This is a genomic window from Rhodovastum atsumiense, assembly GCF_937425535.1.
Classification (GTDB): Bacteria; Pseudomonadota; Alphaproteobacteria; order Acetobacterales; family Acetobacteraceae; genus Rhodovastum; species Rhodovastum atsumiense.
This window is the reverse complement of the sequence record NZ_OW485601.1, coordinates 574,500-687,602: the sequence shown is the minus strand read 5'-3', so window position 1 is coordinate 687,602 and position 113,103 is coordinate 574,500. Positions and strand designations below refer to the sequence as shown.

General features: G+C 69.2%; 101 protein-coding genes and 1 tRNA gene (2 of these 102 running past the window's edge). 50 read left to right on the top strand and 52 right to left on the bottom strand.

All coding sequences use genetic code 11. The features are described from left to right. Positions 1-186 carry the 3' portion of a glycerophosphodiester phosphodiesterase family protein gene (locus NBY65_RS02905; RefSeq protein WP_150041878.1) on the top strand. 690 nt of this gene lie to the left of the window's left edge, so only the last 186 of its 876 coding nucleotides appear in the window; its start codon lies beyond the left edge, outside the window; its stop codon occupies positions 184-186. 84 nt (positions 187-270) lie between these two features. Here the strand turns inward: NBY65_RS02905 and gltA are convergent, their stop codons facing one another. The 3 genes from gltA to NBY65_RS02890 form a co-directional block, all read right to left on the bottom strand. Then, positions 271-1,581, bottom strand: coding sequence for a citrate synthase (gltA, locus tag NBY65_RS02900; RefSeq protein WP_150041877.1), 1,311 nt, complete (start codon positions 1,579-1,581; stop codon positions 271-273). A gap of 433 nt (positions 1,582-2,014) precedes the next feature. Then, positions 2,015-3,529 (bottom strand): CYTH and CHAD domain-containing protein, encoded by a 1,515-nt coding sequence (locus NBY65_RS02895; protein WP_150041876.1) that lies wholly within the window; start codon positions 3,527-3,529, stop codon positions 2,015-2,017. Positions 3,530-3,534: 5 nt separating this feature from the next. Beyond that, entirely contained in the window at positions 3,535-4,068 is a 534-nt protein-coding gene (locus NBY65_RS02890) for a SixA phosphatase family protein (RefSeq protein ID WP_150041875.1), read from the bottom strand. A 137-nt stretch (positions 4,069-4,205) separates the two neighbouring features. Here NBY65_RS02890 and NBY65_RS02885 point away from each other — a divergent pair, with 137 nt between their 5' ends. Continuing rightward, positions 4,206-4,859 (top strand): DUF6134 family protein, encoded by a 654-nt coding sequence (locus NBY65_RS02885; protein WP_239002857.1) that lies wholly within the window; start codon positions 4,206-4,208, stop codon positions 4,857-4,859. A gap of 150 nt (positions 4,860-5,009) precedes the next feature. Here the strand turns inward: NBY65_RS02885 and NBY65_RS02880 are convergent, their stop codons facing one another. From NBY65_RS02880 to NBY65_RS02855, 6 genes are all read right to left on the bottom strand, one after another. Beyond that, a complete protein-coding gene (locus NBY65_RS02880) occupies positions 5,010-5,834 on the bottom strand; it encodes an alpha/beta hydrolase family esterase (RefSeq protein ID WP_150041873.1) in 825 nt (274 codons plus the stop codon). Between the two features lie 35 nt (positions 5,835-5,869). Then, on the bottom strand, positions 5,870-6,544 hold the full coding sequence (locus tag NBY65_RS02875; RefSeq protein WP_203330540.1) for a metallophosphoesterase: 675 nt from the start codon (positions 6,542-6,544) through the stop codon (positions 5,870-5,872). After that, positions 6,541-7,959 (bottom strand): cryptochrome/photolyase family protein, encoded by a 1,419-nt coding sequence (locus NBY65_RS02870; RefSeq protein ID WP_203330539.1) that lies wholly within the window; start codon positions 7,957-7,959, stop codon positions 6,541-6,543. Before NBY65_RS02870 ends, NBY65_RS02875 begins: the two co-directional genes overlap by 4 nt. 91 nt (positions 7,960-8,050) lie before the next feature. Continuing rightward, positions 8,051-8,746, bottom strand: a complete 696-nt coding sequence (gene pdeM / locus NBY65_RS02865; RefSeq protein ID WP_203330538.1) for a ligase-associated DNA damage response endonuclease PdeM — start codon at positions 8,744-8,746, stop codon at positions 8,051-8,053. A 111-nt stretch (positions 8,747-8,857) separates the two neighbouring features. After that, entirely contained in the window at positions 8,858-9,250 is a 393-nt protein-coding gene (locus tag NBY65_RS02860; protein WP_150041889.1) for a flagellar basal body rod protein FlgC, read from the bottom strand. A gap of 95 nt (positions 9,251-9,345) precedes the next feature. Continuing rightward, positions 9,346-11,847 (bottom strand): ligase-associated DNA damage response DEXH box helicase, encoded by a 2,502-nt coding sequence (locus tag NBY65_RS02855; protein WP_150041872.1) that lies wholly within the window; start codon positions 11,845-11,847, stop codon positions 9,346-9,348. 542 nt (positions 11,848-12,389) lie between these two features. Between NBY65_RS02855 and NBY65_RS02850 the strand changes: the two genes are divergently transcribed. Next, positions 12,390-12,653, top strand: a complete 264-nt coding sequence (locus NBY65_RS02850; RefSeq protein ID WP_150041871.1) for a hypothetical protein — start codon at positions 12,390-12,392, stop codon at positions 12,651-12,653. 134 nt (positions 12,654-12,787) lie between these two features. On the opposite strand, the gene flgH is transcribed toward NBY65_RS02850, so the two are convergent. Genes flgH through NBY65_RS02830 form a run of 4 tightly spaced genes read right to left on the bottom strand, consistent with a single transcriptional unit; the run spans position 12,788 to position 16,081 of the window. Next, positions 12,788-13,531 carry a flagellar basal body L-ring protein FlgH gene (flgH, locus tag NBY65_RS02845; RefSeq protein WP_150041870.1) on the bottom strand — a complete coding sequence of 248 codons (744 nt, stop codon included), beginning with the start codon at positions 13,529-13,531 and terminating at the stop codon, positions 12,788-12,790. Next, complete coding sequence (flgA, locus tag NBY65_RS02840) at positions 13,528-14,535, bottom strand: flagellar basal body P-ring formation chaperone FlgA (protein ID WP_150041869.1); 1,008 nt, start codon at positions 14,533-14,535, stop codon at positions 13,528-13,530. The genes flgH and flgA overlap by 4 nt, the downstream gene beginning before the upstream one ends. 8 nt (positions 14,536-14,543) lie before the next feature. Beyond that, positions 14,544-15,329, bottom strand: a complete 786-nt coding sequence (flgG, locus tag NBY65_RS02835) for a flagellar basal-body rod protein FlgG (RefSeq protein WP_150041868.1) — start codon at positions 15,327-15,329, stop codon at positions 14,544-14,546. Between the two features lie 14 nt (positions 15,330-15,343). Next, complete coding sequence (locus NBY65_RS02830; RefSeq protein ID WP_150041867.1) at positions 15,344-16,081, bottom strand: flagellar hook basal-body protein; 738 nt, start codon at positions 16,079-16,081, stop codon at positions 15,344-15,346. 294 nt (positions 16,082-16,375) lie between these two features. Here NBY65_RS02830 and NBY65_RS02825 point away from each other — a divergent pair, with 294 nt between their 5' ends. The 11 genes from NBY65_RS02825 (at position 16,376) to NBY65_RS02775 (ending at position 26,634) form a co-directional block, all read left to right on the top strand. Then, complete coding sequence (locus NBY65_RS02825) at positions 16,376-16,930, top strand: flagellar basal body-associated FliL family protein (RefSeq protein WP_239002856.1); 555 nt, start codon at positions 16,376-16,378, stop codon at positions 16,928-16,930. Then, on the top strand, positions 16,927-17,979 hold the full coding sequence (fliM, locus tag NBY65_RS02820; RefSeq protein WP_150041866.1) for a flagellar motor switch protein FliM: 1,053 nt from the start codon (positions 16,927-16,929) through the stop codon (positions 17,977-17,979). Before NBY65_RS02825 ends, fliM begins: the two co-directional genes overlap by 4 nt. 44 nt (positions 17,980-18,023) lie before the next feature. Next, a complete protein-coding gene (locus tag NBY65_RS02815; protein WP_150041865.1) occupies positions 18,024-18,473 on the top strand; it encodes a DUF6468 domain-containing protein in 450 nt (149 codons plus the stop codon). 19 nt (positions 18,474-18,492) lie between these two features. Further along, positions 18,493-19,299: a MotE family protein gene (locus NBY65_RS02810; protein WP_250265624.1), complete on the top strand. Its 807-nt coding sequence runs from the start codon at positions 18,493-18,495 to the stop codon at positions 19,297-19,299. 14 nt (positions 19,300-19,313) lie between these two features. After that, positions 19,314-19,682, top strand: coding sequence for a chemotaxis response regulator CheY (locus NBY65_RS02805; RefSeq protein ID WP_456316132.1), 369 nt, complete (start codon positions 19,314-19,316; stop codon positions 19,680-19,682). Then, positions 19,675-20,322: a protein phosphatase CheZ gene (locus NBY65_RS02800; protein WP_150041862.1), complete on the top strand. Its 648-nt coding sequence runs from the start codon at positions 19,675-19,677 to the stop codon at positions 20,320-20,322. Before NBY65_RS02805 ends, NBY65_RS02800 begins: the two co-directional genes overlap by 8 nt. Then, positions 20,322-23,303, top strand: coding sequence for a tetratricopeptide repeat protein (locus NBY65_RS02795; protein WP_150041861.1), 2,982 nt, complete (start codon positions 20,322-20,324; stop codon positions 23,301-23,303). The genes NBY65_RS02800 and NBY65_RS02795 overlap by 1 nt, the downstream gene beginning before the upstream one ends. 171 nt (positions 23,304-23,474) lie before the next feature. Beyond that, complete coding sequence (gene speD, locus NBY65_RS02790; protein ID WP_150041860.1) at positions 23,475-23,939, top strand: adenosylmethionine decarboxylase; 465 nt, start codon at positions 23,475-23,477, stop codon at positions 23,937-23,939. Positions 23,940-24,086: 147 nt separating this feature from the next. After that, positions 24,087-24,959 (top strand): polyamine aminopropyltransferase, encoded by an 873-nt coding sequence (speE, locus tag NBY65_RS02785; protein WP_150041859.1) that lies wholly within the window; start codon positions 24,087-24,089, stop codon positions 24,957-24,959. Between the two features lie 22 nt (positions 24,960-24,981). Beyond that, positions 24,982-25,425, top strand: coding sequence for an acyl-CoA thioesterase (locus NBY65_RS02780; protein ID WP_150041858.1), 444 nt, complete (start codon positions 24,982-24,984; stop codon positions 25,423-25,425). Between the two features lie 240 nt (positions 25,426-25,665). Beyond that, on the top strand, positions 25,666-26,634 hold the full coding sequence (locus tag NBY65_RS02775) for a ribonuclease Z (RefSeq protein WP_150041857.1): 969 nt from the start codon (positions 25,666-25,668) through the stop codon (positions 26,632-26,634). A 6-nt stretch (positions 26,635-26,640) separates the two neighbouring features. On the opposite strand, the gene fliP is transcribed toward NBY65_RS02775, so the two are convergent. Both fliP and NBY65_RS02765 read right to left on the bottom strand, forming a co-directional pair. Further along, entirely contained in the window at positions 26,641-27,399 is a 759-nt protein-coding gene (gene fliP, locus NBY65_RS02770) for a flagellar type III secretion system pore protein FliP (protein WP_150041856.1), read from the bottom strand. After that, a complete protein-coding gene (locus tag NBY65_RS02765; protein ID WP_150041855.1) occupies positions 27,396-27,680 on the bottom strand; it encodes a hypothetical protein in 285 nt (94 codons plus the stop codon). The genes fliP and NBY65_RS02765 overlap by 4 nt, the downstream gene beginning before the upstream one ends. A 205-nt stretch (positions 27,681-27,885) precedes the next feature. Here NBY65_RS02765 and NBY65_RS02760 point away from each other — a divergent pair, with 205 nt between their 5' ends. The 8 genes from NBY65_RS02760 to recA all read left to right on the top strand — a co-directional run bounded on the left by NBY65_RS02760 (position 27,886) and on the right by recA (position 33,846). Next, positions 27,886-28,263 (top strand): flagellar basal body rod protein FlgB, encoded by a 378-nt coding sequence (locus NBY65_RS02760; protein WP_162530634.1) that lies wholly within the window; start codon positions 27,886-27,888, stop codon positions 28,261-28,263. A gap of 16 nt (positions 28,264-28,279) precedes the next feature. Continuing rightward, positions 28,280-28,687 carry a flagellar basal body rod protein FlgC gene (gene flgC / locus NBY65_RS02755; protein ID WP_150041853.1) on the top strand — a complete coding sequence of 136 codons (408 nt, stop codon included), beginning with the start codon at positions 28,280-28,282 and terminating at the stop codon, positions 28,685-28,687. A 7-nt stretch (positions 28,688-28,694) separates the two neighbouring features. Next, positions 28,695-29,003 (top strand): flagellar hook-basal body complex protein FliE, encoded by a 309-nt coding sequence (gene fliE / locus NBY65_RS02750; protein ID WP_150041852.1) that lies wholly within the window; start codon positions 28,695-28,697, stop codon positions 29,001-29,003. 262 nt (positions 29,004-29,265) lie between these two features. Beyond that, a complete protein-coding gene (fliQ, locus tag NBY65_RS02745) occupies positions 29,266-29,535 on the top strand; it encodes a flagellar biosynthesis protein FliQ (protein WP_150041851.1) in 270 nt (89 codons plus the stop codon). A 2-nt stretch (positions 29,536-29,537) separates the two neighbouring features. Continuing rightward, positions 29,538-30,305 carry a flagellar biosynthetic protein FliR gene (locus tag NBY65_RS02740; RefSeq protein WP_150041850.1) on the top strand — a complete coding sequence of 256 codons (768 nt, stop codon included), beginning with the start codon at positions 29,538-29,540 and terminating at the stop codon, positions 30,303-30,305. A gap of 3 nt (positions 30,306-30,308) precedes the next feature. Further along, on the top strand, positions 30,309-31,376 hold the full coding sequence (locus NBY65_RS02735; protein WP_150041849.1) for an EscU/YscU/HrcU family type III secretion system export apparatus switch protein: 1,068 nt from the start codon (positions 30,309-30,311) through the stop codon (positions 31,374-31,376). Further along, entirely contained in the window at positions 31,373-32,572 is a 1,200-nt protein-coding gene (locus tag NBY65_RS02730) for a hybrid sensor histidine kinase/response regulator (RefSeq protein WP_150041848.1), read from the top strand. The genes NBY65_RS02735 and NBY65_RS02730 overlap by 4 nt, the downstream gene beginning before the upstream one ends. 230 nt (positions 32,573-32,802) lie before the next feature. Next, positions 32,803-33,846, top strand: a complete 1,044-nt coding sequence (gene recA, locus NBY65_RS02725) for a recombinase RecA (protein ID WP_150041847.1) — start codon at positions 32,803-32,805, stop codon at positions 33,844-33,846. A 73-nt stretch (positions 33,847-33,919) separates the two neighbouring features. Here recA and ruvX read toward each other — a convergent pair whose 3' ends face one another. Continuing rightward, the gene (gene ruvX, locus NBY65_RS02720; RefSeq protein ID WP_150041846.1) at positions 33,920-34,390 is read right to left on the bottom strand and encodes a Holliday junction resolvase RuvX; all 471 of its coding nucleotides are present in this window, start codon (positions 34,388-34,390) and stop codon (positions 33,920-33,922) included. A gap of 45 nt (positions 34,391-34,435) precedes the next feature. Here ruvX and gatC point away from each other — a divergent pair, with 45 nt between their 5' ends. Genes gatC through gatB form a run of 3 tightly spaced genes read left to right on the top strand, consistent with a single transcriptional unit; the run spans position 34,436 to position 37,654 of the window. Beyond that, positions 34,436-34,723 carry an Asp-tRNA(Asn)/Glu-tRNA(Gln) amidotransferase subunit GatC gene (gene gatC, locus NBY65_RS02715; RefSeq protein WP_150041845.1) on the top strand — a complete coding sequence of 96 codons (288 nt, stop codon included), beginning with the start codon at positions 34,436-34,438 and terminating at the stop codon, positions 34,721-34,723. Beyond that, on the top strand, positions 34,723-36,198 hold the full coding sequence (gene gatA, locus NBY65_RS02710) for an Asp-tRNA(Asn)/Glu-tRNA(Gln) amidotransferase subunit GatA (protein ID WP_408895380.1): 1,476 nt from the start codon (positions 34,723-34,725) through the stop codon (positions 36,196-36,198). The genes gatC and gatA overlap by 1 nt, the downstream gene beginning before the upstream one ends. 4 nt (positions 36,199-36,202) lie before the next feature. Beyond that, positions 36,203-37,654: an Asp-tRNA(Asn)/Glu-tRNA(Gln) amidotransferase subunit GatB gene (gene gatB, locus NBY65_RS02705; protein WP_150041843.1), complete on the top strand. Its 1,452-nt coding sequence runs from the start codon at positions 36,203-36,205 to the stop codon at positions 37,652-37,654. An 84-nt stretch (positions 37,655-37,738) separates the two neighbouring features. Here the strand turns inward: gatB and NBY65_RS02700 are convergent, their stop codons facing one another. The 10 genes from NBY65_RS02700 to NBY65_RS02655 form a co-directional block, all read right to left on the bottom strand. Continuing rightward, positions 37,739-39,001, bottom strand: a complete 1,263-nt coding sequence (locus NBY65_RS02700) for a M48 family metallopeptidase (protein WP_162530633.1) — start codon at positions 38,999-39,001, stop codon at positions 37,739-37,741. Between the two features lie 97 nt (positions 39,002-39,098). After that, positions 39,099-40,604, bottom strand: a complete 1,506-nt coding sequence (zwf, locus tag NBY65_RS02695) for a glucose-6-phosphate dehydrogenase (protein ID WP_150041841.1) — start codon at positions 40,602-40,604, stop codon at positions 39,099-39,101. Between the two features lie 65 nt (positions 40,605-40,669). After that, complete coding sequence (edd, locus tag NBY65_RS02690) at positions 40,670-42,493, bottom strand: phosphogluconate dehydratase (RefSeq protein WP_150041840.1); 1,824 nt, start codon at positions 42,491-42,493, stop codon at positions 40,670-40,672. 45 nt (positions 42,494-42,538) lie between these two features. Next, positions 42,539-43,513 carry a PfkB family carbohydrate kinase gene (locus NBY65_RS02685; protein ID WP_150041839.1) on the bottom strand — a complete coding sequence of 325 codons (975 nt, stop codon included), beginning with the start codon at positions 43,511-43,513 and terminating at the stop codon, positions 42,539-42,541. A 62-nt stretch (positions 43,514-43,575) separates the two neighbouring features. Next, the gene (locus tag NBY65_RS02680; RefSeq protein ID WP_150041838.1) at positions 43,576-44,496 is read right to left on the bottom strand and encodes an ABC transporter substrate-binding protein; all 921 of its coding nucleotides are present in this window, start codon (positions 44,494-44,496) and stop codon (positions 43,576-43,578) included. 94 nt (positions 44,497-44,590) lie between these two features. Next, positions 44,591-45,622 carry an ABC transporter permease subunit gene (locus NBY65_RS02675; RefSeq protein WP_150041837.1) on the bottom strand — a complete coding sequence of 344 codons (1,032 nt, stop codon included), beginning with the start codon at positions 45,620-45,622 and terminating at the stop codon, positions 44,591-44,593. A gap of 15 nt (positions 45,623-45,637) precedes the next feature. Next, the gene (locus NBY65_RS02670) at positions 45,638-47,170 is read right to left on the bottom strand and encodes a sugar ABC transporter ATP-binding protein (RefSeq protein ID WP_239002852.1); all 1,533 of its coding nucleotides are present in this window, start codon (positions 47,168-47,170) and stop codon (positions 45,638-45,640) included. Positions 47,171-47,313: 143 nt separating this feature from the next. After that, positions 47,314-48,525, bottom strand: coding sequence for an ROK family transcriptional regulator (locus tag NBY65_RS02665; protein WP_203330537.1), 1,212 nt, complete (start codon positions 48,523-48,525; stop codon positions 47,314-47,316). A gap of 220 nt (positions 48,526-48,745) precedes the next feature. Then, a tRNA-Ser gene (locus NBY65_RS02660) sits at positions 48,746-48,835 on the bottom strand. A 63-nt stretch (positions 48,836-48,898) separates the two neighbouring features. Then, positions 48,899-49,306, bottom strand: a complete 408-nt coding sequence (locus tag NBY65_RS02655) for a GNAT family N-acetyltransferase (protein WP_150041836.1) — start codon at positions 49,304-49,306, stop codon at positions 48,899-48,901. Between the two features lie 191 nt (positions 49,307-49,497). Here NBY65_RS02655 and NBY65_RS02650 point away from each other — a divergent pair, with 191 nt between their 5' ends. Then, positions 49,498-49,683, top strand: a complete 186-nt coding sequence (locus NBY65_RS02650) for a hypothetical protein (protein WP_150041835.1) — start codon at positions 49,498-49,500, stop codon at positions 49,681-49,683. Between the two features lie 95 nt (positions 49,684-49,778). Continuing rightward, on the top strand, positions 49,779-50,345 hold the full coding sequence (locus tag NBY65_RS02645; RefSeq protein ID WP_150041834.1) for a hypothetical protein: 567 nt from the start codon (positions 49,779-49,781) through the stop codon (positions 50,343-50,345). Positions 50,346-50,367: 22 nt separating this feature from the next. Here the strand turns inward: NBY65_RS02645 and NBY65_RS02640 are convergent, their stop codons facing one another. Next, complete coding sequence (locus NBY65_RS02640) at positions 50,368-53,748, bottom strand: PAS domain-containing protein (protein ID WP_150041833.1); 3,381 nt, start codon at positions 53,746-53,748, stop codon at positions 50,368-50,370. A 364-nt stretch (positions 53,749-54,112) separates the two neighbouring features. Between NBY65_RS02640 and NBY65_RS02635 the strand changes: the two genes are divergently transcribed. Then, positions 54,113-55,660, top strand: coding sequence for a pyruvate kinase (locus NBY65_RS02635; protein ID WP_239002851.1), 1,548 nt, complete (start codon positions 54,113-54,115; stop codon positions 55,658-55,660). A 43-nt stretch (positions 55,661-55,703) separates the two neighbouring features. Here NBY65_RS02635 and NBY65_RS02630 read toward each other — a convergent pair whose 3' ends face one another. From NBY65_RS02630 to NBY65_RS02615, 4 genes are all read right to left on the bottom strand, one after another. Beyond that, positions 55,704-57,104 (bottom strand): homospermidine synthase, encoded by a 1,401-nt coding sequence (locus tag NBY65_RS02630; protein ID WP_150041832.1) that lies wholly within the window; start codon positions 57,102-57,104, stop codon positions 55,704-55,706. 820 nt (positions 57,105-57,924) lie between these two features. Then, positions 57,925-59,292: a TrpB-like pyridoxal phosphate-dependent enzyme gene (locus tag NBY65_RS02625; RefSeq protein ID WP_150041831.1), complete on the bottom strand. Its 1,368-nt coding sequence runs from the start codon at positions 59,290-59,292 to the stop codon at positions 57,925-57,927. A gap of 86 nt (positions 59,293-59,378) precedes the next feature. Then, positions 59,379-60,227 (bottom strand): SphA family protein, encoded by an 849-nt coding sequence (locus tag NBY65_RS02620; RefSeq protein ID WP_162530632.1) that lies wholly within the window; start codon positions 60,225-60,227, stop codon positions 59,379-59,381. 195 nt (positions 60,228-60,422) lie between these two features. Next, a complete protein-coding gene (locus tag NBY65_RS02615) occupies positions 60,423-61,163 on the bottom strand; it encodes a creatininase family protein (RefSeq protein WP_150041829.1) in 741 nt (246 codons plus the stop codon). Positions 61,164-61,634: 471 nt separating this feature from the next. On the opposite strand from NBY65_RS02615, the gene NBY65_RS02610 reads away from it, so the two are divergent. Then, positions 61,635-62,588: a 1-phosphofructokinase family hexose kinase gene (locus NBY65_RS02610; protein WP_150041828.1), complete on the top strand. Its 954-nt coding sequence runs from the start codon at positions 61,635-61,637 to the stop codon at positions 62,586-62,588. A gap of 157 nt (positions 62,589-62,745) precedes the next feature. Here NBY65_RS02610 and NBY65_RS02605 read toward each other — a convergent pair whose 3' ends face one another. From NBY65_RS02605 to pcaD, 7 genes are all read right to left on the bottom strand, one after another. Further along, entirely contained in the window at positions 62,746-63,837 is a 1,092-nt protein-coding gene (locus tag NBY65_RS02605; protein ID WP_150041827.1) for a malate/lactate/ureidoglycolate dehydrogenase, read from the bottom strand. A gap of 20 nt (positions 63,838-63,857) precedes the next feature. Beyond that, positions 63,858-64,955 (bottom strand): ABC transporter ATP-binding protein, encoded by a 1,098-nt coding sequence (locus NBY65_RS02600; RefSeq protein WP_150041826.1) that lies wholly within the window; start codon positions 64,953-64,955, stop codon positions 63,858-63,860. A gap of 14 nt (positions 64,956-64,969) precedes the next feature. Next, the gene (locus NBY65_RS02595; RefSeq protein ID WP_150041825.1) at positions 64,970-65,863 is read right to left on the bottom strand and encodes a carbohydrate ABC transporter permease; all 894 of its coding nucleotides are present in this window, start codon (positions 65,861-65,863) and stop codon (positions 64,970-64,972) included. Position 65,864: 1 nt separating this feature from the next. Then, on the bottom strand, positions 65,865-66,797 hold the full coding sequence (locus NBY65_RS02590) for a carbohydrate ABC transporter permease (RefSeq protein ID WP_150041824.1): 933 nt from the start codon (positions 66,795-66,797) through the stop codon (positions 65,865-65,867). A gap of 73 nt (positions 66,798-66,870) precedes the next feature. Beyond that, the gene (locus NBY65_RS02585; protein ID WP_150041823.1) at positions 66,871-68,214 is read right to left on the bottom strand and encodes an ABC transporter substrate-binding protein; all 1,344 of its coding nucleotides are present in this window, start codon (positions 68,212-68,214) and stop codon (positions 66,871-66,873) included. A gap of 168 nt (positions 68,215-68,382) precedes the next feature. Beyond that, entirely contained in the window at positions 68,383-69,735 is a 1,353-nt protein-coding gene (locus NBY65_RS02580; RefSeq protein WP_150041822.1) for a class-II fumarase/aspartase family protein, read from the bottom strand. A 40-nt stretch (positions 69,736-69,775) separates the two neighbouring features. Further along, on the bottom strand, positions 69,776-70,648 hold the full coding sequence (gene pcaD / locus NBY65_RS02575) for a 3-oxoadipate enol-lactonase (protein ID WP_150041821.1): 873 nt from the start codon (positions 70,646-70,648) through the stop codon (positions 69,776-69,778). Between the two features lie 654 nt (positions 70,649-71,302). On the opposite strand from pcaD, the gene NBY65_RS02570 reads away from it, so the two are divergent. After that, the gene (locus tag NBY65_RS02570) at positions 71,303-71,764 is read left to right on the top strand and encodes a DUF3237 domain-containing protein (protein ID WP_162530631.1); all 462 of its coding nucleotides are present in this window, start codon (positions 71,303-71,305) and stop codon (positions 71,762-71,764) included. A gap of 88 nt (positions 71,765-71,852) precedes the next feature. On the opposite strand, the gene NBY65_RS02565 is transcribed toward NBY65_RS02570, so the two are convergent. Both NBY65_RS02565 and NBY65_RS02560 read right to left on the bottom strand, forming a co-directional pair. Beyond that, positions 71,853-72,989, bottom strand: coding sequence for an esterase/lipase family protein (locus NBY65_RS02565; RefSeq protein ID WP_150041819.1), 1,137 nt, complete (start codon positions 72,987-72,989; stop codon positions 71,853-71,855). Between the two features lie 79 nt (positions 72,990-73,068). Continuing rightward, entirely contained in the window at positions 73,069-73,836 is a 768-nt protein-coding gene (locus NBY65_RS02560) for a M48 family metallopeptidase (RefSeq protein WP_150041818.1), read from the bottom strand. 254 nt (positions 73,837-74,090) lie between these two features. On the opposite strand from NBY65_RS02560, the gene NBY65_RS02555 reads away from it, so the two are divergent. Then, on the top strand, positions 74,091-75,788 hold the full coding sequence (locus NBY65_RS02555) for an IlvD/Edd family dehydratase (protein WP_150041817.1): 1,698 nt from the start codon (positions 74,091-74,093) through the stop codon (positions 75,786-75,788). Between the two features lie 7 nt (positions 75,789-75,795). On the opposite strand, the gene NBY65_RS02550 is transcribed toward NBY65_RS02555, so the two are convergent. The 5 genes from NBY65_RS02550 to NBY65_RS02530 all read right to left on the bottom strand — a co-directional run bounded on the left by NBY65_RS02550 (position 75,796) and on the right by NBY65_RS02530 (position 81,688). Then, positions 75,796-76,395 carry a gamma carbonic anhydrase family protein gene (locus tag NBY65_RS02550; protein ID WP_150041816.1) on the bottom strand — a complete coding sequence of 200 codons (600 nt, stop codon included), beginning with the start codon at positions 76,393-76,395 and terminating at the stop codon, positions 75,796-75,798. Between the two features lie 186 nt (positions 76,396-76,581). Next, entirely contained in the window at positions 76,582-77,541 is a 960-nt protein-coding gene (gene lhpI, locus NBY65_RS02545) for a bifunctional Delta(1)-pyrroline-2-carboxylate/Delta(1)-piperideine-2-carboxylate reductase (protein ID WP_150041815.1), read from the bottom strand. Positions 77,542-77,634: 93 nt separating this feature from the next. Next, positions 77,635-78,753 (bottom strand): alanine dehydrogenase, encoded by a 1,119-nt coding sequence (ald, locus tag NBY65_RS02540; protein ID WP_150041814.1) that lies wholly within the window; start codon positions 78,751-78,753, stop codon positions 77,635-77,637. Positions 78,754-78,906: 153 nt separating this feature from the next. Further along, positions 78,907-79,728: a substrate-binding domain-containing protein gene (locus tag NBY65_RS02535; protein WP_150041813.1), complete on the bottom strand. Its 822-nt coding sequence runs from the start codon at positions 79,726-79,728 to the stop codon at positions 78,907-78,909. A gap of 319 nt (positions 79,729-80,047) precedes the next feature. Further along, positions 80,048-81,688 carry a protoglobin domain-containing protein gene (locus NBY65_RS02530; protein WP_162530630.1) on the bottom strand — a complete coding sequence of 547 codons (1,641 nt, stop codon included), beginning with the start codon at positions 81,686-81,688 and terminating at the stop codon, positions 80,048-80,050. Between the two features lie 168 nt (positions 81,689-81,856). Between NBY65_RS02530 and NBY65_RS02525 the strand changes: the two genes are divergently transcribed. Next, complete coding sequence (locus NBY65_RS02525) at positions 81,857-82,609, top strand: SDR family oxidoreductase (protein ID WP_150041811.1); 753 nt, start codon at positions 81,857-81,859, stop codon at positions 82,607-82,609. A 12-nt stretch (positions 82,610-82,621) separates the two neighbouring features. Here NBY65_RS02525 and cydB read toward each other — a convergent pair whose 3' ends face one another. Then, a complete protein-coding gene (gene cydB / locus NBY65_RS02520) occupies positions 82,622-83,626 on the bottom strand; it encodes a cytochrome d ubiquinol oxidase subunit II (protein WP_150041810.1) in 1,005 nt (334 codons plus the stop codon). Between the two features lie 4 nt (positions 83,627-83,630). Further along, positions 83,631-85,043, bottom strand: a complete 1,413-nt coding sequence (locus tag NBY65_RS02515; RefSeq protein WP_150041809.1) for a cytochrome ubiquinol oxidase subunit I — start codon at positions 85,041-85,043, stop codon at positions 83,631-83,633. Positions 85,044-85,283: 240 nt separating this feature from the next. Here NBY65_RS02515 and NBY65_RS02510 point away from each other — a divergent pair, with 240 nt between their 5' ends. The 8 genes from NBY65_RS02510 (at position 85,284) to NBY65_RS02475 (ending at position 95,388) form a co-directional block, all read left to right on the top strand. Then, positions 85,284-86,900 (top strand): ABC transporter substrate-binding protein, encoded by a 1,617-nt coding sequence (locus NBY65_RS02510; RefSeq protein ID WP_284347509.1) that lies wholly within the window; start codon positions 85,284-85,286, stop codon positions 86,898-86,900. A gap of 97 nt (positions 86,901-86,997) precedes the next feature. Further along, complete coding sequence (locus NBY65_RS02505; protein ID WP_150041808.1) at positions 86,998-88,002, top strand: ABC transporter permease subunit; 1,005 nt, start codon at positions 86,998-87,000, stop codon at positions 88,000-88,002. Positions 88,003-88,015: 13 nt separating this feature from the next. Next, positions 88,016-88,924 carry an ABC transporter permease subunit gene (locus tag NBY65_RS02500; protein ID WP_150041807.1) on the top strand — a complete coding sequence of 303 codons (909 nt, stop codon included), beginning with the start codon at positions 88,016-88,018 and terminating at the stop codon, positions 88,922-88,924. Continuing rightward, on the top strand, positions 88,924-89,952 hold the full coding sequence (locus tag NBY65_RS02495; protein ID WP_150041806.1) for an ABC transporter ATP-binding protein: 1,029 nt from the start codon (positions 88,924-88,926) through the stop codon (positions 89,950-89,952). The genes NBY65_RS02500 and NBY65_RS02495 overlap by 1 nt, the downstream gene beginning before the upstream one ends. Continuing rightward, entirely contained in the window at positions 89,949-90,917 is a 969-nt protein-coding gene (locus NBY65_RS02490; protein ID WP_150041805.1) for a dipeptide ABC transporter ATP-binding protein, read from the top strand. The genes NBY65_RS02495 and NBY65_RS02490 overlap by 4 nt, the downstream gene beginning before the upstream one ends. 500 nt (positions 90,918-91,417) lie before the next feature. After that, positions 91,418-92,548 (top strand): OmpA family protein, encoded by a 1,131-nt coding sequence (locus NBY65_RS02485; RefSeq protein ID WP_150041804.1) that lies wholly within the window; start codon positions 91,418-91,420, stop codon positions 92,546-92,548. A 365-nt stretch (positions 92,549-92,913) separates the two neighbouring features. Next, entirely contained in the window at positions 92,914-93,990 is a 1,077-nt protein-coding gene (locus NBY65_RS02480) for an OmpA family protein (RefSeq protein ID WP_150041803.1), read from the top strand. Positions 93,991-94,311: 321 nt separating this feature from the next. Beyond that, positions 94,312-95,388 carry an OmpA family protein gene (locus tag NBY65_RS02475; RefSeq protein ID WP_250265623.1) on the top strand — a complete coding sequence of 359 codons (1,077 nt, stop codon included), beginning with the start codon at positions 94,312-94,314 and terminating at the stop codon, positions 95,386-95,388. Between the two features lie 242 nt (positions 95,389-95,630). On the opposite strand, the gene NBY65_RS02470 is transcribed toward NBY65_RS02475, so the two are convergent. Next, positions 95,631-96,212 (bottom strand): hypothetical protein, encoded by a 582-nt coding sequence (locus tag NBY65_RS02470; RefSeq protein ID WP_150045156.1) that lies wholly within the window; start codon positions 96,210-96,212, stop codon positions 95,631-95,633. Between the two features lie 180 nt (positions 96,213-96,392). Between NBY65_RS02470 and NBY65_RS02465 the strand changes: the two genes are divergently transcribed. The 8 genes from NBY65_RS02465 to rsmA all read left to right on the top strand — a co-directional run bounded on the left by NBY65_RS02465 (position 96,393) and on the right by rsmA (position 107,220). After that, positions 96,393-97,868, top strand: coding sequence for a circularly permuted type 2 ATP-grasp protein (locus tag NBY65_RS02465; RefSeq protein ID WP_150045155.1), 1,476 nt, complete (start codon positions 96,393-96,395; stop codon positions 97,866-97,868). Further along, positions 97,865-98,863, top strand: a complete 999-nt coding sequence (locus NBY65_RS02460; protein ID WP_150045154.1) for an alpha-E domain-containing protein — start codon at positions 97,865-97,867, stop codon at positions 98,861-98,863. Before NBY65_RS02465 ends, NBY65_RS02460 begins: the two co-directional genes overlap by 4 nt. Before the next feature lie 133 nt (positions 98,864-98,996). Next, positions 98,997-100,421 (top strand): FAD-binding oxidoreductase, encoded by a 1,425-nt coding sequence (locus tag NBY65_RS02455; RefSeq protein WP_150045153.1) that lies wholly within the window; start codon positions 98,997-98,999, stop codon positions 100,419-100,421. A 67-nt stretch (positions 100,422-100,488) separates the two neighbouring features. Next, on the top strand, positions 100,489-101,646 hold the full coding sequence (lptF, locus tag NBY65_RS02450) for an LPS export ABC transporter permease LptF (RefSeq protein ID WP_150045152.1): 1,158 nt from the start codon (positions 100,489-100,491) through the stop codon (positions 101,644-101,646). A gap of 3 nt (positions 101,647-101,649) precedes the next feature. Beyond that, positions 101,650-102,762 (top strand): LPS export ABC transporter permease LptG, encoded by a 1,113-nt coding sequence (gene lptG, locus NBY65_RS02445; RefSeq protein ID WP_250265622.1) that lies wholly within the window; start codon positions 101,650-101,652, stop codon positions 102,760-102,762. A 2-nt stretch (positions 102,763-102,764) separates the two neighbouring features. Continuing rightward, entirely contained in the window at positions 102,765-105,038 is a 2,274-nt protein-coding gene (locus NBY65_RS02440; RefSeq protein ID WP_150045150.1) for an LPS-assembly protein LptD, read from the top strand. A gap of 38 nt (positions 105,039-105,076) precedes the next feature. Further along, on the top strand, positions 105,077-106,381 hold the full coding sequence (locus tag NBY65_RS02435) for a peptidylprolyl isomerase (protein WP_150045149.1): 1,305 nt from the start codon (positions 105,077-105,079) through the stop codon (positions 106,379-106,381). Continuing rightward, positions 106,378-107,220 (top strand): 16S rRNA (adenine(1518)-N(6)/adenine(1519)-N(6))-dimethyltransferase RsmA, encoded by an 843-nt coding sequence (gene rsmA / locus NBY65_RS02430; protein ID WP_150045148.1) that lies wholly within the window; start codon positions 106,378-106,380, stop codon positions 107,218-107,220. Before NBY65_RS02435 ends, rsmA begins: the two co-directional genes overlap by 4 nt. Here rsmA and NBY65_RS02425 read toward each other — a convergent pair whose 3' ends face one another. Beyond that, positions 107,221-108,399 carry an aminotransferase gene (locus NBY65_RS02425; RefSeq protein WP_150045147.1) on the bottom strand — a complete coding sequence of 393 codons (1,179 nt, stop codon included), beginning with the start codon at positions 108,397-108,399 and terminating at the stop codon, positions 107,221-107,223. A 138-nt stretch (positions 108,400-108,537) separates the two neighbouring features. On the opposite strand from NBY65_RS02425, the gene NBY65_RS02420 reads away from it, so the two are divergent. Continuing rightward, positions 108,538-109,413 (top strand): tetratricopeptide repeat protein, encoded by an 876-nt coding sequence (locus NBY65_RS02420; RefSeq protein ID WP_150045146.1) that lies wholly within the window; start codon positions 108,538-108,540, stop codon positions 109,411-109,413. 100 nt (positions 109,414-109,513) lie between these two features. After that, positions 109,514-110,341, top strand: coding sequence for an enoyl-ACP reductase FabI (gene fabI / locus NBY65_RS02415; protein ID WP_456313327.1), 828 nt, complete (start codon positions 109,514-109,516; stop codon positions 110,339-110,341). 18 nt (positions 110,342-110,359) lie between these two features. Here the strand turns inward: fabI and NBY65_RS02410 are convergent, their stop codons facing one another. The 3 genes in view from NBY65_RS02410 to NBY65_RS02400 are tightly spaced (each overlapping or abutting the next) and all read right to left on the bottom strand, a layout consistent with a single transcriptional unit that may run on beyond the window. Then, entirely contained in the window at positions 110,360-111,559 is a 1,200-nt protein-coding gene (locus NBY65_RS02410; RefSeq protein ID WP_150045145.1) for an acetate/propionate family kinase, read from the bottom strand. After that, positions 111,556-112,971, bottom strand: coding sequence for a bifunctional enoyl-CoA hydratase/phosphate acetyltransferase (locus tag NBY65_RS02405; RefSeq protein ID WP_150045144.1), 1,416 nt, complete (start codon positions 112,969-112,971; stop codon positions 111,556-111,558). The genes NBY65_RS02410 and NBY65_RS02405 overlap by 4 nt, the downstream gene beginning before the upstream one ends. Next, a protein-coding gene (locus tag NBY65_RS02400) for a DUF3141 domain-containing protein (protein WP_150045143.1) crosses the window boundary here: on the bottom strand, positions 112,968-113,103 show its 3' end. The gene runs 2,264 nt beyond the window's last position; only the last 136 of its 2,400 coding nucleotides appear in the window; its start codon lies beyond the right edge, outside the window; its stop codon occupies positions 112,968-112,970. The genes NBY65_RS02405 and NBY65_RS02400 overlap by 4 nt, the downstream gene beginning before the upstream one ends.

Sequence of the window (113,103 nt, the reverse complement as noted above, 5' to 3'; positions counted from 1 at the left end):
GGGTTGCAGCGTGCCGAGATCGAGGAAGCGCACGCGCTCGGGTTGCGCGTGGTGCCGTGGACGGTGAACGACCCGGCCGACATGGAACGGCTGATCGCCTGGGAGGTCGATGGGATCTGCACCGACCGGCCGGATCTGGCGCGGACGGTGATGGCGCGGGCGGGGCTGCCGCTGCCGGGCGCATAGAGCGCCGTCGTCCCGCGGCGAGCGCCATGAAAAAGGCCCGGCCGGCGAGTGCCGACCGGGCCGCGCAAGAGGAATGGCGGAGGCTCAGCCGCGCTGGGCGAGCGGCACGAAATTCCGCTGCACCGCGCCGGTGTAGATCTGCCGCGGACGGCCGATGCGCTGGCTCGGGTCTTCGACCTGTTCCTTCCACTGGCTGATCCAGCCGACGGTGCGCGCCACCGCGAACAGCACGGTGAACATGCTGGTCGGGAAGCCCATCGCCTTGAGGATGATGCCAGAGTAGAAATCGACGTTCGGGTACAGCTTGCGGCTGACGAAATACTCGTCGTCGAGCGCGATCTTCTCCAGCTCCATGGCAAGGTCGAGCAGCGGATCGTCCTTGATGCCGAGGTCCTCGAGCACCTCGTGGCAGGTCTGCGCCATGATCTTCGCGCGCGGGTCGTAGTTCTTGTAGACCCGGTGGCCGAAGCCCATCAGGCGGACGTTGCTGTTCTTGTCCTTCACCTTTTCGATGAAGGACTTGATGTTGCTGACATGGCCGATCTCGCCCAGCATCTTCAGCACCGCCTCGTTGGCGCCGCCATGGGCGGGCCCCCACAGGCTGGCGATGCCGGCGGCGATGCAGGCGAAGGGGTTGGCGCCGGTCGAGCCGGCCAGCCGCACCGTGCTGGTCGAGGCGTTCTGCTCGTGGTCGGCATGCAGGATCAGGATGCGATCCATCGCCCGCGCCAGCACCGGATTGAGCTTGTATTCCTCGGGCGGCACCGCGCCCATCATGTACAGGAAGTTCTCTGCGTACCCGAGATTGTTGCGGGGGTACATGAACGGTTGGCCGATCGAATATTTGTAGGCCCAGGCAGCGATCGTCGGCACCTTGGCGATCAGCCGGAAGGCGGCGATGCGCCGATGGTCGGCATTATTGATGTCGAGGCTGTCGTGATAGAAGGCCGACAACGCGCCGACCACGCCGCAGATCACCGCCATCGGATGCGCGTCGCGGCGGAATCCGTTGTAGAAGCTGCGCAGCTGCTCGTGCACCATGTTGTGCCGCAGCACGCCCATCTCGAATTCGGCTTTCTGCTTGGGCGTCGGCAGGTCGCCGTTGAGCAGCAGATAGGCCACTTCGAGGAAGTTGGAATGCTCGGCGAGCTGCTCGATCGGGTAGCCACGGTGCAGCAGGATGCCGGCGTCGCCGTCGATGTAGGTGATCTTGCTTTCGCAGGAGGCGGTGTTGCCGTAACCCGGATCGTAGGTGAACACCCCGACGCTGTCGTAAAGCTTGCGGATGTCGGCGACCTGTGGGCCGATGCTGCCCGGGATCAGCGGCAGCCGCGTCGACTTGTTCGTGCCATCGAGCGTGACCGTGATCGATCCGCCGCCATTCGTGCCGCTCATGAATCTTCCCTCATTTCCAGGCGGCGTATTCGCCGCCGCATTTATGCGCCTTGGCCGCGATCCGGCGCGATCCCCTCGGCTATGCGGGACACTAGGACCGGGATGGCGGACACGCAACCTTCGCGCCTGCAGCAAAAACCGCGCAGGGAGGCGTTCGGCCTGGTGCCGTCCCGCCGCAGCCCACGCCATTGGCCTGTGCCTACACCTCCGTCATCGCGAAATTCCCCGTCCGGGCATGCCTGAAGGGCACCCCGCCGCCCGGCCGACTCCCTCACGACAACGCAGGATCCGCCCCTGGGGATGGTCCGGGGCGACCATGTTGGAACCAGGCGGGACCCCGCGGGAGTATTCCGGGGCGCCGACGCCTATCGCGTCGGTCGGGCGAATTCAACCGTTGTCTCCGGGACCTCGCCTGGAAAGCCGCCTCGCCCGATCAGTTCCAGAAAGGATCCAGCCGGTGAAAGCGGTTCCAGCAGCGTGCGATCTCGGCCCGGCTGTCACCCGCCTGCGCGGCGACGAAGCCTTGCACCACGCCGCCGGCGTAGCTGCCGGCGGCACCGATTTCTTCCAGCAGCCCCGCCGCCACGGCCGCGTCATTGAGATGCCCGATCGCTTCCTGCAGCGCGGTGAGGCGGCGGATGAAGCGACGGGTCCCGCGCCCGGGGAACAGGGGGGCGAAGAATTCAGCCGCATAGCGCAGGCGCTTGCCGGCAATCCGTAGCTGATGCAGGGTTTCCACCGGCAGCGCGGTGACGTCGTCGCCGGCCTTGCGCAAGGGAGCAAGTCGCCGCTCCAGCACGCGAGAGGCGAAGTCGGACAGCGGCATCGCCAGCCGGCGCGCCTGTCGGGCCCGTTCGCCATCGCCATCGCCCGGCGCGTCCCACGGCCGCGCCGCGGCCAGCATCGCCAGCGCCAGGGCGAGGTGACGGAACTCGGGGCCGTCCAGCCAGGCCCGCAACGTCCCATAGGCCTCCTGGCGCCGCCGCTCGGCGGCGGCAAGCATGCGGGTGATCGCCGGATCGGCAGGAAAGACGGTGCCGACCTTCGCGCCGATGCCGGTGGTAAACACGTCCCAGTCCCGCGCCGGCCCGAGCGTGCGGGCCAGCGTCTTCAGGCCGGTCGTGACAGCATCGAGTTCCTCGCACTGCACGGCGCGCCGGAACAGCCCGGTGGCCGAGCGCAGGCGACGCAGCGCCACCCGCATCTGGTGGACCGGCACGGGGGCCTGCGCCGCCGTCGCGGCGGGGGCATGGTGCAGGACGACGTCGGTCAGGTGCGCGACGATGTGCGCGAAGGCTTCGCCGACCGTGCTGCGCGCGGCCAGGGAGGGGGCCCCGAGCCGGCGCGGCGGCAGCGGCCGGCCGGCGAGCGCCGCCGCTTCCGCCGCCAGCGAAGCCGCCGGGACAGTGAGCGCGACCGTACTGGCCAGCGTGGTGACCACCGTGGCGACGGCGCCGGCGGGGCCGCGCAACAGCAGGCGCGCGCAGGGGCCTTCAACATCGCCGGCGTGCAGCGTGCCGGCCAGCAGCATCGCCTCCACGCCTCCGGCGCCGGCGAAGGGCCGCGCCCGCCCCTCGAGCGTGGCGATGGGGGTCAGGTCGGCGGGCAGGTCCGACCCGAGCAGCTCGGGAGACGCGGCCTCGGCCAGCACCGGGAAGGGCGTGCCGGGCGGCGCAAGCTCCTCCGGCCCGGGCAGGATCCGCTGCAGCAGCCAGATGGTGGTGCGGCCCTGGCGGCGCTCCAGCAGCGCCAGCCCTTCGGCGGCGAGCGCGCCATCCGCCGTGTCGTGCCAGATGAGGCGCAGCGTCGTGGCACGATTCCGTGTCGCCTGCAGCAGGCGCGGCAGGCGCGACGCCTCGTCGGGGGCAAGGGCGAGATCGAGCGAAAGCGATGGCGAACGCGACGGAGAAACGGTGGCTTCGGCCGTATCCGGCAGGCGTATGTGCATGGCGTTCAGACCGCCAGCTCCGGCAGGTCACGGGGACAGAGAAAACGCAGCAGCCGTCCGCCGCCCTCGCCCAGGTTGCGCCAGGCGCCGGCCACCGCGAACTCGGCGAGCGCACCGGTCGGGTAGCCCTCGGCCAGGCGCTGCACGGCGTTGCCCCCGAGGGTGATGGCATGCGCGCCGACCAGGGTCATGGCCAGCTCGTGCAGCCCCGGGTTGTGGCCGATCAGCAGCACGCTGCGGGCGGTTTCGGCCACACCCCGCAGCACCTGCAGCAATTGCCCGGTGGTGGCGAGATAAAGGGCGTCCATCGGCTCGACCAGCGGCGTCTCGTCCCACGGCTCCAGCGCTTCGAGCGTCTGCAGCGTTCGGCGGGCCGATGACACCAGCACCACATCGGGGGACAGCCCGAGATCGCGCATGGCGCGACGCATGGTCGCGGCCGCCAGACGGCCGCGAGCATTGAGCGGCCGGGCATGGTCGGACAGCTTCGGGTCGTCCCATGAGGACTTGGCGTGACGCATCAGCAACAACTGGCGCAAGGCGGCGGTCTGCCTCTCCAGGGAACGATCGGGCGGAAGTCTGCCACGTCCTGCGCCGCTTGTCGTGTCTGCGCCCATGCCTAAGCTTTGGGCAGCGCCCGGCGGTTCCCGGGATGCTTGGAGAAACACCCATCGTGATGACCCATGAGCGCCCATGGCTGCGGCTTGGCCGGCGGGCAATGTTGGCCGGTTTGCTGGCATTGCCAGCCGGCGCGGCCGGCGCCGCGCTGCTCGCGACCGACCGCAGTTTCCGCGTGCTCGCCGATGGCAGGCCCATCGGCACCCATGCCGTACGCTTCAGCCGCCGTGGCGAGGCGCTGGAAGCGTCCAGCACGATCAGGCTGGCGGTGACGGTCGGCCCGCTGACCGTGTTCCGCTTCACCCACCAGGCCGTCGAGACATGGCAGGGACAGACTTTCGTCCGGATCGAGAGCCAGACCAATGACGACGGCACGAAGCTGTGGATGCGGGCGATGCGGCAAGGCGGAGGGGTGACGGTCGAAGGCAGCGCCGGCCGCCACATCGCGCCGGCGGCCGCACTGCCCTCGACCTGGTGGAACCGCGCGGTGCTGGCCGCGCCGCTGTTCAGCGCCCAGGACGGACAGATGTACGACAAGCAGGTCACGGCGGGTCCGCTGGAGACGCTGCCCGGCGGTGATGGCAGCCTGCGCGGGTGGCGGCACTCGGTGACGGTCGGCACCGATGTGGATGTCTGGTACGACCTGGAAGGACGATGGGCGGGATTGCGGTTCCACCGCAATGGAAAGTTGATTACCTACCTGCCGGAATGAGCGCGGGGTTTCACCCCGCACCCGACCAGGGGCTCTGCCCCTGGACCTCGCCAGGGGCTTCGCCCTTGGATCCCATTCTTCGCCGCGCAGCGCACCTGGGGTGCAGGGGTCCCCTGACCCCTGCCGGGTCAAGGGCGGAGCCCTTGCCTTTCAGCGCTGCGCCGGCAGGCGGCTGGCCCAGCGCAGTCCTTCGCCGAGCCAGGTGCCTTCGATCTCGTGTCCCCCCGGATGCAGGCAAAGTTCCAGGGTGCGGCGGGTGCGGCAGGACCAGACCATGCAATCCAGTTCGCCGGCGCTGACCCGGTGGTCCGGTTCGCCCTGGCAGCGGTCGGTTTCGCGCCAGATCGTGAAGCCGCGGTGGATGTCGGCCAGACGCCAGCGCTCGCCGATCGATCGGCCCGCGAGCGGCGCCACGGGATCGGCGGTGCCGTGCACGTGCCGCAGGTTGACCGGGGCGGTGCAGGCGGTGGGCATGCGTTCCCAGAAGCCGCCGGCGAAGGGCAGGAAGGCGGTGAAGCCGAGCGGCGCGAAGCAGGCCATGTCCCACACCATCGAGCCGCCGCTGCTGAAGCCGCCAAGTACGATGGTGTGAGTAACCGGCAGGCGCTTGCGCACATCGGCCACGACCGTACGCAGGAAGCTGCGGTCATCGCGGGTCTGGCGTGGCGCGCCCTGGTGCGACCAGTCGCCGCCGGCGCCGTCCGGGGCGACCAGCAGGAACCCGAGCTGGTCGGCGGGGCCGGTCACCTCGGGGTTGTCGAGGATGCCGGCGCCGCTGCCGCGATGGCCGTGCAGGAACACCAGCAGCGGCAGCGGCGTGGTGCCGTTCCAGCCCGGCGGGGCATGGACGTGATAGATGCCGCCCGGGACATGGCAGGGTTCGCAGGGGGTGGCCGGGGTGGCGGACGGGGCCGGCGCGACGGAGGGCGCCGCCGCGGCCAGCGAGAGCAGCAGGACGGCGGGCAGGGCGCGCATGGCGTCAGCCCGGCCCGGGCAGACAGGGAGACATCTCAGCCCTCTCCGGGGAGGTCGATCCAGGAGAGATGTCCACCCTTTCCGGCCCCCGTGTCCAGGAACACCGCCGTGCCCCCGGCCGCGCCCTGGCGCATCCAGGGGCGCCCGTCGGTCGAGCGCATGTCGTGGCCGCAATAGACGGTCAGGCCGGGCGGGATGCGGTCGATCCAGTCGAGCACGCGCTCGGGGTAGCCGTCGCGTTGCATGCGGCCGGTGGTCTGGCCGAACAGGGCGCGGGCGAGCGCGCCGGTGGGCCTGGTGCCGAAGGCGGGCGGCGGGGTGGCGAGCATGGTCGTGTGGAAGCCGCCATGGACGAAGAAACGGGTGCCCTGGCGCAGCCAGGCCGGGGCCTGGCGGATCGCCTCCAGCGCCTCTGCCTGCAGCGCCGGGTCGAGCTGGGCGAGCGTCGCTGCCAGGGCGGCATCGGTGCGCACCTCGCGACCGAGCAGCCGCCGCGCGAGTTTGTGATCATGGTTGCCGAGCAGGAACAGGCCCCGGCGCTCCGCCCGCAGGCGCAAGGCGATGCGCAATGCACCGGCGCTGTCGGGGCCGTTATCCGTCAGGTCCCCGAGCTGGATGACGAAACGCTCGGTGTCAGCGGCCCGGGCGAAGCCGACGGCGTCGCCGTGCACGTCGCCCACCACCCGCAGCGGGGTACGCGGCGGGATCACGTGGCCGACAGGCTGGCGAAGGCGGCCAGCGCGCGGGCCCGCCCGGCGGCTAGGTCGACGATCGGCGCGGGATAGGTGATGCCGGGGCGCAACCGGGCGGCTTCCAGCACGTCGGCGGGGGCAGCCCAGGGCTCGTGGATCCAGCGATCGGGCAGGCGGGCCAGCTCCGGGACGAAGCGGCGGACATAGCTGCCATCGGGGTCGAACTTCCGGCCCTGCAGCACCGGGTTGAAGATCCGGAAGAACGGGGCGGCATCGGCGCCGCAGCCCGCCACCCACTGCCAGGAGGCGGCGTTGTTGGCGAGATCGGCGTCCACCAGCGTGTCCCAGAACCAGGCCTCGCCCTGCTGCCAGGGCAGCATCAGGTGCTTGACCAGCAGGCTGGCGACGATCATGCGCACGCGATTATGCATCCAGCCGGTCTGCCAGAGCTGGCGCATCCCGGCATCGACGATCGGCAGGCCGGTGCGGCCGCGCTGCCAGGCACGGAGCGCTCGCGGGGCCGTCTGCCAGGGCATGCGGGCGAAGTTCGGCCGGAGCGGGGTCTCCGGCAGGGTGGGATGATGCCAGAGCAGGTGGGCGGAGAATTCCCGCCACAGGATTTCGCGGATGAAGGCGATCTGGCCGGGGCCGTCGCCGGCGGCCCGGGCGGCGTGCCAGAGCTGGTCGGCGCTGATCTCGCCGAAATGCAGGTGCGGCGAGAGCCGGGAGGTGCCGTCCATGTCCGGCCGGTCGCGCGCGGTGGCATAGGCTTCCATGGTATGGTCGAGAAAGCCGGCAAGGCGCTGCCGGGCGCCGGCTTCGCCCGGTGTCCAGGTCCCCCGCAAGCCGCCGGCCCAGTCCGGCTGGCCTGGGAGTAGGCCCCATGCCTCCAGAGGGTCGGACGGCGGGACCCGTTCCGGGGCGAGGATGTGCGCGGGCGCGGGGAGAGGGGGGGCGGCCGGCCCCCGGGCAAGGCAGGCCTTGGAGAAGGGGGTGAAGACCGCGTAGGGCGTGCCGGCGCCGCTGCGCAGCGCCTCCGGGTCGAACAGCGTGACGGTGCGGTGCAGGACGAGCGGCACGCCGGCCAGCCGTGGCAGTTCGGCGGCCACGCGCCGTGCCCAGGGCTCGACCGGCTGGCCGGCATGGATCGCGCTGGCGCCGGTTTCCCGCACCAGGGACGGCAGGATGTCGGCGATGCGCCCGCGCCGCAGCAGCAGTGGCGCACCCAGCCGGGCGAGATCGGCCGCCAGGGCGGCGAGGCTGTGATGCAGCCACCAGCGTGACGCCTCGCCGGGGCGCCATGCCCCGGGCGTCTCGTCATCGAGGACAAAGATCGGCAGCACGGGCTGCCCGCTGGCGACCGCCGCGAGCAGGGCGCGGTTGTCGCCAAGGCGCAGTTCGCGATGCAGCCAGAGGAGAACGGGAGAGGTCATGCGGCCTGCCGGATCATGCGTGCCGCCGATATACGGGCGTGGCGTGATCTGGCCAGGGTGAGCGTTCGAATCTGCGTCCCCCGGTTCACGGTCAGGTCATCCTGTCGCGATCGGCGCGAAAGGCGCCGTAGGGAAAGCTGAACAGCCGGTCGCGCCCGAGCAGGAAGATGCGGCCGCCGCGCGGGAACAGGCGGGCGATGGCCGGATCGCGCACGTCCAGCCCGCCGGTATAGGCCCCGAGGGCGGGCAGGATCAGGCGCCGGCCGTCGCTGACGAAGCAGGGGCGCGAGACCGCCGTGCCACGCACCGGGACCAGGGCCTTCGGGTGGTAATGGCCGGAGATCTCGCCGCTGGCCGGGCCGTTCACGGCTTCGTGGCGGAAGACGAGTGGCCCGGCGCGGAACTCGACCATGGCCTCGCCCGGCAGGCCGGCGGGGGGCGCCGGGTCATGGTTGCCCAGCACCCAGGTGAACGGAGTGGCCTGGGCCATGGCGGTGAGGCGGGCATGGTCCTGCGGCTGCAGCCGGGCGGCGGCGCCGGCGTCGTGGAAGGAATCCCCGAGCGCCACCACGCGCTGCGGCGCGTAGCGGCGCAGCAGGGTGGTGAGCTTGTCGAGGGTCGCGCGCGTGTCCCAGGGCGGCAGCAACGCGCCCCGCACGGCCGCGGCCGAGCCTTTTTCGAAGTGAAGGTCGGCGACGACCAGCAGGCGTCCGGCTGGCCAGAACAACGCGCCGGCGGGATCGAGCATGAGACGCTCGGCGCCAAGATGGAGAGGGGCAGTGGTCACTGTCGGAGAGGCATCCGCGAAAAAAGCCTGAAGCCCACACCTGTGCCAGAACGGCACGCCCGATCAAGTCCGGGATCGGGGAAATGCCGCGAGCCGCCGCCGGGCGCCGTGTCAGACCAGCCTGTCCAGTAAGCCTTGGATCCGGTTCGCGGCGCGCATCACCGCGGAGTTGGCTTCGTAGGCGGCGAGAACAGCATACTGGTTCACCACCTCGGCAGCCGGGTCGACGTTCGGGGCGGCGACCAGGCCACTGGCGTTGGCATGCGGTGACGTGGGGTCGTACTCGACCGTGGTGGCCGGGACGGTGGGGCGATAGGTGACCTCGACGCCGCCTGTCGCGTTCCCGATCTGAACGATGTCGATCGGCTGGTAGGCGGTGGTTTGCGGCGCACCGGCGGTCGGAACGCGTCCGGTTGTCCGCGCGTTCGCAACGTTCGAGGCAATGACATCGAGCGATCTTGCCGCGGCAGTCAGGCCCGAAACGGCTGTCATCATCGCATCCATGTGCCCCTCCAGTGTCCTGTAATCTAAGTTATCAACTAAAAGTTGTCAATCCGTCTTGCTTTATTAACGAAAAAGAGAGTTGTCCGGAGCGGTTTTCACCCAAACAGATGGCCTTGCCGCGGATCCCCCCGGGCCGGGCCTGCCCGCGGCCTGGCCGGGCGTGGCCGGAACGGTGGTGGTTCAGCCAGGCCGGTGGCCTCGGCGACGAGTTCGGCCTCTTCCAGCAGGGCATCGTCCGCGTCGTCGTCGCGCACGTTCTCCCGCCCGATTTCCAGCAGCACCGGCACGGCGAGCGGCGAGACGCGCGAGAGCACCATGTGGCGGATGCGTCCGCGCACGCGCCGCAGCAGCAGGGCGATGCGGGCGATATCGGTCAGTCCCCCCGCCGCGTCGGCGCGGGTGGCGCGCAGCAGGATGTGGTCGGGCTGATGGCGACGCAGCACGTCGTAGATCAGGTCGGAGTTCACCGTCACCTGGCGGCGGTTCTTGCCGGCACCGGGATGGTGGCGCTCGATCAGGCCGGCGATCACGGCGACAGTGCGGAAGGTCCGGCGCAGCATGGAGCTTTCGGCCATCCAGGCTTCCAGGTCGTCGCCGAGCAAATCTTCCTCGAACAGCCGGGCGATGTCGTGGGGTTCGTGGGCGGACCAGCAGGCCAGCACGTAATCTGTGGCGACGAAGCCGAGCGGGGCGAAGCCGAATCGCTGCATGCGGCGCGTCAGCAGCATGCCGAGCGTCTGATGCGCGTTGCGGCCCTCGAAGCAATAGGCGACCAGGTACCAGCGGTCGCCGCGGGGAAAGGTCTCGACCAGCAGGTCGTCGCGGCCGGGCAGGCGGGAGCGGGCCTTCTGCAGCGCCAGCCATTCGCGCACCGGCGCGGGAAAGGCGGCCCAGCCGGACGGGTCCTGCAGCAGCGCGCGCACGCGGTCGGCGAGGTTGGTCGTCAGCGGCATGCGCCCGCCGGCATAGGCGGGGACCCTGGGATCACCGGAGCCGCCGTCGATCACCTCGCAGATGGTCTCGCGCAGGCGCAGGAAGCGCAGCAGCCGGCCAGCGAAGATGAAGGTGTCGCCGGGGGTCAGCATGTTGGCGAAATATTCCTCGACCTCGCCGAGCGCGGCGCCGCCCCGCCCGGCGTAGCGCACCTGCAGCAGCGGCTCCTCGACGATGGTGCCGATGTTCATGCGGTGCTGGCGGGCGACGCGCTCCGAGGTGACGTGCACGCGCCCCTCGGCGTCGCGAAACAGGCGCCGGTACTGGTCATAGGCGGCGAGGGTGTAGCCACCGTTCTCAACGAAGCCGAGCACGTCGTCGAAGTCACGCCGGGGCAGCGCGGCGTAGGGGGCGGCGCGGCGGATCTCGGCGTACAGCGCATCCGGCAGGAACGGGCCGGCGCAGGCGGTGCCCAGCACATGCTGCGCCAGCACATCCAGCCCGCCCGGACGCGGCGGCTCACCGTCCAGCTCCTGCGCCGCCACGCCGAGGATGGCGGCCTCGCATTCCAGCACCTCGAAACGATTGGCCGGCACCAGCAGGGCGGAGGAGGGCTCGTCCATGCGGTGGTTGGCACGGCCGACGCGCTGCAGCAGCCGGGACACGCCCTTGGGGGCGCCGACCTGCAGCACCTGGTCGATGCCGCCCCAGTCGATGCCGAGGTCGAGCGAGGAGGTGGCGACCACCGCGCGCAGCCGGCCGGCCGCCATTGCCTGTTCGACGCGCTGGCGCTGCTCCGGCTCCAGGCTGCCGTGGTGGATGGCGATGGGCAGGGTCTCGTCGTTACGCTTCCACAGTTCCTGGAACAGCAATTCGGCCTGGGCGCGGGTGTTGACGAAGACGATGGTCATCCCGGCGGCGCGGATGCGCGCCAGGATCTCGGGGGCGGCGGCGAGGCCCATATGGCCCGACCAGGGCAGGTGGTCCCGCGGCAGGATCATGCCGATCCGGGGCGGGGCGCCGCCGGTGACGGCGATCACCTCCACGCCGGCACTGTTTCCGTCGCGCGCGACATAGGCCGCCAGCGCGGCCCGGTGCGCCACGGTGGCCGACAGCCCGATGCGGGTGGCGGCGGGGGCGAGCGTGCCGAGTCGCGCCAGGCCCAGCGCCAGCTGGTCGCCTCGCTTGCTGCCGGCGAGCGCATGGATCTCATCGATGACGATCGTGGCCAGGCCGGCGAACTGCGCGGGGGCGTCGGGCAGCGAGAGCAGCAAGGCGAGGCTCTCGGGGGTGGTCAGCAGCAGGTTGGGCGGGTGCTCGCGCTGCTGGCGGCGGCGCCCGGCGGGGGTGTCGCCGCTGCGCGTGCCGATGCTGACCGGCAGGTCCATCTCCTCGATCGGGCGCGTCAGGTTGCGGGCGATGTCGGTGGCAAGCGCCTTGAGCGGCGACACGTAAAGCGTGTGCAGCCCCGGGCGCGGGGCGGCGTGCAGCGCGACGAGGCCGGGCAGGAAGCCGGCGAGCGTCTTGCCGCCCCCCGTGGGGGCGATCAGCAGGACGTCACGCCCGGACTGGGCGGCGGCGAGCACCTCGCATTGATGCGGGCGTGGCGTCCATCCCTGGCGGGCGAACCAGGCGGCAAAGGGTTCTGGCAATGTTCCAGCCATTGCCGGGAGATATCAGGCGCGCGCGGGCGGAGCAAAGGGCCCGGGACGGTGCGTGCGCCACAGACCGTGCCACGCGTCCGCTCGCCATGCGGCAACGTGACGAAAATGGATCAAATGACTGTTTCGAAGTAAGATTGAGACCGGTGCGGCGGTCGTGCGGTCGATAATATCTTGCCAGACGCAATCCCGGGTCCGAAGAATACCGGAAAGTCCTGCGCCGTGACCTTGATCACGCAGCGCCGGGTGCGGATTTTTTGTTCCGCAGCGCAAAGATATTCAACCCGAGGTTCATCATTATCCGATTACAGCATGGGAGCAAATCGGAAAGGACAATGGTGCAGTGCACCATAGCATCTTAAGGTAGAATCAACGCAAGAGAAGAGTTCCCCCGCGGCTGTTCTCTGGGCGGCCACCGGGGTGGGAGGGAGCATTCCGGTCGTCGGTGGAGTGCGCCAGGCACTCGCGGCGATCCTGGCACTTCCTGGCAATGCCCCTGCCCATGCGCCCGCTTCTTTGATTCGCGGCGCGAAGGAGACGCTACAATGACAGACGATACGACCGTCGTGGTCGAGCTTCCGATGACCATGCGGATTTCGGTGACCTTCCCCGACGGGCTCCCCGGGAATCCGCAGGCCGATGCCGCCGCGCTTGCCGACTGGGCGGCCCGCAAGCTCAGCCATGTCAGCCATGCCCAGATCGATGCGTGCAACGAGTTGAACCGCTTGTTCCCGCATGGTCGCGGTGTCGTTGCCACCGTTGATGCCCAGGTTCAGGCCACTCCGACGGTGTCGGTCCTCGCTGCCTGAGGCCCGTGTTCCGATCACGCTGGATCGGAACGCCGGATCGAAAGCCGGTGCCGCGGTGGCGACGGTGCCTTCCGTCGCCGCCGCGGGGCCGGCACGCCTTTGTGGCGTTCCTGCGCTCCCTGTGACCGGGCAGGTCAGAACGGCAGGATGATATCCAGCACCTGCTGCCCCCAGCGCGGCGACTGCGGATCCGTGAGCTGGCCACGGCCGCCATAGGCGATGCGGGCCTCCGCCATGCGGTCGTGCTGCACGGTGTTGTCGCTGCCGATGTCCTGCGGCCGGATCACGCCGGTCACCGCGAGTTCGCGTAATTCCCGGTTCACCCGCACTTCCTGGCGCGCCGCCACGGCGAGATTGCCGTTGGGCAGCACCTGGGTGATGACGCCGGCCAGACGCACCACCACCGCCTCGTTGCGCTTGATCGTTGCCTTGCCGACATTGCTGTTGGCGCTGTTGGTCGAGACGAGGCTGGAGGGATTGGCGCCGGCCAGGATCTTCGGGATCTGCTGTTCGAAGCCGAACAGGTTCGGCACGCCCATGCTTTCGCTGCCGTTGCGGTTGGCATCGGTGTTGTTCTGCAGGTTGGCGCTGTCGGTGATGTTGATCAGCACCGTCACGATGTCGCCGACCTGTGCCGCGCGCTGGTCCTTGAAGAAGGCCCGGCTGCCGGGCCGCCAGAGGGCGTTCGCCTGGGGATCGGCGATCTGCGCGCTTGGCATGGGCAGGCTCATGGGGCGCCAGGCGGGATCGCGGGTGGGATCGGAACTCGGCGTCATCTGCGGCGGCCGCCCCACTTCGGACAGGCGTTGCAACGCGCCGCAACCGCCCAGCAGCGGCAGCAGCAGGACCGCCAGCAAGGCGGCCGGCCGGGGGGTCATGGCAGGACCGCCTGCGCCGTGTCCCGCCGCGCCAGGATGGCGTCGCGCCGGGACGGCGTTGCCCGCAGCGGCGTGCTGCCCGGGGCGACGCGCAGGCGGCCGGGGCCGATCACCTCGGCTTCCAGCACGGCCTGCGAAATCGGATTGCGGACCTGGATGCGCTCGCCCAGCGCCCCCGGTTCCAGCGCGATTCCCTGGCCGCTCAGGCTCAGGCCGGGCGTCGTGAACTGCAAGGTCACCTGGGCTCCTTTCTGCACCACCGTCGGCCTGGCGACATTGGCCCGTGCCAATGGCTGTCCCGGGACGGCGGGGCGCCGCAATGTCAGCCCGATCGCCTCGGCGGCGTCGCGGACCACGTCGTCGTTGCGCAGGGCCGCGGCGCGGATCCGCGCGGTCTGCAGGTCGCCCGGCTGCAGCACGGTGCCGACCGGCAGGCGCCGGACCGCGACCGGCAGCTCGACCATTTCCACGATCCGGCCGGACAGGCGCTGGCGCTGGGCCGGCATGCCCGGTCCGCTGATGGCCAGCATCGCGGTGAAGCGGCCAGACGCGTCGTCGTAGTCGATCTGCTCCACCGCGACCGCGGGGGCCGCCTCCACCGCCACCAGCGGGGCGATGAAGCCGGGCAGTTCGATGTCGCCGTCGCCGGGCGCGCCAGCCCCCGTCAGCGCATCACGCAGGGCCGCCAGCACCGCCTCGCGCGGCAGGCCTTTCCCGGGACGCTCGAGCACGGCCCGGTCGGCGGAGGAGGCGGGGCGCCAGTCGACGCCGAACTGGCGGGCAATGGCGGCGAGCTGGCGTGCTTCCACCACGATGCGCGTTCCCGGCTCCGGGGCCGGGCCGAGCACCCGCTCGCCGAGCGGCCCGGCATCGTCGAACAGGTCGGCGAGGCGCACCACCGGCGCTTCCAGCGTGGCGGCGGGGCGCAGCGTCGCCGCCGCGACCGGCACCGGGGCCGTGGCGAGCAGGGCGGCGCCCAGGAGGGACAGGAGGCGCGGGGTCATGGCAGGCGTCAGCGCAGGTTGGTGAGGGTGGAGAGCATCTGGTCGGAGGCGGTGATGACCTTGCTGTTCATCTCGTAGGCGCGCTGGGCGTTGATCAGGCTGGTGATCTCGGTGACGACGTTGACGTTGCTGGTCTCGACGAAGCCCTGCATGACCGTGCCGAAGCCGGGCGCGCCGGGCGTGCCGGTGACCGGGCTGCCGCTGGCGGCGCTTTCCAGCAGCAGGTTGTCGCCCTGGGCGTCCAGCCCCGCTTCGTTGGGGAAGGTGGCAAGCTGGAGCGTGCCGACCACGCTGGGCGTGACCTGCCCGTCCAGCTTCACCTGCACCTCGCCATTGGCGTTGATGGTGACGTCCTTCGCATTGTTCGGGATGGTGATGCCCGGGGCGACGACATAGCCGTCGGCGGTGACGATCTCGCCTTCCGGCGACAGCCCGAAGGTGCCGTCGCGGGTATAGGCGGTGTCGCCCGACGGCAGGGTGATCTGGAAATAGCCGTTGCCGCGCACGGCCAGATCGAGGCTGTTGGAGGTCTGCTGCAGGTTGCCCTGCTCGTTGATGCGGTAGATCGCCGCGGTGCGCACGCCCAGGCCCACCTGCGCGCCGGCCGGCACCACCGAGCCGGAATCCGAGGAGTTCGAGCCGACGCGGCGCAGGTTCTGGTAGATCAGGTCCTGGAACTCGGCCCGCCGGCGCTTGTAGCCGGTGGTGCCCATGTTGGCGATGTTGTTCGAGATGACCTCGACGTTGGTCTGCTGGGACTGCATGCCGGTGGCGGCAATGTCGAGCGATCGCATGGCTGGATTCTCCGTCAGGAACGCTTCTGGGTGATCTTGTCGATGGCGCCCTGCTGGCGCTCGGCCTCGCTCTGGACGAACTGCGCGACCATCTGGAAGGTGCGGACGTCGCTCATCATGCGGCTGACCTCGAGCACCGGCTGCACGTTGCTGTCCTCGACGCTGCCCTGGACGATGTGCGGCGCAGTCACCGGAGTGGTGCTGGTGTCGTTGCCGTTCAGCAGGCGGCTGCCTTCGGCCTGCAGGCGGTTGGGGTCGGCGGCGCTGACGATGCCGATGCGGCCGACCACGCCGTTCTCGCTGGTGACCGTGCCGTCCGCGGCCACGCTGATGTGGGTGTCGGCCGGCGCGAGCTGCAGCTTCTTGCCGGCGGTGTCGAGCAGGGCGTTGCCGCCGGCATCGGTGAGGGTGCCGTTGGCGGCGAGCATGAAATGCCCCGCGCGCGTCAGCCGCGGCCCGGAGGGGCCGGAGACGGTGAAGAATCCGTCTCCGGAGATCGCGAGGTCGAGCGGATTGCCCGTGTGGGTGAGCGTGCCGGCCTGGCGTTCCCGATAGGTGGCGCGATCCTGGGTATAGGTGACCGTGTTGCCGCCGGGCGGGGTGCCGCGCTGGCGTGACAGCCAGTCGCTGAAGGCCATGCGCTCGGCGCGGAAGCCGGGCGTGCCGGCATTGGCGAGGTTGGTGGCGGTGACATCCATTGCCCGCGACTGCGCGACCAGGCGGGAGAGGGCGACGTTGGTGGCGTTGTCCATGCGCGGGATCCGGTGCGGGCGGCGGTGGCGTGCCGCGAGGGGGATGGAAGCGAAGTCCCTTAGCGCAAGGCGCGTGCCAGAGCCGGGATGGCGGAAAACGCCGCATGGCCGGCAGGGCAGCCGATGCCGATCGGCAATCCGTGCCGGGTGCCGGGCGCATATCCGGCAGGTTCAGCCGCGAAGTTCAGGATCTCTTAACCTGGGCGGGCCAGGATGGCGGTCACGCGCAGCAGATTGCGCGACTTCTTTTCCCATTCACATCCCTCTTCACGGGCGCAGAGCGGCAGGGTGACCATGGCAGCGGCGGCATCGGACGAAACGGCGGCACCAGCCCCGGTCAACACACGGCGGCGCCTGCTTCTGATCGGGGTGCCCGTGCTGCTGTCGGGCACGGGGGCGGCGCTGTGGTTCGGTGGCGTCCTGCCGCCGCTGTTCGGCATGGGCGGGAAATCCCGCAGCGCCGGTGGCGAACCGGCCGGAAGTGCCGATGCGGCGCGCCAGGGGCGCCCGGCCGCGGCGGGTGGTGCGGGCACGAAGGATCTGCCGGTCTTCGTCGAACTGCCCGAGATGATCTCCAACCTCAATGTCATGCCCGGGCGGCGGGCAAGCTTCGTGAAGCTGCGGGCCCGGCTGGAACTTGCGCGGGCCGAGGACGGCGCCACCGTCACCGCGGTCATGCCGCGGCTGCTCGACCTGTTCCAGACCTATCTGCGGGAGATGCGCCCCGAGGAACTGCGCGGGTCGATGGGCACGTGGCGGCTGCGCGAGGAACTGATCGCGCGCGCCAATCTCGCCGTCGCCCCGGCCCGTGTCACCGACGTGCTGTTCACGGAGTTGCTGGTGCAATGAGCGGCTCGGACGAGGACCTCGCGGCTGCCTGGGGCGCGGAAACCGAGGAAGCCGCGGCCGGCGCGATGCCGGTGCAGGCGCATCGGGACCTGAATCAGGCCGAGATCGACAGCCTGCTCGGCTTCGACAACCGGCGCGCGGACGGCGAAAGCCGTTCGGGCATGCAGAAGATCATCAGCTCGGGGCTGGTCAGCTACGACCGGCTGCCGATGCTGGAGATCGTGTTCGACCGGCTGGTGCGCATCATGTCGACCAGCCTGCGCAACTTCACCAGCGACAATGTCGAGGTCTCGATCGACGACATCGCGTCGCTTCGCTTCGGCGACTACCTCAACTCCATCCCCCTGCCGGCGATGCTGGCGGTGTTCAAGGCGGAGGAGTGGGACAATTACGGCCTGATGGTGGTCGACTCCGCCATGATCTATTCGATCGTGGACGTGCTGCTCGGCGGACGCCGCGGCACCGCCGCGATGCGCATCGAGGGGCGGCCCTATACCACGATCGAGCGCACCCTGGTCGAGCGGATGATCCAGGTGGTGCTGGCCGACCTGACCGCGAGCTTCGATCCGCTATGCCCGGTGACATTCCGCTTCGAGCGCCTCGAGGTGAATCCGCGCTTCGCCGCGGTCAGCCGGCTGTCGAACGCGGCGGTGCTGGTGCCGTTGCGCATCGAGATGGAGGATCGCGGCGGACGGCTCGAGCTGCTGTTGCCCTATGCCACGCTCGAGCCGGTGCGTGAGCTGCTGCTGCAGCAGTTCATGGGAGAGAAGTTCGGCCGCGATTCGATCTGGGAGACGCATCTCGCCGAGGAGCTGTGGAACACCGACATCGACCTCGCGGTGGTGCTGGACGAACAGGTGATGCGCCTGTCCGATGTGCTGGCCCTGCAGCCGGGCAGCCGCATCCTGCTGGGATGCGGTCCGGGGGCATCGGTGCAGCTTCGTTGCGGCGCGACACCGCTGTACGAAGGCAAGGTCGGGCGGCGCAAGAACCGCATCGCCGTGCGCATCGACCGCGACCTGCCGCGACCCCAGCCGATGGAGCGCTGACGCCATGGGCACACGCGCAAGCCGCCCCCCGCAACAGGACCTGAATGATGGAATGGCTGCTGGAAACTGTTCTTCTCGTGTTGCTCACCGCGACCCTGTTCCATGCGGTGCGGCTGGAGCGGGCACTCGGGGTGCTCAAGCGCGATCGTGCCATGCTGGAAGAGCTGGTGGCCGGCTTCAACAGCAGCACCCGCGCGGCCGAGCAGGGGATCGAGCGGTTGCGCACGGCGGCGGAGGGCACGGGACGGCAGGTGCAGCGCCAGACGGAAGTGGCGTCCGGATTGAAGGACGACCTGGCCTTCCTGACCGAGCGCGGCGAGAAGCTCGCCGATCGTCTGGACCGGGTGCTGCGTGTGGCGCGCCCCCTGGGCCAGGACACGTCCGATCCGGCCCCGGAGCCGTCCCGCGATCCGTCGCGGCCGGACGAGGCGGAGCCGCGGCTGCGCAGCCAGGCCGAGCGCGATCTGCTGCGGGCCTTGCGCATGGCGCGCTGAGATGAAGAAGGCACCAGGCATGCGGGCCGTCCTGGCTCCTCCCCGGCTGCTGCCGGCCACCATCGCAACGATGGCGGCATTGCTGACGGTGAAGTCGGTGGTGCTGGTTGGTCATGTGCTGCCGCCGGAGACGGCGCATGCGGCGACGGTGCCGACCCCGCTCATGCCGCCATCACCGGCAACGGGCGGGGGCCCGGCGCCCGTGTCCTCCACCGGCCGGACCCGGCCCGCGCCCGAGGTCACAAGGCCCGAGGCCACGAGGCCCGAGCCGGCGACCGCGTCCGAGGCGGCGCGGGACCAGCCCGCGCGGCCCGCCGAAGCACCGGCGCCGCCGCAGGCTTTGCCGCAGGTGCCGCCGGTTTCCGACAGCGAACGGGCGTTGTTGCTCGACCTGCGCGCGCGCCGGACCGAGATCGAGGCGCAGGCTTCCACGCTGGGCGCCCGCGAGGCGGCGCTGCAGGCCGCCGAGAAGCGACTGGCCGCGCGGCTGGACGAACTGTCGGCGTTGCAGACCCGGCTGGAGGCGCTGGAGGCGACCCGGCGCGAGCGTGGCGAAGCCAACTGGCGCGGCCTGGTGAAGCTCTACGAGACCATGAAGCCGCGTGACGCGGCAACGATCTTCAACGATTTGGACCTGCCGGTGCTTCTGGCGGTGCTGGACCGGATGAAGGAGTCCAAGGCGGCGCCCGTGCTGGGATTCATGCAGCCCGAGCGCGCCCGCCTGGTGACCGCCGAACTGGCGCAATTGCGCCTGCGCGCGAACGTCCCTGCAACCCCCCCCGCCACCACGTCGGCGCGAATCCTGCGCCCGGAGGAGAAACAATGAGCCTGGACAAGTCCATGAATGTCCTGATTGTGGATGATTACAAGACGATGCTGCGCATCATCCGCAACCTGCTCAAGCAGATCGACATCAACAACGTCGAGGAGGCGACCGACGGCGCCGAGGCCCTGGCCAAGCTGCGGGCGGGCAATTTCGGCCTGGTCATCAGCGACTGGAACATGCAGCCGATGACCGGCCTGCAGTTGCTGCAGGAAGTGCGGGCGGATGCCAGGCTGAAATCCATGCCCTTCATCATGGTCACCGCCGAGAGCAAGGCCGAGAACGTGGTGGCCGCGAAGCAGGCCGGCGTCTCCAACTACATCGTCAAGCCCTTCAACGCCGAGACGCTGCGCGAGAAGATCGAGAAGGTGCTGGGTCATGGCTGACGATCCCTCCCTGCGGGCGCGGCTGGAGGCCATTCGGGCGCGCCATCCCGCGGTGGAGGTGACGGCCGTGGCCGAGATCGTCCGCGCCGTGCTGGAGACGATGCAGGGCGACCTGACTGCGGCGGAGACGGCCCTGCTCGGCGAGGTGGCCGAGCTAGGCCGCACCATCGCCGCGGCGAAGGCCGAGATCGCGGCGCTGCGCATGCACGACATCAATGCCAGCGATATTCCCTCGGCGACCGACGAACTCGACGCGATCGTGGCGCATACCGCCGCAGCGACCGAGCAGATCCTGGAGACCTGCGAGACGCTGGACAGCGTCGGCGGGAAACTCGCCGGCGACGAGTACGGCGAACTGTCCAACCAGCTTCAGGAAGCGACCACGCGCATCTACGAGGCCTGCAGCTTCCAGGACATCACTGGCCAGCGCATTACCAAGGTGGTGGCGACGCTGAAGACAATCGAAGCCAAGGTGGCCCACATCGTGGCGGCGTTCAGCGATCGGCAGGGGCAGCCGGCACCGCGGGAACCGTCGCGGGCCTCTGCCTCACCACAGGAGGATTTGCTGCACGGGCCGCAATTGCCGGCCAATGCCATGGGCCAGAACGACATCGACGCCTTGCTGGCGAGTTTCGACTGATGCGCGGGCGCTCCTTCCGGTCGGCCCGGTTGTTGCCGTTGGTGCTCGCGGCGCTGCTGCCTGCCGGCGCCGCGGCCGGAGAGGGCGCCGCCCCGGCAGGGGCGTCCGCCCGGCCTCCGGCCGCGATCACCCTGCGCACCGGGGACCATCCGGGCTTTGGCCGGGTGGTGTTCGATCCACCCGAGCGGACCTCCTGGCGGGTGGAACACACGGGCGAGCAGGTGCGGGTCTTCTTTCCCGGCGAGGCGGTGATGCCGGGCCAGCGCCCGCCCCGCAACGTGCGCGCGATCGCGGCGACATCCGGTGGCGTCGAGCTGAGCCTGCCGCCGGGTGTCTCGCTGCGGCACTGGCGCATGGGCAAGCGGCTGATCATCGACGTGTTCGATCCTGCTGCCACCACCACCGCCGCTGCCGCCACGCCGGGGCGCAAGCCCGGGCCGGCAGGCCGCCAGCCCGGCCCGCAAACGGCCTCTGGTGCGCCTTCTGCCCCCAAGCCCTCCGCTTCCAAGGCGTCTTCCACGGCTGCTGATCCGGTGTCTGCCGCCGCGCCGTCCGTTGCCACGGTTCCCGTGCCGCAGGCGGGGGCGTCCCCCGCAACAGCGGAGCCGGCGCCCGGCCAGCCGGCCCCGGCCGTCGCCGAGGCCCCGCCAGCCCGGTCGATGCCGGCCGAAGACGCGCGACCCGGAGTTGCATCAGGCGGCACGCCTCCGTCCGGACCGACCGGGCCTGCCACGGATGCGGCGCCGGTGGGCAAGGTGCTGCTGCCGTTCACGAGCGGGACCGGCGCGGCCGCGTTCCGCCGTGGTGACGAAGCGGTCCTGGTGTTCGACGAACGTCGTCCGATCGATCTCGCGTCCTTGCAGGCCGATCCGGTGTTCGGCACGGCCGAGATCAGGTTGCTGCCGACGGCGACCGTGCTGCGCCTGCGCCTGTCGGCGGACCATGTGGTGGTGCTCGCGCCCGGGGCTGGCGGGTGGATGGTCGGCATCGCCGGCGGAACGGACAGGGGCCGCCCGATCCGGCCGGAGCCGGACGCCGCCGCCGGCCGTCTCGTGCTGCCACTGGACGCGCCGGGCCGGGCGGTTGCCATTCCCGATACACTGACCGGCGGCCTGCTGCTGGTGGGGACGCAGCGAAAGGTGGGGCAGGCTTTCCCGACGCTGCGTCGCACCCCCGAATTCATGCTTCTGCCCACCTGGCAGGGTGTCGCCGTCGCGGCTATTTCGGATGGCCTCTCGCTGCGGGAAATGCCGCGCGGCTTCGCGTTGACGGCGGCCTCCCCGCAGGGCGCGCTGGCGCTGACCGCCGTCGGGGCGGATCTGACGGCACTGGCCGACGCCGCCCCCCTGACCCGCCGGTTCGACCTGCCGCCGCAGTCGGTTCCGGCGTTGCAGTCCCGGCTGCGTGATGCGCTCGCGGCTGCGTCCGCCGCGCCGCCGGCACGGCGGTCGGCGTCCCGGCTGACGATGGCGCAGGCGATGATCGCGCTGGGCCTGGGCGCCGAGGCACAGGCGGTGCTGACCCTCGCGGGCTCCGAGGACCCGCGTGCGGTGGATAACCCCGACCAGATCGGCCTGTTCGCCATTGCCAGCTTGCTTGCCGGCCGCCTCGCCGAAGCCGAGGGACTCGAGGATGCGCGTCTGTCCGGCACCGATGAGGTGGCGTTCTGGCGTGCGGTCCGCATGGCGATGCTGCGGGAGGGAGCGCCCGAAGCGGCATCCGGCCTGGCCAGGACGCTGCCCCTGCTGTTGGCGTATCCGACGCCGCTGCAGGCGCGATTGTTGCCGCTGGTGGCGGAAACCATGGTGCTGGGGGGCGAAACCGAAGCGGCCCGGCGGCTGGTCGAGGCGCGGGCGGAGGACCGGACGCTGGATCTGGCGCGGGCCTTCCTGCTGGAAGCACGTGATCCCCCGGCGGCGCTTGCTCTGCTGGATCGGTTGGCGCAGTCGCCGGATCGCCGCCTGCGCGCGCGTGCCGCGTCGCGTGCCGTGGAGCGGCGGCTTGCCGCGGGCGAGATCACGCCATCGGTCGCGGCCGATGCGCTGGAAAAGCTGTTGTATGCCTGGCGTGGCGACGGGATGGAAGCGGCGCTGCGGATACGAACCGCCGAGTTGCGGGCGCAGGCCGGCGCGCCGCGCGCCGCGCTGACGCTGTTGCGCGAGTCCGCCGAGGCGCTGCCCGATCGGGCGGAGCAGGTCCGGCCGGCCATGGCCCGGATTTTCGCCGCCGCCCTGACCGATGCGGGGGCGCCATCGATGCCGCCACTCGAACTGGTCGCGATGATCGAGGACAATGCCGATCTCATGTCCGCTGCGCCGGAGGGGGTGGAGCTTGCGACCCGCCTGGCGGACCGGCTGGCGGCGCTCGACCTGCCGCGGCGGGCCGCGCCGGTGCTGGAGAAGTTGGTCGCCAATGCCGCCCCTGGGCCGGTGCGGGCGGAGCTGGGCGGGCAACTCGCGGCGAATCGACTGCAGATCGGCGATCCAGCCGGCGCGTTGGCCGCCCTGTCCGCGACCGGAGCGGAGACATTGCCCGCCGCCGTGCAGGAAAGCCGCACGTTGACCTGGGCACGCGCCACCGCGGCGACGGGCGATGTCGCCCGCGCCATGGCGGTGCTGGAAGGGCTCGACACGCCGGCCGCACAGGAGCTGCGACTGCAGATGCTGGAGCAGGCAAAGGATTGGAAAGGCGCGACGGCAACGCTGCGCACCCTGGTGGCACGCAGCCTGCCGGAGCGGGGCGGCCTGGACGAAGCGCAGACGCGGCTGTTGCTGCGGCTGGCCTCGGCGGCCGCGCAGGCCGGCGACGAGACGCTGCTGGCGCAGATACGCCAGCGCGATACATCGCGCCTGCCGTCGGGTCCGACCGCCGATATGGTGCGATTGCTGGTGGCGGGCCCGGTGCAGGCCCCGGATGACCTGGCGCGGGCCCGGGCGGAGGCGGGGCTCGCGCGCGGGCTGCTGGGCGTGGCAGGTCGCTGAGAGGGCTTCGCTTGAGGCGCGCGCCGGATATGCAAGAAATCCACGCTCGAGCGGGGATTCCCTCTTGCGGCGCCACCCCTTTTTCCCCATGTTCCGCCGCCTTGGCCCCCGGGGGCGTGCGCAAGCGGCCCACGCCCTACAGGCTGTCTACTGGTTATGGAGGGATGCGCGATGAACGCACTCACGCAACTGGGGATGGTCTCGGAATTCCCGAGCGAGAACCAGACGACAGACATCCGCTCGGCGGGCGCCGAGGACGAACGGAAGGACTACTTCGTAGAGCGTGACGGCATGAAGTTTGCCGGCACGCACCTCCTCATCGACCTGTGGGGAGCCAGCCGGCTGGACGATCCCGACCACATCGACGCCGCGCTGCGCGAGGCGGCGGTGACGGCCGGTGCGACCATCCTGCACAGCCATTTCCACCATTTCTCGCCCAATGGCGGCGTGTCCGGGGTGGTCGTGCTGGCGGAGAGCCACATCTCCATCCACACCTGGCCGGAACGCGACTTCGCGGCGATCGATATCTTCATGTGTGGCGCCTGCAATCCGCATCTGTCGCTGCCCGTGCTGCAGCGTGCCTTCGGGCCGGAGCGGGTCGTGCTCGACGAGCAGCGGCGCGGGCGCGTCTCCTGAAGCAAGACCAGGGCTTCGCCCATCGGTCCACTTTGGCAGGGGCCACAAGGCCCCTGCATCGCTTGACTTAAATAACGGTTTCCAAAGGTCCCTGGCCTTTGGTGGGGCCAGGGCTCATGCCTCTGGCTCGTCTTGACGGAGCGCGCCATGGCCACCGATTCCTGGATCAACGAGACGCTGTACGCCGAATGGGGTCAGCGCTTCCTGGTCAAGCGCGAGCTTGCCCGGGTGCAGAGCGATTTCCAGGACATCGCGATCTTCGAGAGCGCCTCGCATGGCCGGGTGATGCTGCTCGACGGCGTGGTGCAGATCACCGAAGGTGACGAGTTTGTCTACCAGGAGATGCTGACCCACGTGCCGCTGCTGGCGCATGGGGCGGCGAAGAACGTCCTTATCATCGGCGCCGGCGACGGCGGGGTGCTGAAACGGGTGCTGCAGCACCGCGGCGTGGCACGCGCGGTCATGGTCGAGATCGACGGCGAGGTCATCCGCCTCGCGAAGGAGTTCCTGCCGGGAATCGGCGGCGATGCCTGGAACGATCCGCGCGCCGAGGTCATCGTGGGCGACGGCATCGATTACGTGAAGCGCGCGCCGGACGCGGCCTTCGATGTGATCATCGTCGATTCGACCGATCCGATCGGGGTGGGCGAGGTCCTGTTCACCGATGAGTTCTATGCCAACGCGGCGCGCATCCTGTCTGCTGGCGGATTGATCGTGAACCAGTGCGGCGTGCCGTTCATGCAGGCCGACGAACTGCGCGACACCAGCTTGCGGCGGGCCCGGTTCTTCCCGCATGTCGGTGCCTATGTGGCAGCGGTACCTACCTATGTCGGTGGGTTCATGACACTTGGCTTCGCGGCCAAGGCCCCGGGGCTGGATGCGGTGCCGGTGGAAACCATCCGCGCCCGCGCCGAGGCGGCCGGCATCCTGGGCGGCACCAGCTACTGGACGCCGGAGGTGCACTGGTCGGCCTTCCAGCTTCCCCCCTACATCGCGAAGCATCTGCCGGCGCGCGGCTGACGCCGCCGGGGCGAACCCGGCGATGCCGCGCATCTTCACGCGCCGGATCGTGGTCCCGGCAGAGGCGATCGACGTCTTCGGCCACGTCAACAATCTTGTCTATCTGCACTGGATGCTGGACGTCGCGACCGAGCATTCGGCTGCGCAGGGCTGGCCGTTGGAGCGTTATCTCGAGGCCGGTTTCATCTGGGTCGTCCGTTCGCACGGCATCACCTATCACCGCCCGGCCTTCGCCGGTGACGAGGTGGCGCTGCACACCTGGATCGCGGATTTCCACCATCACCTGTCGACCCGGCGCTACCTGTTCCGCCGGCCGGCTGACGGCCGGGTGCTGGCGGAGGCGGAGACCGGCTGGGTGCTGGTGGACCGGGACCGCCTGCGGCCACGCCGCATTCCCGAGGTGCTGGCGGAGTCCTTCGAGGTCGTGTCCGCCGACGAGATCGCCGCGCTGCATACCGCCGGCTGAGGTGGCGTTGGCGGGGCGTTGCCCCGCGCCCGACCAGGAGGCTCCGCCTCCTGGACCTCCGCCAAGGGCTTCGCCCTTGGAACCCATGATTTCTGTGCCGCGCAGCGCACCTGGGATCCAAGGGCCTTGTGGCCGTCACGCGACCGCGTGCGTGCGCACGACGGCAGGTCCAGGGCGGAGCCCTGGCTCTTTATGCACGGGTCGTTTACGGCCGGCCCGAAGCCGCTTTAGGCTGCGGCGATGCGTCCCGCCATCACTTGCAGCCTCGTCAACGGTGTCTTCGGCGATCCGGTCATGTACGCCGATCTGATGTTCGACCGGCAGGCCTTGCTGTTCGACATGGGCGATTTGCGGGCGCTGCCGACGCGCAAGCTGCTGCGCGTCGCGCATGCCTTCGTCAGCCATGCCCATATGGATCACTTCGGCGATTTCGATTGGCTGTTGCGGTTGCTGCTTGGGCGGGAGACGACCTTGGGCCTGTACGGGCCACCCGGATTCATCGACCAGGTCGCGCACAAGCTGGGCGCCTATACCTGGAACCTGATTCGTTCCTATGCCGGCCAATTGGTGCTTGCGGTGACCGAGGTCGCCGGGGACGGTCGGCTGCTGCACGCACGCTTTGCCTCCGCCACGGCGTTCATGCGGGAAGATCTGCCCGCGACTGCCGGGGATGTCCTGCTGGAGACCCCGGTGCTGCGGGTCCGCTGCGCCGTGCTCGATCACGGCACGCCTTGCCTCGGCTTCGTGTTGGAAGAGACTGCGCATGTGAATATCTGGCGGAACCGGCTGGATGCGCGTGGCCTGCCGGTGGGGCCGTGGCTGCGCGAGCTGAAGCAGGCCATCCTGCGCGGTGCGCCAGACGAGACGATGGTTGGAGGGCAGGCTCTGGGCACGGTGCGGGACCTGGCCGTGGTCGTGCCGGGCCAGCGAATCGCCTATGTCACCGATGTGCGTTTCACCGACGCGAATGCGGCGCGGATCGTGGCACTGGCGCGCGATGCGGATGTGTTGTTCATCGAGGCAGGATTCCTCGATGCGGATGCGGCACAGGCGGCGCGGCGGAACCATCTGACGGCCGTCCAGGCCGGGACGCTGGCACGCCGTGCCGGAGCGAAGCGGCTGGTGCCCCTGCATTTTTCGACCCGCTACAGCGGGCAGGAGGCGGCATTGCGCGCCGAGGCCGCGCAGGCGCATGGGGTGCCGGCATAGGACGTTTCAGTGCAGGCCCGGGAAGCTCTGCACCAGGCTGCCCGCGACCAGGCGCCAGCCATCGACCAGCACGAAGAAGATCAGCTTGAACGGCAGCGACACCGCCGATGGTGGCAGCATCATCATGCCCAGGCTCATCAGGATCGAGGAAACCACCATGTCGATGACCAGGAAGGGCAGGTAGAGCAGGAAGCCCATTTCGAAGGCCCGGCGCAGTTCCCCGACCATGAAGGCTGGAATCAAAGCACGCCAGGGCGTGTCCTGTGGGCCGGTGGGATCGGGGATGGCGCCGAGATCGAGGAACAGGCGCAGATCGTCCGGCCGCGCGCTCGCGGTCATGAAGCGGCGGAACGGTTCCGCGGCCAGGCGCAAACCTTCCATCTCGCTGACGCGGCCCTGCGTCATCGGCAGCAGGCCCGTGGTCCAGGCCTGGTCGAGCACCGGCTGCATGACGAAGAAGGTGAGGAACAGCGCCAGCCCGATCAGCACGGTGTTCGGTGGCGCACCCTGCGTGCCAAGCGCGCTGCGCAGCAGCGAGAGGACGACGATGATGCGGGTGAAGGCGGTGACCATCACCAGCAGGCTCGGGGCGAGGGCCAGCACCGTGATCAGCGCGGTGATCTGCACCAACCGCGCGGTGGCGCCCGCGCTACCGGCATTGCCGAGATCAATGCTGACGGATTGCGCGTGCGCCGCGTCTGGTGCCAGCAGCATCGCCACGAGCAGCAGCAGAACCGGCATGATGCGTGGGATGAGGTGCTTCATGGGACGTCCCCGGCCGCTTCGGCGAGATCAGCGGACAGCGCATCGAGATCAGCGAGGAGGCTGATCAGCCGCGGCCGCAAGGCCAGGCCCTCGGCGGGCGGGAGATCCAGGATGGCGGCACAGAGCCGGCCGGCTTCCTGATCGAGCCCCGCCAGGTCGAGGTTGCGGCGGGCTGCAACGAGCGCGCGCGCGAGGTGCAACGTGGCTGCCAGGGACTCTGTGAGCGCCTGGGCATGCTGCGCGGATGCGGAACTGGGCACTTTTTGCGCCGGGATCACCATGCGGCCGATTGAAGCAGGGATAGGTTGAGAAAAGCTTTCCAGGGCAGCAGCGTGCTGTTGTTCACAGCTTCTTAGGTTTCTCGCGGCAAGGTTGCATCCGGCGCGGCGTTCGCAGCGCGGATGTTCGGAGCGCAGGAGTTCCGGCGCACGCCTTCAGGTGGGGTGTGCGTTTTCACTCGGATCGCTGGGGCAGAGGCAGGGGCAGGTGGATCCTACGCATATTGGATTGTTCGATCTGGCGGAGCGGCGGCTGGCCTGGCTCGACCGGCGTTCGACCGTGCTGGCGCAGAACGTCGCCAATGCCGACACGCCTGGTTGGGTGCCGAAGGACCTGCAGCCTTTCACGCTGGCGTTGGCGCAGGCCGGGGTGACGCCGCTGCGCACCAATCTCCGCCATCTTCCGGGCACCTCGACGGAGGACCCGGCGGCGCGGCCGGTGGTGGGCGAACGCTCGCCGGACGGCAACGCGGTACGGCTGGACGTGGAACTGACCAAGGTCGCCGACACCGAAACGGCCCACATGCTGGTGGGCGATCTGTGGAAGAAATATTTCGGACTCTTCCACACCGCACTGGGACGATGAACAGGGAGGCCCGGCGATGGACATGACCAAGGCGCTCGACATTTCGTCCCGCGGCATGGAGGCGCAGACCTTGCGCCTGCGGGTGATCGCCGAGAATCTGGCGAACCAGGACACCACCGGCACTGACCCGAAAACCGGGCCCTACCGGCGCAAGACGGTGGTCTTCACCAACGAGCTTGATCGTGTGATCGGTGTTTCGACGGTGAAGGTGAAGAAGATCGGCACCGATCAGGGTGAGTTGCCGCGGCACTATGATCCGTCGCACCCGGCCGCCGATGCCCAAGGCTACGTGAGCACTCCCAACGTCAACCCGTTCGTAGAGATGATGGACATGCGGGCAGCCCAACGTGCGTACAATGCCAATCTTTCCGTCATGCAGGTTGCGCGCGGCATGTTGACGCGCGCGATCGAGCTGTTGAAGTAGGCGCGCCATGGCGGTTTCTCCCATCGGCGTCTCGCCCGGTGCCGCGGCACAGGCCTATCGCGCCGTCGAGTCCGGCCAGGCCGCCGCCGTATCCGGTGGCGCTGATTTCGGCGGCGTGCTGTCGCGCATGCTCGAAAGCGCTGTCGCCGCGGGGCACGAGGCGGACAGGCAATCCACCGCGGCGATCGCCGGCAACGGCAACATCACCGATGTGGTGACCGCGGTTTCGAAGGCGGAGCTGGCGCTGCAGAGCACCGTTGCCATTCGCGACCGCGTGGTGCAGGCGTACCAGGACATCATGCGCATGGGAATCTGAAACACTCCCTGCACTCTCCATGCGGCTTTGCCCGACCACGCGTCGTGCGTGGGGCCGGACGGGGCCGGCAGGGCGCGTGAGCAAAGCCATGTTGGCCGGGACTGGTGACACCCCGCCGGCAGAGTGATCCACCAAGCAGGGAACCGGAGCACGCTGACCGTTCGCGGTCAGCCTGGAACTGCTCTGGCCCTCGTTGCGCCGTGCCGACGGGCTAGGCCATGTGGCCTGGGCCTGGAATGGAACTTCCCACCAGGAGGGCGGGATGCAGGACGGTGACCTGGGGTTGTTGCTGCGCGATGCGTTGCTGCTGATCCTCAAGCTCGGCGGGCCACCGCTGGCGGCGACGCTGGTGGTCGGGCTGGCGGTGTCACTGCTGCAGGCGGTGACCCAGATCAACGAAGCGACGCTGTCCTTCGTGCCCAAAGCCCTGGCGATCGTGGCGACGCTGTTATTGACCGGGGGCTGGATGCTCGGGCAGCTCGCCGATTTCACCCGCTTGCTGTTCGACCGCCTCGTGGCCTCCGGCGGTTGATCATGGAGACACTGCTCGCCGAGTTGCCCGGCTGGGCCTTCGTGGTGGTGCTGCTGTCCAGTCGCATCGGCGCGGCCTGCATCGTGCTGCCGGGTCTGGGCGAAGCCGAATTGCCGGTCATGGTGCGCAGTGGTTTCGCCTTCGCGCTGACCCTGTTGCTGGTTCCCGTGCTGGCCCCCCTGGTGCCGGCGGCGCCGGAGATGCCGTGGCGTGTGGCGGCGATGGTGGTGGCCGAGATCATGACCGGGCTGTGGCTCGGTTGGCTGGCGCGGCTGGTGGTGCAGGCCCTGCCGGTGGCCGGGCAGTTCGCCGCCAGCATGATCGGGCTGGCGAACGTGCTGCAGCCGGATCCGTCGCTCGGTCCGCAATCCACCGCCCTGGCACGGCTGTTTTCCCTGGCGGCGCCGGTGCTGGTGCTCGCATCCGGGCTGTATGCGCTGCCGCTCTCGGCGCTGGCGGGCAGTTATCGTCTGGTGGCGCCGGGGGCACTGCTGCCGGTGGCGGATTCGGCGCAGGACGTGGTCCGCGCGGTGGGCGAGGCCTTTGCCTTGTCGCTGCGGCTGGCGGCCCCGTTCGTGGCGGCGGGGTTGGTGTGGCAGGCGGCGCTCGGCCTGCTGGCGCGGCTGGTGCCGAACCTGCAGGTCTTCATGGCCGCCCTGCCGGGACAGATCCTGGCCGGCCTGTTGCTGCTGGCGTTGCTGACCGGTCCCATGCTGGCAGCCTGGGACGACCAGATCCGGCCGATGCTCGCGCTGCTGCCGGGGTTGTGAGCGGTGGCCGGCAACGCTGGCGAGGCCGAGGACCGGACCGAGGCAGCAACACCGCGACGGCTGCAGCAGGCCCGCGAGCAAGGCCAGGTGCCGCTGTCACGCGAGTTGCCCACCCTTGCCGTGCTGGCGGCCTGCGCGCTGGTGATGGGCATGATCGCGCCGGGGGCCGCCCGGGCGATGGGCGGACGGTTGGCGGTCCTGCTGGAACGGGCGCACGAGATCGAGCTTGGCGCCGCCCTATGCAGTGCGGGGCTGGCCGCGCTGGCCGGGGGAGCGCCCTTCGCGCTGGCGGCGTTGCTGGCGGGGAGTGCCGCGGTCCTGCTGCAGACCGGCTTTCTGTTTCATCTCCAGGCCCTGAAGGTCGATCTGAAACGGCTCGATCCCGTGGCGGGGCTGCGCCGCATAGTCGGCCCGGGCACGCTGGTGGAAGCCGGCAAGGCGGTGGTGAAGGCGCTGGTGGCGGCGGGGGTGCTGTGGATGGTGCTGTCCGACGCGCTGCCCGCGCTGCGGATGGCGTCGTTCTGGACGGCGCCGGAATTGCTCGACCGGATCGTACGGCTGCTGCTGCAGGCGGTGCTGGCCACGATCGCGGTGCAGGCGGCGGTGGCGGGACTGGACGTGCTGCGGGTGCGGCTGAAGCACGCGCGCGACCTGCGCATGAGCCGCGAAGATCTGAAGCAGGAGATGCGGGAGTCCGAAGGCGATCCGCATCTGAAGGCGCGGTTGAAGCAGATACGCCTGCAACGGGCGCGGCGCCGGATGATGGCGGCGGTCCCGAAGGCGACCGTGGTCGTGACGAATCCAACTCATTACGCTATCGCTTTAAGCTACGACCGTGCCGCCAGCGGCGCCCCCCGCGTGGTGGCCAAGGGAGTGGACGCCGTGGCTGCCCGGATCCGTACGATCGCCGAGGAGAACAAGGTGCCGCTGGTTGCCAATCCGCCGCTTGCCCGGGCCCTCTACAAGGTCGAGCTGGATACCGAGATTCCAGCGGAACATTTCAAGGCGGTCGCGGAAATCATCGCCTATGTCTGGCGGCTGCGTGGGATGGCGCGGGGGCGGAGGCGGTGACCGCCCCGTCTGTCCTGGCGTCTGTCCCGGCGGCGGCGCCAGCGGAGGGCACGCCGGCCGCGATGGCGCACCAGGAACGGTTGGTGCTGATCGGTCGTTGTGCTGCTGGCATTGCGCATGATGTGGGCAACCTGCTGGCGACCATCCAGGCGGGCATCGCGGCGCTGGCCGAGCGGCCTGAACTGGATGCCGCGGCACGGGCGGACATCGCGGAGATCGGGGCGGTGGCCCGGCGCGGCAGTGGCCTGGTGCGCCACCTGCTCGCGTGTGGGCGCATGCTGCCGTCCGAGCCGCGACGGATCGAGTTGCGTGAAGCCGTGGCCGATCTTGCCTCATTGCTGCGGCATGTGATGGGGCCTGGGATTCGCCTGGAAGTTGATGCGGGCGACAGTGATCTGCCGGTGCGGATCGACCCGACCCGGTTCGACCAGGTCCTTGTTAACCTGGCGGCCAATGCACGCACGGCGATGCCGGATGGCGGGAGCTTTCGGGTGCGCTGTCGCCAGGAAAATACCACCGGGGCGGCGGTCGCGGTCATCGAGGTCCAGGACACCGGCATCGGCATTGCCCCTGAGATCCTGCCCCGGATCTTCGAGCCGTTCTTCACCACGTCGCGGGATCGCGGCACCGGGCTTGGCCTGGCCACGGTGCAGGAGGTGGTGCGGGAAGCGGGGGGCAGCATCGCCGTCGAAAGCCGGCTCGGCTTTGGCACCTGCATGCGCCTGTGCCTGCCGCTCTGCGCGGCCCCCGCGGGCGGTGGCGGCACGATCCTGCTGGTCGAGGATGAAGCGCTGCTGCGCCGGTTGATGGAGGGCGCGCTGAAAACTGCGGGCTGGACCGTGCTGGCGGCCGATTCGGCGGAGACGGCGTTGCCCCTGGCCGACGCCCATCCCGGCCTGGCTGCCGTGGTGACGGATCTGGAGCTTCCCGGCCAGGATGGCGGCTCGCTGGTGCTGGCGATCCGGGAACGGCTCGCCCGGCCGGACCTGCCGGCCCTGATCGCGTCCGGCTATGCCGATGCCGCGATGGGTGGTCTGGCGTTGCCGCAGGCGACAGCCTATCTATCCAAGCCGTATACAGTACCCGAATTGCTGGAAACGCTGCGGCGACTCGTGCGCCCTCCGGAGGAGCCGGCCGGAGACAGCCGCGGGGACCGCCAGATGGCCCGGAAACCGGCCCGTGCCGGCCATCCATGACGGGTGGCGGCCATGCCGCGACCGGGAGAAGGGAGCCCGGAGGGGAGGTGCCATAGCGGAAGTGATGGCCTGGATCCCGTTTTGTTCTTGAAGCCCGGACGCTCTGAACATATAAAGAACAAATCCTTAATCAGAGCCCTGTCAGCCGTTGCGGCCCCGTTCACGCTTATGAGAGACTGGCCAGCGAGGGTCGTGGTCTGCCGACCGCCGCAAGCCCGGGAGAGAGTTTGATGGAAAAGAACAAGGCGCTCGACGCCGCGATGGCCCAGATCGAACGCGCCTTTGGCAAGGGCTCGATCATGCGCATGGGCGCCCGTCCGGGCGATGAGCAGATCGAGGTGATCCCCTCGGGCTCGCTCGGTCTGGATCTCGCGCTTGGCATCGGCGGCCTGCCGCGGGGTCGCATCATCGAGATCTACGGCCCGGAAAGCTCGGGCAAGACGACGCTGGCCTTGCACGCGATCGCCGAGGCGCAGAAGCGCGGCGGCACCTGTGCCTTCATCGACGCCGAGCACGCGCTCGACCCCGTCTATGCCCGCAAGCTCGGGGTGGATGTGGACAACCTGCTGATCAGCCAGCCGGATGCCGGGGAGCAGGCGCTCGAGATCGCCGACACCCTGGTGCGCTCCGGGGCGGTGGACGTGCTGGTGGTCGACAGCGTTGCCGCGCTGGTGCCGCGCGCCGAGCTGGAAGGCGAGATGGGCGACAGCCATGTCGGCCTGCACGCCCGGCTGATGAGCCAGGCCCTGCGCAAGATCACCGGCAGCGTCAGCCGCAGCAATTGCATGCTGATTTTCCTCAACCAGATCCGGTTGAAGATCGGCGTCATGTTCGGCAACCCGGAGACCACGACCGGCGGTAACGCCCTGAAATTCTACGCCTCGGTGCGGATGGAGATCCGCCGCATCGGCCAGATCAAGGACCGTGACCAGATCGTGGGCAACCAGACCCGCGTGAAGGTGGTGAAGAACAAGCTGGCGCCGCCGTTCCGGCAGGTCGAGTTCGACATCATGTATGGCGAAGGCATCAGCAAGGTGGGTGAGCTGATCGACCTCGGCGTCAAGGCCGGCGTGGTGGAGAAGGCGGGTGCCTGGTTCAGCTACGACAGCCAGCGCATTGGCCAGGGTCGCGAGAATGCCAAGCAGTTCCTGCGCGATCGCAAGGAGGCCGCGGAGACGATCGAGAAGCGTATCCGAGACGCATCCGGGGTGGTGACCAATGCCATGATGACCGCGCCCGAGGAAGCTGAAGAGGAAGCCGAAGCCGCCGAATAGCCGCGCAGCGAGACTGGGGTGCAGGGGCCTTGTGGCCCCTGCCGGGTCAAGGGCGGAGCCCTTGCCTGTTTTGCTATTCTTGCGCTTTTGACGCGTCCAAAGCCGCCTGCAGCATGTAGGCGGCGGCCATGCGGTCGACCACCTCCGCCCGGCGCTTGCGTGTCATGTCGGCCTCGTCAATCAGGAACCGGTTCACCGCCGCCGAGGACAGCCGTTCGTCCCACAGCGCCGCCGGCAGCCCGGTCGCGTCAGACAGCGCATGTGCCCAGTCCCGCGCCGCCTGGGCGGCGGGTCCTTTGCTGCCGTCCATGGACAGGGGCAGGCCGACCACCAGCCCGCCGGCGCCCTCGCGGCGGGCAATCGCCAGGATTTCCGCGGCATTGGCCCCGAGTTTGCCGCGCTTGAGGCTGCCATAGGGGCTCGCCAGCATCAGCAGCGTATCCGACAGCGCGATCCCGATCGTGCGTGTGCCCGGGTCGACGCCGATCAGCCTCTGTCCGGGGGGCAGGCCCGCCCGCAGGTCCGTCATGTTGAACAGTGACATGCGCGCCGTTATGGTCCCGCGCCTTCGTCAGGACCAGGGGTAGTCATGTCGCTCGATCCCGCGACTGTTCGTCGCATTGCCAAGCTCGCCCGCATCCGGGTGGACGAAGCGCAACTGGGGCCGCTGCAGGCCGAATTGAACGGCATTCTCGGCTGGATCGAGCAGCTCAATGAGATCAACGTCGACGGCGTGGAGCCGCTGGCAGGGGCGGCGCAGATGACCCTGAAGATGCGCGAGGACGTGGTGACGGATGGTGGCATCCGCGAACAGGTGCTGGCCAACGCGCCGGACCGGGCGGGTGACTTCTTTGCCGTGCCGAAGGTGGTGGAGTGATGGTGTTCGACCTGACGCTTGCCGGTGCGCGGGCTGCGCTGCGGGCGCGCGAGATCTCGGCTCGTGAGCTGACCGGGGCTTACCTGGGCGCCATCGAGGCGCTCAATCCGAAGCTGAACGCCTATATCACGGTGACGCCGGAGTTGGCGCTGCGCCAGGCCGAGGCGGCCGATGCGGCGCTGGCGCGGGGCGAGGGGGGGCCGCTTGCCGGCATCCCGCTGGCGATCAAGGACCTGTTCTGCACCGCGGGCGTGCGCACGACGGCGGCCAGCAACATCCTGCGCCCCTTCGTGCCGCCCTATGAGAGCACCGTCACCGCCAACCTGCTGCGCGACGGCGCGGTGTTCCTCGGCAAGGCCAATCTTGACGAGTTCGCCATGGGCTCGTCGAACATGACCTCGGCCTTCGGTCCGGTGACCAATCCCTGGACGCGGCCGGCCGACGCGGCCGCCCTGGTGCCGGGCGGATCGTCAGGTGGCTCGGCCGCCGCGGTGGCGGCGCGGATCGCGCTGGGGGCGACGGCGACCGATACCGGCGGATCGATCCGTCAGCCGGCGAGTTTCTGCGGCCTGGCCGGCATCAAGCCCACCTATGGGCGGTGCAGCCGCTGGGGGATCGTGGCCTTCGCTTCCTCGCTCGATCAGGCGGGGCCGCTGGCGCGGACGGTGGAGGATTGCGCCATCCTGCTCGGTTCCATGGCCGGGCATGACCCGAAGGATTCCACCAGCGCCGACCGGCCGGTGCCGGATTTCGCGGCGGCCTGCCGGCGCGGTGTGAAGGGTCTGCGCATCGGCGTGCCGCGCGAGTACCGCAGCGAGGGCATGCCGGCGGAGATCGAGGCGCTGTGGCAGCAGGGGCTGCAATGGCTGCGCGATGCCGGCGCCGAGACCGTGGACGTGTCCTTGCCGCACACGAAATATGGGCTGGCCACCTACTACATCGTGGCGCCGGCGGAAGCGTCCTCGAACCTTGCCCGCTATGACGGGGTGCGCTTCGGCGCGCGCGTCGATGGCGGGGACCTGATCGAGACCTACGAGAACACCCGCGCCGCCGGCTTCGGCGCCGAGGTGCGGCGGCGCGTGCTGATCGGCACCTATGTGCTGAGCGCCGGTTATTACGATGCCTATTACCTGAAGGCACAGAAAGTCCGTGCGCTGATCCTGAAGGATTTCACCGATGTGTTCCGGCAGGTGGATGCGCTGGTGACGCCGACCGCACCCTCGGCGGCCTTCGCCCAGGGCGAACGGATGGACGATCCGGTGAAGATGTACCTCAACGACGTGTTCACCGTGCCCGCCAACATGTCCGGCATTCCCGGGCTGTCGGTGCCGGCGGGGCTGGATGCCGATGGGCTGCCGCTCGGCCTGCAGGTGCTGGGGCGGCCCTTCGACGAGGAAACCGTGTTCGCGGTCGGCGCGGCGATCGAGCAGGCGGCCGGCGTCACCGCGCTGCCCTCGCTGCGGGCGGGAGCGTAAGGCGATGAGCTACGTGATCGAGGGCAACACCGGCCCGTGGGAAGTGGTGATCGGCCTGGAGGTGCACGCCCAGGCGATCACCCGCGCCAAGCTGTTCAGCGGGGCGGCGACCGATTTCGGCGCCGAGCCGAACACGCAGGTGAGCTTCATCGATGCCGCCTTCCCCGGCATGCTGCCGGTGATCAACCGCGAGGCCGTGGCGCAGGCGGTGCGCACCGGGCTCGGGCTGAACGCGCGCATCAACCTGATCAGCCGTTTCGACCGGAAGAATTATTTCTATCCCGACCTGCCGCCGGGCTACCAGATCAGCCAGTACGAACACCCGATCGTCGGCGCCGGCACCATCACCATTGAACTGGCCGATGGATCGACCCGCGCGATCGGGGTGACGCGGCTGCATCTGGAACAGGATGCCGGCAAGAGCCTGCACGACCAGCATCCCTATAAGACCTATATTGACCTCAACCGCGCCGGGGTGCCGCTGATGGAGATCGTCAGCGAACCCGACATGCGCTCGCCCGAGGAAGCCGGAGCCTATCTGCGCAAGCTGCGCACCATCCTGCGCTATCTCGGCACCTGCGACGGCAACATGGAGGAAGGCTCCATGCGCGCCGACGTGAACGTCAGCGTGCGCCGGCCCGGCGAGCCGTACCGGACGCGCTGCGAGGTGAAGAACGTCAACTCCGTGCGCTTCGTCATGCAGGCGATCGAGGCCGAGGCGAAGCGGCAGATCGTGGTCTGGGAGGAAGGCGGCACCGTCCTGCAGGAGACGCGGCTGTTCGATCCCGCCCGCGGCATGACGCGGTCCATGCGCTCCAAGGAAGACGCGCATGACTACCGCTATTTCCCCGATCCCGACCTGCTGCCGCTGGTGCTGGACGAGGCCTGGGTGGAGGAATTGCGGCGCGGCCTGCCGGAACTGCCGGACGAGAAGCGCGCGCGCTTCATCCAGGAGTACGGCCTGTCGGACTATGACGCCGGCGTGCTGGTGGCCGAGCAGGCGACCGCTGCTTTCTTCGAGGAGGTCGCGCGCGGGCGCGACGCCAAGGCAGCGGCCAACTGGGTGATGGGCGATTTCTTCGCCATGCTGAACCGCACCGGCCGCAGCATCGAGGATCCGCCGGTGAGCGCCGCGGCACTGGGCAAGCTGCTCGACCTGATCGCCGACAGCACGATCAATGGCCGCATCGCCAAGGACGTGTTCGAGGCGATGGTGGAAACCGGTGAGGCTCCGGACGCGATCGTCGATCAGCGGGGCCTGCGGCAGGTGACCGATACCGGGGCGATCGACGCGGCGGTGGCGAAGGTGCTGGGGGCCAATGCCGACAAAGTCGCCGAGTTCAGGGGCGGCAAGGAGAAGCTGTTCGGCTTCTTCGTCGGGCAGGTGATGAAGGAGATGAAGGGGAAGGGGAACCCGGCGCTGGTGAACGAAGTGCTCAAGCGCGCGCTCGCCTGATTTCCGGGGCGCTGCCCCGGCCCCGGCAGGAGGCTTTGCCTCCTGCACCTCCACCAAGGGCCAAAGGCCCTTGGATCCCCTTTTTTAACCAACGGGCTCCAGGGCAGCGTCCTGGCCTTCGCGCAGGTGCTGCACCCGCAGTGGCACCGGCGGATGCGAGTAGTGCACCAGCGTGTAGAGCGGGTCCGGCGTCAGCGTCGATGCGTTGTCACGCGACAGCTTGAGCAGGGCAGAGATCATCGGTGCTGCCCCTGCATGCTTTCGGGCGTAATCGTCCGCCTGGAACTCGTTGCGGCGCGACAGCCAGTTGCCGGCCAGCGTCAGCGGCGGCCCGACCAGCGAGGCGAGGAAGAAGCAGACCACCAGGGCCAGGGCGTCGTCACGCCAGGGAATGCCGAAAGAAGGCAACAGCCAGTCCTGCTTGCACAGCCAGCCGAACGCCGCCAGCCCGGCAAAGGTGATGACGGCGCTGCGCAACAGACCGAACAGCACATGGTGGTGGTGGAAATGACCAAGCTCGTGCGCCACGATCGCCTCCACCTCGGCATCGGTGCTGCGGTCGAGCAGGGTGTCGAACAGCACGATGCGCTTGGTGCGGCCGAAGCCGATGAAATAGGCGTTGCCGTGGCTGGAACGGCGTGACGCGTCCATGGTGAACAGGCCGGAGGCGCGGAAGCCGCAGCGTGCCAGCAGGTTCTCGATGCGCGCGCGCAGCGATGGGTTCTCCAGCGGCGCGAAGCGGTTGAACAGCGGTGCGATCAGCCGGACATAGACGGTGGGGGCGGCGACCATCACCCCCAGCAGGCCGAGCCAGGTCCACAGCCACCACAGGCCGGAAAAGCTGCGCATGACCCAAAGGCAGGCGAACAGCAGCGGCACCTGGATCACCAGCGCGATCACCCAGCCCTTGAACCGGTCGGCGATGAAGGTCCGCAGCGTCGTTCGGTTGAAGCCAAATCGATGTTCAATCGCGAAGGTTTCATAAAGCGTCAGCGGCAGGTGCAGCAGCGCGCCGATCGCCGCCATCGCCACCACGAAGGCCACGCCACGCCCCAGCGAGGCCGGCATCCAGGCTGCGAGGGCACCGTAAAGCAGGCTGATCCCGCCCAGCACCCAGCCCAGCGTCACGCCCAGATCGACCAGCGTGCCGATGCCGGCCAGGCGTTCGCGCGCGACCGTGTAGTCGGCGGCCTTGCGGTGGTCCTCCAGGGGCACGCTGTCGGCGAAGTCGGCGGGAACCCTGTCGCGGTGCTGCCGCACATGGGCGATCTGCCGGGCGGACAGCCACACCGAAACGCCGGTCCAGGCGATCGTGCCGATGATGAAGGCGATGAGCAGAACGGGCACGCGGACGCTCTCCATGCTGGTCGGGGGAAGGGGAAACCAGCAGCAAGGCGCGCCGGCATGACCCTGTCAATGGTGGCGGCCGGCGTGTCCCGGGGGATCAGACGGTCTCGTACCAGGAACGCCCGTCCCGCTCGATCAGGCCGATCGCGGCGACCGGCCCCCAACTGCCGGCGGCGTAGCGCTGCGGGCGCGGCATGTGGGTCCGCCAACCGTCCAGGATGGGCTCGATCCAGTGCCAGGATGCCTCGACCTCGTCGCGGCGCATGAACAGCGTGGCGTCGCCGCGGATCACGTCGGTGATCAGGCGTTCATAGGCTTCGGGAATGCGCGCGCCGCTGGTGTCGCGGAAGCTCAGTTGCAGGCTGGCTGGGATCAGCGCCAGCCGGCCGCTGCCCGGCGCCTTCATGGTGGTGAGCTGCGAGATGCCTTCGTCCGGCTGCAGGCGGATGACCAGCTGGTTCGGGCCGATCGGGCCGGCATCGGCGGGGAAGATGCAGTGGCGGACCTGGCGGAAGGTGATGATGATCTCGGAAGACTGGCTGGGCAGGCGCTTGCCGGTGCGCAGGTAGAAGGGCACGCCCGACCAGCGCCAGTTGTCGATCTCCGCCTTGATCGCGACGAAGGTTTCGGTGTCGCTGGTGGATGCACCGATGTCGGAGAGATAGTCTGGGACGGGTGCGCCATCGATGGCACCGGCGACGTACTGGGCCCGGACCGTCGTCGTGCGCACGCGCTCGCCGGTGATCGGGCGCACCGCTTTCAGCACCTTCAGCTTCTCGTCACGCACGGAGTCCTTGTCGAAGGCGCTGGGCGGCTCCATGGCGACCAGGCACAGCAACTGCACCAGGTGGTTCTGCACCATGTCGCGCAAGGCGCCGGCGCGATCGTAATAGGCGCCCCGGCCTTCCACGCCCAGGCTCTCGGAGCAGGTGATCTGCACATGGTCGATGTCGGCGGCGGACCAGGGACGCTCGAACAGCGGATTGGCGAAGCGCAGCACCATCAGGTTCTGCACCGTCTCCTTCCCGAGGTAATGGTCGATCCGGTAGATCTGCGCCTCGGTGAAGACGCTGCCCACGGCATCGTTGATCACGCGCGACGAGTCGAGGTCGTGGCCGATCGGCTTTTCCAGTACGACGCGGGAGTGGGGCGATACCAGCCCCGCCGCCGCGAGGTTGGTGCAGATCGGCGCGAACAGTGCCGGCGCGGTCGCCAGGTAGAACACCCGTACCGTCTGCGGATCGGTCAGCAATTCGGCCAGATGCGTGAAGCCCTGCGGATCGCGGGCATCCACGGGCACGTAGCACAGGCGGGCACGGAAGCGTTCGAGCGCGCTGTCGCCGGGGTTCTTCAGGCCGGAGAGCACGCGATCGGCGAATTCCTCGGTGCTGAGCGGCTGCTGGCCCGTGCAGATGATGCGGCCGCGCGATGGCAGCACCTGCTCGGCTTCCCGCTGCAACAGGGCGGGCAGCAATTTGCGGGCGGCAAGATCGCCGGTGGCACCGAACAGCACGAAATCGAAGTCCGGCACCGGGGTTCGTCGCCGGGGCAGGCCGAAAGGGGCCGTCGGCGCAAGCACCGCGGCGCCGCTGTGTGAGGTCATCGGGGCAGGTCTCCATCGGGGAGGATGCGGCCCGGATTCCGGCCGCATCGGGGGCCAGGGTCAGCTCATCCGAAGATCGCCGCGCCGGCATCGGCCCGGCCGACACTGGCGCGGAAGGCGCTGAACAGTTCGCGGCCGATGCCAACATGGGACGCGGCCAGATCCGCCTGCACCGGCTCGCGCGCCTGCCACTCGGCGGCATCGACCAGGGCTTGCAGATGGCCTTGCACCGCGTCGACGCGAATGATGTCGCCATCACGGATCCTGGCGATCCAGCCACCATCGGCGGCTTCGGGTGTTACATGAATTGCGGAGGGCACCTTGCCTGAGGCACCGGACAGTCGCCCGTCGGTGACCAGCGCCACGCGCTGTCCGCGATCCTGCAGCACGCCGAGCGGCGGCATCAGCTTGTGCAGCTCCGGCATGCCGTTCGCCTTCGGTCCCTGGAAGCGCACCACCGCGATGAAATCACCGGTGAGCTGTCCGGCCTTGAATGCGGCCTGTAGCGCTTCCTGGCTGTGGAACACACGGGCCGGGGCCTCGATGACATGGCGTTCGGCGGCGACGGCCGAGGTCTTGATGACGGCACGGCCGATATTGCCGTCCAGCACCCGCAGCCCGCCGGTGGCCTGGAACGGTTCGGCGACGCCGCGCAGGATGGCGGGATCGCCGCTGCGCGCGGGGCCGTCGCGCCAGATCACGCGGCCGTCCTCGGCAAGACCGGGTTCGGTGAGATAGCCGCGCAGGCCGTGACCGTGGATGGTGCGCACATCTTCATGCAGCAGGCCCGCTTCCAGCAGTTCGCGGATCAGCAGGCCCATCCCGCCGGCGGCATGGAAATGGTTCACGTCGGCGCGGCCGTTCGGATAGATGCGGGCGAGCAGGGGGGTGATCTCGGCGAGGGCGGCGAAATCGTCCCAGGTCAGCCGGATGCCGGCTACCGCGGCCATCGCGACCAGGTGGATCGTGTGGTTGGTGGAGCCGCCGGTTGCGTGCAGGCCGACGATTCCGTTCACGAACGCCCGTTCGTCGAGCACGCGCCCGATCGGGGTGTAGTCGTTGCCGAGCGCCGTGATTTCCAGCGCGCGCCGGGTCGCTTCCCGCGTCACCGCGTCGCGCAACGGCGTGTTGGGATTGATGAAGGAGACGCCGGGCAGATGCAGCCCCATGATCTCCATCAGCATCTGGTTGGTGTTGGCGGTGCCGTAGAAGGTGCAGGTCCCCGGGCCGTGATAGGCCTTTGCTTCCGCTTCCAGCAGCGCCTCGCGGCCGACCTTGCCCTCGGCGTGGAGCTGACGGATCTTCGCCTTGTCCTCGTTCGGCAGGCCGGAGGTCATAGGGCCGGCGGGGATGAACACGGCCGGCAGATGGCCGAAGGACAGCGCCCCCATCACCAGCCCGGGCACGATCTTGTCGCAGATGCCCAGGTAGACCGCCGCATCGAAGGTTTGGTGCGACAGCGCGACCGCGGTGCCAAGCGCAATGACGTCGCGCGAGAACAGCGACAGTTCCATGCCGGTCTCGCCCTGCGTGACCCCGTCGCACATGGCAGGCACGCCACCGGCCACCTGGGCGGTGCCTCCGGCGGCACGGGCGGCCTCGCGGATCAGTTCGGGGAAGCGTTCATAAGGTTGGTGCGCCGACAGCATGTCATTGTAGGCGGTGACGATGCCGATATTCGGTGCGCGGCCGCCATGCAGCAGCGCCTTGTCGGCGGGGGCACAGCCGGCGAAGGCATGGGCCTGATTGGCACAGCCCAGGCCCTTGCGCGGCATTTTCGCCGCTGCCTCGCCGGCGGCATCGATGCGATCGAGATAACGCGACCGCTCGTCATGGCTGCGGCGCGTGATGCGCTCGGTGATTTCGCCGATGCGGGCCTGGATGGTCATGCGGAAATTCTCTCCTCTGCTGCGGCGGATCGTCGGCCATGGCGCTCAGGCGGAGATGGGGTGCCCGTGCGCGGTGAGGAAGGCATGCACGGCTGGCCGGTCCGGCAGGGACGGGATCGCGCCCCGCGCGGTGGTGGTGATCGCCCCCGTCGCGTTGGCGAAGCGGCAGATCCGGTCGAGAGCGGCGGGGGTCAGGGCCGCCGCGTCGTGATCGCGCACCCCGGCGAGCAGGCCGGCCATGAAGGCGTCGCCCGCGCCAGTGGCGTCCACCGCGGCGACGGGGAAGCCCGCCACCTCGCCGGCCGCATCGGGCGTGAGCCAGATGCAGCCTTGCGCGCCGCAGGTGACCGCCATCAGCACCAGCCGGTCGTGCCAGAGGGCGCGCGCCCCGGCGACCGGATCGTCGAGACCGGTCAGGAACTGGATCTCTTCCGCGCTGATCTTGACGATGTCGGCCTGTTGCAGCCCGAGACGCAGGCTGGTGCGTGCGGCCGTTTCATCCGGCCACAGCGCCAGCCGCAGATTGGGATCGTAGCTGATCCGTTTCCCGTACTGGCGGGCCAGCGCCACTGCCTGCAGCGTGGCACTGCGCGAAGGTTCGCCGATCAGGCTGATCGAGCCGAAATGCAGCAGCCGCGCACCGGCGATCGCGGCTTCGTCCACGTCGTCGGGCGCGAACATCATGTCCGCGCTCGGGTTGCGGTAGAACAGGAACTCGCGATCTCCGTCGGCACGCAGCGAGACGAAGGCGAGCGCCGTGCGCGCGGCAGCGGTGAAGCGCAGCGGCGTGATGTCCACCCCGGCCTGCGCCAGGGTATCGGCAAGGAAGTGGCCGAAGCCATCCTCGCCGACCTTGCCCATGAAGGCGCTCGGCACACCCAGCCGGGCCAGGCCGACGGCGACATTCGCGGGGGCGCCGCCGGCCGCCTTCTTGAACAGGTCCGCCGCCGCGAGATCCACGCCCGTGGTCGTTGGAACGAAATCGACCAGCAACTCGCCCATGCAGATGATTTCGGCCATGGATGCTCATTCCGGATGGATGTTGACGAAGCCGGGGCGTTGCGGCCGGGGCGACCGCTGCCTTACTGCCAGCCCTTGTACTCGCCGATATTGGATCGGTCGACGATCCTGGAGGGCATCAGCACCATCGGGTTTTCCGGTTTCTTGCCGTTGAGGATCTGGTTGCCGACCTCCACCGCGAGCCGGCCCATCGCGTTCGGGTCCTGGCTGGCCGAAGCCTGGATCGACGAGTTGCTCTTCAGCGCCGGGACGATGTCGGGTGCGCCATCGACCGAGGTGATGACGATGCCCTGGCGATTGAGCTGCTTCGTCGCGAGATTGGACCCGATCGCCTGCGGATCGTTGATGGTGAACACGCCCTGGATATCGGGGAAGCGGGTGAGATAGCCCTGCATGACGTTCAGGCCGCCCTCGCGCGAGCCCTTGCCGTCCTGGTCATCGGACAGAACTTTGATGGTGGGATATTTCGCCAGTACCGACTTGCAGCCCTTCACCCGTTCGATCACGGAGGAGACCTGTGGCCCGTTCTGGATGATGACATTGCCCTTGCCGCCAATCTTGTCGGCCAGGTACTGGCAGGCGATTTCCCCGGCCTGGGTGTTGTTGGTCTGCACCGTCGCGTCCGCCCCGGCGGCCGCCACGTCCACCGCGATCACGACGATGCCTGCGGCCTGGGCGCGCTTGATCGCCGGCGCGATCGCCCGCGGGTCGGAGGCGTTGATCAGGATCAGGTCGACCCCGGAGGCAATGAAGTTGTCGATCTGAGTGAACTGCTTGTTGAGGTCGTAATCGGCGGAAACCGCATTCACCGAGGCGGCGGGATTGATCTTCTTCGCTTCCTCGGTCGCGCCCTTGGCCAGCGAGACGAAGAACGGATTGCCGAGCGAGCCGACGGTGATGCCGATGGACTTCAGTTCCTTCGCTGAGGCCGGGCCGGCGAGGCAGATGGCCGCAAGGCCGCAGAGCAATGCCTTCCTGAACATCGGACGTCATCTCCTCTGGCCATTGGTTGCGCCATTCCGGCGGCGGGCCAGTCGCCGCCGGGGGCTTGTCGTGACAGTGCCGTGGTACGCCGGATCAGGTGCGGGCTCCGCCTTGCAGGCGGGCGCGATCCAGTCCCACCGCACCGATGATCACCAGGCCCTTGATGACGAACTGCCAGATATCCGAAACCCCGAGCAGCACCAGGCCGTTGGTCAGGGAGGCGATGATGAGGGCCCCGATCAGCGTCCCCCAGATCGAGCCGATGCCGCCGACGAAGCTGGTGCCGCCCAGGATCACCGCGGCGATGGCGTCCAGTTCGTAGGATTGGCCGAGTTGCAGCCCGTTGGCGGCGAACAGCCGTGCCGCCGCCATCACCCCGCCCAGCCCGGCGAGCAGGCCGGAGGCGGCGTAGGCGAACAGCAGCACAGACCAGACCTTGATGCCCGACAGCCGCGCTGCCGCCGGATTGCCGCCCACCGCATAGATCCGCACCCCCAGCACGGTCCGCCGCAGCAGGAACCACGAGGCCAGGATCACCAGCAGGGCGATCACCACCAGCCAGGGAATGCCGAAGCTGCCGCCGAGCGGCAGGCTGCCATTGCCGATGAAGGCGAAGGGCAGGTCCGGGTTGAACACCGTGGTGTCGCTGCCGATCAGCCGCGCCAGCCCGCGCACGGCGGTGAGCGAGCCGAGCGTCACGATGAAGGGCGGCAGGTTGCCGAAGGCGATCAGCGCGCCGTTGGCCAGGCCGAAGGCGAGCCCGGTCAGCAATCCGGCGAGGATGCCCAGCATGCCCCAGTCGGGGATCAACGAGGTCAGCAGCGCCATCATCGCCGAGATCGCCAGGATGGAGCCGACCGACAGGTCGATGCCGCCGGTCAGGATGACGAAGGTCATGCCGGCGGCGAGCACGGTGTTGATCGAGGCCTGCTGCGCCACGATGGAAAGATTCTGGGCAGTGAGGAAGCGGGAGTCGCTGAGATAGTGGAAGGCGATCCACAGGATCACCAGCACCGGTAGCATGCCGGCGGCCTGCAGCATGCTGCGGATCTGCACCTGTCGTGATGACAGCCCGGCGCCGCCAACCGGCCGTGCGGCATCGGCCTTCGCATTCGTCTGGCTCATTGGGTTCCTCCCCGGTCAGGCGGCCACGCCTGCGGCGTAGGTCATGATGTTTTCCTGGGTGATGGGATGGACGGAGGGGCCGCCGACCTCCCCCTCGATCCGTCCCTCGCGCATCACCAGCACGCGGTCGCAGATGCCGATGATCTCCGGCAGTTCGCTCGAGATCACGATCACGCCGATGTCGCGCTTCGCGAGATCGTCGATGATGCGGTAGATTTCCGACTTGGCACCGATGTCCACGCCGCGGGTCGGCTCGTCGAGGATCAGCACGGCCGGGCCGGTCTCCAGCCAGCGCGAGAGCAGCACTTTCTGCTGGTTGCCGCCGGAGAGGCTGCCGACGCTGATCTGCGGGCTCGCCGCGCGGATGCGCAGGGCGGCGAAGGCCTGTTCGGCCCGCTCGCGGGCGCGGGCGAGATCGAGGATGCCGCCGGGCCGGCTGTCCTTGCGGATCACGCCGATATTGATGTTTTCGGCACAGGACATGTCGAGGAACAGGCCGAGCTGCTTGCGGTCCTCGGTCAGGTAGGCGATGCCGGCGGCAAGCGCGTCTTCGGGCGAGCGGATCGTGACCGGCCGGCCGTTCAGCAGGATCTCGCCGCCGGTGCGGCGATCGGCGCCGTAGATCAGCCGGGCGAGCTCGGTGCGGCCGGAGCCGACCAGGCCGGCGATGCCCAGGACCTCGCCGCGATGCAGGCGCAGGCTGCAGGGTTTGACGCGCCGGCCATCGGTGAGATTGCGCACCTCCAGGACGACCGGGCCGTGGCTGCCGTGAGGATCATGCTCCTTGGTGTAGAAGGTCGAAAGCTCGCGCCCCACCATCATCCTGACCAGTGCTTCGGCGTTGATCTCCTCGCGCTCCAGCGTGCCGACATAGCCGCCGTCGCGCAGCACCGAGACACGGTCGGCCAGTTCGTAGATCTCGGCCATGCGGTGGCTGATGTAGATCAGCGCGATGCCTTCGGCGCGGAGCTGGCGCAGCAGCGTGAACAGCCGGTCGGTCTCGCGCGAGGACAGCGGCGTGGTCGGCTCGTCGAGCACCAGGATCCTCGATCGTGAATGCAGGGCCCGGGCGATCTCGACGAGCTGCCGTTCGGCGATGGAGAGCGTGCTCACCGTGGTCTGCGGCCCGAACGGGGCGCCGAGCCGCTCCAGCACCGCGCGGCAGCCCGCGTTCATCGCGCGGCGGTCGATGCGCCCGCCCGGCTTGTGCAGCTCGTCACCGAGATAGATGTTTTCGGCGACGCTGAGATTGGGGGCGAGCGCCAGTTCCTGGTAGATGATGGCGATGCCGTGGCGTTTGGCGGCGATCGGGTCGGTGATCTGCACGGGGCTGCCGTCGATCAGGATCTCGCCGCCCGGGTCGGCATGGTAGGCGCCGGACAGGATCTTCATCAGGGTCGATTTGCCGGCCCCGTTCTCGCCCATCAGGGCGAGCACCTCGCCGCTCCATGCCTTGATCTGGACGTCGTTCAGGGCCTTCACGCCCGGAAAGGTCTTGGAGATGCCGCGCATTTCCAGCGCCGGCATCTGGCTCGCACCGGTGGTCATGTCCTGTTTCCCCCTGTCGCCTGCCTGTCGGTGCGCCGTGGTCGTCGGCGCGCCCGGGGCGCGGCTTTCGTAGCCTTGACGCTATCTCATCCGCATCCGCCCCGGGGTGGCAAAACCACCGGCCTGAGCCGAGCGTGAACGGCTCAGTTGCCGAACAGGATCTGTCTGGCCGGACTGTAACTGAGGTGCAGCGGCAGGATGGCCGCGCCCAGGGCGGCGGCATTGCGTCCCACCGTGCCGGGCACGAGCACGGGCGGCTCGCGTGCCTCCGGCACCGCCTGAACCAGCAGATGTCGCAGCCGTCCGATCAGCTCGGCGACGAGGTCATCCGGGAGATCGCCGCCGATCACGATCGCCTGCAGGTCGAGCATGCAGGCCGTTGCCAGCAGCGGCTGCACCAGCGCATCGGCGCAATCGGCCAGCCAGTCTTCCACCGGGGGCGGTCGGATGGCGAGCGCCTGCTCCAGCTCCGCGCGCGAGCCGATGCGCAGGCCGCTGTGGACGAGGTGGCGGATCAGCGAACTGACCGAGGCGCGGGTGAGGAGGATGTCGGACGCCCCGGTCGGCTTCGGGGCGCTGTGCAGCCGCGAGGGCGGGACCGGCACCAGGCCGATATCGGCGGCATTGCCCGCGGCCCCCCGGCGGTACTCGCCGCCGAGCACCAGCCCGCCGCCGATGGCGGTGCCGATGAAGACGCACAGGAAATCGTCGAGCTCCCGGCCAACCCCGGTGAACAGCTCGGCAATGCCGACGGCGGTGCCGTCGTTCTCCACCATGACCGGTACGTCGAGCATCCGCTGCAATTGTCCGGCCAGGTCGAAGCCGTTCCAGGCCAGGCAGAGATCCTCGGAGAGATCCAGTTCCCGCCGCCAACTGCCGATGTTGTAGGGCATGGCCAGGCCGGCGCCCACGAGCCGTCCGCGCGCCCGCGGTGGGATCGCGGCGCGTAGCCCAGTGATCTCCTCGTGCACGAGCCGCAACGCGGTTTCAGGCGGCGGAAGTGCGTGCTCGTGACGGCGCGATTGCAGGATCCGACCGCTGAAATCGATCAGCAGCGCATCCAGCGAGCGGCGGCCGAGCTTGATGCCGATCGCATAGGCGCCCTCGGGGGCAAGGCGGAGCATGGTCGCGGGCTGGCCCCGCGCGCCGGTGCGCTTGCCAACCGTGCAGACAAGCTGCTGTTGCGCGAGCTTGCGGACGATCTGGCCGGCGGTGTTCTGCGTCAGGCCGGCCTGACGGGCGAGGTCGGCCTTGGAAGCCTCTCCCATGCGCCGCAGCGCCGCCAGGATCACACGCTCGTTGTAGTCCCTGACGACGGCGGAATTGCTGCCCTGGCCATTGGCTGAGTGGTCCACCGCCCGTTCCTTCCTCTCGGTGTCCGGCGTGGTCTCGCGGGGGATTTGTAGGCCCGGCCCGGGGCGTGGGCAATAATTAATTCGCCATGAATTAATTAATCACGCAGTTGTGGGCGCGCCGGGGAAGGGCGGGGGCGCGACGGGAACCGAAAGACCCTGCGCACCGTTCCTGAAGTAAAGGGAAATACTGGACCTGCTGGCGGCAGAAATCGCGGCTCTACGGACGGAGTGGGATTCGAACCCACGGTGGAAGGGTAACTCCCACGGCGGTTTTCAAGACCGCTGCCTTAAACCACTCGGCCATCCGTCCAGAGGTGCGGGGTATAAAGTTAATCCGCCGCGTTTGCCAACCCCGTCCCGGCCGGCGCTGCCTCTATAGCCATTTCTCCATGAAGATCAGCGGATCGCAGGTGTATCCGGCGGCGGCGTAATAGGCCCCGACCGCGGCGTTGTCGGGCTCGACCAGCAGGTTGACCTTGTCGCAGCCACGGGCCCGCAGCCGGTCCTCGACCAAGGCCACCATCCGTCGCCCGAGTGCCTCGCCGCGCCGGTCCGGATGCACCGCCAGCCGGTTGATCCAGCCACGTCGTCCGTCCCAGCACCCCATCACGGTGGCAATCAGCATGCCCTCCGCCTCGGCCACCAGGAACAGGCCGGGGTTGTGGCGTGCCACCACGGCGAGACGCTCCGGCGTGTCGGACGCGCTGGGGTGCAGGCCGCACAGCGTCCACAGCGCGGTGGCGGCGGCGAAATCGGCGGGAGTGTAGTCGCGGATGTCCATGAAACCGGCTCGATAGTTACGATATACGAGCGTATCGCCCCCAGCGGGCTGCGTCAGCAGGCTTCGCGCTTTCTCAACCAGAGCCAGGAATTTCCAGAAATTATCAACCATAGGTTGCATTTCGCCCCGGTTCGAGCGAAGACTGGAATTACTTGCTCAGGTTTTGGATCACGCACAACAACGGTGGCGACATGGCATATGACTCTCCAACTGAACTGCTTCGGCGCGTCGAGATACTGAAGGCCCGGGCAAACGCCACCAGGTTCCTGGTCAGGGACGGTACGCTCACGCCCGGGGATGGCGTGGGCCGGCTCGCTGTCCTGCTGTGGGAAGCGACCTATGTTCTGCAGGCCGCCGCCCAGGATCATCTGGAATAGCCGGAGAACCAGCAGAACTTTCCATTGCGGTGCCATGCCCGAATAGTTGCGACTGTGTTCTCATCGGGTCGCCACCGACATCGGGACAGGAGAGAATGCGGGTCTGGCGCGCCGTTCTGGTGGCTTCGATCATGTGGGTGGCCGGAAGCGGCACCGGATTTTCCGCCGAGTTCCGTCAGGTGGACCTGCCCCATGGGGGCGGACACGGCATCCTGCTGTCCGGGGTGATCGCCGCGGGCGACGAGGCCACGTTCCACGCCATGGCGACGACGCTGCGCCAGGCGGTCGTGATCACCACCGGTCCCGGCGGCAGCGTTGGCCCGGCCCTCGCGATCGGGACCGAGACGCGCGCGCGGGGATGGTCGACCCTGGTGCCGGAGGGGGCCTCCTGCGCGTCGGCCTGCGCGATGGTCTGGCTGGCGGGCGAGACGCGCATGCTGGCCACCGGCGCGCGGATCGGGCTGCATGCGCTGTCGATGATCCGCGACGGCAGGCGCACGGAAACGCATGACGGTGACGCCCATCTTCGCCGGTGGCTGACGGGGCTGGGCTATCCGCTCGATGTCACGGCGACGATCGTGAACACCCAGGCGGCCTTCATCCGGTGGTACGATGCCGTCGAACTGCGCGCGAACGGCATTCCAACCGGGCCGTATCCGTAGCCGCCCGCGGGCGGGGCCATGTTCATTCCGCGCGATATTCCCCGATGGCGAGCAGGGCCGCGACCTTCTCGGCGATCTGGCTGACGGTGACCGGCTTGCGCAGCATGGAAAAGGGACCGTTCATCGCGCCGCCCATCGCCAACTGGGCGCTCTCGCCCATGTAGCCGGTCAACAGCACGGCCGGCAGGCCGGGATGGCGTGCCTGTGCCTCGCGGATCAGCGCGATGCCGCTGAGGCCGGGCATGCTGAGGTCGGAAATCAATGTGTCCACTTCCTCGCCCGCTTCCAGCAAGGCCAGCGCCTCGACCCCGCCCTGCGCCGTCAGCACCACGAAGCCGGCATCCTCCAGCCCGACCGCGAGGGTTTCGCGCACCACGTCCTCGTCGTCCACGACCAGCACGCGCCGCGCCCTGGGCGAGGCGGACCCGAAATCCGGCCGCGGCTCCGCTGTCATGATCCGCCCGTCCGCCGTGGGCAGCCAGAGCGTGACCGTCGTGCCCCGGCCGGGCGTGCTCTCGATCGCCAGGGTGCCCCCCGATTGCTCGGCGAAGCCGCGGGCCATGGACAGGCCCAGCCCGGTGCCGCGGTCCAGCGGCTTGGTCGTGAAGAAGGGCTCCAGCGCACGCGCCAGGGTGGCCGGATCCATGCCGGTTCCGGTGTCGGTGACGGAGAAGCGGACATAGGTGCCGGGGTTCAGGCCCTCGGGATGGGCGGGCCTGGCGACCTCTTCCATCATCGCCCCCAGCGTGAGCGTGCCGCCTTCGGGCATGGCGTCGCGCGCATTGGTGCCGAGATTGACCAGCACGGTCTCGAGCTGCCCCCGGTCGGCCATCAGCTCCCGCAGCTCCGGCCCCACCTCCAGCCGCACGGTGATGGGGCTGCCGAGCGTATGGGCCAGCACGTCGCGCAGGCCCTCGAGCAGGGCGAGGGGATCGATCCGCTCGGCCCGCAGCTCGCCGCGCCGGGCGAAGGCGAGCAGCCGGCGGGTGATGGCGGCGCCGCGCTCGGTCGCGTTGAGCAGGGTGCGGGAGAAGCGCCGCACGCTCTCCGGATCCGCGGCGCGATGCGCGATCAGCCCGGCACCGGTCTGCACCGCCTGCAGGATGTTGTTGAAGTCATGCGCGATGCCGCCGGCCAGTTGCCCAAGCGCCTGCAGCCGTTCGCCATGGGCCGCGCGTTGCTGGGCTTCTTCCCGCGCCAGCACTTCGGCGCGCACCCGTTCCTCCAGGTGCCGGTTCAGCTCGGCGAGGTCCGCCTCGGCCCGTCGCTGCGCGGTGGTGTCGGTCAGCGCCTCCAGCACCATCAGCGGCCGCCCGTCCGCCCCCCGCCGCAACACCTTGCGCGCCGCGATGACGAGTTGCCGTCCGTCGCGGGTGCGCTGGCGCAGATCCCCGGACCATTCGCCTTCGTGTTCCAGCGCGGCCGTGACCTCGGCGCGCGGGATGGGAAAGACCGTTCGCAGCAGCTCGTCCGATGTCCGCCCGATGGCCTCGGCCGCCGTCCAGCCGTAGAGCCGCTCGGCGCCCTTCGACCAGACCCGGATGATCCCGTCGGGCTCGCGCGCCATGAAGGTGCCGAGATCCAGCGTCTCCACCAGGTCGCGCAGCCGCGCCTCGTTCTCCCGCAATGCCTGCTCGGCCCGGCGCTGCTCGGTCACGTCGTGGCTGATGCCGACCAGCCCGACGACCTCGCCTGTTTCCGGGTCGCGCAGCGGCGTCTTCGTGGATTTCCAGTGCCGCGTCTCGCCGTGCTGCGCATCGTGCGCGGATTCGTCGAGCGTCTCGGTCTCGCCGCGGGCCATGATGCGCAGGTCGTTGGCCAGCACGGTCCGTCCCACGGTCGCGTCGGTGGCATACTCGGCCGCCGTCTGCCCGCGCACCGCCTCGAACGGGCGGCCGAGCACGGCCAGGGCCGCCGGATTGGCGTACAGCAACCGTCCCGCCCGGTCCTTCGCATAGAGCAGGTCCGGCGTGGCCTCGCCGAGGGCGCGCAGCATTTCCTCGCGTTCGGCCAGGCGGGCGGCGGTGCGGCGCTGTTCGGTGACGTCGCGGCAGAACACGGTGATGCTGCCGTCATCGGAGGGGAAGGCGCGCACCGCCAGATGGCGGCCGAGGGGGTCATGGAACTGCTCGGCCTGGGTCGGCATGCGCTCGGCCATGCAGCGCCGCAGGGCCTGGCGGAACGGGCCGCCGGCCGCCTCGGGGAAGCTGTCCCAGATCACCTGCCCGATCAGGGTGCGTTGCCCGGCGATCTGCGCCTGTGCCTGGCGATTGAGGAAGGTGAAGTGCCAGTCAGGGGAAAGCACGAACACGCTGTCGCCCGTGCTCTCCAGGGCGGAGCGCAGGGCGCGCTCGCGTGCCTCGGCGGCCTCGGCAACCGCATCGAAGGCCGCGCCGAGGCGCCCGAATTCCGATTTCTGCCGTCCCAGGCCGGTACGTGCGGAGAAGTCGCCGTCCCGCCAGCGTGCGGCAGCGGCGAGCAGCCGCCCCATCGGGCGGGTGATCGTCGGGCCGGCCACGGCGGCGGTGATGGCCATGGCGAGGGCGACACTGAGCCCCAGGAGCAACAGCCCGCGATACTGCTCCTGGCTGAGGGCGGCGAAGGTCGCGTCACGGTCCAGCCCGACCCCGAGACCAAATCCATCCGGTTCGACGTGGATCGGGGCGTAGGCGTAGATGCGGGTGATGCCATCGAGCCCGGCGGCTTCCCCGACCCCGGTCTGCGGTGCGTCCAGCAGCCTGCGTACCCGCTCGGGCACGGGTTGCCCGACATGGCGGCCGGGCTCGGGGCGCCGGGCGAGGATGGTGCCGTTGGCATCGGTGATGAAGGCCGAGGCGCCCCGTGGCAGAGGCAGGCTGTCCAGTCTTTGCTGCAGCCATCCGAGATCCAGCGCGATGGTGATGACGCCCGCGATCCGGCCATCGGGATTGCGATAGCGCTGCGCGAAGTGGACGCTCGGCCGCCCGGAGCCGCGCCCGATCGCGTAGTCGCCCACCACCAGCCCGTCTTCCGCCATGGCGCGGGTGAAATAGGTGCGGTCCACGACAGTGTTGCCGATGTCGCCGGGGCGGGAGGAGCAGATGACCCGTCCATCGCGATCGGTCCCGGCGACGGCGGCGTAGCGGGGGAATTGCTGCAGCAGGTTCGGGAAATAGGGGGCGCACTCGTTTTCCCAGTGGCCGCGCAGGGCGCTCAGGTTGACCAGCGCGGTCATGAGCTGCCGGGCGCCCTCCAGCACCTGCACCTGCTCGGAAGAGGCGATGTGCACGAGGCGCAGGGCCTCGTCATGGATCGCCTGCCGGCGGATGTCCCGGGCGCCGATCTCGGTCCAGAGCTGGAAGGCAAGGGCGGGGAGCAGGGCGAGGCCGGTGATGAGCAGCAGGCGTCCGAACAGGCTTTTCACGGCGTATGTTTCCCACCTGGCGAACGATTGTACTCGTCCGGCAATAACCTCACATTTTTGTGATTTTTAACATATGAAAAAGAAAAAAACAAGAAAAAATGGCAAGATATTTACCAATATCACCAATGACGAAAGTTAATTTCGTATGATGCGAATAGATATGTCGGGCTTATAGATGGGTTTTTACTTTGTTTGCTGCCGTAATTTCTGAATGCTCAAGCTTCCAATGCAACAAGTCCCTGATCAAGCTGGCCTGAAGCATGTCCCCGGGCTCCGTCGCTTCCGGCAGGCTGTCATACGGCCGTGATGTCGGCATTGGGGTAAGACGGGTAACATTCCTGCCCGCAACCTGGGGAAGCGAGCCATGCAGGATCAGGCGTCATCCGATATCGCGGCCCCGGTTCTCGCTTCCCCAGCCCCCGAGGCGCCCGGCCGGCCCGGCATGGAACTGGACGCCCTGCATGAGGAGGTCGTCGCGCTCGGCCATGCCGTCCGCGCCGAGGCGGCTGCCATCGCCGCCGGCTGGCCGGCCGTGCCGGACGATCGCGGCTTTGCCCTGAGCGCGGCCAATCTCGCCCATTATCTGGCATTGCGGCGGCGCGACCTGCGGCCGTTGCAGCGCCGGCTGATGACGGTCGGCCTGTCCTCGCTCGGCCGCCTCGAGAGCCGTGTCCTGCCGGGCCTGGACGCGGTGACGGCGAGCCTGGCGGTGCTGGCGGGCAAGCCCCCCCGGTCCTGGCCGCCGGCGGCAGCCTTCTTCACCGGCGAGGCCCTGCTGGCCGAACGCGCGCGCGAGGTGCTCGGCCCGCCGGTGGAGCCGCATGGGGTGGCGGTGCTGGTGACCTGTCCGTCCTCGGCCGCCGACGATCCGGCCTTCATGCGCGGCCTGGTCGCCGCCAATGTCGAGGCGGTCCGCATCAACTGCGCGCATGACGACGCGGAGGCGTGGGGGCGCATGATCGGCCATGCCCGCGCGGCGGGCCGCAAGGCGGGGCGGGCGTTGAAGGTGCTGATGGACCTTGCCGGCCCGAAGATCCGCACCGGGGCGGTGCGCTGGCCGGACGACGGGAAGCATCTGCGCCCACAGGTGAGGCTGGCGCTGGTGCCTCCTGGCGGGCTTGATGCGCTGCCGGCGGATGCGCCCTCCTTCGCCGCCGAATGCCTGTTGCCGGAAGCCCTGCACCTGGCGCGGCCGGGACAGCGGGTGTTCTTCGACGATGCCAAGGTCGGCGCCGTGATCGAGCAGGTGATGCCCTGGGGGCTGACCTTGCAGGTGGAGCGGACCAAGGCGGGCGGCGTGAAGCTGCGTCCGGAGAAGGGGCTGAGCTTTCCCGACACCGAGCTGACGGTGCCGCCGCTGACGCCCAGGGATCTGACCGATCTCGACTTCGTCGCGCAGCATGCGGACGGGGTCGCCTATTCCTTCGTGCAGTCGCCACAGGACGTGGCCTTGCTGCAGGACGCGCTGGCGCAGCGCCGGCCGGCGGACTGGCAGCGCCTGTCGCTGGTGCTGAAGATCGAGACGCAGCGGGCACTGCACCAGTTGCCGGCGATGCTGGTGCAGGCGGCGTCGCGCCAGCCCACCGCGGTGATGATCGCACGCGGCGACCTGGCCGCCGAGATCGGCTTCGGGCGCACCGCGGAGATGCAGGAGGAGATCCTGTGGATCGGCGAGGCCGCTCACGTGCCTGTCATCTGGGCCACGCAGGTGCTGGAAAGCCTGGTGCGCACCGGCACGCCGCTGCGCGGGGAGATGACCGACGCGGCCATGGCCGCGCGCGCGGAAGGCGTGATGTTGAACAAGGGCCCGTATGTGCTCGAAGCCATTGCCGAGCTCGATCGCCTGTTTGCCCGCATGGGTGAGCACCAGAACAAGAAGACCCCGCAGTTGCGGCGTCTGGCGAGCTGGTAGCCGCGGGCATGCGGGCCGGCCGCCAGGGCCGGCCCGCGTCGCCTCACCCGACCCGGACGTTGCGGAACTGCCAGGGGTCCTCGGCATCCACGTCTTCGGGGAACAGCCGGCCCCGACCGGCCAGCGGCGTCCAGTCGGTGTAGGCGCCCGTCACCTCCCCGAGATAAGGGCGGCACACCTCCATGATCTCCGCATGGTCCAGATCGTCCGCTTCCACCGCGCCGGCATCGGGATGGCGGATCGCCCACACCATCCCCGCCAGCACCGCGGCGGTCACCTGCAGGCTGGTGGCGTTGTTGTGCGGCACCAGGCTGCGCGCCTGCTCGATCGAAAGCCGCGAGCCATACCAATAGGCCCCCCTGGCATGGCCCATCAGCAGCACGCCGAGTTCGTCGATGCCATGCGTGATCTCGTCCATCATCAGGCGCTGGCTCGGTTGCATGGTCCAGTTCCGGCCCGCCAGCTCGTGGATCGAGAGCACCGCGTCATCGCAGGGATGGTAGGCGTAGTGCACCGTCGGCCGGTACCGGGGGGCGCCGTTCTCACTCACCGTGAAGTAGTCGGCGATCGAGATCGATTCGTTGTGGGTGATCAGGAAGCCGTGCAGCGGTCCCGCCAACGGGGTCCAGGTCCGCACCCGCGTCGAGGCACCGGGGCGCAGCAGGTAGACCGCGGCATCGCAGCCAAAGTCATGGCGCCGCGCATCCGCCGGCAATGCCTTCTCGTGCGTGCCCCATCCCAGCTCGGCCGGCTGGCAGCCCTCGCCGACGAACCCATCGATTGACCAGGTGTTGACGAATTCGCCCGGTTGCTTGGGCCGGTTCGCGGTCTGGGTGTCGCGCTCGGCGATGTGGATGGCCTTGATGCCCAGGCGTTCAGCCAGCAGCGCCCAGGCCTCGCGACCCGCCGGCACATCGGTCTGCACCCCGGTGTCGCGCGCCAGGATCAGCATCGCTTCCTTCAGCAGGTGGGAGACCAGGCCGGGATTGGCGCCATGGGTCAGCACCGCGGTCGGGCCGGGCTGGCCACGGAACGCAATCGCGCTCTCGCGCAGGGCGTAGTTGGAGCGCTGCGAGGGCGTGAGCGAGGGATCGGTGTAGCCGCCCGCCCAGGGCTCGATGCAGGTGTCGAGATACAGCGCGCCGATGCCGCGGCACAGCTCGATCAGGGCGACCGAGGAGACGTCCACCGACAGGTTCAGCAGGAAATCGCCCGCGCCCAGCTCGGGCAGCAGCAGGTCCCGGTAGTTGTCGCGCGTCAGCGGGGCGAGCGTCATCCGCACGCCGTGTTCCGCGGCGATCTCGCGGCCCCGAGGCTCGGCGGTGATGATGTGGATCCGTTCGCGCGGCATGTCGATGTGCCGCAGGATCAACGGCAGGACGCCCTGGCCGATGCTGCCGAAGCCCAGGATCACCAGGCGGCCCGAAAACGCGATGTGCTTCATCAGTGTCTCTCCATGCAGGCACGGGAAAAATGGCGGCGGACCGGAGCATCGGTGCCAGGGCGCACCAGCGCCAAGGCGCCGCCGTGATGGCGCCCCCGGGACAGGATGCGACCGGCAGGGGGGACATTCATGTGACAGTCCTCGCGACAGCAGGCGGACGCGCACGACCCGCCCGGGCCAGGGCGGGCCAGGCGGCAGGCCGTCAGCGGGCGCGGGAGCCCGGGACGGAATTCAGGCGATGCTGCGCGGACTTCGCATCGCAGCCAACCGAACAGCCAACACAGGCGTCTCCCTCACGACCCCGGCCCCGCGGGACCGGCCAGACCGAAAAGGACGCGTCACGTCGTTGCTGTGCCCCTGCGGGGCTCGCGGCACGTACGATGCGTCAAAACGCTCCGCCCTTCCGGGCGAAAGCGGGCGCGGCTTATGGCCCATGTTGGCGGGATGAAGCTATGCGTTTTTCGATACCGAGCATTTCTCACGCGCAGGCCGGGCGGATGGCGGACGCGAGGCCGCAGGGGCACGCCCGTGACGTCACGGCGATGTCCGGCGTGACGTCGCGGCAGGACAGGATAGGAGAGGATAGGATAGGAGAAGACAGGTACACGAACACCACTCCAGGGCTTCGCCCTGGCGCGCCGGCCGAGCCGGACGCGCGGGTGGTTCCCCTGTCGGAAGGGAATGCCGGGCTGGGTAAGCCAGGGCCGGAGCGGCTGGGAACGCCGTGCCGGTGGTGCCGGTGGCGTTCGCCGGGAGGGGCGGAGTGGTACCCGGAATGTCGGCACGGGAGGGCGGGAGGCGCCTCCCGTGCCGCGCGGTCTCAGGCCGCCGTGACCTCCGGCAGCTCGGCGAGCGCCGATTGCAGCGCCGCATCGTCGTAGTCGCGGTCCTCGAGCTTGCCGGCGAAGTAGTCCATGTACGCCTGCATGTCGAAATGGCCGTGACCGGACAGGTTGAACAGGATGGTGCGGCTGACGCCTTCCTCGCGACAGCGCAACGCCTCGTCGATGGCGCAGCGGATGGCGTGGGTGGCTTCCGGGGCCGGCACGATGCCTTCGGTGCGGGCGAACTGCACGCCGGCGTCGAAGCAGCCGGTCTGGGTGAAGGCACGGGACTCCATCAGGCCGAGTTCCTGCACCAGGCTGACCAGCGGCGCCATGCCGTGATAGCGCAGCCCGCCGGCATGGAAGCCCGGCGGCACGAAGGTCGAGCCGAGCGTGTGCATCTTCACCAGCGGCGTCAGATGGCCGGTGTCGCCGAAATCATAGGCGAACCTGCCGCGGGTGAGGGTGGGGCAGGCCGCCGGCTCGCAGCCGATGGCGCGCACCTTCCGCCCGCCGCGCAACTGCTCGCCGAGGAAGGGGAACACCAGGCCGGCGAAGTTCGAGCCGCCGCCGGTGCAACCGATCAGGATGTCCGGATAGTCGCCGGCCATCTCCAGTTGCAGCAGCGCTTCCTGGCCGATCACCGTCTGGTGCAGCAGCACGTGGTTCAGCACCGAGCCCAGGGCGTATTTGGTGTCCTTGTCCTGGACGGCGAGCTCGACGGCCTCGCTGATCGCCATGCCCAGGCTGCCGCGGCAATCCGGATCGTGGGCAAGGATGGCGCGGCCTGCCTCGGTCAGCGGGCTCGGGCTCGGGATGCAGGTGGCGCCCCAGGTCTCCATCATGGCGCGCCGGTACGGCTTCTGGTTGTAGCTCGCGCGCACCATGAAGACCTTGACCTCGAGGCCGAACATGCCGCCCGCATAGGCCAAGGAGGATCCCCACTGCCCGGCGCCGGTCTCGGTGGTCAGCCGCTTCACGCCCGCCTGCTTGTTGTAGAAGGCCTGGGCGATCGCGGTATTGAGCTTGTGGCTGCCGGCGGCGCTGACGCCCTCGTATTTGTAGTAGAGCTTCGCGGGCGTGCCGAGGGCTGCCTCCAGCCGGCGGGCGCGGACCAGCGGCGAGGGGCGCCAGGCGCGGTAGATCTCGCGTACCGGCTCGGGAATTTCGATTTCCCGCTCGGTGGCGACCTCCTGGAGGATCAGCTCCATCGGGAACAGCGGTTCGAGATCGGCCGGGCCAAGCGGCTGGCGGGTGGCGGGATGCAGGGCGGGGGCGGGCTGGGAGGGCAGGTCGGCGACGATATTGTACCAGGACTTCGGAATCCTGGTCTCGTCGAGAAGGTATTTCACCGTGTCGGCCATGGCGTTTTCCTTTTTTGTGTCCGTGCAAAACGAAAATAGACAGCCCCGGCCGGGCGGAGAAGCGCAGGGCCGGACCGTGTCCATGTTCAGAAGCGAAGGCCGACCTTCAGCCAAAGCGCATCGCCCTGGGTGTGGTTATGTGCCATGACCTCATGTTGCCAGTTCGCCCAGAAGAACAGACCTTTGTACATGAAGGTCATGCCCGGGCCGATGGCCAGGGCTTCCGTGCGGTTCGCGCCGGCGGCGCCGCTGCCGGAATCGGCGGTGGTCTGCGTCAGGTAGTAGCCGACCGCGCCGACCTTCAGCGTGTCCCAGACATTGTAGCCGAGCGCGAAGTCGACATGCGCGGTCTGGCCGGAGAGGTAATTCGTGGAAGTGTTCTCGGTGTTGAAGTCGTACATCGCCTTCACGCTCGCCTCGATGCCGCCGGGGCGGGCATAGGTGACGGCGAGGACCGGCTCGAACTGAAAGTAGTTGTGGCCGAGATTGGCCAGCCAGTTCTTGTTCCAGGCCGGCGGCGGCAGGTTGACGTCAACCGCGGTGGCAACGTGCAGGTCGCCGAAATGCCAGGCCACGCCGGCCGGCGTGAGCGTGACGTTGCCGATGCCCGCACGGTTCTGTGCGCGGCCGGGCACGTTCACGTTGAGATAGACCAGGGGCACGATGATCTGGCTGAACAGGTTGCCGCCCAGCACGGGCAGGTCCCAGGACTGGATCACGCGGCTGGCGTTCACCAGCGCATTCAGCCCGAAGCCGGGGATGGCATTGTTGCCGGCGCCGTCATTCATGCGACGCGCGGTGTAATACTCGGTGTTGTTCAGGTAATAGGTGCCGGGCGGGGGAACGATGCCGGCGCCGAAATTCTCGAATCCATTGGGATAGATGATCGAGTTGCCCTCGACCGCCTGGGCGGACGACACGGCAAGGGTCACCATGGCCATGGATGCTGCCACGGTCCGAAGAGAGTGCAAACAGACCTCCATCTGATCAGGTTCGTGAGGCCTGGGGCACAAGGCTTCGAATACGAATCGTTACTGGGACTGCGATCCGTTGCCAAGCCGGGGTCTGGCCGGCGGGCCATGCCGCGTGGCCCGGCCCGGAGGCAGGGGGCGGATGGCCCCGGCCGTGGTTCAGTAGGCGAGGAAGGCCTGGTACGCCTCCGTCATGTCCTGCACGGCGGCGGCGAACAGACGTTCGCCATGTTCGGGCGATGACAGGGCCGGCGCGGAGCCGATGCGCCCGTCGGGGAAGCGCGAGCGATAATCGGCGCCTTCGAAGAAGCCGCCCGATGGCGGCGCGACGTGCGGTGCCAGTTGCGCCTGCTTGATCGCCTGCGGCTGGTAAAACTGCGCCACGGAGACCTCGGTGCAGGTGGCGTGGTGCCCGTCGGCGTCCCCGTACAGCTCGCGTGACAGCGCCCGGGTACGCGGACCGTCGGACCACAGCTTCATGCGGCAGCGCACCGGCGTGTCCGCCTCGCCGAGCGAGCGCATGGCATAAAGTTCGTCGAAGGCGGCGGTGACGCTGGCGATGTTGCCGCCATGGCCATTGATGAAGAAGAACCGGCGGAACCCGTGCACGGCCAGCGACTGCACCACGTCCCGCACCACCAGCATCAGGGTGGCGGGGCGCAGCGTCGCCGAACCGGCGAAGCCGAGATGATGCTGCGACATGCCATAGGCCAGGGTCGGGGCGACCATGCAGCCGATGGCATCACCCACACCCCTGGCCACGAATTCCGCCGTCAGGTGATCGGTGCCGATCAGGCCGTTCGGGCCGTGCTGCTCGACCGAGCCGATCGGGACGATGATGCCGGACCGGGTCTGGAGATATTCCTCCACCTCCTGCCAGGTGGAGAGGGCGAGTTGCATGGGTGGCCTCCGTTGCTCGGGCACCCCGGGCCATGCCACGGAGCACACCCTGCCGCAACCGCGCCAGCCCGTGGCCGTGCACCCCCAGGCGACAAGCCTCGCGGAAATCTTTCGCCTTTCCGGTGGGTTGGTCAAGCCACGGTGGCATACGGGGCGCTCCGTATCAGGCCTGCGGATACGTGTGGAAGCGCAAGCGCCACCCAGGACGGGACTGGTCATGCCGACGCAGCGGCGTATCATAGACGGCTATGCCATTGCCCGCGAGGGCCGTTCCTCCCGCCCGGGCCGGACGGGTTCCCTCCGCAATGTTGGCATCTGCCCTGCGCTTTATGCCAAGGTGCGCCCGGAGTGGTCCGGGATTGGCCCCACGCGGGACCTGGACCGGCCGTAACATTCGGGCCGTCCGTTCACGTGCCGCAAGTTCCCGGCGCAGGATCAGGCGGTTCGCTGGCAGGGAATGAAATTGTCATCGTGACCGAGCCCCGAATCATTACCCTTACGGTCAATCCGACCGTCGACATCGCCTCGGATACGGACGCGGTGCGTCCGATCCACAAGGTGCGCACTTATGCCGAAATGCAGGATCCCGGCGGCGGCGGCGTGAACGTCGCGCGCGTGATCCACGAACTGGGCGGGGATGTGCTGTCGATCATCCTCTCGGGCGGCTTTCCCGGGCGCTTCCTGGAGGAACTGCTCGCCGAGGAGCAGGTGCCCTGCCAGGCGCTGCGCATCGCCGGGCGCACGCGGGTCAGCTACACCGTGCACGACCGCGGGTCCGGCCAGGAATACCGCTTCGTCCCCGAAGGCCCGCATGTGACCGAAGCGGAGTGGCGCAGCGCGCTGGAGGCGCTGGAAGCGGCGGAGGGAGAGGGTGCCTGGATCGTCGCCAGCGGCAGCCTGCCGCCGGGGATGCCGGAGGATTTCTACGCCCGCGCGGCCGAGATCGCGGCACGGCAGCGGCGGCCTTTGGTGCTCGACACCTCGGGCCCACCGCTGCGCGCGGCGCTCGGCAAGGGCGTGGCCCTGGTCAAGCCCAGCCTGGGCGAGTTCGAGCGGCTGATCGGCAAGCACCTGCGCTGGCGCGAGGACCTCGAACAGGCGGCGCTGAAGATGGTGCGCTCCGGCGCGGCCGAGCGCATCGCGGTGACGATGGGCCGGGACGGCGCCATGCTGGCCACGGCGGCGGGGGTGCTGCACATGCCGCCGGTCGAGGTGGAGGCCCACAGCGCCGTCGGCGCGGGTGACAGCTTCATGGGGGCGATGGTGATGGCCCTGGCGCGCGGTGCCACCGACGAAGACGCGTTCGCCTGGGGCATGGCCGGCGGCGCCGCCGCGGTGATGCACACCGGCACCGCGCATCCGGCGCGGGCCGACGTGGAGGCGCTGCACGCAAGATTGCGTGAAGGCGCTTTGGCCATCGGATAAGTTCGCGGGGCGTTGCCCCGCCCCCACCAGGGGCTCCGCCCCTGGACCTGGCCAAGGGCTTCGCCCTTGGAACCCGATACTCTGTGCCGCGCAGCGAGAATGGGATCCAAGGGCCTTGTGGCCCTTGGCAGGTCCAGGGCGGAGCCCTGGCCTTTCTTCAGTCAATCACCGGCACCCCCAAAGCAGTTGCGATCCAGCACAGGTTGGTCCAGGTGTCGATCTGCAACGGCACGCCCCGCGCCTCGCGCTCGGCGCGGGTGCGGGCTTCCGGTTCGCCCGGCAGCAGCACCTCGGCAAAGCCGTCCGCCGGCGATGAGGATTTCACGTATTCGGCGTAGGCGATCGTCTCCGCCACGAAATCGCGGGCGCCGAAATGCTGTGGGTCGAGATAGATCGAGAGCATGCCGTTGCCGATGCGCCGTTCCGGGCCGTGCCTGGGCCCGGACGGCCCACCGCCGCAAAGCACGCCGGCGAGGATCTCGCACATGAAGGCCAGGCCCGATCCCTTGTGTTCGCCGAAGGCCCGGATGGCGCCGGTGCCGTTCTCGGGCTTGCGCGGGCCGTTGGGTTCCAGGCTGCCGTACAGCGTGGCGGGATCGGTCGAGAGCCGGCCGTCGGCCCCGATCAGCGCCCCTTCGGGGACCGGCTTGCCGCCGTTGGAGGCGACCAGCACCTTGCCTTCGGCCACCACCGAAGTGGCGAAGTCGAGCAGCAGCATCGGCCGACCCGGCATGGGCGGGATGCCGATGCAGACGGGATTGGTGGCAAAACGCCGTGCCGTGCCGCCATAGGGGGCGACCAGTTCGCCGTTCTCGACATTGACGAAATGCAGCGAGATCAGGCCCGCTTCGGCGGCGCGCTCGCCCCAGTCGCCGATGCGCCCGGCATGGGCCGAGCGGCGCAGCGCGATGACGGAGAGGCCCGCCTCCCGGGCCTTGCGGATGCCGAGATCGACCGCCTGCGGGGCGATCGTCTGGCCGAAGCCGTACTGGCCGTCGACCACGGCATGGGTCGGGCTTTCGCTGACGATGTCGATGGACTGGCCGACCAGGGTGCGGCCGGCGCGGACATCGTCGACATAGCGGGGCACGCGGATGACGCCATGGCTGTCATGGCCGGTGAGGTTGGCCGAGACGAGGTAGAAGGCGATGCGGGCCGCCTCGGCCTTGTCGCAGCCGACGCCGCGGAAGATGGCGCTCACGAGGTCGCGCAGCGTGCCGGCGGGGATGATGTGGGTGGGCGCAGCCATCGGGTTTCCTTTAGGACGGCTCAGACGACGCGGCCGCTGTCGTTCTCGATCAGGTGCATCTGGTTGAGGTCGGCGGCCAGGGTGAAGACCTGGCCGTGATGCACCTCGATGGTCGGGTCGATGCGGGCGCAGACCGGCTCGCCTTCGATGAAGAAATGCAGCAGCGTCTCCATGCCCATCGGCTCCACCACGTCGACCAATGCCTGGATATGCACGGTGCCGGGCCTGTCGGCGGGATGCGGCTCGGTCAGGTGCTCGGGTCGCAGCCCCAGCGTCATCCTGCGGCCCTTGTACGGCCCGTAGCGATCGACGCGCTGCGGCGGCACCGCCAGCAGGGTGCCGTCGGCGAGCCGCAGCTTCAGCCCGCCGTCATCGATCAGGTTCACCGGCAGGAAGTTCATCGCCGGCGAGCCAATGAAGCCGGCGACGAAGCGGGTGGTCGGACGGTGATACAGTTCCTGCGGCGGCCCGACCTGCTCGATGATGCCGCCATTCATCACCACCACGCGGTCGGCCAGCGTCATCGCCTCCACCTGGTCATGGGTGACGTAGACGGTGGTGGTGGGGATGGTCTGGTGGACCTTCTTGATCTCGGTGCGCATCTGCACGCGCAGCTTGGCGTCGAGGTTGGAGAGCGGCTCGTCGAAGAGGAAGACCTTGGGATTGCGCACGATGGCCCGGCCCATCGCCACGCGCTGGCGCTGCCCGCCCGACAGGGCCTTCGGCTTGCGTTGCAGCAAGGGCTGGATGTCGAGCATGCGGGCGGCGTCATCGACGCGGCGGCGGATTTCCTCCTTGGGGAATTTCCGCAGCTTCAGCCCGAAGGCCATGTTGTCGAACACCGACATGTGCGGATAGAGCGCGTAGTTCTGGAACACCATGGCGATGTCACGGTCGCGTGGCGGCACGTCGTTGACCACGTCGCCGCCGATCCAGATCTGCCCGTCGGAGATTTCCTCGAGCCCGGCGATCATGCGCAGCGTGGTGGATTTGCCGCAGCCCGACGGCCCGACCAGCACGACGAATTCGTGGTCGGCAATTTCCAGGTCGATGCCCTTCACCGCCTGCACGCCGCCTTCATAGGCCTTGACGACCTTGCGGATCGACACCTCGGCCATGTTTCCTTTCCCCTTCAGCCTTTTGTGGCGCCGGCGGTCAGGCCGGCGATGTAGTAGTCCATCAGGAACGCGTAGATGATGACCGGCGGTGCCGCGGCCATCAAGGAGCCGGCCATGATCTTGCCCCACTGGAACACGTCGGCGCGGATCAGGTCCGAGACGATGCCCACGGTCAGCACCATCTGGTCGGAGCTGTAGAGAAAGGCCATCGGATAGAGGAAGGCGCCCCAGGCCACGGTGAAGGCGAAGATCGTCGCGGCGATGATGCCGGGCATGGCGACGGGGATGAAGATCTTCCAGAGCATCTGCAGCCAGCCCGCGCCGTCGATCAGCGCCGCCTCGTCCAGTTCCTTCGGGATCGAGGCGAAATAGCCGATCATGATCCAGGTGCAGAACGGCACCGACAGCGTCGGATACAGGATCACCATCGCCCAGGCGTTGTTGATCAGCCCGAGCGCTCCGGTGATCTGGAACATCGGGATGAACAGCAGGCTTTCCGGCACCAGGTAGGTCAGGAACACCCCGGTGGCCAGCACCTGGCTGCCCCAGAAGCGCATGCGCGCGAGGCTGAAGGCCGCCAGCACCGAGATCACCATGGTGATGGCCACCACGCAGACCGCGACCTTGGTGGAATTCCAGAAGAAGGCCTGGAAGTTCGGCGCGGTCAGCAGCTCGATGTAGTTGGATAGCGTCGGATGGCGCACCAGCCAGGGATTGCCCTCCATGCTGGAGATCTCGCCCGAGGTCTTGAGGCTGGTCATCAGCATGTGGAAGGGCGGGATCAGGAAGAAGACCACGAAGCAGGCCAGCGCCGCGTAGCTGCCCCACAGCGCCCATTGGCGCTGGCGGTGCAGGCTGTGCACGGGCCGGCGCGCCATCGGCCGGGGGGCGGTGACGGTCGCGTCCATGTCACATCTCCTCGCGGGTGCGCCGGGTCACGCCGCGCAGCGTGAAGAAGGCGAAGATCGCCAGCAGCGGGAACATGAACAGGCTGACCGCCGCGCCGAGCGGGATGTCGCCGGACTGGATGCCGACCTGGAAGGCGTAGGTGGCGAACAGGTGCGTCTGGTCCTGCGGCCCGCCATTGGTCAGGATGCGCACGATGTCGAAATTGGCGAAGGTGATGATCAGGCTGAACAGCACGGTGATGCTGATGATGTTGCGCATCATCGGCAACGTCACGTAGATCAGCTTCTGCACCGGCCCGGCGCCGTCGATGGCGGCGGCCTCGTAGAGTTGCTCGGGTACCGATTTCAGCGCCGCCAGGTACATGATCATGAAGAACGGCGCGCCGTACCAGGTGTTCACCAGGATCACCGATATGCGCGCCCACCAGGTGCTGCCGAGCCAGGGCGCGCCGGGCAGGCCGAGCGCGTTCAGCACCCAGTTGATGGCCGAATAGGACGGATCGAACAGCCACCACCAGCCCAGCGTCGACATCGCCAGCGGGATCACCCAGGGCACCAGCAGCAGGCCGCGCCAGATGCGCTGGCGGTGGCTGGGGATGTTGTGCATCAGGTGGGCGAGGACGAAGCCGATCACCGCCTTCAGCACCACCGCGGTGACGGCGAAGAACACGCTCTGCCCGATCACCATGATGAAGGTGTCGCGCCGCAGCAGGAAGGCGAAGTTGTCGAGGCCGACGAACTTCGTCATCCGCTTGTTCAGCATCGCCAGCCACATCGAGAACACGGCCGGATAGAGCACCAGCCCGAGGATGACGGCCAGCAGCGGCAGGCACATCAGCAAGGCGATGGTGGACCGCCGCCGCATCAGGCCGTGCAGGCCGCTTTGCCGGATGGCGGCGCCGGGCCGGATGGATGCGATCGATGCCTGCGACATCTCTCACTCCGCAAAAGGGAAAGCGCGGCCGGGCAGGTGCCCGGCCGCGACACGACATCCGATGAGCCCGGGATCAGCGGGCGAAGCCTTCCAGTTCGCCGGCGGCCCAGGCGATGACGCGGGGGATCGGCTCGTTGCTCTGCGCGACGCGGGCGACCATCTTGGTCATGGTCGCCTGGTTGTAGATCTGCACGGCGATGTCGGGCGGGGCAGGGAAGGCGGCGACCGAGGCCCGGTCCTTGTGCACCGGCTTCAGCGGATAGTTGGCGATGGTGCCCTTGGGCGGGCCTTCGTTCTGCCAGACCGGGAAATCGGTCATGCTGGCGAAGGGCGGCAGGTCATAGCCGGACACGGCGGAGATCAGCACCTCCGCCTGCTCGCGCTGCATCAGCCATTCGAGCAGATCCTTCGCCGCCGACTTGTTGCGGGCGAACTGCCAGATGCCCCAGAAATACGGCAGGTACGGCACGAAGCGTCCGGCCGGCCCGGCGGGGGGCGGGAAGGTCCAGAGATTCTCGGCGACCTGGGGATTGTCCTTGCGCGCCACCGCCCAGGCACTCGGCGGGTTCATGATCAGCGACGCCTTGCCGGAGATCAGCGCGCGGTTGTTGGAGGCATCGTCCCAGGAATAGACATCGCCCGGCAGCACGGCGCAGAGCTTCCTGAACCACTCCAGCACCTGGGTGACCTGGTCGGATTTGACGGTGACTTCGCCCTTCTCGTTGACCAGCGTGGCGCCGAAGCTGCGGAACACCGCCCCCGTCCAGTCGATCGCGTCGGGAAACTGCCCGAGCGGCATGCCGAAGGGGGTGCCGGCCTTGTGGCATTTTTCGGCGGCGGCGAGGAACGCTTCCCAGGTCCATTGGTCGTAGTCGGGACCCATCCCGGCGGCGGCGGGGAAGCGGGCCGGCAGGTCCATGCCGACATGCTGGCGGAACAGGTCGATCCGTCCGCAGCAGGGCTTGTTCTGGCTGCCGACATAGGTGGGGATGGCGTGGTAGCGGCCATCCGACCTGGCGAGATAATCGACGATCGGGTCGAAGCTGCCGTATTTCGCGGTCAGCCGCTTCGCCACGTCGTCCATCGGTTCAAGGTTGCGGGCATTGTTCAGCACTTCCCAGGTCGGGAAGGTCTGGATGTCGTGGCCGGTCTTCGCCTGCGCCTCGGCGGCGATGGTCAGCAGGTTCTTGTTGCCGACCGAGGTGATGAAGTCGATGCTGACCTCGGTCTTGGTCTGGTCGGCCCATTTGGCGACCATTTTGCGCATCGCCTCGTTGCCGACCGGGACCCAGTGGTCCCAGAAGCCGATGGTCAGCTTGCCAGCGGCGCCGGCGGTGCGGATATGGACCAGCGGCAACGCCGCCGTGGCGGCGCCGAGCGTGAGCGCCTTGCGCCGTGAGAGCTTTCCCCTGGGCATTTCCTGGATTTCCCCTTCCCTTGGCGGCCGGGACTGCTGCCCGGTCCGTTTCATTTCTTTTCTTTTCGAACAGGCGGAGACTGTCGCGCCGCCGGTCTGCCCGCCAGCATGCGGCCAGACTGGAAGCGAAGCAATCCTCACGCTATCCGCGCAAGGGGGAGCTTTGCATCAAAGCGTTGCGTGAGCGGCGGCGAGAACCCGGTCGATGAAGGCCTCGCTGCTGCCGAGGTAGCGGGCCGGATCCGTCAGCCGCTCGATCGCGGCCCGGTCGAGCCGCGCGGCGATGACTTTCTCCTGCGCCAGCGCTTCCACCAGCGTGAGGCCATCGGCCAGCGCCCGGTCGCAGGCATGCTGCACCGCATGATGCGCCGCCTCGCGGCCGAGTTCCGGGGCGAGGCCCATCATCACCGCCTCGGCCATGATCAGCCCGCCGGAGCCTTCGAGATTGCGGCGCATGCGCGCGGGGTCCACCACCAGCCCCTCGATGAGCGCGTGCGCCTGTTGCAGCGCGCCATGCGTCAGCACGAAGGCCTGCGGCAGGGCGAGCGCCTCGGCCTGCCAGGGGCCGGTGGCGCGCTCGTGATCCTGCAGCATGGCGCCTTGCATCAGCGGCACCAGCGCCTGCACGCCGCGCACGGCGGCGAGCACGTACTCGCTCGCGATCGGGTTGCGCGTCTGCGGCATGGTGGAGGAACCGCCGCGGCCGGCGACATAGGGCTCGTTGACCTCGCCGATTTCGGTCTGCGCCAGCAGGGTCACGTCGGTGGCGATCTTGCCGAGGCTGCCGCACAGCAGGCCCAGGAAGGAGACGGCCTCGGCCAGGCCGTCGCGCGCGACATGCCAGGGCGCGGGCGCGGTGTGCAGGCCGAGCTCGGCCGCGAGCCGTTCCATCACCGCGAGCCCGCGCGGGCCGAGCGAGGCCAGCGTGCCGGCGGCACCGCCGAACTGCACCAGCTCGACGCGCGGGCGGAGCTGGTCGAGGCGCTGCACATGCGCGGCGAGCGGCTGTAGCCAGACCGCGCATTTCAGCCCGAAGGTGATCGGCAGGGCGTGCTGCAGATGCGCCCGCCCGGCCATCACCGTGCGGCGATGCGTCTGGGTGAGCCGCGCCAGCACGCGGATGGTGCCGATCAGCTCGGCGCGGATCAGGGCCAGGCCCTCGCGCACCTGCAGCACCACGGCGGTGTCGATGATGTCCTGCGTGGTGGCGCCCCAATGCGTCCAGGCGCCGGCCTGCCCGGCCGCGCGCGCGAGCCCCTTCACCAGCCCGACCACCGGATAGCCGACCTGGCGGGTGCTCGCGGCGAGCTCGGCGGTGTCGAGATTTTCGATGGTGGCGACGGCGGTGATGGTTTCCGCCGCATCCTCCGGGATCAGGCCGAGCCCGGCCTGCACCCGCGCGAGCGCTGCCTCGGTATCGAGCATGCGCTGCAGAAAAGCCGTCTCCTCGAACACGGCCCGCATGGCATCGGAGCCATAGAGCGTGCCCATCACCTGGCTGTCGGCGGGGTTGGTCGGCATGCGATCCCTCCCTTCTGCGTGCTGCGCCCGCAATGGAACATCACGTCACGCCGTGGCTGGCGTCCCTGGTCCGGTGGTCCGTTTCGGTGTTACGGCTCGGGCCGCTCCCCGTCGTCCCGGCGGCGAGCGGGTCGGCGACGGCCGGCGCGAGGAAACGGAGCAGCGCCGAACTCACCAGATCCGGCGCCTCGGCCGGAGGCAGGTGGGCGGTGCCGGGCAGCACCTCCAGGCTGGCGCCGGGGATGGCCTGCTGCAGCGCGCGGGCGCTGGCGAGCGGGGTGGATTGATCATGCTCGCCGACCAGGATCAGCGCGGGGACGGCGAGGCCGGTAGTGCCGGCGGTGAGGTCGGCGGTGGCGAGCGCCTCGGCGGCGGCGGCATAGCCTTCCGCCGGGGTGCGCAGCAGCATGCGGCGCAGGCCATGGGTAGCCGGGGCGTCGAGGAAGCCCGGCGTCACCCAGCGCGCCACGATCGTTTCCACCAGCCCGGCGATGCCGTGTGCCCGCACCAGGGCGGCGCGCTCGCGCCAGGTTTCAGGGGGCGGCAGGGCGAGGGCGGTATCGACCAGGATCAGGCTGGCGACCCGCCCCGGCGCCTGCGCGGCGAGGCTCTGCGCCACCATGCCGCCGATGGAGATGCCGCAGACATGCGCCATGCCGACGCCGAGCGCGTCCAGCACCGCCAGCGCGTCGCGGGCGAGGATGTCGATGCTGGTGGGGCCGGGGGTGACGCCGCTCAGGCCATGGCCGCGCAGGTCCGGGCGGATCACGCGGAAGCCGCCGGACAGCGCCTCGGCCGCGCCGTCCCAGAGCTGCAGCGTGGTACCGAGCGAGTGCAGCATCAGCAGCGCCGGTGCACCGGGTGGTCCGGAGACCTGCACATGGATGTCGAGGTCACCTGTCCTGAGGAACATGCTCCCGGCTCCGCCTGCATTCGCCTCGCCGCTAGCAGCCGGCAGCGGAACCCGCAACCCACGCCCGCGCGCGTGGGGACGGTGGCGGGATCGTGCGGGGCGGCAACGATGCGTGCCATCGTCGCGGCCGATCCGCAGGGGACCGTGTTCGCAGGTGCAAAATGGCGCAGGGCGGAGAGTGGCGGCAATCCCGCAACCGGGGCGCGGGCGCGCCCAGGGAATGCGCTTCATCTTTCCGTGAAAAAGGAGGGCGTTGTTGCTGCGGGCGGGCAGGTTGGAATTTGCGGGGGCTGGATTGTTTTGAATACGTCATAACCTGTTGATGTGAATGCCGCAGGCGCTGGTTCGCCTGCCGCGTGTTGCCCGAGAGCGGAAAATACTGTCGCACTGCAGCGATTTCCTTGGGCAGGGTCAATGCACACAAGATAACGGACACATCCGTTGCGACCTGAACAACAGACCGCAACGCTGTGCTGATGCAGCGATAATCTATCTTTATGATGGAATTATTATGAATTTATACCAGATTTACCGATGCGGGTCAATGCCGGCAGTTTTGGCGCAGTAGACATACTGATTGCGAAGTCGGAAAATTCGGCGCACCATTTCTTCTCCGGAGCCAAGAGCCCGGAAGCCCGGAAGGGGGCTGGCAGCATGGAAGCACCCAAGCTCGAGTTCGCATTCGAGGCACGAATGGAGGTGGGGCCCACCTGCGAGGGCGGTGAGACGGCGGATGGACGCCGCCATGTCATGCCGATTCTCGGTGGAACGGTGGCCGGGCCGCGCCTCTTCGCCACCGTGTTGCCCGGTGGCGCCGATTGGCAGGTGGTGCGGGCCGATGGGTTCACTTCCCAGGTGGCGCGATATTCGCTGCAGGCGGTCGACGGCACGCTCATCAGCGTGGTCAGTCGCGGGGTGCGGCATGGCCCGCCCGAGGAGATGCGTCGGCTGGAGGCGGGCGAGGAAGTCGATCCGACCCTGATCTACTTTCGCTGCACCGCGAGCTTCGAGGCGCCGGAGGACAGCGCGCACGCCTGGTTGAACCGGCATGTCCTGGTGGCGACCGGCGAGCGGCAGCCCGACACCATGGTGGCGCGGTTCTGGACGGTCGCCTAGGACGGCAACCTGGCGGGCGGATCGGCACCAGCCAGGGCAGTGACGTTGACGCGGAACGATGCGGGCACCGTGCGACGGATGGCCCGCTTCAGCGGTTCTCCGCGATCATCGGGCGTGCGGCCAGGTCTTCCTGCACATAGCGGACGGCGGCTTCGAGCAGCACGGCCCGGGGATAGTCGTTGTGGTCCATCAGCGTGGCCGCGAGCAGCGGTGCGTTGGCCCCGAACGGCATGGCGACCGCCATATGATCGGCGTTGGGATAGCCGAGCAGGGTCGATCCCGGAATGATCGCATCCGAGGCGATGACCAGGCCGTCATTGACCGGTTCGGTTCCGGCGAGGTCCCGGTAGAAGGGCCGCAGACCCCATGACATGTCCGGGGCCGCGGCGAAGGCGGCCAGCGAATAGGTGCGCACCGTCCGGGGCAGCGGGTGCGTGGCGAGCCACCCCAGCCGCACCGACCGGCGCAGGCTGTCCACCGCCTCCAGATCCACCCCCGGCGGACAGGACGACAGGTGGGTTTCCTCGGCCAGATGCGCGAGGAATTCGGGAAAGCTGTCGGCCAGCGGCGAGCCGTTGACCGCCCCGGCGACGCTGATCACCGCGGCCACGCGCGCCGGCAGGTCGGGATGCTTCACCAGGGCCTCGAGCGTGTCGACGGTGCCCTTGGAATGCGTCACCAGGATGATCCGCTCGTCCTGCGGCATCGCCATCACGGCGGCGTGGATGATGTCGGCGTTGGTGACGCTGCCCTGGCGCCCCCGGGTCTGGATGTATCCGGTCGCGTAGCCCTGGGCCTGCAGGTTCGCCGTGGCGTCCTCGAAGGCTTTCGACAGCTCCGCCGCGCATTCGGCCAGCAGCCCGGGCACCATCACCACCCGCGTGGGCACCGGGGCGCGGCCGAGGGCCACCGGCCGGCCCGAAGGCGGGGGCTCGCCCGGCAGCTTCCACAGCGCGGAACTGTCCTCGCACGGGCGGTCATGCGGCAAGGCGGCGCCGTGATCATACCGCACGGCGCAGAAGACTTCCCGGAACCGGCCACGGCCATCGGTGAGGGTGGCTTGCCCGACCGGGAGAAGAATGGCCGGGGAGGTTTCCCGCAGCGCCGGCGCGTGTCCCGCGCAAGATGAAAGCAGCGTGGCGAGGAGGGCCACGCCGCAGGCGCGGCGCAACAGGGTCGTGGCGCGGCCACCGCCGCGCATCGGCAGGACATCCAGCGGGCGCATGGGCCGGTCTTTGCGAAACGATACGATTTTGTTTCGAACTTGCCCGTGGCGCCGTCAAGCCTGGAAACAGTCACGCGGCTCAGGGGGGAGGGCGGTCGATCCGCTTCAACATGTCCTCCAGCGCGGCGATGCGCTGCGCCGGAGCGGGATGGGTGGCCAGGAAGGTCGGGCCGGTCCGGGGGACCATCTGGTCCATGCGGCGCCACAAGGTGATGGCCGCGCCCGGATCGAATTCGGCGCGGGCCATGGAGACCAGCCCGAGCCGGTCCGCCTCGAGTTCCTGCCGGCGCGAGTAGGGGAGCAGCAGCCCGAGTTCGACGCCGGCCCCCATGATCGCGGCGATCTGGTTGGCGTACCGCAGCTCGGTCAGGTTCAGCGCCGCGGCGATGGCCTTCAGGCCGAGATCCTTCGCCACCGCCACGTTCATCCGTTCCTGGGCGTGGTTCGCCTGCACGTGTCCGATCTCGTGGCCGATGACGGCGGCGAGCTGGTCGGGCGACACGGCGACGCGAAAGAGGCCTTCGAACACGCCGATCCGCTTGCCCGGCAAGGCGAAGGCGTTGATGTCCGGGCGCGCGAACAGGACGATGTCCCAGGCATCGGCGTTTTCTCCCGCCGCGGTCAGCAGGCGGTCGGCGACCCGCCCGAGCAGTTGCTGACGTGAGGCATCGGTGCTGGCCGGGATCTGCGCGCGCATGCGGCTCCAGGTTTCCAGCCCGAGCTTGCGGACGGTCGCTTCCGAGACCAGGTTGACCGGCAGCCCATCGTCGCAGCCCGGCAGGGCCGCGAGGGTGGCGAGGCCGAGCAGGTTCCGGCGGGTGAAGCCGCGAAAACAAAAAAAGCACATGGTCGGTCACGGTCTGCGCAATCCCGGCCCGGCCGGACCCGGCCCGCCGCGAGGATTGCTCGTTGCAACAACAGCCAACAGGTGAAGCCGGGAGTCACGCCCCGTGCGGGGCGCGGTCGTGTGCCGATCGTGACGCAGGTGTCCGTTCTGTTGCGTGAATCGGCCCCCCGAATCAAGGCCCGCGTCGTCGGCACGGCTTGCGCGGGGCGAGGTGGCCGTGGCCCGATACGCTCCTCACGCAAGGAGCGGGGACGATGGCAAACGGATTGCGCAAGCGGCTGACCAGCTACGGGGATGCCGGGTTCTCGCTGTTCCTGCGCAAGGCCTTCATCAAGGCGATGGGCTTCTCCGACGACGCGCTCGATCGCCCGATCATTGGCATCACCGACACCTTCAGCGATTTCAATCCCTGCCACGGCAACGTGCCCGACCTGATCGCGGCGATCAGGCGTGGCGTCATGCTGGCGGGCGGGCTGCCGATGGCCTTTCCCACCATCTCGATCCACGAGAGCTTCGCCCATCCCACCAGCATGTTCCTGCGCAACCTGATGGCGCTGGACACCGAGGAGATGATCCGCGCCCAGCCGATGGATGCGGTGGTGCTGGTCGGCGGCTGCGACAAGACGCTGCCGGCGCAGCTCATGGGGGCGGCCAGCGCCGATGTCCCGGCGATCGTGGTGCCGACCGGCCCGATGCTGGTCGGCCATCACCGCGGCGAGGTGCTGGGCGCCTGCACCGATTGCCGGCGGCTCTGGGCCCGCCATCGCGCCGGCGAGATCGACGCCACCGAGATCGAGGCCGTCAGCGGCCGGCTCGCCCCGACCAAGGGCACCTGCATGGTCATGGGCACGGCGAGCACGGTAGCCTGCATGGTGGAGGCGCTGGGCATGTGCCTGCCCGGCGGCGGCACCTGCCCCGCGACCCATGCCGAGCGGCTGCGCCTCGCCGAGGCCTCCGGCACCGCCGCGGTGCGGCTGGCGGCCGAGGGGCTGCGGCCGCGCGACATCCTGACCCCGGCGGCGCTGCGCAACGCCTTCACCGTGCTGCAGGCGATCGGCGGTTCAACCAACGCGGTGATCCATTTCACCGCCATCGCCGGGCGGCTGGGCATTCTGGTCGATCTCGACGCCTTCGACGCGCTCGGCCGCGCGGCGCCGGTGCTGGTCGATCTCAAGCCCTCCGGCGCGCACTACATGGAGCATTTTCACTGGGCCGGCGGCGTGCCGCGCCTGTTGCGCGAACTGGCACCCTTCCTGGATACAAGTTGCCGCACGGTGGCGGGAGGAACCATCGCGGACGTCATCGCGGCGGCCGAGGACGTGCCCGGGCAAAACGTCATCCGCGGCCGCGACGCGCCGATCATGACCGGCGGCGGGCTCGCGGTGCTGCGGGGCAACCTGGCGCCGCAAGGCGCGCTGCTCAAGCGCTCGGCGGCGACGCCGGCCCTGCTGCGCCACGAAGGCCGGGCGGTGGTGTTCGAGTCGGTCGAGGACATGATCGCGCGCGGCGATGATCCGGCGTTGCAGATCACGCCGGACGACGTGATCGTCATGCGCAATGCCGGGCCGAAAGGGGCGCCGGGCATGCCGGAGGCGGGCTACGTGCCGATCCCCAGGAAACTGGCCCAGGCCGGGGTGAAGGACATGGTGCGGATCTCCGACGCGCGCATGAGCGGCACCGCCTTCGGCACGGTCGTGCTGCATGTGACCCCGGAGGCGGCCACCGGCGGGCCGCTGGCGCTGGTGCAGGGCGGGGACCGTATCCGGCTGGACGCGGACGCGCGACGGCTCGATCTGCTGGTGGACGAGGCGGACCTGGCCCGCCGGCGCGCGGCCTGGTCGCCCCCCCCGCCGCCGCCAGGGGCGGAGCGGGGCTATCTGCGCTTGTATCTGGACCAGGTGCTGCAGGCCGACGAAGGCTGCGATTTCGCCTTCTGCCGGCCGCCCGCCTGATCCCCGGTCAGATCGGCTCGTCGTCCCGATGGGCGCCGAGCCGCTCCGACAGGCGCCGCGTGACCTGCACCATCAGATCCGGGGCCGCGCGATCGACGCCATAGACGAAATCGGGGAAATTCAGCGGCTTCTGCACAGCCCAGATCTCCTCGTGCCGGTCGGGCGAGAGGATCCGGGCGGGATCGCCGACGGCGACCCAGCCGATCGGCACGGTGGCGCCCGGGGCGAGGCGGGTGCGCAGATGCACGACGGCATGGATGCGCACCTCGGCGCCACGCCCGAGCCACGCGCCATGGAAGATCGCGGCACCGGTGGCGACGAACACCTGATCCTCCAGCGTCGCACCGGTGACATGCGCGTTGGGGCCGATCAGGCAATGATCGCCGATGCTGCAGGGATGGCGCGGGCCCGCGCGGACGACGGCATTCTCCATGACGATGACGTCACGGCCGATGCGGATGGCACCGCCCGCCTCGCCGATGAGACGGGCGCCATGCATGATGCGGGCACCCGGGCCGATGCTGACATCGCCGCAGACCGTGGCGTCCGGAGCGACCCATGCCGTCGGATCGATCTGCGGGGCTTTTTCGCCGTGGGCGATGAGCATGTGTAATCTCTTTCCGTGGATATTCAGGAAAGGCCAGGGCTCCGCCCTGGACCTGCCAAGGGCCACAAGGCCCTTGGATCCCATTCTCGCTGCGCGGCACAGAATCATGGGTTCCAAGGGCGGAGCCCTTGGTGGAGGTCCAGGAGGCGAAGCCTCCTGGCGGGGGCGGGGCAGCGCCCCGCGACTCTATGTCCCGCGCATGTCGCTCCACACCAGCGCCGCGGCGGCGAGGTCCTCGATGGCGCTGCCGACGGATTTGAACAGGGTGATTTCCTGGTCGTTCTGCCGGCCGGGTGTCTCGCCGCGGCACAAGGTGAACAACGTCCCGGCAATGGCCTCGCGGGTCAACGCGCTGGAGGCCAGCGGGTGGACGATGTCGCCGGCTTCGGTCAGCGCGGCGTCGGTGTCGATGAAGACGCGCGCGACTCGCACGGCATCGTCGTCGGCCTCGCGCATGTCGGGACGGAAGCCGCCCACCAGATCCAGATGCGCGCCGGGCCGCAGCCAGCCTCCGTGGATCAGGGGCGTGGTGGCCAGCGTGGCGCAGGAGATGATGTCGGAGGCGCGCACAGCGGTTTCGAGGTCATCGGCCACGGTGGCATCGAAGCCGGCCTCGCCCAGCGTCGCCGCGAGTGCGGCAGCCCGCGCCGTGCGATGGTTCCAGACCCGCACCTCGCGGATCGGGCGGACCGCGGCCCAGGCGGCGGCGAGCATGCCGGCGATATGGCCGGCCCCCACGATCAGCAGCGACGAGGCATCGCGCCGGGCCAGGTAGTCGCCGGCCAGCGCCGAGGCGGCGGCGGTGCGCCGGCCGGTGATCTCGTTGCCGTCGATGACGGCCAGGTGCTGCCCGGTCTGGCCGTCGCACAGCAGGTACGTGGAGGAAACCGCGTTCAGCCCACGCTTGCCGTTGTCGGGAAACACCGTGACGATCTTCACCCCGAGCGCGGTCCCGCCCTGCCAGGCCGGCATCAGCAGCAGGCTGGCGGTGGCGGCGCTTTCGCTCTCCAGCCGGTGGGCGTGCCGCAGCGGCACGGTGGCGCCGGCGATGAAGGCATCGCGCAGGGCGGGGATGAGGCGGTTGAAATCGAGGCTGGCGCGGGTCCGCGGCAAATCCACGATGATCGGGCCGGTGGAATGAGGCATGCACGTGTCCCTGTGTGACGGAGGCGGTGACAAGATGCGGGAGGGTTCGGACCATGCCAGAAACTTCCCGCCTTGCCGACCGCCGCCGGGCGCTTAAAGGGCGATGGCGTGCTCGGGGGGGCGATAGGGCAGGTCGAGGTCCTGGGCCACCGCCGGGTGCGTGACATGGCCGGCATGGACGTTCAGCCCGGCCAGCAGATGCGGATCCGATGTCACCGCGTCCTTCCAGCCCTTGTCCGCGAGCGCCAGCACGAACGGCAGCGTCGCGTTGCCAAGCGCGAGCGTGGAGGTGCGCGCGACCGCGCCGGGCATGTTGGTGACGCAATAATGCACCACGCCTTCCTCGACATAGGTCGGCTGGGCATGCGTGGTCGGGCGGCTGGTCTCGAAGATCCCGCCCTGGTCGATGGCGATGTCGACGATCACCGAGCCGGGGCGCATTCGCCGCACCATTGCCCGCGACACCAGCTTGGGCGCCGCGGCACCGGGGACGAGCACGGCCCCGATCACCAGGTCGGCCTCGGCCACCGCGCGCTCGATCGCGTCCGTGGTGGAAAACAGCGTCTGCGCCCTGGTGCCGAATTCCTGTTCGAGCTGGCGCAGCCGCGGCAGCGACTTGTCGATCACCGTGACATGCGCGCCGATGCCGATCGCCATGCGCAGCGCATGGGTGCCGGAGACGCCGCCGCCGATCACCACCACGCGCCCGGCCGGCACGCCCGGCACGCCGCCGAGCAGCACCCCGGCGCCACCCTGCTCCCGCTCCAAGCAATGGGCGCCGACCTGCACGCTCATGCGGCCGGCGACCTCGCTCATCGGCGCGAGCAGGGGCAGGGCGCCGCTTTTGTCGGTGACGGTCTCGTAGGCGATGCAGGTGGCCTGCGACGCCACCAGGCCCAGGGTCTGCTCGCGGTCGGCGGCGAGGTGCAGGTAGGTGAACAACACCTGCCCGTGCCGCAGCAGGGCGATCTCCGCGGGCTGGGGTTCCTTCACCTTGACGATCATCTCGGCCCCGGCGAACACGGCGGGCGCGTCCGGCGCGATGGTGGCGCCGGCGGCACGATAGGCGTCGTCGGGAAAGCCGATGGCCTGCGCGGCCCCTTGCTGCACCAGCACCTGATGGCCGTGAGAGGTCAGTTCGCGCACGGCGGCGGGCGTGAGGCCGACGCGGTATTCGTGCGTCTTGATCTCCGTGGGGACGCCGATTTTCATGGCAGAACCTCCCTCTGTGTGATGGGGCCGTCAGCACAGCCGGGCCGGACCCTGATACGATCCGGCCCTGGCGATGCGCATCGCCAGGGCCGGAACACTAAGGCGCTTTTCGGTTGATCGTAAACGGCCCGCTGCGCCCGTGGGCGAGCGAACTTACCGCCGCGGTGACGCCGGTTCGGCGAGGGCGGTCGGATCGAAGCCGTAGGATTTCAGCACCGCCTGGCCGTCCTCCGACATCACGAAGGCGGCGAAGCGCAGGGTGAGCGGTTTGGCGTTGAGCAACACCATGCCATAGGCGGGGCTGACCGTGAGCTCGGGCGGCAGCGACACGATGTCCAGTCCGGGCAGGAGTCGCGCGACATCGGTCGCACTGCTGCAATAAATCAGCATGACATCGGCCCGGTCGGCCAGGAACACGCCTTCCACCGCGCCCTTGCCCGGAACCAGCAGCGGGGTTTTGGCGCCGCCGCCGACCAGCGTCTGCGCCTTCGCCTCCAGCGCGGCGCGGGCGCCCGGGCGCACCGCCTCGGCCCGGGCGAACACCGCCCAGGCATAGTCCCCGCCCGGATCGGCCACGGGGGTCGAGGTGGCCAGGCGCACGCCCGGATCGAGCAGGCGCTCCAGCATGTTGGCAGGGGTGAGCCCGACCGCGTGACGGGCCAGGGCGCAGAGCCGGTTGCGGGTGAAATGGATCACCACCCGTTCGGGATGGCCGGCGGCGAGGCGGCGCGCCTGCTCCATGTCCGCCGAGGCGAGCAGGTCGGCGTCGCGGCCTTTCTCGATCTTCTCGCGCAACAGGCCGGACGGGCCGAATTCCGGCGGGGCCACCGTGTCGGGGGCGGCGGGAAAGCGCCGGAGCAGGTCGGAGAAGGCCGCGGTGAGGCTGCCGGCAGCCAGGACCTGGAGGTTTTCGGCAGCGGCGGGCGTGGCGAGGGCGAGCGAGGCGACGAGGGCGGCAACGACGGGACGCAGCATGGCGGGCTTCTCCGCGGGCACGGCGCTGGGACAGCGCACGACGTTATGAACGGCCACGCATAGCGTCAGATGCCGTAACGGATGTCGAGGGGCAGGGGCCCTGGTTGCCCGCCGCCATCGTCATGGGAGGGTTGCCACCGGCCGGGCGTTACCCCGGCGGCTATCCCGCGGCGGGAGCCGGCGTGGGGACCGGCGATCGCGGCGACCCGCCTGAGGCTTCACCCGGCGCGCGGCGCCGCGGCGGCGGGGGCGATGTGGGCAGGAAGGCGCACGCTGACAATGCGCCGCGCAGGTGGGCGCAGCAGCGCCATGGGCGGGCTCAGCCGGCCTGGCGCTGGCCGATGCCGAGCATGGCTTCCACCACCGGCCTCGCCTGGGCGCGATCGGTGAAGGCAAGGTTGGCGCGGTTGACCGAGCGCCCGACCACACGAGCCTCGGCGCGGTGCCGCAGGCCCGGCACGGCTACCCTGACCTCCGTGTTGGCCGGCAGCAGCGCCGCATCCAGGCGCACCCCCATTCCGCCGGAAGAAATATCCTGCACCCGCCCCGGCACGGCTGCTCCGGCGGCTTCGACGGTCACTTCGGCCTGCACGGGCTGGCGTTGTTCGCCGCGGCGCTCGGCGGCCCGGAGCTTTTCCATGAAGTCGCATTCGGCCGCCTCGAGCGCGCGCGTGGCCTCGGTCAGGCCCTCCGATGCTTCGGCCACGCCGCGGGCGCCCTGGGCGGTACGTCCGGCGGTGGCCTGCATCTCCCGCGCGCCATCGTTCACGCTGCCCGCATCCGCGGCGGCGGTGGCGACCGAGCGGCTGATCGCCTGCGTCACCACCGTCTGCTGCTCCACCGCGCTGGCAATGGCGGCGGTGCTGCCGCGCAACTGTTCGACCGTCGTGGCGATCTCGGCCATGGCGGCGGCGATCTGGCCGACCACCCCCTGCACCGCGCCGATCTGGCCGCGGATGTCCTCGGTGGCGCGGGCGGTCTGGGCCGAAAGCCCCTTCACCTCGCCGGCGACGACGGCGAAGCCGCGGCCCGCCTCGCCGGCACGGGCGGCCTCGATCGTCGCGTTCAGGGCCAGCAGGTTCGTCTGGCCGGCGATGGACTGGATCAGGGTCACCACGTCGCCGATCCGCGCGGCCGTGGCGCTGAGCGTGTCCACGATCGTACTGGCGCGCCGCACCGTTTCCACCGCTCCGCCGGTCAGCTCGGCGGCCTGCTGGGTCTGGCGCGTGATCTCGCCGATCGAGGAACTGATCTGCTCGGCGGCGGAGGCCACGCTCTGCAACTCGGCCAGGGACCGCTCGGTGCCGCCGGCAACCTGCCCGGCCTGCCCCGTCGTCGCCTCGGCATGGCTTTGCAGCCCCCCGGCCTCCTGCTGCAGCGTCGCCGCGCGCTGGTTGACCTCGGCGGTGAAGCGCGTCACCACCTTGCCGAAGCCGTTGGCCAGGTCATCCAGCCGCCGGCGGTATTCCTGTTCCAGCTCGGCCATGTAGGCGATCATCACCTGCTGCACGTCGAACATGACGGCGCGGTCGATCGCCCGCAGCACCGGCTCGACATGGGCCGGCGTGCCGCCGATGCCGAAGCGGGGGCGGTTTTGCCGCAGCACCCAGGCGTGCAGTTCCTCCAGCGCCACCAGATACATGGCGATATAGGCGTCCGGCTCGAGGCCGGCCCGGATATGGGTCTGCGCGATGCGGCGGACCGAGGCGACATAGTCGGCATCGGCATGGCCGCCGAACAGGTGCCGCCAGTGCTCGGCCTGGCGGCGGCGGGCATGGTCCATGTGGGCGGGGCTGGCGAACAGCGCGGCCAGGTCGGGCCGGGTCGCCATGTGCCCGTACAGCACATCCAGAAGACGCGGCATCTCCGCCTCGATCGCGGGCAGCATCTCCCGCAGCAAGGCGCGCGTCGCCGCGTCGAGGCGTGCGAAAACCAGGTTTTGCGTGATGTCGGCCTGCATGGTGCTGTCGCCCGGACCCGTTGGTCGCCCGCAGACTGAGGCAGGAACGTTAAGAAGCGGTTCCGGCTGATGGGGCAGGGGAATCGGACGGATTTCCAATCCCGCGCTTTTCCTGTTTCCTGCCCGGTGCCGCATGCCGCGGCGCGCAACGAAGGGGAGACAGCCGGAATGCGACGGCTCGAGGGGAAGGTGGCCTGGGTGACCGGCGCGGGCAGCGGCATCGGCGAGGCGGCCGCCGTGGCGCTGGCGGAGGAAGGCGCGCAGGTGGTGCTGACCGGGCGCACGGCGGCGAAGCTGGAACGGGTCGCCGGCCGCATCGGCGCGGCGGCCTCGGTCGAGCCGGGGGACCTTACCGATGCCGCGCAGGTGCAGGCGATCGCCGATCGCATCGCCGCCCGCCTCGGCCGGCTGGACATCCTGGTCGCCAATGCCGGGGTGAACATCCGCGACCGGGCCTGGGCGCAGCTTTCCCCCGCCGGCGTGGACGCGCTGGTCCAGGGCAACCTGTCGAGCGTGTTCTATTGCGTCACCGCGGTGCTGCCGATCATGCGCGCGCAACAGGACGGGGTGCTGATCCATACCTCCAGCGTGGCCGGCCGCTTCATCAGCGGGCTGAGCGGGCCGGCCTATACCGCGGCGAAGCATGGCGTGGTGGCGATGAGCCACACCATCAACATGGAGGAATGCGTCAACGGCATCCGCAGCACCGTGGTGCTGCCGGGCGAGGTGGCGACGCCGATCCTGGACCTGCGGCCGGTCCCGGTCAGCGCCGAGGACCGCGCCCGCATGGCCCAGCCCGAGGATGTCGGCGACCTGGTCCGCTATATCGCCTGCCTGCCGAAGCGGGTGGTGATCAACGAGGTGATGATCTGCCCGAGCTGGAACCGCGGCTATGTCGCGGGGCTCGGCAAGGGGGCATAGGCCCCCTTCCGGTCAATGGTAATGCGTGCCGGGCGTCACCTTGCCGCGGAACACCCAGTACGCATAGCCGGTGTAGCAGAGGATCATCGGCACCAGCACCGCGGCGCCGACCAGCAGGAAAGCCTGGCTCTCCGGCGGGGCGGCGGCGTCCCAGATGGTGATGGAGGGCGGCACGATCAGCGGAAACAGGCTGATGCCGAGGCCGGCGTAGCACAGCACGAACCAGCCGAGCGCGCACAGGAACGGCGTGACCTCGTGGCGCCGGGCGAGGCCGCGCCGGAAACCCCAGGCCAGCAGCAGCACCAGCAGCGGCACCGGGCTGGTCAGCAGGATGCCCGGCCAGCCGAACCAGCGCTGCATGAAGGCCGGGTTGAGCATCGGCGTCCACAGGCTGACCACCCCGATCAGCGCCAGCGTGGTGGCGCCGAGCGTGCCGGCATAGCGGCGGCAGCGGCGCTGCAGCGCGCCGTCGGTGCGCCAGATCAGCCAGCTCGCGCCGAGCAGGGCATAGCCGATCACCAGCGCGATGCCGCAGAGCAGGGTGAAGCCGGTCAGCCAGTCGAACCAGCCGCCGGCATAGGCGCGGTTCTCCACCCGGATGCCCTGCAGCAGGCCGCCCAGGGCCATTCCCTGGCAGAATGCGGCCAGGGTGGAGCCGGCGAAGAAGGCGAAATCCCAGGCTTCCCGGCCGCGCCGGGTCGCCGCGCGGAAGCGGAACTCGAAGGCGACGCCGCGGAACACCAGCGCCAGCAGCATGGCGACGATGGCCGGGTAGAGCGCGGGCAGGATCACCGCATAGGCCAGCGGGAACACCGCCAGCAGGCCGCCCCCGCCCAGCACCAGCCAGGTCTCGTTGCCGTCCCAGACCGGGGCGACGGTGTTGACCATGATGTCGCGGTCCTCGTCGCGGCGCTCGAGCGCGAACAGGATGCCGACACCCAGGTCGAACCCGTCCAGCACCACGTAGGCCAGCACCGCGAAGGCGATCAGCGCCGCCCAGATCATCGGCAGGTCCATGGGCTCAGGGCTCCCTGGCCTGGGGTTCGGGGGCCGCGCCGGCCGGGCCCGGGGTGATGCCGGCGGTGCGGATCGGCACGCCCGCCGGCGGGCCGGGCTCGTCGGGGGCCGGCGGGTGGGCGAGCAGGCGGAACAGGAACAGGAACCCGGCGCCGAATACCGTCAGGTAGACCACGGCGAAGGCGGCGAGCGAGGCCGCCACCCCCGGCGTGCCGATCGGCGAGACGCTCTCGGCGGTGCGCATCAGCCCGTAGACCATCCAGGGCTGGCGGCCCACTTCCGTCACCACCCAGCCCGCCAGCAGGGCGATGAAGCCGGCGGGGCCCATGGCCACGGCCGCGCGCAGCAATCCCGGATGGTCGAACAGCCGCCCGCGGCGGCGCAGCCACAGGCTGGTCAGCCCGACCGCCACCATCAGCACGCCGAGCCCCACCATGACGCGGAAGGCCCAGAACACCAGCGGCGCCGGCGGCCGGTCGGCGGGGGCCCATTCCTTGAGCCCCTTGACCTCGCCGGTGAAGGAATGAGTCAGGATCAGGCTGCCGAGATAAGGCACCCCGACAGCGTAGCGGGTGCGCTCCTGCGCATCGTCGGGCCAGCCGAACAGGATCAGCGGGGCGCCGCGCCGCGTCTCGTAATGGCCTTCCATCGCCGCCACCTTGGCCGGCTGGTGTTCCAGGGTGTTCAGGCCGTGCAGGTCGCCCACCACCACCTGCAGCGGCGCGACCAGGGTCGCCATCCACATCGCCATCGAGAACATCGTGCGCGCGCCGGCATTGCCGCGGTCGCGCAGCAGGTGCCAGGCGCCGACCGCGCCGACGAAGAAGGCGACCGACAGGTACCCCGCCAGCACCATGTGCGGCAGGCGGTAGAAGAAGGACGGATTGAAGATGATCCGTGCCCAGTCGTCGGGGTGGAAGCGTCCGTCCGGGGCGATCACGTGGCCCTGTGGCGTCTGCATCCAGGAATTGACCGAGAGGATCCAGAAGGCGCTGATCAGCGTGCCCAGCGCCACGATGCAGGTGGCGGCGAAATGCAGGCGCGGGCCGACCCGCCGCGCCCCGAACAGCATCACGCCGAGGAAGCCGGCCTCCAGGAAGAAGGCGGTCAGCACCTCGTAGCCCATCAGCGGCCCGATCACCGGCCCGGCCCGGTCGGAGAACGCGCCCCAGTTCAGCCCGAACTCGTAAGACATGACGATGCCGGAGACCACGCCCATGGCGAAGGTCAGCGCGAAGGGCTTCAGCCAGTAGCGGAACAGGTCCATGTAGACCTGCCGGCCGGTGCGCAGCCACAGCCCCTCCAGCACCATCAGATAGCTGGCCAGACCGATCGAGAAGGCCGGCAGGATGATGTGGAAGGCGATGGTGAACGCGAACTGCACGCGGGCGAGCAGGATGGCCTCGGGACCGGGCATGGGACTCCAGTCGCAACTGTTGCTGCCTTGCCTAACTCCCGGGCGCCGCCCCGGAGCGATCACGTTTGCGTGCGGCGACACTCCGTAAAGTTGCGAATTCGCATCGTTCGTGTCGCGCCCCGACCCGCCCGGGGTCGATGGAACCGATATGACATTGCCGTTGTGAGACGCTCCGGCTCCGCTTATGAGCACCGCGGAGCGGCCAGCGGGCCGCGGAATGCTCGATGGGGTACGGGGCTGATGAAGACCAATCGGCTGATGAAGACCAATCGAATGGGAGCGATCGCCGGCGCGGCGATGCTGGCCTGTCTCCTGGGGGGACAGGCGCAGGCCAAGACGCTGGTCTATTGCAGCGAGGGTTCGCCCGAGAACTTCAACCCGATGCTCAACACCACCGGGACGACGTTCAACGCCAACCTGCCCATCTACAACCGCCTCACCGAGTTCCGCCACGGCTCCACCGAGGTCGAGCCGGGCCTGGCCGAGAAATGGGACGTTTCCGACGACGGCCGCGTCTTCACTTTCCACCTGCGCCACAACGTCAAGTGGCATTCCAACAAGAATTTCAAGCCGACCCGCAATTTCAATGCGGACGACGTGATCTTCAGCTTCGAGCGCCAGTGGAAGGATAGCAATCCCTACCACAAGGTCTCGGGTGGCGGGTACGATTACTTCGCCGACATGGGCATGCCCAAGCTGCTCGAATCGATCGAGCGCGTCGACGACTATACGGTGAAGTTCACGCTGAAGGAGCCGCAGGCGCCGTTCCTGGCCAACCTGGCCATGGACTTCGCCTCCATCCAGTCCAAGGAATACGCCGACGCCCTGCTCAAGCTCGGCAAGCCCGAGCTGATCGACCAGGAGCCGATCGGCACCGGCCCGTTCGAGTTCGTGGCGTACCAGAAGGACAGCACCATCCGCTATCGCGCCTTCGCGCCGTATTGGCACGGCAAGCCGAAGCTCGATGCGCTGGTGTTCTCCATCACCAAGGACCCGGCGGTGCGGCTGGCCAAGCTGCGCGCCAATGAATGCCAGGTGATGCCCTATCCGAACCCGGCCGACCTGGAATCGATCCGCCAGGATCCGAAGCTGCAACTGCTGTCGCAGCCGGGGCTGAACATCGGCTATCTCGCCTTCAACAATCTCAAGGCGCCGTTCACCGACAAGCGGGTGCGCCAGGCGATCAACTACGCGATCGACAAGAAGGCGATCCTGACCGCGATCTACCAGGGCGCCGGCACGCCGGCCAAGAACCTGATCCCGCCCACCCTGTGGGGCTACAACGATCAGGTGCCCGAACAGGCCTACGACCCGGCGAAGGCGCGTGCGCTGCTCGCCGAGGCCGGCTTCCCCAACGGCTTCGAGACCACGCTGTGGGCGATGCCGGTGCAGCGCCCCTACAATCCCGACGCCCGGCGCATGGCCGAGCTGATCCAGGCCGACCTCGCCAAGATCGGCGTCAAGGCCAGCATCGTCAGCTATGAATGGGGCGAGTACCGCAAGCGCCTGCAGAACGCCGAGCACGGCCTCGCCCTGTTCGGCTGGACCGGCGACAACGGTGATCCGGACAACTTCTTCACCCCGCTGGCCGGCTGCGACGCCGCGCGCATCGGCGGCGGCAGCGTCTCCAAGTGGTGCAACCAGGACTTCGAAGCCCTGATCCGCAAGGCGGCGCAGGTCCCCGTGCAGGCCGAGCGCGCCAAGCTGTACCAGCAGGCGCAGCTGGTGATGCGCGAGGAGCAGCCCTTCTTCCTGGTCGCTCATTCGGTGGTGTTCTGGCCGGTCCGCAAGGAGGTCGTCGGCTTCAAGATGAGCCCGTTCGGCCGCGTGCAGTTCGAGCCGGTCGACCTGAAGTAAGCCCGGTCGCTGTCCGCCTCGCCCGCAAGCGGGGGAGGCGGACAGCCGCCGCACGGCCACTCCCCACCGCCCCGCCACAGTTCCCGGACAGCGCCCCTTGGTCCGCTTTCTCTTCCGCCGCCTGGCACTGATCGTGCCGACCTTCATCGGCGTGACCTTCCTGGCCTTCCTGCTGATCCGCCTCGTCCCCGGCGACCCGATCGAGGTGCGCGTCGGCGAGCACGGCATCGAACCCGAGCGCCTCGCCGCGCTGCGCCATGACTTCGGTCTCGACCAGCCGCTGTGGAAGCAGTTCCTCGACTACGAGGTCGGCGTGGTCACCGGCGGGCTCGGCGTCTCCGTGGTCACGCGCGAGCCGGTCTGGCGGGAGTTCACCACGCTGTTCCCGGCCACGCTGGAGCTGACGCTCTGCGCCATCCTGCTCGCCATGGCGGTGGGCATCCCGCTCGGGGTGGTGGCGGCGGTGAAGCGGGGATCGGCCTTCGATTACGGATTGATGGGGTTATCCGTCACCGGCGCCTCCATGCCGATCTTCTGGTGGGGGCTGATGATGATCCTGATCTTCTCAGTCGCCCTCGGCTGGACCCCGGTCTCCGGCCGCATCAGTGACATGTACTATGTGGAGCCCTGGTCGGGCTTCATGCTGATCGACACCTGGTTCAGCGAGGACGAGGGCGCCTTCGCCTCGGCCGTAGGCCACCTGATCCTGCCTACGATCGTATTGGGAACGCAACCTCTGGCGGTGGTGGCGCGCATGACGCGCTCGGCCATGCTGGAAGTGCTCGGCGAGGACTACATCCGTACCGCGCGGGCCAAGGGCCTGGGCGTGTCGCGGGTGGTGGTGGTGCACGCGCTGCGCAACGCGCTGATCCCGGTGGTGACGGTCATCGGCCTGCAGGCCGGCACGCTGCTGGGCGGGGCCATCCTGACGGAGACGATCTTCTCCTGGCCCGGCGTCGGCCACTGGCTGGTCGAGAGCATCCAGCGTCGCGACTACCCGGTGCTGCAGGGCGGCACGCTGCTGGTGGCGACCCTGGTGATCCTGGTCAATCTCGGCGTCGACATGACCTATGGCTTCCTCAATCCCCGGATCCGTCGATGAGGGCGCAGTCCTGATGTCCGGCAACGAGACCCTTGTCGCGGCGCCGCCGGAAGCGCCGCCCATGCCCGGCCGCATCCGCCTGTTCTGGCGCGGTTTCGCCGAGAACCGTGGCGCGGTGCTCGGGCTCGCCTTCATGGTGGTGCTGGTGGTGCTGGCGGTATTCGCCGACGTGGTGGCACCGCATTCGCCGATCGAGCAGTACCGCGACGCCTTCCTCACCCCGCCGGTCTGGCAGGAGGGCGGAAGCTGGACCTATCCGCTCGGCACCGACGATGTCGGCCGTGACATCCTCTCGCGCCTGATCTACGGGGCGCGGCTGTCGCTGCTGATCGGGATTTCGGTGGTGGCGCTGTCGATGACCTGCGGCACGGCGCTCGGCCTGACCGCCGCCTTCTCGGGCGGGGTGGTCGACACCATCATCATGCGGCTGATGGACATCGTGCTGGTGTTCCCGAGCCTGCTGCTGGCCATCGTCATCGTCGCCATCCTGGGGCCGGGCCTGTTCAACGCCATGCTGGCAGTGGCGATCGTGACGCTGCCCGGCTACACGCGACTGTCGCGCGCCTCGGCGATGTCGGAACTGGCGCGCGACTACGTCACCGCCACGCGCTGCGCCGGCGCCGGGCGGCTTTACCTGATGTTCAACACCGTGCTGCCGAACTGCACGGCGCCGCTGATCGTGCAGGCCTCGCTCGGCTTCTCGGCGGCGATCCTGGATGCCGCGGCGCTCGGCTTCCTCGGGCTGGGCGCGCAGCCGCCGACGCCGGAATGGGGCACCATGCTCGCCGGCGCGCTGCAGTACTACCAGCGGGCCTGGTGGGTGCTGACCTTCCCCGGCCTGTTCATCCTGTTCACCGTGCTCGCCTTCAACCTGTTCGGCGACGGGTTGCGCGATGCCCTCGATCCCAAGCTGAAACGCTGATGCCGCTGCTGGAAATCCGCAATCTCGCGGTCGATTTCGCCACCGCCCGCGGCCGCTTCCGCGCCGTGGACGGGGTGGACGTCACGGTGGACGAGGGCGAGGTCCTCTGCATCGTGGGGGAATCCGGCTCGGGCAAGAGCGTGTCGATGCTCGCCGCCATGGGGCTGATCGGCTGGCCTGGCCGCGTCAGCGCCGAGGCGCTGCGCTTCGACGGCGCCGACCTGCTCTCGCTGTCGGCGCGCCAGCGCCGGCGGGTGGTCGGCAAGGACATGGCGATGGTGTTCCAGGAGCCGATGTCCAGCCTCAATCCCTGCTATCCGGTGGGCTGGCAGATCGCCGAGGCGCTGCGGGCGCATGACGCCGTGCCGCGCAACAAGGTCCGCGACCGCGTGGTGGAACTGCTTGACCAGGTGGGCATTCCTGATCCCGGCCGCCGGCTCTCGGCCTTTCCGCACCAGCTCTCGGGCGGCATGAACCAGCGCGTCATGATCGCCATGGCGATCGCCTGCAACCCGCGCCTGCTGATCGCCGACGAGCCGACCACGGCGCTGGATGTCACCATCCAGAAGCAGATCCTTGATCTGCTGGTCGACCTGCAGAAGCAGCGTGGCATGGCGCTGGTGCTGATCACCCACGACATGGGCGTGGTGGCCGAGACCGCCCACCGCGTGCAGGTGATGTATGCCGGGCAGATGGTGGAGGAGCAGCCCACCGAGGCGCTGTTCGCCACCCCGCGCCATCCCTACACGGCGGCCCTGCTCGATGCCCTGCCGGAACGCGCCCTGGGACGGCGGCGGCTGCCGACCATTCCGGGGGTGGTGCCCGGCATCGACGACCGCCCGCAGGGCTGCCTGTTCAATCCGCGCTGCCGCTTTGCCGATACCGCCTGCCGCAGCGTCCCGCCGACGCTCGCCGGCCCGTCCGGCCGCCGCGCCCGTTGCCATTTCCCGCTCGACCGGACCCCGTCCGCCGCGCCCCCTCCCGGGGTGGCGGACGGGGAGGGACCCAGCCAGGTGCTGCAGCCATGACCCCAGCCATGGAGGCGGCCGCGCTGCGCCGCCATTACCCGGTCGGGGGCGGCCTGTTCGTCCCGAAGGCGCTGGTGAAGGCGGTCGACGGCGTGTCCTTCGTGCTGCATCCCGGCGAGACCCTGGCGGTGGTCGGCGAGTCCGGCTGCGGCAAGTCCACGCTCGCGCGCATGGCGACGCTGATGGAACTGCCGAGCGCGGGCGAGCTGCTGATCGACGGCCGCAAGGTGCCGCTCGACGACGAGGTGGAACGCCGCCGCCTGCGCCTCAATGTGCAGATGGTGTTCCAGAATCCGTACGGGTCGCTCAACCCGCGCAAGACCGTGGGCGCCATCCTCGAGGAGCCGCTCGCGCTGAATGGCCGCGGCGGCCGCGCCGAGCGCGAGCAGGCGGTGCGGGCGATGATGGCCCGGGTCGGGCTGCGCCAGGACCAGTACGGCCGCTATCCGCACATGTTCTCCGGCGGGCAGCGCCAGCGCATCGCCATCGCCCGGGCGTTGATGCTCAATCCGCGCGTGGTGGTGGCCGACGAGCCGGTGTCGGCGCTGGACGTATCGATCCAGGCCCAGGTGCTGAACCTGCTGATGGATCTGCAGGACGAGTTCCGTCTCGCCTACCTGTTCATCAGCCATGACCTGAGCGTGGTCCGCCACATCGCCCGCGAGGTGCTGGTGCTGTATTGCGGCCGCCCGGTCGAGCACGGCCCGAAGGAGAGCGTGTTCGCAGCGCCCCTGCACCCCTACACGCGCGCGCTGCTTGCCGCCACGCCCTCGATCGATGCGCGCCACCGCAAGCAGGTGGCGTCGGTGCGGGGCGAACTGCCATCCCCCCTGAACCCGCCGCCCGGCTGCGCCTTCGCCTCGCGCTGTCCGCATGCGACCGATCGCTGCACGGCGGAGCGGCCGGACTGGCGCGTGCTCGGCGATCACCAGGTCGCGTGCCATTACGCGGAGCAACTGGGGTAGTTCCGAATTCCACCGGAATTCGGGGTTAGACCGGCAGGCTGACCGGGGCCGGCCGCCGGCGGCCGGCAGTCCCGGCCGCCGCGATGGGTGTGGCCGGAGTGCCGCTATCCGGGCCCACGGAAAATCGAAATCAGTGTTGGATCCCCCCGCGCCATCTGCATGCGCGGGTATGTATTTCCGTGGAACCAACCGATCGCCCGGGCAGTGGAGACAGGCTTACCACTCTGGGCAGCTTGAACTTCTGCCGGGCTCCTCTGTTGCGCCCATGCCGCCGTCAAGTGAAACGAACTTGAATTTTCGGTCTTCACTGTATCGTGAATACAACAGCACTGTGTCTGTACTGCCACATAGCTTGGTGGAAACGCACAACGCGCACGTTGTGCGGCCGTGGATGCTGGCTTCGTTCCAACTTGGACACTACGGTTTGCTGCGCTGGACAGGGCGATCAACAGCCCCGCCTCTGGGTCGCTAGCAGAGACCCGTCATGCGAGGAGAGAACCATGAAATTGCGGAGCGTGATGCTGGCCGCGACCATGCTGGCGTTGCCGGTAACGGCGTGGACGGCGGAGCCGATCACTGGCTTGTATATCGGTGGCGGTATCGGATTTGACTACCTGAACTCAGTGAATGCCAAGAGCGTCTCGTTCGCCACCCCGGTCTTCGGCGTGACCAGATCCGTCAGCAGCAATGGGTCGCTTTCGTCGAGTGGCGGTTTCGTCGGGCTTGCCAGCGTCGGCTATGGGCTCGGCAACGGCCTGCGCTTCGAACTGGAGGGCAATTACCGGTCCAATCACACCCGGACCACCGGGACTTCGGGCATTGCCGGCGGCGGCAACATCCTGCAGTACGGCGTCTTCGTGAACGGGTTGTACGACTTCACCGAAGTCGCGAGCTGGGTCCAGCCCTATGCCGGCATCGGCTTCGGCTATATCTGGAACGAATTCCAGTCGGGCCGGTTGTACACCACCAACCTGAACCCGCAGTCGCAGATCAACTTCAGCAATTCTTCCTCTGGTGAAGCGGCCGGGCAGGTGATCCTCGGCGCGGCCTTCCCGCTCGGTGTACCCGGCCTGGCGCTGACGACCGAGTTCCGTTTCGTCGGCCAGTTCGGCGAGCCGAGCTTCAACGGATCGACGGCCATCCGGCGTGGGTCGGCGGTCGGCCCGGCCAGCGGCACCTCGATCAAGATCGGCAACCCCACCAACGAATCCGTTCTGGTCGGGCTTCGTTATGCCTTCAATGCGGCCCCGCCGCCGCCGCCGCCCGCACCGGCCCCCGTTGCCGCACCGGCGCCGGCGCCCTCGCGCACCTACCTGGTGTTCTTCGACTGGGATCGGGCCGACCTGACCGCGCGCGCGCGCCAGATCATCGCCGAGGCGGCGCAGAACTCGAGTCGAGTGCAATACACCCGTATCGAGGTTGCCGGTCACGCCGACCGCACCGGCACCGCCAACTACAATATCGCCCTGTCGCGCCGCCGCGCCGAGAACGTGGCCGCCGAGCTGGTGCGCAACGGCGTGCCGCGCGAAGCCATCTCGATCGAAGCCTTCGGCTACAGCCGTCCGCTGGTGCCGACCGCCCCGGGCGTGCGGGAACCGCAGAACCGCCGCGTCGAGATCGTCTTCAAGTAGGCGCGCGGGGCCGGGGCGCGTCCCGGCCGGCAACATCGTTGCATCTTCCGCCCGCCGTCGGTCGCAGGACCGGCGGCGGGTTTTTCATGGCGAGTCGGCGATGCGTTCCGCCTTGCCAACTATTCTCTTCTCGTTCGGGAGGTCGTTGCGGGGGCATGCCTGGGTATGGCCGCTCCCGGAGTAGGGGAATATCTGTTGCAAAAAAGCAACTCTGTGTCCCCGAAAACCGTCTCTGGATCGCGACAGAGACAATCACTGCTGGTCACTACGGGACCCGAACACTACCTTTCCGGCAAGTAGAGCGGGGAAGGCAATCGCCTACCCGAGGGCGCGCATAGCGGCCCGGAACGCGAGGAGAGCACACGATGACGATTCGGAACGCGCTGTTGGCCGCGTCCGTCTTGGCCCTGCCGGCTGTGGCGCAGGCGCAGCCGATCAATGGTCTCTATGTCGGTGGTGGGCTGGGCTACAACTACACGCAGGACATCGACACCAAGGGGACGGCGGCGATTCCCGGTGGCACGGTCAGCGGCTCCGGGAAGCTGACGGGCAATGGCGGCCTCGGCGCGGTCGGCAGCGTTGGCTGGGGCTTCGGCAACGGCGTGCGCGTCGAGCTCGAGGGCAACTACCGTGAGAACCACACGCGCCTGAGCAAGGCGGGTGCGGTCCGTGGCGGTGCCGACCTGCAGACCTACGGCGTGATGATCAACGGCCTGTATGACTTCGACCTCGGCCTGCCGGTGACGCCGTATGCCGGCGCCGGTATCGGCTATGAATGGACGCAGGTCAGCAGCGCGAAGGCGTATCTGCCGGGCGGGCCGAACCAGATCAGCGGCGCGAACAAGACCGAAGGCAGCCTGGCGACGCAGGCGATCCTGGGCGCGTCCTATGCGCTGCCGGTGCCGGGCCTGTCGCTGACCGCCGAGTACCGCTTCATGGCGACGGTCGAGGAGCCCAAGTACAAGGGCAGCGTGGCTGGCGTGCCGGGGACGGTGAAGCTGGGCAACCAGTATAACCACGCTGCGATGCTGGGCGTGCGCTACGCGTTCAACTCGGCTCCGGCGGTGCCGCCGCCGGCCCCCGCGCCGGTGGTTGCCCCTGCGCCGGCGCCCTCGCGCACCTACTTGGTGTTCTTCGACTGGGATCGGGCTGAGCTGACCGCGCGTGCGCGCCAGATCATCGCCGAGGCGGCGCAGAACTCGACCCGCGTGCAGCTGACGCAGATCGAGGTTGCCGGCCACGCCGACCGCACCGGCACCGCCCGCTACAACCTGGCGCTGTCGCGCAAGCGCGCCGAGAACGTGGCGGCCGAGCTGGTGCGCAACGGCGTGCCGCGCAACGTCATCGCGATCCAGGCCTATGGCGACAGCCGCCCGCTGGTGCCCACCGCCGCCGGCGTCCGCGAGCCGCAGAACCGTCGCGTCGAGATCGTGCTGAAGTAGATCCGGATACGATCCGAAGTGGGACGTCCCCCGCCGCCGGCGCCCGCGCCGGCGGCGGATCTGTCTTGATGCAGTCCGTTATCGACTGCGGGCGGGGCAGCCGGACATGAACCGCCGTATCGCTTCGACTCCGGTCGAAGTACAAGAGCCCTGATTCCGGCTCGCATCATGCCGGCGACATCAATCCGATATGAGAACGTGCATTCCCGTCCTGCCGTCATGGCGGATGGGCGCGCCTCATTTTCGTCAAACTCGAATGAAATGCCGTTTCGTCGCCGTATTGCCTTATCGCGGCGAGCCTACAAGCGAGGAGAATAAGCCATGAAACTTCGGAACGCGCTGTTGGCCGCGTCCGTGTTGGCCCTGCCGGTGGTGGCGCAGGCGCAGCCGATCAACGGCCTCTATGTCGGTGGTGGGCTGGGCTACAACTACACGCAGGACATCGACACCAAGGGAACGGCGGCGATTCCCGGCGGCACGGTCAGCGGCTCCGGGAAGCTGACGGGCAATGGCGGTCTTGGCGCGGTCGGCAGCGTTGGCTGGGGCTTCGGCAACGGCGTGCGCGTCGAGCTCGAGGGCAATTACCGCGACAACCACACGCGCCTGACCAAGGCGGGCCGTGTGCAGGGCGGTGCCGATCTGCAGACCTACGGCGTGATGATCAACGGCCTGTATGATTTCGACCTCGGCCTGCCGGTGACGCCGTATGCCGGCGCCGGTATCGGCTATGAATGGACGCAGGTCAGCAGCGCGAAGGCGTATCTGCCGGGCGGGCCGAACCAGATCAGCGGTGCGAACAAGACCGAAGGCAGCCTGGCGACGCAGGCGATCCTGGGCGCGTCCTATGCGCTGCCGGTGCCGGGCCTGTCGCTGACCGCCGAGTATCGCTTCATGGCGACGGTCGAGGAGCCCAAGTACAAGGGCAGCGTGGCTGGCGTGCCGGGGACGGTGAAGCTGGGCAACCAGTATAACCACGCGGCGATGCTGGGCGTGCGCTATGCGTTCAACTCGGCTCCGGCGGTGCCGCCGCCGGCCCCGGTGCCGGTGGTTGCCCCCGCGCCGGCGCCCTCGCGCACCTACCTGGTGTTCTTCGACTGGGATCGGGCTGACCTGACCGCGCGCGCGCGCCAGATCATCGCCGAGGCGGCGCAGAACTCGACCCGCGTGCAGCTGACGCAGATCGAGGTTGCCGGCCACGCCGACCGCACCGGCACCGCCCGCTACAATCTCGGGCTGTCGCGCAAGCGTGCCGAGAACGTGGCGGCCGAGCTGGTGCGCAACGGCGTGCCGCGCAATGCCATCGCGATCCAGGCCTACGGCGACAGCCGCCCGCTGGTGCCGACCGCCGCCGGCGTCCGCGAGCCGCAGAACCGTCGCGTCGAGATCGTGCTGCGCTAACCGGTACAAGCAAGGCCAGGGGAGCCCCTCTGGCCTTGCCCTGGTCCGGTTGACGGAAAAAAGAGGCCCGGAAGACCGCAATCGGTCTCCCGGGCCTCTTTATATGTACCGGTCATCAGCTCTGCGCCTTGCGCATCGCGCCGGATCTTCAACCATCGCGGATGGTCCGGCCGGCGAAGCGGGCGGCATCCCCTGGCAACGAAACCATCCGTTGCCAGGGCCGGGGTGACGGGGGCGCTGCGTTACTTCTTCTTCTTCTTCGCTGCCGCCACGGCCTTCGCCGGCGCGGGGGCCGGCGCCGCGGTCGCCGGGCATTCTGCGAACTTCATCGCCTGCGGCAGGGACTGCGTCTTCGTTTCGGCGAAGCGGGGCAGTTCCTCGGGCTTCTGCAGGGCCATGACTTCATCGAACTGACCCAGGCTGCGTTCGCAGAACTGCGACCCCAGCACCATGGCGCGCTGCGACTGCGCGTTGGCGAGCTGGGTGATGTAGTCGTCGCGCGACTGCTGCCAGCGCCGCTTGTCGTTACGGCTGAAATAGGTCTCCGCCGTCTTCTCCTGTTGCAGCAGCGACGGCCGGTACCGGTTCACGAAGGCGTTGTACTTGTCTTCCGCCCGGCAGGAGATGGCCGTAACCATCAGGTTGCTTTTCAGCGCGGCGACCGAGAACGCCGTCACTTCACCCGGACGGGCACACCACGGCGCCGGAGGCGGCTCGGGCAGCGGCGGCGGCTGATAGGCGACCTGCGGCGGGGCCGGGGGTTCCTTGTCAGTGCAGCCGGCGATCAAAGCGAGGAGAACCAGGGCCAGCGCGGGACGCAGCATGGGAATCATCCAGAGGCAGGGAGGGAAGTGCAGGAATAGGCACGGTCCGCCGTGTCGCGCAACCGCCCCGCTTGGCCCCGCCCCTTCGCTGCAGCGCCGCGAAGAAGGGGGTTGCACGCTGAATATGTCTGCTATGCTTCGTGGCGTTTGCAAACTTTCAGCGCCGGCGAGCACCCCGATATGCCAGAAAGCCAGATCGACGTCGCTTCCGACCCTTTCCGCGATTATCGCCCGGGGCCGTTTTTCTGCGAACTCACGAGCGAGAGGGCGGGCGATGGTGGTGCCGCGGCCGTCGTGCGCGAACGCATTGGATCCATTGGACTCGACGCGCTGCGCGCGCGTGCCCAGGCGGCCGAGAACGATCTGTTCAACCTCGGCATCACCTTCACGGTTTATTCGGATGCCACCGCAATCGACCGGATCATGCCGTTCGACTGCATTCCGCGCATTCTGACCGCGGCGGAATGGCGGGTCATCGATACCGGCGTGCAGCAGCGAGTCGCGGCGCTCAATGCGTTCCTGCACGACATCTACCACGAGCGGCGGATCCTCAAGGATGGCGTGGTGCCGGCCGAACTCGTGCTCGGGAATGCCAATTACCGGCCGGAGATGGAGGATTTCCCGGTCCGGTTCGGCACCTACGTGCATATCTGCGGCACCGACATCGTGCGCGACACCGCCGGCAATTTCATGGTCCTGGAAGATAACGGTCGCACGCCTTCCGGCGTGTCCTACGTCGTCGAGAACCGCCACATGATGTCGCGGGCCTTCCCCGACCTGATGGCGGGGATGCGGCTGCGGCCGGTCGACGATTATGGCGAGCGCCTGTTGAGCGCCATGGTCGAGATCGCGCCCGAGGGGGTGGATGACCCGCAAGTGGTGCTGCTCAGCCCCGGCATCTACAACTCGGCTTATTTCGAGCACGTCTTTCTCGCGCGCGAAATGGGGGTGCCGCTGGTCGAGGGGGCCGACCTGTTCGTCGAGCAGGACCGGGTGTGGATGCGCACCACCGGCGGGCGGCGCCCGGTGCATACCATCTACCGGCGCATCAGCGACGACTTCCTCGACCCCACCGTTGGCCGGCCGGAAAGCCTGCTCGGCGTGCCGGGCCTGATCGGGGCGTGGCGGCGCGGCAACGTGGCGCTGGCCAACGCGGTCGGCACCGGCGTCGCCGACGACAAGGCGGTGTACGCTTATATGCCAAGGATCATCCGCTACTACCTGTCCGAGGATCCGATCCTGCCCAATGTCGAGACCCATATCTGTCGCGAGCCGGAAGGGCTGGCCTATACGCTCGCGCATCTGGACCAGCTGGTGATCAAGCCTGTCGGGGAATCCGGGGGCTATGGCATCACCATCGGCCCGCACGCCTCCCGCGCCCAGCTCGAACATGCCCGCGCGGCGCTGCTGGCCGATCCCGCCAACTGGATCAGCCAGCCGGTGATCTCGCTGTCGGTCGCTCCGACGCTCTGCGACGAGGGGATCCGGCCGCGGCATCTCGACCTGCGGCCTTATGCGGTCACCGGGCGGCAGACCTGGGTGTTGCCGGGCGGGCTGACGCGGGTGGCGCTGCGCCCGGGCAGCCTGGTGGTGAATTCGTCCCAGGGCGGCGGGTCGAAGGACACCTGGGTCCTGGCCGAAGCGGAGGTGGCATGATGCGCAACGAATTGCCGCTGCTCGCGCGCTATGCCGAGGGCCTGTTCTGGATGGCCCGGTATCTCGAGCGCGTCGAGAACATCGCCCGTCTCATCGACGTCACCCAGAATTTCGAGAGCCCCGGCCGCGAGAGCGAAAGCTGGTTCGCCCTGGTGCGCATCAACGCCGACGAGGCGGGCTTCGCCGAGCGTGGGCTGGCCCCGGGGGCGGAGGCGGTGAAGCGCTTCTACCTGCTCGACCACGACAATCCCACCAGCGTGCCGGCCGCGCTGGAAGCGGCCCGCATGAATGCGCGCACCCTGCGCCCGCTGATCTCGACGGAGATGTGGGTACAACTGAACGTCTTTCACCGTGACATGGTGGCGATCGATGCCGCCGATCTGCAGGGCGACCGGTTGTCGCGGCTGTGTGCGCGCATCAAGGAGGGCGTGCAGACCCATACCGGCATCACCGAGGGAACGTTCTTCCGCGACCAGGGCTGGCTGTTCTACCAGCTCGGGCGCCAGATCGAGCGCGCTGACCAGACTACCCGGATGCTGGACATCCGCTATCACCTGCTGGTCCCCGCCACCAACGGCGAGGCGCGGCGCGTGGCCGAGCTGACGCAGTGGGGCGGTGTGCTGCGGGCCGCGGCCGGCTATCACGCCTTCCGCCGCATCGCCCCAGCGGGCTTCACCCCCGCCGACGTGGTAGGTTTCCTGTTGCGTGACAATCACTTCCCCCGCAGTGTCGCGCTCTGCCTGGAGCAGGTCGACTGGGTGCTGAACCGGCTGCGCGCCACCTGGGGGCTGCGGGGCACCGTGCGGGCGCTGGAACAGGTCGAGGAGTTGCGGACCACGTTGCTGGGGCCGACCGTCCAGACGATCCTGGACGAGGGCCTGCATCATTTCCTCGACCATTTGCAATGTGGCCTGATCGACCTCGCCGGCGAGATCGGCACCGCGTTCTTCCGCGACTGGCGCCCCTACGCCGAGCAGTCGCAGAAACAAGGGTAGGAGAGGGGTGCAGGGGCCTTTTGGCCCCTGCTGGAGTCCAGAGGCGAAGCCTTTGGCGGGGTTTGGGGCAGCGCCCCAAGCGCGGCATTGACCCGTGGCGACCCGGCTCTAACTTGGCCGCCGGAGGCCTGCCATGCCGCATGTTGCAACAGAGCGTTTTCTCACCGAGCTGGCAGCCATTGTCGGCCCGAGAGGGTTGCTGACCGATCCGACCGATATCGCACCTTATGCCGAGGACTGGCGCCGCCTCTACCGGGGCCACCCCCCGGCTGTGGTTCGGCCCGCCACCACGCAGGAGGTCGCCGAGGTCGTGCGGGCCTGTGCCGCTGCCGGTGTGGGCATCGTCCCCCAGGGCGGCAACACGTCGATGGTCGGTGGCGCCGTGCCGGCCGAGGACGGCAGTGAGATCGTGCTGGCGCTCGCCCGGCTCAACCGGATCCTCGAGATTGACCCGGTGGACATGACCCTGACCCTGCAGGCCGGGGTGACCCTGAAGGCGGCGCAGGAGGCGGCGGCGGCCAAAGGCTGCCTGCTGCCGTTGTCGATCGCCTCGGAGGGGACCGCGCAGATCGGTGGGGTGCTGGCCACCAATGCCGGCGGCAACAACACGATCCGCTACGGCAATGCCCGTGATCTCGTGCTCGGGCTGGAGGTGGTGTTGCCGGACGGGGAGGTCTGGGAGGGCTTGCGCCGGCTGCGCAAGGACAATACCGGCTATTGCCTGCGCCAGCTTTTCGTCGGCGCCGAGGGGACGCTCGGCATCATCACCGCCGCCGTGCTGAAGCTGGCTCCGCTGCCGCGCGAGGTGGAGGTGGCGCTGTGTGCGCTGCCGTCCGCCGAGGCGGCGCTGGACCTGTTCTCCCGGTTCCAGGCGCAGGATCCGGCCGCGCTGCAGGCATTCGAATATATGTCGGGCTCCGGCATGGATCTGGTGCTGGCGCATATTCCCGGCTCTGCGTTGCCGCTCGTGACCCCGGCCGACCATTATGTCCTGGTCGAGCTGGCGTCTCCGCGGGTCGGGGCTGGTCTGCGCCCGGCGCTGGAGGAGGTGCTGGGGGCGGCGCTGGAAGAGGGGGTGGTGCTGGATGCCGCCATTGCCGCCTCCGGGGCGCAGCGCGCGGCGATCTGGAAGCTGCGCGAGGAGCATTCCGAGGCGCAGAAGCGGGCCGGCGCCTCGGTCAAGAACGATGTCTCGGTGCCGGTCTCGCGCGTCCCGGCGCTGCTCCACCGGGCGGCGGAGGCCTGCGAGGCGCTGCTGCCGGGCATCCGCATCGTCCCGTTCGGGCATCTCGGCGATGGCAACATTCACTTCAACCTGGTCCAGCCCGAGGGCATGGACCCGGCTGCCTTCCTGGCCCGCGACCAGGACCTGATGGCGGCGGTCGGCGCGGTGGTGCGCGACCTCGGCGGCAGTTTTTCGGCCGAGCACGGGGTCGGGCGGCTGAAGCCGGCGATGCTGCCCGGCTGGCGGGGCGGGGCGGAGCTTGAGACCATGCGGCGCATCAAGCAGGCGCTGGATCCGCACGGCATCATGAACCCCGGCAAGGTCCTGCCATGATGTGCAGGCGCCTCCCGGCGCCGCTTCACGGTTTTGCCGGTGGCCCCGGCCCGGCTAAAGTGCCGGCATGAGCGTGCTGCCCATCCGAATCGGCCCGATTGTCACCCGGCTCGATCGCTATATTTTCCGCCAGTTGCTGCTGGCCCTGGTCGCCACCACCGCCGGGCTGGTGGCGCTGATCTGGCTGACGCAGTCGCTGCGCTTCGTCGAGCTGGTGGTCAACCGTGGGTTGTCGGTTCGGGTGTTCCTGGAACTGTCGAGCCTGCAGATTCCTTATTTTGTCTCGGTGATCCTGCCGATCACGACCTTCGTCGTGGTGCAGTTCATCTACCAGAGGTTGTCCGGCGACCGGGAACTGACGGTGATGCGCGCGGCCGGGCTGTCGCCGCTGGCGCTGGCGCGGCCGGCGCTCGCGGTGGCGCTGGTGGCGGTGGCCTGCGGCTACCTGCTGAACCTGGTGCTGGTGCCGGCGGCCTCGCAGGCGTTCCGGCAGTATCAGTTCGAGATCCGCAACCGCGTGGCCGCCTTCCTGCTGCAGGAAGGCGTGTTCACCCCGGTCTCCGACGACCTGACGGTCTATGTGCGGGCGCGCGACCCCGATGGCGGGCTGCGTGGCATCCTGATCGAGGACGCCCGGCAGAAGAACAATCCGGCCACCATCCTGGCCGAGCGCGGGCGGCTGGTGTCATCGGAGGGCGCGCCGCGGGTGCTGCTGATCAACGGCAGCCGCCAGGAGATCGACCGCCAGACCGGCCGGCTCAACGTGCTGACCTTCGCCGAGAACATGATCGACCTCAGCCGCAGCGAGCGCGGGGAGGAGCAGCGATTCCGCGACATCAGCGAGATGTCGCTCGGTGAATTGCTGCATCCGGTGGCGGGGGCGGTACTGGAGCGCGACCTGCCGAAGCTGCAGGTGGAGGCAAACCGGCGCCTGGCATCACCGCTGACCACGCTGACCTTCACCCTGGTCGCGCTGGTCTGCGTGCTGATGGGCACGTTCCGCCGCCATGGCGGGCTGGTGCGGCCGCTGCTGGCGGTGCTGGCGGTGGTCGGGCTGCTGGCATCTTCCCTGCTGCTGACCAATCTCGCCGCCAAGCAGGCGGCGATGATCCCGCTGATCTGGGTGAATGCGGTGCTGCCCGGCCTGGTCTGCGCCTGGGCGCTGTTCGGCCCGCAGTTCCGGCTGGTCCCGGTTGCCCTGCAACTGCGGCTGGGGGCGAGCTGACCCGTGACCGTCGCCGCGACGCTTTCCCTTTATATCGCCCGCGTCTTCGCCGCCTCGGTGGGCGTGATGCTGGCCGGGCTGACCGGGCTGATCGCCCTGTTCGACTTCATCGAGCTGCTGCGCCGCTCGGCGACACGGACCGAGGCGACCTTCGCCGTGGTGACCGAGATCGCCGCCATGCGCCTGCCCTGGATCATCATGCAGATCCTGCCCTTCGCGGTGCTGCTGGGCGGGATCTGGGCGTTCTGGCGGCTCACCCGCTCCTCCGCGCTGGTGGTGGCGCGTGCCTCCGGGGTGTCCGCCTGGCAGTTCCTGGCCGCGCCGCTGCTCTGCGCGCTGGCGATGGGGGCGTTCGCGACCGCGGCGCTCAGCCCGATCTCGGCGGTGATGCGGGCGCGGGCGGAGGCGCTGGAGAACGTGTACCTGCGCAGCGGCGGCGGACCGCTGGCGCTGAACGGCGGCCAGCTCTGGCTGCGCCAGTCCGATGAGGGACTGGTGCCGCAGGGGGTGGCGATCCTGCACGCCCGCAGCGTGCAACTGCGCGAGACCCGGCTGGTGGCCCAGGATGTCAGCCTGTTCCGTCTTGATGCCGGCGACCGGCTGCTGGAGCGGGTGGAGGCGACGCGGGCGGAGCTCGGCCCCGGGGTGTGGCAGTTGGAGAACGCCCGCACCATCCAGCCCGGCCGGCTGCCCTCGGCGCCGCGGCCGATGGCGCTGGACACCAACATGACGGTGGACCGGGTGCAGGAGAGCTTCGCGCCGCCCGACACCTTGTCCGTCTGGGCCTTGCCCGGTTTCATCTCGCTGCTCGACCGGTCCGGTTTTTCCTCGATCCGGCACCGGCTGCAATTCCAGACTTTGCTGGCGCTGCCGTTGCTCGCGGGCACGATGACGCTGCTGGCCGCCGGGTTCTCGATGCGCCCGAGCCGGCGCGGCGGCGTGGCGCGGATGATCGCGAGCGGGGTGGCGGCCGGCTTCGCGTTGTTCGTCATCTCCAAGATTGCCGAGGAATTCGGCCAGTCCGGCGCGCTGCCTCCACCGTTGGCGGCCTGGGCCCCGGCGGTTTCGGGGCTGATGCTGGCCGTGGCGCTGCTGCTGCATCTGGAAGACGGCTGATCATGGCGTATTTGCGACGGGACGGGGCCGCGCTGCGGCGTCTGCTGCTGGGGGCCACGCTGGCAGCGCTGGGGAGCGGCCTGCCCGGCGGGATCGCCTGGGCGCAGCTCGGGGCGCTGGGGACGTCGAAGTCGCCGCCGATTTCGCGCGACGAGCCGGTGTTCTACCAGGCGGATGCGGTCGAGTACGATCGCGACACCGCCAACGTGATCCTCTCCGGCCATGTCGAGATCTGGCAGGGCGACCGCGTGCTGCGGGCGGATCGCGTCACCTATGACCGCAATACCGGCGTCGCCGCGGCGATCGGCAATGTCGCGCTGGTGGAGCCGGACGGGCAGGTGCTGTTCGCCGAGTACGCCGAGCTGTCGCAGGGGATGCGCGACGGCGTGCTGCGCGACATGCGGGCCTTGCTGCCGGAGAACGGACGGCTGGCCGCCAATGGCGCGCGCCGCACCGATGGCACCATCAACGAGCTGAGCCGGGCCGTCTACACCACCTGCAATCTCTGCGCGAGCGATCCCAACGCGCCGCCGCTGTGGGACATCCGCGCGCGCGCGGCTGTGCAGGACGGCGAGCACAAGCAGATCGAGTACCACGACGCGGTGGTGGATTTCCTCGGCGTGCCGGCGATGTACCTGCCGTTCCTGAGCCACCCCGATCCGTCGCAGAAACGGGCGAGCGGCCTGCTGGTGCCGTCGGCGGGGTATTCCACGCATCTCGGGGCCTTCGCCTCGATTCCGTATTATTGGGTGATCGACGGACGGTCGGACGCCACCATCGCGCCGATCTTCTCCAGCATGCAGGGCGGCGGCCTCAACCTGCAGTACCGGCAGCTCTTCAACAATGGCCGGTTCACGCTGGAAGGGTCGGTTGCCAACGACAATGACCAGCTCGGCGGGCATGTGTTCGCCCGCGGCGATTTCGCCATCGACGAGATCTGGCGGTGGGGTTTCGACATCAACCGCGCCAGCAGCCAGGAATACATGCGGGACTACCGCATCCGTGGCGGCACGGACCAGGTGCTGACCAGCCAGGTCTGGCTCGAGGGCTTCGGCCAGGGCTCCTATACGCGGCTGGACGCACGCGCCTACCAGGGGCTGACCGGCACGGTGATCACCTCCCGGCTGCCCTATGTGCTGCCGCGCTGGCAATACAGCTATTTCGGCGAGCCCGACGCGCTCGGCGGGCGGTTCTCGCTCGATGCCGGGGCGTTCAACGTGCTGCGCGACGAGGGGACATCCACCCAGCGCGGCCGGCTGAGCCTGAACTGGGATCGTCCCTTCACCGGGCAGTACGGCGATCTCTGGAACCTCACGCTGCATGTCGACAACGCCGTCTACGCAGCGCACGGCTTCACGCAGGAGCCCAATTTCGGCACGGCCGACGCGGTGCAGTCGGCGCAGTCGATGCCCACCGCCGCGGTGATGGTGCGCCTGCCGCTGGCGCGCGACGCCGGGGACTGGGGCACGCAGACGATCGAGCCGATCGCCCAGCTCATCGTCGCGCCCAACGGGTCCAAATACCTCAATACCAGCACGCGCATCCCCAACGAGGACAGCCTGGATCAGGAGCTGACCGACGCCAACCTGTTCTCGCTCAACCGCTTCCCGGGCGTCGACCGGCTGGAAGGCGGGGTGCGCGCCAACGTGGCGCTGAAGGCGGGCTGGAATTTCCCCGGCGGCAAATCGGTCGACGGCCTGGTCGGCCAGTCCTACCGGATGCAGAAGAGCTCGCCCTGGGTGGTGGGATCCGGGCTGGAGAACCAGGCCTCCGACATCGTCAGCCGGGTGACCTTCACGCCGGGGCCCTGGGTCGACCTGACGGCGCGCGCCCGGTTCGATCCGCACCAGAGCATGAACGTGCGCTTCGCCGACCTGCTGGCCAGCGCCGGCCCGTCCTGGCTGCGCTTCAGCACGGGATATGCGTACAGCAGCGTCAATCCCTACTACTACTACGATATCCCGCCGACCGGTTCGTACCTGGTTCCCAGCGGCAAGAGCGCGACGAGCCCGTACGAGGTGCCGCGGAACGAGATCATCGTCGGCGCCAACCTGAAACTCGGGCGATGGAGCCTGGGGGGCTCGGCGCGCGCCGACCTGCGCCTGCACGAGATGACCACGCTGGCCGGCTCCGCCTCCTACGAAAACGAGTGCTTCATCTTCAGCATGGTGTACTACAAGCGCTATACGAGCCTCGTGAATGATTCCGGCGCGAGTGCGCTGCTGTTCCAGATCACGCTCAAGACCGTCGGGCAGTTCGGCTTCCACGCGATGTAGGGCGCGCGAACGGCCATCTTGCTGGAGTTCCACCGCCCATGACCTTTCGCCTGCCTCGTCCGTGCCGCACGCCTGTCCTGGCCGCCGTGCTGATTGCCTCGCTCGCGGGGCCGGGGGCTCCCGCCGTCCGGGCGCAGGGGCCGGATGCCTCGCGGATCGTCGCGGTGGTGAACGGCGACGTCATCAGCCGGGCGGATGTCGACAACCGCCGGCGCCTGTTCGCGCTGTCGACCGGCATGCCGGGATCCCCGGAGGTGCTCGAGCGGCTGGTGCCACAGGTGCGGCGCATGCTGGTTGACGAGCGGCTGCGGCTGCAGGAAGTGCAGCGGCGCCACGTGGTGGTGCAGGACAAGGAAATCGCCGACGCGATCCGCGAGATCGAGCAGCGCAACAACATGCCCGAGGGCACGCTGCGCCGCCGGCTGTCCGCCGACGGGGTGGAGTTCCGCACCCTGATCGATCAGGTGCGCGTGCAGATCGGCTGGAGCCGGGTGCTACGGCAGGAACTTGGCCAGCAGGCCCAGGTCAGCGACGCCGATGTCGCCGAGCGCGAGCGCATGGTGCAGGCGCAGACCGGCCAGGAGGAATTCCGCCTCGCCGAGATCTTCGTGCCGATCTCCGACCCCGACCAGGCCGACGAGGCGCGCCGCTTCGCCGATACCGTGATCCAGCAATTGCGGGCCGGCGCGCCCTTCCCGGTGGTGGCGGCGCAGTTCAGCCAGAGCCAGTCGGCGCTGCAGGGCGGCGACGAGGGCTGGGTGCAGGGCAGCCAGATCGATCCCGAGGTGCTGCGCATCCTGCGGGAGATGCCGCCGGGGGCGATCAGCAACCCGGTCCGGGTGCCGGGCGGGCTGTCGATCGTCACCCTGCGCGGCAAGCGCGAGGTCGGTCGCGACATGGCGACCATGGTGACGCTGCGGCAGGTGTTCCTGCCGTTCTCCTCGCGGCTCGATCCGGCCAATCCGACGCAGCAGCAGCAGCAGACGCTGGAACGCGCGCAGCGGCTCGGCGCGACGGCGAAGAGCTGCGAGGACATGGATGCCGCCAACAAGGCGGCCGGCGCCGCGCGCCCGGCCGATCCGGGCGAGCTGCGGGTGGAAAGCGTGGCGGTGCCGCCGCTGCGCCAGCTGCTCGGCACGCTGCCGCCGGGCAAGCCGAGCCAGCCGCTGGTCGCCGATGACGGGGTCGCGGTGATCATGGTCTGCACGCGCGAGCAGCGGAATCTCGGCATCCCCACCAAGCAGGAGCTGACCGAGCGCATCATTTCCGAGCGCGTCGAACTGGCGTCGCGGCAGTTGATGCGCGACCTGCAGCGGCGGGCGGTGATCGACCTGCGCTCGTGACCGCCGCCGCGCCGACGCAGGCGGCGCTGCCGCCGCTGCGCGAGGTGATCGCGCGGCACGGCCTGGACGCGCGGCGCTCGCTCGGCCAGCACTTCCTGCTCGATCCCAACCTGACCGCCCGCATTGCCCGGCAGGCCGGCGACCTCGCCGGCCGGCATGTGGTGGAGGTCGGGCCGGGGCCTGGCGGGTTGACCCGTCCGCTGCTGGCCTCGGCGGCGGCGGACGTGACCGCGGTGGAGATCGATCCGCGCGCGGTCGGTGCCGTCACCGAACTGGCCGAGACGGCGGGCGGGCGGCTGCGGGTGGTGGCGGGCGATGCGATGGCGCTGGATCTGGCGGCGCTGGTGCCGGCGCCGCGCCAGATCGTCGCCAACCTGCCCTACAACGTGGCCTCACCGCTGCTGGTGGGCTGGCTGCGGCAGGCCGCCTGCTGGGAACGGCTGACGCTGATGTTCCAGCAGGAAGTGGCGGAGCGCATCTGCGCCGCGCCGGGTGCCGATGCCTATGGGCGGCTGGCGGTGCTGGCGCAATGGACGGCGCAGGCCGAACTGGTCATGCGCATTCCCCCGTCTGCCTTCGTGCCGCCGCCGAAGGTCTGGTCCGCGGTGGTGGTGCTGACGCCGCATGACCGGCAGCCGGACCCGGTGCTGTTCCGCCAGATGGAGCAGTTGACCGCCGCCGCCTTCGGCCAGCGCCGCAAGATGTTGCGCGGCGCGTTGAAATCGCTCGGGGGCGAGGCGCTGCTGCGGCGGGCGGAGATCGATCCGGCGCGGCGGGCGGAGACGCTGTCGATCGCGGAATTCGACCGCCTGGCGCGGCTGCTGGCCGGGGCGGCCTGATCAGCCGGCCTGGATCAGGCGGTTCGGCACCTCGGCGATCCTGGGAAGATCGGCATTGGCGAAGGCCACCCGCAGATGGCGTTCCTGCCCGGGGCCGAAGAAAGGCCCGGGCAGGGTCAGCAGCCCCCGCTCGCCGGCCAGGTGCCGCGCCATGGCGAGGGCATCCGGCGCCCCTTCCGGCAGGCGCAGATAGGCGAAGTAGCCACCCAGCGCATCCAGCCGCCAGTGACGCAGGCGCCCGGCCGCCTCGCGGAAGGCATCGGCACGGCCTGCCATCAGCCGGCGGTTGGCCTCGCGCCAGGGGCGCAGGGCCTCGATCGCCCAGGCAATGGCGGTCTGCCCCGCCCGGGGCGGGCAGATCTGCAGGGTGTCCAGCACCTTCACCAGTTGCTCGCGCAGGCGCGGGCCGGCGGCGATGGCGCCGAGCCGGTGGCCGGGCACGCAATAGGCCTTGGAAAACGAATAGAGATGCACGAACACGTCCCGCCAGGACGGGTCGGCGAACAGGCCATGCGGCACGCCGGCCGGGTCGGGCAGGAAGTCGCGATAGGTCTCGTCGATCACCAGCCACAGGCCACGGGCGCGGCAGAGCTCCGCGAAGCGGGCGATCACCGCGGGCGGGTAGATCGCCCCGGTCGGATTGTTCGGCGTCACCAGAACGATCGCCCGCACGCGCGGATCGAGCAGCGCGGCGGCACGGTCCGGATCGGGAACGAATCCGTCCTCCGCCCGGCAAGGCAGCGGCACCGTCGCCACGCCGCGCATGGTCAGGGCCATGTGGTGGTTGAAGTACCAGGGGGCGGGCAGCATCACCGCCTCGCCCGGTCCGGCCAGCACCGTCGCGGCCATGGCGAAGGCGAGATTGCCGCCGGCGGTGATGGCCAGGTCGGTGGCAGCCACCGAGGCGCGGTAGCAGGCGGAGATGTCGGCCGCCAGCGCCTCGCGCAGCGCCCCGTCGCCTTCGATGTCGCCATAGGCCGCGCAGGCGGAGTCGCCGGCCGCCGTCGCCAGGCGTTCGAGCAGGGCCGGGTGCGGCGGATAGCCGGGCACCGCCTGCGTCAGGTCGATCAGCGGGCCGGCCGTTCCGGTGTAGGAACGCGCCCAGGCGCGGGCGGCGGGAATGGGCGGCGTCGCGGTGGCGAGGATGGCGGGAGCGAGCGGCGGCAGGGCAGGAGACATGCGCGCACCATGGCACCCGTGCGGGCAATCGTCCATGTGGTCCGCCCGTCACCCGTAACGTCTCAGGAGATCTTTGCGAGGGCGCAAGACCGCGTAGATTGGGCTTCCCGACCTTTGGCGGTGGTGAGGCGTGCGGACATGTTCGAAGAATTTTCCCTGATTCCCTATCTCGCTGCCGGCATCTGCGTCATCATCTGGATCGGCGTGGTGTATCTTTCGTTCCGGTGGGTGCGCGGACGGAATCGCCTGGACGAACAGGTTCGCGTCGGTAACCGCATCCGCGACCTGGGATGGTCCGAGGCGCGCATGCGTGAGCTGACCGAGCAGTTTCCGCGCAACGGCACGGCGATGCGGGCCTATCTCGACCTTCTGGTCAAGCGCGGCGCGCAGGACGAGGCGCTCGCCCGGGCCAGGGACTTCATTGCCCGCAACCGCGGCGAATTGTCGGCGCATCTGCTGCTTGCGGACATGCTGGCGCGGGCCGGCGAGCGGGCGGAGAGCGAGCGTGTGATCGCGCGCGCGGGCTGGCGCTGGCCGGGTCATTCCGAATTGTTGCTGCGGCGCGCCCGCGCGGCGGCACGACGCGGTGACCATGCGGCGGCGCTGCGGCTGCATGCCCGGCTGCGGCGACGTGGCTTCGGCCCGCAGCCGTACCTTGCCGCGATCACCAGCCTCGAGGCGCTCGGCCGTATCGATGCCGCCGCCGGCGTGATCGCCGAAGGGCTGCGGAAGCATCCGGACGCCTCGTGGATGCTGACGGCCCAGGCCCGCTTCGCCGCCCGTCATGGTCGCCTGGCCGAGGCCCTGGCGGCCTGGGAGCGGCTGCGGCAACTGCAGCCCGGTCAGGTCGACGCCTATGTGGAACCCGCTGGGTTGCTGGCCGCCAACGGGCGGGAAGCGGAGGCGCGGGCCATCGCGGCAGAAGCGCGGGAAATCTTCCGCGCCGATGATCGCGTCATCAAGTTGTGGAAACGATTTGAACCATCAACGGACCAGCCGGCTGCCGCGACCTAGGCATGGTGCGACCGGCCTGCAACGGCACATTCACGAAAGGCCCAGTTTGCCCGGCCTATGATGCCGAAGGCGATCATCCTGTCCTTCTCCGGAGACCCGCATGAGCCTCACCGGTCGGCCGATTGATCCCCTTCCCAAGGTCTGGGACCCGAACAGCCGCGTGGGCGAGATGCTGACAGGCCAGCGTGGCCTGATCGTCGGCATCGCCAACGAGCACAGCATCGCCTATGGCTGCGCGGTGAAGCTGCGCGCCTTCGGCGCCGATCTCGCAATCACCTATCTCAACGACAAGGCCGAGCCGTACGTGCGCCCGCTCGCCGGGACGCTGCAGGCCGCGCTGTGCCTGCCGCTGGACGTGCAGGTGCCCGGCCAGACAGAGGACGTCTTTGCCCGCATCGCCGATCACTGGGGCGGGCTCGACTTCCTCATTCACTCCATCGCCTTCGCCCCGCGCGCCGACCTGCACGGGCGCGTGGTGGACTGCTCGCGGGAGGGCTTCACCCAGGCGATGCAGGTGTCCTGCTGGTCGTTCCTGCACATGGCGCGACTGGCCGAGCCACTGATGAACCGGGGCGGCGCCATGGTGGCGATGAGCTACTACGGCGCCGACAAGGTGGTGAACAACTACAACCTGATGGGGCCGGTGAAGGCGGCGCTGGAAGCCTCGGTCCGCTATCTGGCGAGCGAGCTGGCGCCCCGCGGCATCCGCGTCTTCGCGGTGTCACCCGGGCCGCTGAAGACGCGGGCGGCCAGCGGCATCGCCCAGTTCGACGAACTGATCGAGGACGCGATGCGCCGCGCCCCGGAACGGCGGCTGGTGGATATCGCCGAGGTCGGGCGCGTGGTCTCGTTCCTGGTCGGCGGGGCCGCATCCGGCATGACCGGTGATACGATCTACGTGGATGGCGGCCTGCACATCATGGCCTGAGGCCCGGCGGAGCGGCGGTCAGGCCGCCGCTCCGGCCTCACGGTCCAGCACCCTCAGGGTGTGGCGCACGATCATGGCTTCCTCGTCGGTCGGGATGATCATCACCCGCACCCGCGAGCGCTGCGTCGAGATGATCGAGGCATTCTCGCGATTGGCCGTGCGGTCCAGCTCGATGCCGATCCACTCCATGCCTTCGAGCACGCGTTCGCGCACCCGCCAGGCGTGCTCGCCGATGCCGCCGCAGAAGACCATGGCATCGAGGCCCTTCAGCACCGCGGCAAGGCCGCCCAGTTCACGGCGGATGCGGAAGACGAAATACTCGATCGCCTCCGCCGCCTCGGGCAGGTGGGAGGCTTCCAGCTCGCGCATGTCATGCGAGATGCCCGACAGGCCCTTCAGTCCGGAGTCCTTGTAGAGCAGGTCGCGGATGGCATCGGCCCCCATCTGTTCCTGCGCCATCATGAACAGCAACACGCCCGGATCGACCTGGCCACAGCGTGTGCCCATGGGCAGGCCGTCGAGCGGGGTGAAGCCCATCGAGCTGGCCACCGACAGCCCGTCGCGGATCGCGCACATCGAGGCGCCGTTGCCCAGATGCGCCACCACCACGCGGCCCTGCGCATAGAGCGGCTCCAGTTCGCGCAACCGGCCGGTGATGTATTCGTAGGACAGGCCGTGAAAGCCGTAGCGGCGCACCCCTTGCTCGTAATAGCGGCGCGGCAGGGCGAACACGTCGTTGACGAAGGGATGGGCGCGATGGAAGGCGGTGTCGAAGCAGGCCACCTGCTGTACGTGCGGCCAGGCCTCGCGCGCGGCGAGGATGCCGGCGATGTTGTGCGGCTGGTGCAGCGGCGCCAGCGGCACCAGCTTCTCCAGCTCGGCCAGCACGGCATCGGTCACCAGCACCGGGGCTTCGTAGCGCACGCCGCCATGCCCGACGCGGTGGCCCGCGGCCACCACATGGGCGTCGGGGAAAGTGGCCTTCCGCCACGCCAGCACGCGTTGCAGCGCATCCTGGTGGAACCCCTTTTCGGGGTCGGCCGGCCAGCCGACCTCGTGCATCACCGCGCCGGTCGCGTCGCGCACGACGATATGGCGGTTGTCGCCCCGCATCTCCACCTGCCCGACCGCGAGCGCGTGCAGCGTGCCGTCCGCCTCGTAGAACGAGAACTTCACCGAGGACGAGCCGGCATTGAGGGTGACGACGTGGCGGGTCATCGGGGGACGTCCGTCGTGGGACGGGCCGGCGGCACCACGCTGCGGCCGGTTGCCTGCCAGGTCGCGTACAGCACCGCCACGGCGCAGGAGAACAGGCGCGATTGCTCGTCATCGGCACGGCTGGTCAGCATCACCGGCGCCCGCGCCCCCAGCACCAGCCCCGCGCCTTCGGCCTGAGCCGCGTAGGTGAGTTCCTTGGCCAGGATGTTGCCCGATTCCAGGTTCGGCGCCACCAGGATATCGGCGCGGCCGGCGACCAGGGATTTCAGCCCCTTGGTGCGTGCCGCCGTCAGGCTGATGGCGTTGTCCATGGCCAGCGGGCCATCGACGAGGCCGCCGCGGATCTGACCGCGATCGGCCATCTTCGAGAGCGCGGCGGCATCGATGGTGGAAGGCATCTTCGGGTTCACCGTTTCCACCGCAGAGAGAATTCCGACCCGGGGCTGCGCGATGCCCAGGGCCTGCGCCAGGTCGATCGCGTTCTGCACGATGTCGACCTTCTCCTCGAGCGTGGGGGCGATGTTGATCGCAGCGTCCGTCACCAGCAGCAGGTCGTGCAGCGCCGGCGCATCCATGACGAAGACGTGGCTGATGCGACGGGTGGTGCGCAGCCCGCCCTGCGACTTCACCACGTGCCGCAGCAATTCGTCGGTGTGCAGATGGCCCTTCATCAGGGTCATGGCCGTTCCCTGCAGCACCATCTCGACCGCCCGCGCCGCGCCGGCGTCGTGGCTCGGCACATCGATGATCTCGATGCCCGCCAGGTCGGCGTGGCAGGCTTCGGCGGTGGCGCGGATCGCCGCTTCCGCGCCGATCAGGATCGGCACGATCAGCCCGGCCCGCGCCCCGGCCAGGGCGCCCATCAGGGCATTTTCCTCCTCGGGCACCACAACGGCGGTGCGCATCGGCGGCAGGTTCCGGCAGGCCGCCATCAATCGTTCGAAGTGGCGATGGCGCACCAGCATGAGGCCGGGCAACGTGGCATCCTCGACGACGCGATGCTCGGTGGGAGCCAGCACCTCCGCCACGCCCTCGGCAAGCAGCGCCTCGCCGTGGGTGACGCGGGTGGCAAGCACCACGGTGCGCGGCGGGTGCTTCTCGATGACCTGCACCGTGATGGTCAGCTCGTCACCGACATGCGCGCGCGCCCGGAACCGCAATGTCTGCGATTCATACAGCGTGCCGGGACCCGGCAGCAGGTTGCCGAGCACCGCCGAGAACAGCGACCCGAGCCACATCGACGGGGCGGGCGGGGCCTCGCCGCTGCCGCCCGTGCTGCTCGGCAGGTGCACCGGGTTGAGATTGCCGCTGACATGCGCGAACAGGGTGACGTCGTCGGGCATCACCACCCGGTTGACCGAGGCGGTGGCACCAAGCCTGATCTCGTCGAAGGTGAGATTGCTCCGGATCATGGGGCCGCCTTGTCCGTCGTCGCCACCGCCTCGATGGCAGCGGCGGTGCCGCCGATCTGCAGCGGCTCCAGCCCCAGGGTCGTGCGCAACCGCACCAGCATGCGCACGGTGCCCTCGCTCATGTCCGTCACC

Excerpts from the sequence above, each read along its gene's own strand:
- NBY65_RS02485 (WP_150041804.1), top strand. The coding sequence starts at position 91,418 with ATGAAATTGCGGAGCGTGATGCTGGCCGCGACCATGCTGGCGTTGCCG.
- NBY65_RS02655 (WP_150041836.1), bottom strand. The coding sequence starts at position 49,306 with ATGGACATCCGCGACTACACTCCCGCCGATTTCGCCGCCGCCACCGCG.
- NBY65_RS02465 (WP_150045155.1), top strand. The coding sequence starts at position 96,393 with ATGCCAGAAAGCCAGATCGACGTCGCTTCCGACCCTTTCCGCGATTAT.
- gatB (WP_150041843.1), top strand. The coding sequence starts at position 36,203 with ATGAGCTACGTGATCGAGGGCAACACCGGCCCGTGGGAAGTGGTGATC.
- NBY65_RS02775 (WP_150041857.1), top strand. The coding sequence starts at position 25,666 with ATGCGTCCCGCCATCACTTGCAGCCTCGTCAACGGTGTCTTCGGCGAT.
- fliQ (WP_150041851.1), top strand. The coding sequence starts at position 29,266 with ATGCAGGACGGTGACCTGGGGTTGTTGCTGCGCGATGCGTTGCTGCTG.
- fliE (WP_150041852.1), top strand. The coding sequence starts at position 28,695 with ATGGCGGTTTCTCCCATCGGCGTCTCGCCCGGTGCCGCGGCACAGGCC.
- NBY65_RS02625 (WP_150041831.1), bottom strand. The coding sequence starts at position 59,292 with ATGGCCGACACGGTGAAATACCTTCTCGACGAGACCAGGATTCCGAAG.
- NBY65_RS02590 (WP_150041824.1), bottom strand. The coding sequence starts at position 66,797 with ATGTCGCAGGCATCGATCGCATCCATCCGGCCCGGCGCCGCCATCCGG.
- NBY65_RS02550 (WP_150041816.1), bottom strand. The coding sequence starts at position 76,395 with ATGCTCATCGCCCACGGCGAAAAAGCCCCGCAGATCGATCCGACGGCA.
- NBY65_RS02650 (WP_150041835.1), top strand. The coding sequence starts at position 49,498 with ATGGCATATGACTCTCCAACTGAACTGCTTCGGCGCGTCGAGATACTG.
- NBY65_RS02455 (WP_150045153.1), top strand. The coding sequence starts at position 98,997 with ATGCCGCATGTTGCAACAGAGCGTTTTCTCACCGAGCTGGCAGCCATT.
- NBY65_RS02680 (WP_150041838.1), bottom strand. The coding sequence starts at position 44,496 with ATGTTCAGGAAGGCATTGCTCTGCGGCCTTGCGGCCATCTGCCTCGCC.
- NBY65_RS02555 (WP_150041817.1), top strand. The coding sequence starts at position 74,091 with ATGGCAAACGGATTGCGCAAGCGGCTGACCAGCTACGGGGATGCCGGG.
- NBY65_RS02490 (WP_150041805.1), top strand. The coding sequence starts at position 89,949 with ATGACCCCAGCCATGGAGGCGGCCGCGCTGCGCCGCCATTACCCGGTC.
- NBY65_RS02525 (WP_150041811.1), top strand. The coding sequence starts at position 81,857 with ATGCGACGGCTCGAGGGGAAGGTGGCCTGGGTGACCGGCGCGGGCAGC.
- NBY65_RS02470 (WP_150045156.1), bottom strand. The coding sequence starts at position 96,212 with ATGCTGCGTCCCGCGCTGGCCCTGGTTCTCCTCGCTTTGATCGCCGGC.
- fabI (WP_456313327.1), top strand. The coding sequence starts at position 109,514 with ATGAGCCTCACCGGTCGGCCGATTGATCCCCTTCCCAAGGTCTGGGAC.
- gatC (WP_150041845.1), top strand. The coding sequence starts at position 34,436 with ATGTCGCTCGATCCCGCGACTGTTCGTCGCATTGCCAAGCTCGCCCGC.
- flgC (WP_150041853.1), top strand. The coding sequence starts at position 28,280 with ATGGACATGACCAAGGCGCTCGACATTTCGTCCCGCGGCATGGAGGCG.
- NBY65_RS02825 (WP_239002856.1), top strand. The coding sequence starts at position 16,376 with ATGGCAGCGGCGGCATCGGACGAAACGGCGGCACCAGCCCCGGTCAAC.
- NBY65_RS02765 (WP_150041855.1), bottom strand. The coding sequence starts at position 27,680 with ATGGTGATCCCGGCGCAAAAAGTGCCCAGTTCCGCATCCGCGCAGCAT.
- fliP (WP_150041856.1), bottom strand. The coding sequence starts at position 27,399 with ATGAAGCACCTCATCCCACGCATCATGCCGGTTCTGCTGCTGCTCGTG.
- gltA (WP_150041877.1), bottom strand. The coding sequence starts at position 1,581 with ATGAGCGGCACGAATGGCGGCGGATCGATCACGGTCACGCTCGATGGC.
- NBY65_RS02670 (WP_239002852.1), bottom strand. The coding sequence starts at position 47,170 with ATGACCACCGGTGCGAGCCAGATGCCGGCGCTGGAAATGCGCGGCATC.
- NBY65_RS02435 (WP_150045149.1), top strand. The coding sequence starts at position 105,077 with ATGACCTTTCGCCTGCCTCGTCCGTGCCGCACGCCTGTCCTGGCCGCC.
- flgH (WP_150041870.1), bottom strand. The coding sequence starts at position 13,531 with ATGACCCCCCGGCCGGCCGCCTTGCTGGCGGTCCTGCTGCTGCCGCTG.
- NBY65_RS02615 (WP_150041829.1), bottom strand. The coding sequence starts at position 61,163 with ATGCAACTCGCCCTCTCCACCTGGCAGGAGGTGGAGGAATATCTCCAG.
- NBY65_RS02620 (WP_162530632.1), bottom strand. The coding sequence starts at position 60,227 with ATGGTGACCCTTGCCGTGTCGTCCGCCCAGGCGGTCGAGGGCAACTCG.
- NBY65_RS02870 (WP_203330539.1), bottom strand. The coding sequence starts at position 7,959 with ATGACCTCTCCCGTTCTCCTCTGGCTGCATCGCGAACTGCGCCTTGGC.
- zwf (WP_150041841.1), bottom strand. The coding sequence starts at position 40,604 with ATGACCTCACACAGCGGCGCCGCGGTGCTTGCGCCGACGGCCCCTTTC.
- NBY65_RS02440 (WP_150045150.1), top strand. The coding sequence starts at position 102,765 with ATGGCGTATTTGCGACGGGACGGGGCCGCGCTGCGGCGTCTGCTGCTG.
- NBY65_RS02815 (WP_150041865.1), top strand. The coding sequence starts at position 18,024 with ATGATGGAATGGCTGCTGGAAACTGTTCTTCTCGTGTTGCTCACCGCG.
- lptF (WP_150045152.1), top strand. The coding sequence starts at position 100,489 with ATGAGCGTGCTGCCCATCCGAATCGGCCCGATTGTCACCCGGCTCGAT.
- NBY65_RS02830 (WP_150041867.1), bottom strand. The coding sequence starts at position 16,081 with ATGGACAACGCCACCAACGTCGCCCTCTCCCGCCTGGTCGCGCAGTCG.
- speE (WP_150041859.1), top strand. The coding sequence starts at position 24,087 with ATGGCCACCGATTCCTGGATCAACGAGACGCTGTACGCCGAATGGGGT.
- gatA (WP_408895380.1), top strand. The coding sequence starts at position 34,723 with ATGGTGTTCGACCTGACGCTTGCCGGTGCGCGGGCTGCGCTGCGGGCG.
- NBY65_RS02855 (WP_150041872.1), bottom strand. The coding sequence starts at position 11,847 with ATGGCTGGAACATTGCCAGAACCCTTTGCCGCCTGGTTCGCCCGCCAG.
- NBY65_RS02645 (WP_150041834.1), top strand. The coding sequence starts at position 49,779 with ATGCGGGTCTGGCGCGCCGTTCTGGTGGCTTCGATCATGTGGGTGGCC.
- NBY65_RS02595 (WP_150041825.1), bottom strand. The coding sequence starts at position 65,863 with ATGGACGCGACCGTCACCGCCCCCCGGCCGATGGCGCGCCGGCCCGTG.
- NBY65_RS02580 (WP_150041822.1), bottom strand. The coding sequence starts at position 69,735 with ATGCCGACCAACCCCGCCGACAGCCAGGTGATGGGCACGCTCTATGGC.
- NBY65_RS02425 (WP_150045147.1), bottom strand. The coding sequence starts at position 108,399 with ATGTCTCCTGCCCTGCCGCCGCTCGCTCCCGCCATCCTCGCCACCGCG.
- NBY65_RS02530 (WP_162530630.1), bottom strand. The coding sequence starts at position 81,688 with ATGCAGGCCGACATCACGCAAAACCTGGTTTTCGCACGCCTCGACGCG.
- NBY65_RS02850 (WP_150041871.1), top strand. The coding sequence starts at position 12,390 with ATGACAGACGATACGACCGTCGTGGTCGAGCTTCCGATGACCATGCGG.
- recA (WP_150041847.1), top strand. The coding sequence starts at position 32,803 with ATGGAAAAGAACAAGGCGCTCGACGCCGCGATGGCCCAGATCGAACGC.
- NBY65_RS02740 (WP_150041850.1), top strand. The coding sequence starts at position 29,538 with ATGGAGACACTGCTCGCCGAGTTGCCCGGCTGGGCCTTCGTGGTGGTG.
- NBY65_RS02500 (WP_150041807.1), top strand. The coding sequence starts at position 88,016 with ATGTCCGGCAACGAGACCCTTGTCGCGGCGCCGCCGGAAGCGCCGCCC.
- NBY65_RS02600 (WP_150041826.1), bottom strand. The coding sequence starts at position 64,955 with ATGGCCGAGGTGTCGATCCGCAAGGTCGTCAAGGCCTATGAAGGCGGC.
- NBY65_RS02805 (WP_456316132.1), top strand. The coding sequence starts at position 19,314 with ATGAATGTCCTGATTGTGGATGATTACAAGACGATGCTGCGCATCATC.
- NBY65_RS02605 (WP_150041827.1), bottom strand. The coding sequence starts at position 63,837 with ATGGCTGCGCCCACCCACATCATCCCCGCCGGCACGCTGCGCGACCTC.
- lhpI (WP_150041815.1), bottom strand. The coding sequence starts at position 77,541 with ATGCCTCATTCCACCGGCCCGATCATCGTGGATTTGCCGCGGACCCGC.
- NBY65_RS02515 (WP_150041809.1), bottom strand. The coding sequence starts at position 85,043 with ATGCCCGGTCCCGAGGCCATCCTGCTCGCCCGCGTGCAGTTCGCGTTC.
- NBY65_RS02495 (WP_150041806.1), top strand. The coding sequence starts at position 88,924 with ATGCCGCTGCTGGAAATCCGCAATCTCGCGGTCGATTTCGCCACCGCC.
- speD (WP_150041860.1), top strand. The coding sequence starts at position 23,475 with ATGAACGCACTCACGCAACTGGGGATGGTCTCGGAATTCCCGAGCGAG.
- NBY65_RS02535 (WP_150041813.1), bottom strand. The coding sequence starts at position 79,728 with ATGCTGCGTCCCGTCGTTGCCGCCCTCGTCGCCTCGCTCGCCCTCGCC.
- NBY65_RS02635 (WP_239002851.1), top strand. The coding sequence starts at position 54,113 with ATGCAGGATCAGGCGTCATCCGATATCGCGGCCCCGGTTCTCGCTTCC.
- edd (WP_150041840.1), bottom strand. The coding sequence starts at position 42,493 with ATGACCATCCAGGCCCGCATCGGCGAAATCACCGAGCGCATCACGCGC.
- NBY65_RS02885 (WP_239002857.1), top strand. The coding sequence starts at position 4,206 with ATGACCCATGAGCGCCCATGGCTGCGGCTTGGCCGGCGGGCAATGTTG.
- NBY65_RS02675 (WP_150041837.1), bottom strand. The coding sequence starts at position 45,622 with ATGAGCCAGACGAATGCGAAGGCCGATGCCGCACGGCCGGTTGGCGGC.
- NBY65_RS02560 (WP_150041818.1), bottom strand. The coding sequence starts at position 73,836 with ATGTGCTTTTTTTGTTTTCGCGGCTTCACCCGCCGGAACCTGCTCGGC.
- NBY65_RS02460 (WP_150045154.1), top strand. The coding sequence starts at position 97,865 with ATGATGCGCAACGAATTGCCGCTGCTCGCGCGCTATGCCGAGGGCCTG.
- fliM (WP_150041866.1), top strand. The coding sequence starts at position 16,927 with ATGAGCGGCTCGGACGAGGACCTCGCGGCTGCCTGGGGCGCGGAAACC.
- NBY65_RS02570 (WP_162530631.1), top strand. The coding sequence starts at position 71,303 with ATGGAAGCACCCAAGCTCGAGTTCGCATTCGAGGCACGAATGGAGGTG.
- NBY65_RS02800 (WP_150041862.1), top strand. The coding sequence starts at position 19,675 with ATGGCTGACGATCCCTCCCTGCGGGCGCGGCTGGAGGCCATTCGGGCG.
- NBY65_RS02895 (WP_150041876.1), bottom strand. The coding sequence starts at position 3,529 with ATGCACATACGCCTGCCGGATACGGCCGAAGCCACCGTTTCTCCGTCG.
- NBY65_RS02685 (WP_150041839.1), bottom strand. The coding sequence starts at position 43,513 with ATGGCCGAAATCATCTGCATGGGCGAGTTGCTGGTCGATTTCGTTCCA.
- pcaD (WP_150041821.1), bottom strand. The coding sequence starts at position 70,648 with ATGTTCCTCAGGACAGGTGACCTCGACATCCATGTGCAGGTCTCCGGA.
- cydB (WP_150041810.1), bottom strand. The coding sequence starts at position 83,626 with ATGGACCTGCCGATGATCTGGGCGGCGCTGATCGCCTTCGCGGTGCTG.
- NBY65_RS02565 (WP_150041819.1), bottom strand. The coding sequence starts at position 72,989 with ATGCGCCCGCTGGATGTCCTGCCGATGCGCGGCGGTGGCCGCGCCACG.
- NBY65_RS02880 (WP_150041873.1), bottom strand. The coding sequence starts at position 5,834 with ATGCGCGCCCTGCCCGCCGTCCTGCTGCTCTCGCTGGCCGCGGCGGCG.
- ald (WP_150041814.1), bottom strand. The coding sequence starts at position 78,753 with ATGAAAATCGGCGTCCCCACGGAGATCAAGACGCACGAATACCGCGTC.
- NBY65_RS02860 (WP_150041889.1), bottom strand. The coding sequence starts at position 9,250 with ATGGATGCGATGATGACAGCCGTTTCGGGCCTGACTGCCGCGGCAAGA.
- flgG (WP_150041868.1), bottom strand. The coding sequence starts at position 15,329 with ATGCGATCGCTCGACATTGCCGCCACCGGCATGCAGTCCCAGCAGACC.
- NBY65_RS02810 (WP_250265624.1), top strand. The coding sequence starts at position 18,493 with ATGCGGGCCGTCCTGGCTCCTCCCCGGCTGCTGCCGGCCACCATCGCA.
- NBY65_RS02795 (WP_150041861.1), top strand. The coding sequence starts at position 20,322 with ATGCGCGGGCGCTCCTTCCGGTCGGCCCGGTTGTTGCCGTTGGTGCTC.
- NBY65_RS02480 (WP_150041803.1), top strand. The coding sequence starts at position 92,914 with ATGACGATTCGGAACGCGCTGTTGGCCGCGTCCGTCTTGGCCCTGCCG.
- ruvX (WP_150041846.1), bottom strand. The coding sequence starts at position 34,390 with ATGTCACTGTTCAACATGACGGACCTGCGGGCGGGCCTGCCCCCCGGA.
- NBY65_RS02630 (WP_150041832.1), bottom strand. The coding sequence starts at position 57,104 with ATGAAGCACATCGCGTTTTCGGGCCGCCTGGTGATCCTGGGCTTCGGC.
- NBY65_RS02405 (WP_150045144.1), bottom strand. The coding sequence starts at position 112,971 with ATGATCCGGAGCAATCTCACCTTCGACGAGATCAGGCTTGGTGCCACC.
- NBY65_RS02475 (WP_250265623.1), top strand. The coding sequence starts at position 94,312 with ATGAAACTTCGGAACGCGCTGTTGGCCGCGTCCGTGTTGGCCCTGCCG.
- NBY65_RS02420 (WP_150045146.1), top strand. The coding sequence starts at position 108,538 with ATGTTCGAAGAATTTTCCCTGATTCCCTATCTCGCTGCCGGCATCTGC.
- NBY65_RS02510 (WP_284347509.1), top strand. The coding sequence starts at position 85,284 with ATGAAGACCAATCGGCTGATGAAGACCAATCGAATGGGAGCGATCGCC.
- NBY65_RS02410 (WP_150045145.1), bottom strand. The coding sequence starts at position 111,559 with ATGACCCGCCACGTCGTCACCCTCAATGCCGGCTCGTCCTCGGTGAAG.
- flgA (WP_150041869.1), bottom strand. The coding sequence starts at position 14,535 with ATGACCCCGCGCCTCCTGTCCCTCCTGGGCGCCGCCCTGCTCGCCACG.
- NBY65_RS02780 (WP_150041858.1), top strand. The coding sequence starts at position 24,982 with ATGCCGCGCATCTTCACGCGCCGGATCGTGGTCCCGGCAGAGGCGATC.
- NBY65_RS02585 (WP_150041823.1), bottom strand. The coding sequence starts at position 68,214 with ATGCCCAGGGGAAAGCTCTCACGGCGCAAGGCGCTCACGCTCGGCGCC.